Below are 92,863 nucleotides of genomic sequence, written 5' to 3'. Positions count from 1 at the left end.
TACTGAACAGTTTGGAACGTACAGGGATGGATAGTATTTCCGAAATACACAGTTTACACCAGTTTACCTTACCAAGGATTTCTGGGATTACTTTGCTTCAGTGATTGAGAAGAATAAACATGTTGACGACTTGGATGAGGATCAAAGGAAATGGCACCAGAAGGATGTAAATATCGTGACAAGGCAACGGAAGTATCTGATGCCTGTCTTTAATAGGCACGGTGTTGGTGTCTTCAGTTTTCTGGTAGATAACGTGAGCTTCGTGGAACCTTCGTTGATGGTAAGTGTGCGCAAGAAGGATGTCAGGCTTGCTACCTATCAGGAGGAGGAGGACAGGAAAAAAACACAGACCAAATGGGTGACTTTGATTAATCTATTTTTTCTTTTCTTCGCGTCTTATTTAATTTATAGCTACAGTACTTCTGTGGTAATGGCCGTGTCGCTGATGTTGGTCAATATATTCGGTGCCTACCTTTTGGCCCTGGGGATATATAAGTCTTTCGTTTGGACCAAGAATACACTGAACTAAATCGTTACGCTACCAGCGAGGATTCATATTGGTGTTGCAAAAGTGAAGATAAATTAACGATCATGGAAAAGATTAAAGAGACCGATCAGGTCATTGCCGAGTTAAAAACTTTGATTAATAGCCAAGGTTACATCTATGCCCTGTGCATGATACTCTTCGAAGATTTTCATCATGACCTAAACAAGATCCATTTGGTCGATCCAAGGTCCAAGCTCAGCGTGAAGGAATGTTCCCTGATCCTTGGCTTCCTGCTCCATAATGAAATGAATTTCCACTATCCTGAATCTCCGGAAAAAGTGATCGAAATGAAGGAAAAGACTTATGGGGTGATGGAGGAACTGCACTATTCATTCAATGCAAGGCAGTTTGAGAAATTCCGGGAAATGTTCGAAAAGCAGGCCAATGGGGAACAGATGGAAGATTCGCTTGAGGATAGAATGGATTTCTTCGTTAAGGTTTCGGGGATGGTAGAGCCGATGTTCTACGCTGGTGACGGAGTTTATGATTTTCAGTACCTGGAATATCTGGAGCGTAAGTATAGGTATGATCAAGTTTGGTTAAGGGAACACAGGAATTTTGAATTCCAGGAGGCAGTCGAAGTTGTTGGGAAAATTAAGGCCTTCTTTCACCAGAAGGCCGAATTGATCCATTTGTTGGATTTAAAGGAGGTATTTCCAGAAGTCGCCAAAAAGGCAAGGAAAAAACTGAAGAAGAAATACAGCAGGGAAGAGCTGGATAAAGTAGAGCGCGAACAGTTCATCTCGGCGAGCTTTTATCAGTATAGGGCACTGTTTCCCGATCCAGATAGTAGGCAGGTGGAACTGGCAGAAGATTGGAGACAATTCTATGATAACCTTGTCAATATGTTCATTGTTTCACCTCAAAATTTGGGAGCTGATGGTGCAGTAAGTAGTTTCCTTGACAATTTCTCAGTGAGACCTGGCGGTAATCATGCATACAATGGCCCTGGATATTTTAATCAGCTGAACTCAACACCAATCATAAAGCTTAGCGAAGAAAGATATTTCGTTCCGATCGGTTACCTGATTCCTGAGGCCGTTTACGAAAGTCCTTTTTACTGGATGTGGGAAGATAAAGCTTATCGGCCCAAACTGGCAAAGCATCGTGGAGATGTTGGTGAGGAGATCGCCTATGATTTTCTGGTGAAGGTTTTCGGAAAGGAGCATACGTTTCGTTCCGTACTAGTCAAGTCCTCTAAAGGGGAAACTGTTACCGATGTCGATGTATTGTGCCTATTGGGCAATAAGGCGCTCTGTGTTCAGGTGAAATCCAAAAAACTGACCATGATGGCTAGGCGTGGGAATTTTGAACAGTTATCGACTGATTTTAAGGGCGCAGTCCAGGATGCCTATGATCAGGGCCTAATATCCAGGACAAGTATTTTGGAGGGAAAGTTCACCTTTCTGGACGAAAATGGAAAGGAACTCAGCCGCCTGAAGAATACATCCATTTCGGAGATATATATTCTGGGACTGACTACCGAAAACTACCCAGCCTTGGTACACCAGGTACATATGATGCTGAAAAAAGAGGAGAAAGATCCATTTCCCTTATTTGTTTCCGCATTTGATTTGGAGCTGATGGTGCATTATCTGCCGGATCCCTATGATTTCCTTTATTATATTCGCCAGCGTATTAACCTGTTGGACTACTTTCATGCAGATGAGGAATTGGTGTATTTAGGCTACCACCTCAGCCAGAAGTTATGCAGGCTGGAGGGATATGACGGAGGGATGTTGGATACCAGTTACGGGGCCAATATCGACCGTAACTATTATCCTTTCAAAACTGGGCAGCAGCATCTCCTGCCGGAGAAAGATGACCCCATCCACAATAGGTGGAAGGATCCAAATTTCGACGAATTTATCAGGAATTTAAAGGCGAGTGGTCATTCACAGCTTACCGATATTGTTTTCCATTTGCTCGACTGGTCGGGTAAATCTAGAGAGGACATTGTTTCTGCGATGATACGTACAAAAACCGGGTCCATTAGGGAAAACACTATTCGGTCTATTGCGACGGCTTCAAAACCTGATTTCGGGGTCAGTTATATTGTCCTGAACAGAGTTGATCCGCAAGAGCTTGATGAACGTGTAAATGTTTACGCTGAATTAAGGAAGTATGCTTCCGGATGTAATGCCTGGCTGGGAATGGGTGCTTTTTCTGGTAGTAATAAACTGATAGATTTTCTGGTCTATTTGGATGAACCTTGGACATTTGATCCAAAAATGGAAACTGCAACTGAAGAAATCCGGGCTCTCCAGAGGAGCAATACCATTCCGCTAGGAAAGAACATGAGAAAAATAGGCAGGAATGAGCCTTGTTTCTGTAATAGCGGTTTAAAGTATAAGAAGTGTTGTGGCAGTAAATAATCCAATAAAAAGGTGACAAATGTCGCATTTTTATTGAATTAGTCGTTAGGGTTAAAATCAGATTTTTTTATTTTCATGACTTATCAAATAATTAACATTTACTTTCAATGCGTATAACAGATTTAATCAATGACCCGCTATTCCGTATTCCTAACCAACGGATTGAAAAAGATTATTTAACGGAGATCAAACGTAATTTCGCGGAGATGACTTCAAAAATGCTCTCTTTAGATACTTCTAGCCATATTAACAGGAGCTGATTACGAGAAAGGATGAAATTCTGAAAATTACATCAGGGTTGCTTGAAACTGTAGAGCTGTATCTCTCGGGAAATCTGATCAAAAGCTTGGCTGTTTTCAAAACCACGATCGAATGGCTTGATGATTACTATCTTAAACATTTTCATCATACTGACCTTAGCGAGTTTCCCCATGTTTTTTCTGCAGCACCTAGATTCTATAGATGTAGGAAGGATATATTGGCTGGTGACGCAGACTTGAAACAAATTCTACATGTACCCTTCGAGAAACGTTCTATTGCGGCTACCGGCAGATTTAATCTGGCAGGGATGCCTTGTTTATATCTTGGCAAGTCCGTACATGCATGTTGGGAAGAGCTGAACAAGCCAGCTTTTGAAACGATCAAGGCTTCCCGGTTCAAGATTAAGGAGGGTGCCGATTACAAGATTTATCAGCTTTCGGACTCATTGGTAGCCGTTTTGCATTTTTTCGAAACAATGCTATATATGAGCGTTATGCAATTTACTAAATTCAGCAGGGATAGAAAGCTGTTACTTCAGGATCGTTTAGAAGAGATAGCAACGACATGTGAGGAAAGTATTGGATATGCTGAATTTTCGGAACGCCAGATACCAGAGTTATTAACCCAAAACGCACTTAATAAGAATGTCATCCAGAATTTTTTTGAGAGAAAGGGCATATTGGCAGAGGAACTTTTAGACTATTTTCTTTTTGGAGAAGAAATACTTTCGCTCTTCGACGAAAAGGATGGCCATCTCGGTGGTATAAAGTCAACCAGAGGATATCTGCAGACAGCATACGCCACCTTAATTAACAACATCGTCATCCATCCATTCAAATACATTCTCTCTGTTAAAACTACTAATACGTCTGATAGCTTTAAGCCGGAATACATTATCCCCCAATTTTTCATGCAGTATATCTTTGAAAAAAACAATAGCTCGGAAACCCCATTTGGAGTTTCCTTCATATCTTCCCGAACGCCATCACTTAATCAAAACCGCTCGGTTGACGCAAATATGTACAGGAATTATGTATTTCCCACCAATCCAGGTGTGAATGGTTACTGTGAAAAAATCACAAAGAATTTCGAGCTCACTGATGTCGTAGATATGGAAAGTGAACTAGCTGTTAGGGAAGATAGTCCTAATCAGCATGCCAATGTCTATTCCTACAGTAAAACCGGCTTCTATTACAAGGAGACTTTTTTGTATGAGATTGAATCAATGTTGGAATCCCTACCTTTCAAGCCCATTACTTGATTTTTTACAGATACCTCATAGTGGCGGCCCTGATAAATTTTTTACAAAGAAAAGTTAGCTATCGGCTGCCTTTTCTTTATTTCAACTGGTCGCTGACCTCCCAACATTCCGTATGCTTTTGCTATTCTCTTTATTTGACAACCTTCGTCAGGATAAAGCAAACATGGCAACGCAAGTAGCTGGTTGCATGTCTGTTCTTTATCCAGATCTAGAATGTTTCGATCTGCTTTATGCTCCAATTTTATGTCTTTTGGCTTAGTAGACTTTCAATAATTTTATCTATGCAGATCATCCTCAGCTTGGGAGGTATGCATTCCCCATTTGCCCATGAACTTACTGTTGATGGATCCGCGCCAAGCAAACTGCCCAATTGTTTAAAACTAAGTCCATTTTTCCACCGTAGAGCTGAAACCCGACCCGAGAATGTAGATTCATCAAAAGACACAGTTGTATAACCTAAAAAATTATGAATTGCGGGATAATGAAAAATTTGTGGTTTGTTCTTATTATCCTCCCAAATAGAAATTGTTTCTTGATGTACTCCCAAAATTTTGGCTACATCTGTTTGTTTCAGTTTCAAATTCAGCCTCCTTTTTTTGAGATGGTCACCGATAGTAGTGGGTTTAATTGGGTATTTCTTAGGTAGAGGCAGTTTCACCTTTCGTTTTATACGCAAACTAGGTAACGCGTCCATGCCCCTGTGGCTTTTACAATCATCCTGAAAAGGAATGTGTATGCGCACCAGGAGTAGTGCAAAAATATTTGAGCAAAATATCGGGGCCTTTGCTGGATAGGATAGACCTGCATGTGGAGGTTACACCGGTAAACTTTTCGCAGCTGTCGTCAGCTCGTTTAGCTGAGAAAAGCAATTTGATCAGGGAAAGGGTAATGAAGGCAAGAACGATACAGGACGCTCGGTTTGCGACATTGGAAGAAGTTCATGCCAACGCCCAGATGAGTGCCAATATGGTGAGGCAAATTTGCCAAATAAATGAGCAGGGACGTTCGTTGATTAAACAGGCCATGGAAAAACTGGGCTTATCTGCCAGGGCCTATGATCGGATCCTGAAAGTTGCCCGTACTATTGCTGATTTAGCGGATAGTGAAAATATCGAAATTGAGCATCTGGCAGAGGCGATCCATTATCGCAGTTTGGATAGGGACAGTTGGGCAGGGTAAGCACTTCGTCATTTCGACCTTGTGGAGAATTGAAAATCAACGAAGTTAAATCTTTGCATATGCAATTGGGATAGGTAAATGAAAAATTATGAGAGTTAACAAAATTCAAAGATCTCTCCACAGGGTCGAGATGACGACATAGGGTAGGCATTCATAAAACAAAAAAAGAACATGGTAAGGGGCGGCTGTATTTATATCATGACTAATTATCAAAGGAGCACGTTATATATCGGTGTTACTTCTAATTTACAAAATAGGCTGTATGAACATCGAACCAAAATTTATCCCGCTTCATTTACAGCAAAGTATGAATTGATTTTTTGTATTTATTACGAGGTATATACAACCATTGAAGAGGCAATTGCAAGAGAGAAGCAATTAAAAAAATGGAATAGGACTAAAAAGGAAATGTTGATTAATCAAGTCAATAGGGAGTGGAAAGATTTAAGCCCTGAGATATTGGAATGGTAGTTTATTCGTCATTTCGACCTTGTGGAGAAATCTTTGAAGATGTAAATGAAAAACCGTGCTTTTTAAGGGGCCAAAGACCTTTCTGTCTCGTTACTGATAAATCTTAAACTCAATTAAGTAAATCTTTGAATGTGTATAACAAAGTTCAAAGATCTCTCCGCAAGGTCGAGATGACGGGGTAGGGTCGGTAATTCTCTGCTAAGCTCGAAATGACAGAGTAGGGTTGGCAATTCGGGCAAGCCGAAATGAGGAAAGGACGTTACTTCAGTAAATATCGGTCTATCACGGCGCCAATATCTTCTACTTCGTCGTTTTCCTCTGGCACAGGAAGATCTGTTTTGTAGTCAATGCGCATCCATTTATGGTTGCTGTTCTTTAAAATCTGTAGATACTCAGCGCCCTTTTTAAAAATGGTATAGGTATGGTCTTCCTCAGGAATAACCTCGTAAATGGCACCGCGGAGTTTAAAATGAAAAGATTCTTCCATCACTAAAATTCCGCTTCGTTATCCTCATCTTCGTCCTCTTCGGGGTTCTCTTTATAGGCCGCAATAAGTTTGCCCAAAGCATTCACTTCTTCATCGGGTTCAAATACAGGAGTGCCTGTCTCCTTATCAAATTTGATCCACTGCTCGCCATCATCTTTCTGGATTTGCAGGTATTCTTTCCCGTCTTTGTAGATCGTATAGGTTTCGTTGCCTTCTGGAAAAACGGCGTAATCGGTATTGTTAAATATTAAATCGAAAGGCTGCATTTTTAAATAAAAAGTTTAAAGTCAAAGGTAAAAAACAAATCAGCTAAGTGCTGCTACTAGGCCAAAAGTTCCTGGATATCTTCCTTGCTTAGCGATTTAAAGAAGCTTTCTTCGGTAGTAATCAACGAACTGGCCAATGATTTTTTACGCTGTTGCAAGGCCAATATTTTTTCTTCCACCGTGTCTTTGGAAATGAATTTATAAATGAACACTTTTTTATCCTGACCAATACGATGGGTACGGTCAATGGCCTGTTGTTCAATGGCCGGGTTCCACCACGGATCCAGGATAAACACATAATCTGCTTGGGTAAGGTTTAAGCCAACACCACCTGCTTTGATCGAGATCAGGAATACTTTAATCTCTTCGTTCTGTTGGAAATCGGCTACAATCTCTCCGCGGTTCTTGGTGCCTCCATCCAAATAGCTATAGTTAATGTGCCGTTTCTCCAAATGTTTCCTGAAAATTTCCAAATGCTTGACAAACTGCGAAAAGATAAGCACTTTATGCCCGCCCACCAGCACATTGTCCAAAGTGTGCATCACGTTCTCAAACTTGCCCGAATCAGAAGTATAGGCCTCATCAATCATCACGGGGTGATTGGCCAATTGGCGCAGTGCGGTTAAGCCCTGTAAAATCTGGATCTGTTTTTTGGCATAAGTGCCATTGTCCATATTGCTCAGCAAGTCGTTACGATAGGCCGATTTTGTTTTTTCGTAGTAAGTAGCCTGATCCTCGCTCATATCACAATAAAAGATATGCTCGGTTTTAGGAGGTAATTCAGCCGCAACTTGCTCCTTGGTACGTCGCAAAACAAAAGGTTTGATAATGGCCTGTAGCTTTTTGGCTTTATCTTCATCCTTACGTTTTTCGATGGCTTGCACGTACTCCTCGTTAAAAAACGATTGTGTGCCCAACAAACCTGGGTTCAAGAAAGTAAGTTGTGTCCAAAGATCGCTTACCGAGTTTTCTATCGGCGTACCGCTCAATACCAACTTATGCCTTGATTTCAACGTTCTTACCGCTTTAAACGATTTCGAAGAAGGATTTTTAATGTTCTGGCTTTCATCTAAAATGATGTAGTTGAAATAAAATCCCTGCAGTAAATCCACATCCACTCGGGTAACGCCATATGTGGTAATCACCACATCATATTTATCCAAATGGGCAAGGTCTTTATTCCGATTGGTACCCGTATGGGATAATATTTTTAACGAAGGCGTGAATTTCTTAGCTTCGTTAAGCCAGTTATAAATTAAGGAAGTAGGCATGATAATGAGCGAAGTACTGTGCTTGCCTGCCAATAGATCTTCTTCCTTTATTTTTTGCAGCATGGCCAAGGTTTGGATGGTTTTACCCAAGCCCATGTCATCGGCCAAACAGCCGCCAAAGTTGTATTCACGTAAAAAACTAAACCAATTGTAGCCCGCTTTTTGATAATGGCGCAAATCGCCCTTGAAGTTTTCGGGCATCGAAAAATCATCAATTTGCTCAAAATCGTTCAGTTTTTGCAGCTTACGGTCAAGCGTTACATTGGCAATGCTATCTTCTGCCAAATCGTTGATCAGGCCAATATGGAATTTCTTAAGTTTAAGCTGTTTGCCGCCATCGGCCAAACTAAACAAGCTGCTGTACTGCGTAAACCACTTCTCCGGAATAATCGCAATATCGCCATCAGGCAAAATAAACTCCCTTTTTTTATGCAGGATATGCTGTTTTAAGGAAATGAACGGAATGGGGTGAATGCCAAAATAAACAATGGCATTAATGTCAAACCAGTCATTATCCTCCTTAATCTCGAAATCAATTTTATTGCTGCCCAACACAAATCGTTTGGCGCTGCTGGCCTGTTCTATCTCAAAACCTTTTTCATTTAGGGCATCAATATGCTCGTTTACCCAGCTGATAATGGCATAGGAGGCATTATGGTTTTCGTTGAGGTTGGGCAACTCCAAATGGTGGAAAAGCGCACTCACTTTTTTCAAGCCCAGGCTCGTCAAGAAATCAAACTGTTGTTTTTCCCATGCAATGTTTCGCTTAATGCGGATAAAAGTATAGTTGTCGCCATCCTTTTGCAGCCTCACCGTTACTTTGTGCTCATTGCCCATGGCAAAAGAATAACTTCCATATTTGAAATAAAGCTGTATCTGGGAAACACCGTTTTCTACATAAATCACCTTAATGGTTGCTTTTGGCTCGTGTTTTTCGGTTTTAATTTCAAAGCCTTCGGCATACACGTGGTATTTTTCAATCAGCGGTGCAACAAACTTTTCAAAATAGGTTTCCTCGGTAGCTTTAGGGATGGTGATGTAACGCTTGTTCAAAAAGGGCGTCAGTTTTTTCCCTTCAAAATCCTGCTCAAAAAAGTACAGTACATCATTAAGCAATAGCCAGGCGGGCTGGTTGCAAATCACCTGCGCATCCTTAAACATAAAATCAATGCGCATGCCCTGGTATTTAATGGTGGGGAAATAGCGGGTTTCTACCTCGTTTCGCCTAAAGTGGAACAAAATGGTCGAAGCCTCGGTGGCCAGTTCAATTTTTCGTTCGGCAGGCCAACCGTCCTTGTCCATCAGGTAAAGGCCGCCTTTGGTTTTAAGGATTTCCAGTACCTCGGTCAGTTTCTTTTCAATTTTGGGACGTACCGAGTCGTAAAACTTTTGGTCGTAAAACTTGCTGAAAAACTCGAAGGGCCTAATGGCTTTTTTGTAATATTTTTTGATAATGAAATCCTGTTCGGTTTCATCAAGGATTTTGATCAGTTTAAAATCCAGCTCAGTTAAATGTTTAGCAAATTCTTGCGCCGTATGCGTAAATAAACGTTGGTAGGTTAACGAAAAATCGCCCTGCGGGTTAAGCTGAACAATATGTGGTTCAATTAAATAGCCCAGATAATCGTGTTTGCATAAAGAATACACAATTTGACAGGGTGCTGAACTATTTACTCGTAACATTAATTAAAGGCTAAAACAATTAAAAGGTAAGCTGTTAAAAAATTTTAAACTTACAGCAAATACTTGTTTTTTCAAAGCAATGCCTAAAAATTATGTTACAATGGGAATGGGTAAGTATAAACCTACGAGGGTATGTTGGTTAAACATTTATTTGAAAAGCAATTTACTGCTACTATTTAAGTTTGGCCCCGCTGACCTGTCCCGATATTTCGGGATTCACTCCAAATCCGCACTCGCTGTGCTCGCTTGCGGGTTTTCCGCTGCTGTCGGGTTTAGCTGGCAGGTGTACTGCACAGGCTGGAGTATGCTAAACCCGATTGGCGTGAAAATCCTTTTTGGTTGGCTGATTTATAGGACAAATAATACTTTGCGCATACTTCAAATCTTTGCGGTTAAATTTTAACGCAAAGGAAAAGGAAAGTGACGCTAGGAAAGCGAAGCCTGGTATTACTCCAAAAGGAATCTACCCATCTTAATTACTTCAGGCGAGGCCCCAGATTTTAAAAAAAATACAGGGCGTTCGTCGAAAAATTACAGGCGTTGGTCTAAGGTTAATTGCCTGTGGTATAAAACAACAAATAGGCGTGCAACCTTTTGGCGTTCAGCATGTCTTATTACCGAAAGCTTTCCAAAATGGATGGCGCCAAAAAAAGAAATTAAAGATATTAAAATAAGAACATCATGAAAACTTCTATTAAAAATTTATTCGCAGCTGTATTAGGTTTAGTCGTAATGAGCAGCTCAGCTTTCGCAACCGAAAGTGGTAAAAACAACAACAACAATAACACTAAAGAAAAAAGCTTCACCATTTTAAACGAGGTAAAAAACATCAACAAAATTGTAGCATCAGGTAACGTTGAAGTGTTTGTGGTACAGGCGCCAGCCGAAAGTGTAAAAGTGTACGACAGCTACTATTCTAAAAATGCGTTGGTACAACAAAAAGATGGCGTGTTGCGCATCAGCTCTTTCGAAAAAGAGCCACTATCGGTAACGGTTTATGTGCGCAACCTAACCGCTATTGAGGCTGGTGACAATGCAACGGTAAAAACTTTCGGAAAAGTAAGCTTCTTGACTTTAGACGTAGTGTTAAAAGATAAAGCATCGGCTGATATCAATGCAAAAACAATCAGCTTAAACACTTCGGTAACCGATAACGCCAGCTTGAAATTAAGCGGCTCCACTGAAGAGCACTTTGCCTTAATGGGTACTTCGGCAAAAATGAGCACTGGACAATTTATGGCAAGTATTTCAGATATCAAATCTATTGCGCCCAAATATGTGGCACAAGCTAAAGTTGTAGCGCCTACTTTGGAAAGCATCGCTGACATTGAACTGGCAAAATAAAATCCGCTCCCGCCAAGGGCTCTATATACATGTAAAAGGGCAGTTCAATCATTGAACTGCCCTTTTTATTTTTAATTCTATAAAATTACAAATCAAATTTAATTCCCTGTGCCAATGGCAAGGTGTCGGAGTAGTTGATGGTATTGGTTTGTCTGCGCATGTAAGCTTTCCAAGCATCAGAGCCACTTTCCCTACCACCGCCAGTTTCCTTTTCGCCACCAAAGGCACCACCAATTTCAGCTCCAGAAGTACCGATGTTTACATTGGCAATGCCGCAGTCGGAGCCCTGTGCCGAAAGGAAAAGCTCTGCTTCCCTTAAGTTTAAGGTCATAATGGCGGATGACAGGCCTTGGGGAACACCGTTTTGCAAAGCAATCGCCTCTTCCAAATCGGTATATTTAATTAAGTAAAGTATCGGTGCAAAAGTTTCGTGCTGTACAATCTCGTAGTGGTTTTCCACTTCGGCAATGCAAGGTTTTACGTAGCAGCCAGAGTGGTAGGCATCGCCTTCCAATACGCCGCCTTCAACCACAAAATTGCCGCCTTCTGCTTTGCATTTTTCAATGGCAGCAAGGTATGCCCGCACGGCATCTTTATCAATCAGCGGACCCACATGGTTGTTTTGGTCCAAAGGATTACCGATGCGCAATTGGCCATAAGCTTTTACCAATTTCGCCTTAAAAGTTTCGTAAACACTTTCGTGGATAATTAATCTGCGGGTAGTGGTGCAGCGTTGGCCTGCCGTACCTACAGCGCCAAAAACAGCCCCAATAAGGGACATGTCTAAATCGGCATCTTTAGAGATGATGATGGAGTTATTACCACCCAATTCCAAAATGCTTTTCCCTAAACGGTTAGCTACCGACATGGCTACTGATTTGCCCATCCTGGTTGAGCCGGTGGCCGAAATTAAAGGAACCCTGGTGTCGTTGCTTAGTAACTCTCCAATTTCCCGGTCGCCAATAATTAAACAGGAAACACCCTCTGGAATGTCGTTGGCCGCAAAAACGTCTTCTACAATGCGTTGGCAGGCAATGGCTGTAATCGGTGTTTTTTCGGAAGGTTTCCAAACGCACACGTTTCCGCAAACCCATGCCAATGCTGCATTCCAGCTCCATACCGCTACGGGGAAATTAAAGGCCGAAATGATGCCCACTACCCCTAGTGGATGCCACTGTTCGTACATGCGATGGTTGGGCCTTTCGCTATGCATGGTTAAGCCATATAGCTGGCGTGAAAGTCCTACCGCAAAATCGCAGATATCGATCATTTCTTGCACCTCGCCTAATCCTTCTTGTAAGCTTTTGCCCATTTCGTACGAAACCAAGGTGCCCAAAGCAGTTTTTTGTTTCCTTAAGGCATCGCCCAGTTGGCGCACAATTTCCCCGCGTTTTGGGGCAGGTACTTTGCTCCAGTATTTGTAGGCTTCTTGCGCAGTAGTAATCACATGGTCGTACTCTTTCATGGATGCTGCAAAAACCGAAGCAATTTTTTCACCGTCTACTGGCGACATGCTGTGGATATGTGGCCCGTCTGCCGCATGGCTCCATTTACTTCCGGTACTGTATGATGGATTAAATCCAGCGATGCCCAATTGGGCTAAGATTGAACTGATATCTGGTTTCATATATGCTGTTTTTGATAAGGATAAATACAAATCAACAAAAAATAAGAGAGATAATTGAGGCTTTATTGAATTTGCCGCAAATGCACAGATGATTTATGAGGCAAATAAGATCTATGTAACTGTGGCTACTAAAACTGTGGCTAGTTACAATGGTCTTTTCGTCTGGTATCTATCAGGTAAACAATCTTCCAATCATTGCCATACTTTACCAATTGAAAAGAGTTTACGCCACAGTGGCTAAATTTATCGCCGATGTAAAATTGATAATCGGTCCACACACTGGCCAATTCGCCATCTATTAAGATCTTGGTAAAAACAATCCGCTCGTCGTAAACCAAAGGATGGGGCTTTGCAATACTTTGAACGAAAAGATTTAAGTCCGTGCTTCTTACTTCGGTAGCCCCCACTTTGGTTTTTACAATGGTTTGTAAAATGGCGCCTTGGTTAAAAGCACTTCTCATTAAGGTGCTGTCTGACCTGCGCATGCCGTCAAATAAAGCATTGATGGCCTTTTTTATGCTTTCTTCTTCATGGGCCTTTTGTCCGTAGGTAACATGGGGCAAGATAAATAGCGCTAAAATAAACGCAATACGTAGTTGTTTCATGACTTTAGTTTTACTATTCTAAAACTAAATATATCGAAATTTGTAATCATAAAGACAGAACCTTTCTGAGGTTGCAAAGACATCCACATCTTAAATTGCCTAAATCTTTTATTTATAAACATTTGAGCTGCATATTGTGTGTATGTTGATAATTATTTTGTTGCCCTGTTTAATAAATAGTGTAAACTTATAATGTAATGCTAAACAAACAGGGACTGTTCTTTTAAATATTCAAAGATATGGAAGAGGAATTTGAATTTGAATTTAATGAAGATGCGCAAAACTCAGTAGAACGTTATGAAGAAATGATCCGGAATGAGGATCAGTATTTTTTTGATGCGCAAGCTTTTGAATATATCATTGACAACTACATTGAGAAGAATGATCCCGTAAAGGCGCTGCAAGTGATTGATTATGCTTTGAATCAGCATCCTTATGCGGCGGTTTTTCTGGTGAAACAAGCTCAATTACTATTGTTTACCAATCAGGTGGACCGTGCTTTTGCGGCACTTGAAAAGGCAGAGATGCTGGAACCATCCGAAGCGGATATTTATGTGCTAAGGGGAAATATCTACCAAAATATGGACCGCCACTCAGAGGCCCTGGAGAATTATGAAAAGGCACTTACCTTGGCCGAAACCACCGATGAAATTTTATTGCAGATTGCATATGTGTACCAAAATATGCACGATTACGAAAATGCGATTGTTTACATTAAGCGTAGCTTAGAGCAAAATATGGAGAACAAGGACGGGCTTTATGAGCTTGCATTTTGTTATGATATTTTGGACAAGCAAGAAGAAAGTATCCAGTTTTACCAGGAATACATCGATAACGATCCGTATTCCTATGCGGCCTGGTATAACTTGGCCAATTCTTTCCATAAGTTAGAGCTGTTTGAAAAAGCCATTGACGCTTATGACTATGCCATCTTGATCAAGGAGAACTTTGCTTCGGCCTATTTTAACAAGGGAAATGCCTTAGTGCAGTTGGATAAATATGAAGAGGCCATTGAAGTTTACAAACAGACTTTTGAGTACGAACCACCTAATGCCGATACCTATTGTGCCATTGGCGAGTGTTATGAGAAATTGGAGCAAATGGGCGAGGCAAGAGCGTACTATAAAAAATCCGTGAAAATGGATCCCAAAATGGCCGATGCCTGGTTTGGCATAGGGGTTACCCTAAACTCTGAAGAACGTTATTTCGAATCGCTGCACTTCTATAAAAAAGCATTGGACCTTGACGAGGAGAATGCAGATTTTTGGTTTGCCATGGCCGATGCGCACTATAAGCTTGGTCAAATTGACGAATCGATAGAGGCTTATTACAAGGTGGTGGAGTTTAACCCTGTGGATGTAGAAGCCTGGCTGGATTTTTCGACCGTACTTTATGAACAGGGCAAGCTTGTAGAGGCCTCGGAAACTATGGCTGAGGCGATCAAGAATAACCCAGACGCTGCTGAACTTTACTACAGGATGGTGGCTTATATGTTTGCTTTGGGCAAAAGCCAAGAGGGTATTGATTACCTGGAAAATGCTTTGCAAATAGATCCGGCTAAGCACTACATTTTGTTCGAATACCTGCCGCAATTGTCAAATAATAGCACAATTGTTACCATTATCAGTAAATACATCAAATAAAAACAAAAACTTAAACTTGGTGTGTGCCTAAAAAAAGGCAGAGTTTTTTAACTTTGCAGCCAATTGAATATGCAATAAATCATCGCATTGTTGCGTATTCAATGAAAGCGCCATCTCGCCGATGGGATACACAACACAGATTAGATGAATTATACTTTAAACAACATTCCTGAACGTACCAGCAAACCACGCCAAAAAGGATTAACCATGGTGATGGACAAAGGCTTAAGTTTAAGGCAGGTTGAAGATTTTATTGAAGTTTCAGGTGTACATACCGATATTGTGAAGCTTGGATGGGCAACTTCTTTTGTTACCCCAAACCTGAAGGAAAAATTAGCCCTTTATCGCAGTGCTGGCATTCCAGTTTATTTTGGCGGAACCCTTTTTGAAGCTTTTGCCGTTAGAAACCAGTTTGAAGATTATCAACGTGTACTTGACCAGTATGGCATGGAATATGCCGAGGTGTCTGACGGTTCCATGGATATTGTACACGAAGAGAAGTGCGAATATATAGCTAAACTGGCCAAACAAGTTACCGTGATTTCCGAGGTAGGCTCCAAAGATGCTACCAAGATTTTTGCGCCATACAAATGGATCCAGTTGATGAAGGCAGAAATTGAGGCCGGTTCGTGGAAGGTTATTGCCGAAGCCAGGGAAGGCGGAAATGTAGGCATTTACCGCGGAACGGGCGAAGTGAGGGAAGGCTTGGTAGATGAGATATTAACCCAAATACCCGACGAGCGAATTATATGGGAAGCCCCTCAAAAAGAACAGCAGGTATGGTTTATCAAGCTAATTGGCACCAATGTTAACTTGGGGAATATTGCTCCAGCAGAAGTAATTCCTCTGGAAACTATCCGTTTAGGCCTACGTGGCGATACTTTTGATTATTTCTTGAATAAATAATAAATGCTTTTTTGGCGGAGGTGGCGTTGAGATCATGTAACCTCTCTCCATCAAGAAAGCACAATACAAACTTCTATGAGAACTTTTGGTTTAATAGGTTTTCCGCTGTCTGCATCATTTTCCAAGCAGTTTTTTGCGGATAAATTTAAAGCCGAGGGAATTACGGATTGCAGATATGAACTACATCCCATTCCCCAAGCAAAAGAAATACTGGATTTAATTGAAGCCGATCCTTTGCTCTGCGGCTTAAACGTAACCATTCCACATAAAGTGAGTGTAATGCCTTTTATGACGGAGTTGGACGATGCGGCCGAAAAAATTGGAGCGGTGAACTGCATCTCTATTGACCAATCGGGGGATAAGCCACATTTAAAGGGCTACAATACCGATGTTTATGGTTTCGAAGAATCCTTGAAACCTTTGTTAAAGTCCCATCATAAAAAAGCCCTGATATTTGGCGATGGCGGGGCGGCAATGGCGGTGAAATACGTTTTCAATAAACTGCAAATCCCATTTATTTCGGTAGTCCGTAACCTACAAGACAATGCCGTGCTATATTCTAGCGTAACCAAGGAGGTGTTGGAAGAATATACCATTTTGGTAAACACCACCCCTTTGGGCATGTTCCCCAATATCGATTCGTTTCCACCCATTCCCTACCAGCACCTCAATGAGCAACACTTAGCCTACGATTTGGTTTACAACCCGGAAGAAACTCAATTTTTAACCAAAGCCAAAGCCCAAGGTGCTGCTATAAAGAACGGTTTAGAAATGCTACATTTACAGGCAGAGCGTTCTTGGGATATTTGGAATGCAGAAATTTGATAATTAGCAGATGTGAAGATGGGCTAATGTGGGATTAGGCAAAATACCTTTCATCATCACATTCTCGTATTGTCACATGATCACATGAATATGAGTATATCGATTCGAAATTTTTGTCTGACCGTATTGTTGGCTAGCTTATTTGCCTGCAATGGCGAAAAGGTAGCTACGCCTAAACCCAAAGGCTATTTTCGGATTCATTTTCCTGAAAGAAAATATCAGGTTTTTAACGATGGATGTGCTTATAGCTTCAGTTATCCAACCTATGCCAAACTAACGGATGATAGGGATAAAAATGCTCAGCCTTGTTGGAAAAATTTGAATTTTACCCCTTTTAACGGCGTGCTGCATATCACCTATTACGATGTTTTTTCACCAGAAACCTATAATGAGATGACAGAAAATGCCCGTAGTTTGGCAATGAAGCATACCATTAAGGCCGACGCCATTGATCAACGCATCATTAACTATCCCGATAAAAAAGTTTACGGCATTTATTACAGTATAGAAGGAAATACGGCTTCGTCTGTACAGTTTTTTCTTACCGATAGCGTGAACCATTACCTGCGTGGGGCGTTATATTTTAACGAGCGCCCGCAATACGATTCCATCCAGCCGGTAGTTAAATTTATCAAACAGGATATCGATAGCTTAATTGCGAGCTTTAGGTGGAAGAAATGAAAGTTGCAGGTTTTGCGTTATAGGTTTTAAGTCTGTATCTAACCTATAAACTGTAGAACTTGTAATGAGCTTAAGAGCTAGCTTTGACATTCGCTGACGTATGACTTAATTATTTAAAACTTATAGCCAAATGATCAATATCCAGCAATTTACTTTTAATCCTTACCAGGAAAATACCTACGTTTTATTTGATGAAACCCGTGCGTGTGTCATCATCGATCCGGGGATGTACGAAGGCAGCGAACAGAACGAGCTGGTTCGTTTCATCAACGATAACGGGTTAAGGCCTGTACTGCTATTAAATACCCATTGCCATATAGATCATGTATTAGGCAATAAGTTTGTGTTTGACCAATGGGGACTAAAACCGCAATTTCATAAAGGCGAATTGCCTTTGTTACACCGGGTAGTAAGCTATGCGCCACAAATGGGATTTCAATATGAAGTTTCGCCGGAGCCCGAGATTTTTTTAGAGGAAGCCGGCACTGTAACCTTTGGCAATAGCCAGCTGGACCTGATTTTTGCTCCCGGACACTCGCCGGCACATTTGTGCTTTTATGCAAAGGCCGAAAATTTCCTCATTGGCGGCGATGTGCTGTTTTTAAGGAGCATTGGCCGTACCGATTTGCCAGGAGGGAACCATCAGCAGCTTATCGAAAGCATCAAAAACAACGTGTTTGTATTGCCAGATGATTGCCAAGTGCACCCTGGGCACGGGCCTAGCACCACTATTGGATATGAAAAATTAAACAATCCGTTTTTGGTGTAGTACTTTATTACCGTTAAACTTATCTTTACCAGGTGAACACTGCACTTTATATTGCCCGTAGGTATCTTTTTGCTAAAAAATCTACCAATGCCATTAACATTATCTCGGCCATTTCAATGGTAGGTGTGTTGGTAGGCAGTGCAGCTTTGATCATTATCCTGTCGGTATTTAACGGCTTTGAGGAAATGGTTTTGAAGATGTTCAACAGCATTACCCCGCAAGTGGTGGTTGCCCCTGCCAAAGGGAAAACATTTAATCCCAATACCGCTTATTTCAACCAGCTTAGGAAAGACAAAAAAATATATTCTTTTACCGAGGTGCTTTCTGAAAATGTTTTGGTAAGATACGACAGTAAGCAAACCCCAGCCATGATTAAAGGGGTAAGCGCCGATTTTCTCAAAAACAAGAGCTTGGATACCATCATGGTAGAAGGGACTTTTGTATTGGAAAATAGGGTAGGGCAGCCACAAGCAGTATTGGGCTCAGCCTTGCAGGCATTTTTAAGTGTAAATCCGGCCGATCCTTTTGAGCAGCTTCAGGTTTATTCGCCCAAAAAAGGAGCGCAGGGAAATAGCATTAACCCTTTGGATGATTTTGCGATGTTGGGAATCTCGCCAGCTGGCATTTTTGAGGTACAGCAGGACTTTGATAACCTGCTGATTGTTCCCCTAAGCTTTGCTCGGGAGCTGCTTGGCGAATCCACCGCGGTGTCGGCTATTGAGATTAACGTAAACGTAGGGGTAGATGCCGAAGCCTTTAAGAAAAAGGTGGAAAGCGATTTGGGCAGCGCTTATGTGGTGAAAAACCGAATAGAGCAAAACCAGGCGCTTTATAATGTACTGGGTTCAGAAAAATGGATGGTATACATTATACTAACCTTTATTTTAATCATCGCAATTTTTAATATCATTGGCTCGTTAACCATGTTGGTGATTGATAAGCAAAAAGATATATCGGTGTTGAGCAGCCTTGGCGCGGGGAAGAAGCTGATAAAGCGAATTTTTTTAGCGGAAGGTATGATGATAACACTTACAGGTTGTATCTTTGGGGTGTTAATAGGATTAATATTTTGCTTGCTTCAACAGCGTTTTGGCTGGGTTAAAATGGGAGATGCAAATTTTATGTTTTCTAATGCTTACCCTATAGCCCTAAAGTGGAAAGATTTTGTGCTGGTTATTGCCACAGTAAGTTTTTTTTCTTTTATAGCCGCAGGTTTGGCATCAAATTTAAGTGTAAAAAAGATAGATCGTATTAACCAAGATCTCTAGCGTATGTGTACCAGGAAAAAGTTAGTTTGTGCAGTGTTGTTGGCCGTGGGTTTTTTATGGGCTTGTAGCAACAATAAAGGTTCAGAGCAGGAAAAAGGTAAGTCTTTAACTTTAAAAGGCCTGTATAGCTATGGCCCAGAAGTAAAGTCGTTTACAGATTGTGACGAGGGACGTGAATATTGGGTTGCAGATAGTGCGAAGAACTTGGAACTGGAATATGTTAATTTGGGCTTTGAAAAACCGTACACGCCAGTGTATATAGAAGTGGAATGCCATTTGGTAAAATCAGACACTACTACCGTTACCGGTGGCTATGATTCAACGATGGTGGTTACTAAAGTGCTCAAGATGAGCAAGGAAATACCCGAGGGCCCCTGTAACCAATAATTAGTGGTTAGCGCTAGTTGCTAGGATTTGGTTTTGTAGACCACGCAGTACCTTTTTTTATCGCAAATCAGTTGTTTTTTGTGAGCTTTTAGGCGCAGTCATAGATCTTGTCGTCATCTAAAATCTGAAGAAGATTGCTTCGTGCCCCGCAATGAGGCTGGATGAACAAGAACTTAGTTTCAGGAATTTACATACAATCCCTTTTCAATTGTCGGGATCACTTCGTTTTTGGTGGCGATATCGAACAAGGTATCAATCGCTTTGCGGCCTTCGGTGCCTAAATCTACCGAGTATTGGTTCACATACAGTTCAATATGCTTGTACATCACTTCCTCATCCATGGCCTGCGCATGCTCACGGATAAACTCAATGCCCGATTTGGGATTTTCGAAAGCGTACTCTACTGATTTTCTTACCAATCGGTTAACCTTCTCCTGAATATCTAAAGGTAAATTTCTGTTCACTACAATACCCCCTAATGGAATGGCACAACCCGAAAATTCTTCCCAATAGGCACCTAGGTCAATCACTTTATGTAGCCCTTTGGCTTGGTAGGTAAAACGGTTTTCATGAATAATCAAACCAAGGTCTATCTCATCATTTAATAAAGCATCTTCAATTTCCGAAAATACCATTTCTCGTTTATTGGTAAGCTGTGGATAGGCCACGCCCAATAAGAAATTTGCTGTAGTGTATTTGCCCGGAATGGCAGTTTTTAATTCAAAACTTCCGTTCTTCAGTTGGTTTGCTATGCGCTCGGCATTTTCTTTTTTGCAAATTAACAACGGGCCAACGCCAAAACCTAAAGCGCTACCTGCATCTAGCAAGGCGTATTGCTGTGCAACATAGGCAAAGGCGTGGAAACTCAATTTGGTAATGTCCAATTCTCCCTTTAAAGCCTTTTGGTTTAAGGTTTCTACATCGTCAAAAAATACTTTAAAGCTTAAGCCTCCAGTGTCTATTTTGCCGTGAATTAGGGCGTCAAAAATGAATGTATCGTTGGGGCAGGGCGAAAAACCAAGGGTAAGTTCCATGCAGTAAATTTACGGGATGAAATAAATTTATGCGTCATTTGAGCTTCAATTATTTTTGCCATGTGTTTATGTGGTTATATTTCCTTTCATAAATACAAGCACATAGATGCATAGGGGCATTGTTTTTCAATTACAGTGAACAGTTCTTAAGCAGTAATAGGGCTAATCACGTCTACAATCACTACGTTTGGAGGTTGGTCGGTAAGCAGTTTTAGTTTATCTACTTTGATCATCGGGCTGAGCTCATTTTGGTTGGCCATGGTGCTTAGTTACCAGACTTATTGATGAAACCGATTAACCAATCATTCAAGTTTTTAACGGCTAACCCAATTTTCCAGCTTTCTCTGTTGCGAGGTTCTACGTAATTAGAAATGCTGCGAACCTGTAAAGTAGGAATGTTCAATTGCTGGCAAGCGTAAAATACAGCGGCGCCTTCCATGCTTTCTGTTTGGGGTTGATATAACTGAATGGTTTTTTGGATACTTTTAGCATTGCCATGCACCTTGTTCACCGTAATTCCTTTCACTTTTTTCAAGTTCAATGTTGTTTCGGTTGAGGAAGAAAAAGCATTTTCGCCAAAGCCCAATTGTGGTAAAGTGATGAAATTTTCATGGTCTTCGGCGCCTAGTTCGGCAAAAATATCGTGGGTAATATTTAGGACCTCGCCCAAAGCAATTTCACGGTCGAAACTGCCGGCAATGCCTACGTTAAGTACAAGTGCATAGGATTGGTTGAGCTTTTGCCCCAAGGAAAAAGCCGTAGCTACCATGCCTACACCTGTAATGAGTATGTCAAAGTTTTTGGTTTCGATAAAGTTGTTTTCTGCAATGCCAAAATGTTCCAATGTTGGAGCTATTTCGGCCTGTGTTGCTGCTACTACCAAAATTTTCATGTCACTAAGTAACGATTATTTTTGGTTTGTTTGTTGGTTTTTTAACCCATGAGCAGTGTATTTTGTAAGTTAAACCCGATTGTAGTGAAAATACTTTTGCAATCAATGTCCTTTGTGTAGTAGGCTGACAGAAGTTGGGGCAAAAGATTGTAACGGAAAGCGGGATTAACATTGCGATGAAAGACAGGCATTGTTTTTCAAATCGTAAGCGCATTTTCAAATTTTAACTTCGGGCCGATATCGACGGCAGGCTATTGACTTTATCTGTATATTTGCGTCTTATTTTTTAAAGATGATTTATATTACACGTAGGGAGAGCTTTAACGCTGCGCATAAACTTGCCCGCCCTGATTGGAGCGAAGACGAGAATACAGCAGTGTTTGGCAAATGTGCAAACCCGAACTGGCATGGACACAACTACCAATTGTTTGTAACGGTTAAAGGCGAGGTAAATCGGGAAACTGGTTTTTTGGTAGATTTGAAATGGTTGAAACAAGTGATCAACAAGCATGTGATTGATAAGGTAGACCATAAAAACCTAAACTTGGACGTGGATTTCATGAAAGGCAAACTAGCCTCTACGGAGAATTTGGCTATTGCCATTTGGGACATATTGGCGCCCCATGTTAGCGAAAGTGGCGCTCAGCTTCATTGCATCAAAATTTACGAAACAGATAACAATTACGTCGAATATTTCGGCTAACATCTTATTTATGGCACACGAACACGACCACGAACAGGAGCTATTATTGGGCTACCAAAAAATAGACCGATATGATGAGGATAAAATTAATGCGGTAGCGGTACATTATAAAGATATTTTGGAACGTTTGGGTGAAGACCCGGCACGTGAAGGCTTGGTGAAAACCCCTGAGCGTGTAGCTAAAGCACTGCAATATTTAACCCATGGTTATGATATTAAACCTGAGCAGATTCTGAAATCGGCCATGTTCAGGGAAGATTACAGTCAGATGGTGGTGGTAAAGGACATTGAGGTATTTTCGATGTGCGAGCACCACATGCTGCCTTTTTTTGGCAAAGCGCATATTGCCTATATCCCAAATGGACATATTGTTGGGCTGAGCAAAATTCCAAGAGTGGTTGATGCTTTTGCCCGTCGGTTGCAGGTACAGGAGCGTTTAACCAACGAAATCAGGGATTGTATCCAAAACACGTTGGCCCCTGCGGGGGTGGCAGTGGTTATGGAGTGTAAACACTTGTGTATGGCCATGCGTGGCGTACAGAAACAAAACTCGGTAACTACTACCTCGGCATTTACGGGCGAGTTTATGAAAAACGATAAAACCAGGGCAGAGTTTTTAAGGTTGATTACCGCAAGTTTAGACTAATTTGCGATTTCAGCTTTACGGCAAAGAACACAAAGAGTTTTTAGTTGTAATCATTTGAAATCTTTTCTCCTTGATAACAATTTAACAATAACAATCAAACATTTAAAAGTGGTATGAGTGTGTGGCAGAGGTTAAGTCCCACGGCTCATATCTCCAATCTAAAAAAATGAAGGCATATATTTTTCCGGGGCAAGGTGCCCAATTTGTGGGCATGGGCAAAGATTTGTACGAAAACAGCCCATTGGCTAAAGAACTTTTTGAAAAGGCAAACAACATTATTGGTTTCCGCATTAGCGATATTATGTTTGGTGGAACCGATGAGGAGCTTAAGCAAACTAATGTAACTCAGCCTGCAATTTTTTTGCACTCGGTAATATTGGCTAAAGTTTTAGGCGCTGATTTTAAGCCAAATATGGTTGCCGGGCACTCTTTGGGCGAATTTTCGGCCCTGGTTGCGGCCAATGCTTTGTCGTTTGAAGATGGTTTGAAACTGGTAATTGCTCGTGCCAATGCAATGCAAAAGGCTTGTGAGCTTCAACCTTCGACCATGGCCGCCATTTTGGGCCTTGCCGATGAGGTGGTAGAACAGATTTGTGCTGAAGTAGATGAGGTGGTGGTGCCGGCAAATTATAACTGCCCGGGGCAATTGGTCATTTCTGGAACCATTGGGGGAATAGATGAGGCTTGTGAAAAGCTAACTGCCGCAGGAGCAAAAAGAGCTTTAAAACTCAATGTAGGTGGCGCATTCCACTCGCCGCTCATGGAGCCCGCCAAAGTGGAGTTGCAGGCCGCTATTGAAGCCACCACAATTAACGCCCCAGTTTGCCCAATATATCAGAACGTAAATGCGCTGCCAACCAGTGATCCGGCGGTAATTAAGGAAAACCTAATTGCCCAACTTACGGGAGCCGTTAGATGGACCCAAACGGCTGCCAATATGATTGCTGATGGGGCTAACGATTTTGTAGAAGTAGGCCCTGGTAACGTGTTGCAAGGTTTGGTGAAAAAAGTGAGCAGAGAGGTGCAAACCAGCAGTGCAAACATCGCTTAAATAATAAACGCTAATGGGCTGCCGCATGCAGCCCCAAATATCACCGGGGAAAAGTTATTCTTGAAACAACAAGAGTAACTTTTTCTGTGTTTATACGTTGGGAATAAAGATTTTGCTTTTTAGACAGCCCCATTTCTGTATATTTATATTTTAAAGCTGCCGAATTTGAATACAGGACTAAAAATTAGGTTATTGATGTTGTTATTAGGGTTTTGCTGTTTTATAACGGCAATATCTCTGCGCAACTCAATTACCCGACAGGACCTGTTACATCATGAAGCCAATGAACTGCAAGAAAACTTATTGGAAAGGGAACGGATCGTTTACGATTACCTCACCCTGCCCCTAAAACTGGAAGAACTCAAAAAATTAACGGTTGATGAAGGTTTAGCCAATAACTTTATTGCCACTTACCGATTGAGCGGTATCAATGTTTTCGTTTATAAAAACCAGCAGCTAGAATACTGGAGTACCTACAAGGCTTTGCCCTCAAACATACAGAAAGTAAAAGAGGGGGCCTCTTTTGTTTTGCTGTCCAATGGTTATTACGAGCTAATTAAAAAAACAGTTGGCCAATATGTATTTGTTTTTATGATTACCGTAAAAGCACATTACGCTATTGAAAACCAATATCTGAAAAACGAAATTTGGCCAGGCCTTTATGATAAGAAAACTTTAGAAATAGCCTCGTTTACGGATAAAGAAACCACCGAAATTTTTAGCCTTAACAAGGATTATCTTTTTACGGTTAAGCTAAGCAATAACTATACGGACAATATTTACACCAGCTCTGAACTGTGGTTGTGGATCATTGGGGTAATTTTTGTTAGTCTTTTTATAAACTCCTGCGGATTGGCCTTGGCCCGAAGCGGAAAGCTGTTATGGGGTACTTTTCTCATTGTTGTTTATTTTATCGCCTTAAGGTTAACCGATTTGAAGTTTTTTTGGTTCAACCATCAGTTTGACCTTAAAATATTTGATCCGAGTATTTATGCCGAAAGCGATTTCCTGCCCTCACTCGGCGATTTGCTTTTAAACGTTTTGGCACTTACCTGTATATGGGTGTTTATATACGCCCATAGAAAAGAGTATAGGTTGCCGAAATGGCTGGCCCGCAATAAATTTGCCAATTATTTTTTGCTAACACTGCTTTTGGGGGCGCTGGGCGGCATAGGTTTTTTAACCGAAGACCTGTTTTTTGGTGTAGTCTATTATTCTAAAATAGATTTCAATATCAGTAACATTATCAATTTAGGGTGGATAAGCTGGCTCAGTATCTTTATCCTATGTTTAGTGTGGCTTAACATTTATCTGATGGTGAGTGCTGTGGTGGCACTTTGTGGCCATTTTGTAATTAGCACCCGCCAAAAGCTGTACACTTTCCTTGTTTTATTGCTGGGCTATACCATTTACATGTTGGTTACAGACTATACCGTTTTTTACATGATATACGCCCTGCTGATATTTATGATCGCTTATCATCAGTATATCCAAAAAAACAGGTTGTCGGTTTCGGTGATGGCGGTTATATTTTTATGTATGGCTACCATTACTTCTATCAAGTACATCAAGTTTGAAGACATCAAAGAAAGGACTACCCGCACGGGCATTGCCAGGAAGCTGATGAATGAGGATGACCCGAAAGTGATGAATGCCATTGAGCTTCTGGAACATGGCCTAACCATAGATTCGCAGGTGGTAAGCTATTTTAAGCAGCCTTTGTTGATACAGACCTCTAATTTCCATAACTATATCTCTAAGAACTACCTCGACGGGTACCTGTCGAGATTTGAGTACAAAATCTTTGAATACAACAGCAATGATCAGTCTCTTAAAAGCGCCGAGAGCTTACCGATCAACAAGTACAAAAATCTGGTGAAGTTTGGAGCGGTAAAAACGCAACAGGCAAATTATTTTTATCGGGTTAACGACACTTTTGGCTTTCAGAATTATTTTGGGATTATTCCTGTTTTTGATGGAGATAGTTTCTTGGGGACCATGGTGGTGGAGCTTACCTCGAGGCCTTATGATTATAGTAGCTTTTTTCCTGACCTACTGATTGACGGAAAACTGAAAAGCGATGAAGACCTGAGCAATTATTCGCTGGCATTTTATAAGCAAAACCAACTTTTTGGGCAATCCGGAAAATACGTTTACCCGATGTTCAACTCCGTATTTAAAGGTGAAAGGGATAACATTGAGTTTGTAAACGAATATACAAATGCGGGCTCCTACAGCCATGCGGTGTACAAGCCGGCCAATAATCGCTTAATTGTCATCAGTATCGAAAAAGTAAATTTTACCGTTCGCTTGGCTACGCTATCCTTCTTTTTCCTTATTTTTATCTTTTTTGGCGTACTTATTTACATCATCACCTGGTTGGCGGTAAACATTAGCGATAGCCGTGGAGGCCTGTTTAACCTGAACAGGTATTTGATGATCAATGCCAATAAAATCCTCTATAAAACACGTATCCAGTTCTCCATCGTACTATCGGTAGTGGCTACGCTAATTATAGTGGGCTGGACAACCTTTTTCAACATCAGGCACCAATACCTGGAACAGCAAACGGAGCAAGTTAGGGAAAAGCTGAGAAAAGTACAGCTGGCGTATGAAAAGCATATTGCGCTGCCCGGAACCATCAGCAATAACAGCGAATCGCAGTTTGAATTTAATCAGTTTGCAGATGTTAATGGCGTTTACCTTAACCTTTTTGATATTGAAGGCAACCTGTACCTGACATCGTTGCCAAAACTTTACGACTTGGGAATTATTAGCCGTAAAATGGGGCCAACGGCCTATATGCAATTGGCCGTGCAACAAAAATCGGAATTTATCAACCCCGCTGAAAAAATTGGCGATTTTACCTATGCGGCGGCGTACGCCCCCATTAGAAATGCCAATAACCAAACCGTAGGTTACTTAAGCGTGCCCTACTACTCAAACGAAGAAGACTATCAGGCGAAAATTGGCCTGTTTATCAATACCCTGATCAATATTTACGCCTTAGTATTTGTGCTTATTGGTGTGCTGGCGGTTTTCCTGGCCAACCAAATTACCAGTCCTTTAACCTTTATCCAAGAAAATATCAGGCGTACAAAACTGGGACAAACTAACCAGCCTATTGTTTGGCACAGGCAGGATGAGATAGGGGTGCTGATTAAGGAATACAATAAAATGATTGCCGAACTGGAAATTAGCGCCAACAAGCTGGCCCGAAGTGAAAGGGAAAGTGCATGGCGTGAAATGGCCAAACAAGTGGCCCATGAAATTAAAAACCCTTTAACGCCACTAAAACTAGGCGTACAGCTTCTGGAAAAATCATGGAAGGAAAACGACCCTAATTTTGAAAAGAAATTTGCTAGTTTCAATAAATCTTTCGTAGAACAGATTGATAGCTTGGCCACCATTGCATCGGAATTTTCCAATTTTGCAAAAATGCCCGATACCAAATTGGAGGATATTGCACTGGTTCCCATCATTGAACAAGCCAAGGAAGTTTTCAGTTCGGTTGATCACGTAGAGATCCATGTGCTCAATAGGAGCAATAAAGAAATACAGGTTTTGGGCGATAAAGACCAGTTGTTGCGTTCGTTCAATAACTTATTTAAAAATGCGATAGAAGCTGCGGATGGAAAGGAGAAATGTGTCATTAAAGTACATATTGCCAATGATGAAAAGCAGGCTTTTGTAGAAGTGGAAGATAATGGCAAGGGCATTGATCCAAGTTTGCATAGTAGTATATTCCGAGCCAACTTTACCACCAAATCATCCGGAACCGGGTTGGGCTTGGCTTTCGTTAAACAGGCGATAGAAAATGCCGGAGGAAAAGTAGAATTTACCTCTGTGCTGAACAATGGTACCATCTTCTACCTTACCTTCCCCTTGGTTTAAAATGCTTAGATGGGCTTTCATATCGCTTTTGGTGATTTTGATTGGGACTGATTTAAAAGCGCAGCTCAGCACCAACCGGCGATCTAAAAAAATAACCAGCTCCCGTACGGTTATCTTGCTGGATAGCTTAAGCATTGTGCCTCAGTCATTCGCCGTGAAATATCCAGAGGATATAGCTGCCGATACCTCACTTTATACCGTTGATTACGCCAAAGCTACTTTTTTATGGAAGGGCGCCGAAGGTATATCCTTAAACCTGCATTACAAGGTTTTCCCCATGTTGTTCTCCAAAACCTATCGGCACAAGGATATTAAAAGGCTGGAGCAATCAGTAATTAGTGGCAGTGATACCTACGTTTATAAGCCCCAAACGGTAGAAAATACGCTGTTTTCTATGAAAGGCCTGCACAAAAGCGGCAGTATTTCCAGAGGAATTATGTTTGGCAACAATCAAAATCTTTCGGTTAACTCCAATATGGTGCTGCAAATGTCGGGCAAAATTGCCAATGATATTGAAATTTTGGCGGCAATTTCTGATGATAACCTGCCCATTCAGCCCGAAGGGAATACCCAGCAATTGAACGAATTTGACCGGGTGTTTGTGCAGATCAAGAAGGACAGCACGGTACTTACTGCCGGAGATTACGAACTGAAGCGGCCTGATAGTTATTTCATGAACTTTTATAAACGAACGCAGGGCGCAATGATTAACCATCAGTTTAAAACGGAAAATGGTATTCGCTTTAGCACCACGGTAGCCGCTGCGGTGGCCAAAGGCCGTTCTGCCCGTAACCAGATTATGGGCCAGGAGGGCAACCAAGGTCCTTATCGCCTAACAGGAAACAACGGCGAAACCTATATTGTGGTGATTGCCGGAACCGAGCGTGTTTATATTGATGGCGTACCTTTGTTGCGTGGCCAAGACAATGACTATGTGATTGATTATAATACCGCCGAAATTACCTTTACCGCAAAACAGCTCATTAATCTCAACACCCGTATTTCGGTGGAGTTTGAATATTCTGATAAGAATTACTCACGTTCGTTAACCTATCTAAACCAGCGGATCGAAAAAGGGCAGCTTGCCTTTCGGCTAAATTATTATAATGAAAAAGACAATCGAAATCAGCCTTTTTTGCAAACTCTAACAGATGCCCAAAAGCAATTTATGGCAAGTTTGGGTCAAAATATATCCCAGGCGTACTATCCAAACGTAACGGAGGTACCCTTTAATGAGAACGAGATTTTGTATGAGCGATTACTTTCTACGGGAGGTATTGAATATTATCGATATTCTACTGATCCGGCCGTAGCCAAATACAGGGTAGGCTTTTCTTATGTTGGCGATGGAAAAGGTAATTACCGCATCAACCACCAGTCGGCGGCAAACGGAAAGGTTTATGAGTTTGTAGAACCCGTAGGAGGTGTTTTGCAGGGAAATTATGAACCTATTACATTGCTGGTTACTCCCAAACAGCAGCAGCTTATTACCGTTGCAGCCGATTATAAACCCCAAAAACAAAGTGTTTTTAGCAGCGAATTTGCTATTAGCAATAACAATGTGAATTTATTTGCGGATAAACGCATGGCCAACGTTACTGGACAAGGCCTTAAACTAGATGCCCTGCACCCCTTTGAACTTAACCAAAAGGGGCTAAAACTTAATACCTCGGCCAATTACGAGTACGTAAGCAAAACTTTTAAGCCCATAGAAAGGTACCGAATGGTGGAGTTCAATCGGGATTTTAACCTTGATGCGCTCACTACTCCCGCAACGGAACACCTTTTTTCGGTGGGGGCGCAATTGTACAATAATCCACTGCAAAATATCTCTTACACACTAAGCACCTTCAGCAGGGAAACTCAATATCAAGGCTATTTGCATAAGGTAAATGGCCTGTATAAGCAGGGCAGATATGGCCTAAAGTACGACGGCAGTTTGCTTAAATCTGATGCTACGGTAAGCCGCGGCACTTTTTTTAAGCATTATCTGGAGGTGAATAGAGAGATCTTTGGCCTGCTTGCAGGATTCGTGTTTGAGCAGCAGCATAACCTTACCAGCGATAAGCAAACAGATGTTTTAACAGGGAGTAGCTTTTCGTACCACCTCTATAAATGGTATTTGCAAAGTAAGGCTGGTCAAAGCAACCGGTACAAATTGGATTATAGTTATAGACAAGATCAGCTACCGAGAGGTACTCAATTGCTAAATAGCTCACATTCGCAGAGTGTAAATTTAGGAGTAGATTTAACCAAAAATGCCAATTCGGTATTGAGCCTAACATCTGGTTACCGTAAAACAGATTATACCAACGGTTTTGCCTCCGTGAGCAATGATGAAAGTTTAGTGGGCAGATTGGATTACAGCCTGAATGCCTTCAAAGGCTTCATCAATAGTTCATTGTACTATGAGGTAGGTAATGGCCAAGAGCCCCGAAGAGAAATCACCTATCTGGAAGTACTGCCAGGACAGGGTGTTTACGCTTGGAACGATTATAACGGAAATGGCATTAAGGAACTGAACGAATTTGAAATTTCCCGCTTTCCAGATCAGGCCAAATACATCCGTGTTTTTACCGCAGGTACGGAATATGTACGTACCAATTTCACTGGAATTAACCAAAGTATCAGGCTAACGCCTAGCGCCATTTTAAAAGGCGCCAAAGGCTGGCAGAAATTACTGCGCAAATTCACTAACCAGCTATCTTATAAAATAGATAGAAAGATCTTGGCCAGTAAAGGCTTGGAAGTGTATAATCCATTCAATACCGGAATTGATGGCGAAAACCTGGTTTCGTTAAGCTCTTTTTTGCGGAATACCTTGTTTTTTGACCGCAACAATCCAAAATTTGGAGTAGATTTTAATTATTTGACAGATGGCGGAAAAAGCTTTTTGAGCAACGGTTTTGACAGCCGTAAACGCCATGAAACGGGATTGCGCATCAGAACTACTCCTGCTAGAAGTGCCAACCTTAATTTGACCGTTAATCATGGGCGTAAAAAATATCAATCAGAGCTATTTTCGCAACGCAATTATCAAATCACTTATCTGGATCTGTTGCCAGAGTTTAACTACCAGTTTAATACTGATTTTAGACTTACCTTTTTAGGCGTGTATGGCAGCCAGCATAATATGGAGGCATTAGGCGGAGAAAAAAACACCAATATCACTTTCACTACCGAAACACGATATAATGTTTTGAAAAGGGGAGTGCTCACGGGAAAGGTTAGTTTTATCAACAATAAGTTTAAGGGCAACGGCAATAGCACTATAGGATATGAGATGCTTTCGGGGCTGCAGGTAGGTAACAACTACACTTGGGGCTTGGCCTTGCAACGAACTATAGGAAACGGTATACAGCTAAACATTAGTTACGAAGGGCGTAAATCGCCGGCGGTAAATACCGTACATACCGGAAACATGCAGGTAAGAGCTTATTTTTAGCTGCGGTAGCCGTATAATTTCGAGCGCCCAGCCCTATCGCGGGGAAGGCGCTCGAAGTGCCGATGGCATGAGGGTTACTTTTGCTGCTTGTTATAGCTCATCATCCAGTTAATGCCAAATTTATCGGTTAGCATACCGAAATAATCTCCCCAAAAGGTATCCATGAGTGGCATGGTAATTTGCCCATCGGTACCTAGGAAGTTAAAAATGCGGTCTGCTTCTTCTTTGCTGTGGGCCGAAATTGATACCGCAAAATTGTTGCCCTGTTTAAAGGTGGGAGCCCAATCGCCACCTACATCGCTGCCCATTAAAATAGAACTGCCTATAGGCAAGGACACGTGCATTATTTTGTTTTTATCGGTTTCTGGAACGATATAATCTTCACTTGAAGGCATCTCGCCAAAGCGGCCAAGGTAATTAAATTCGCCCCCAAATACAGATTTGTAAAAGTTAAAAGCTTCTTCGCAGTTACCATTAAAATTTAAATAGGTGTTGGTTGTTGTCATAAGATTTAATTTTGGTTACCTAAACTTAGGCAATTAAATCATTAAAAATTTAACGTAGGTCTAAATTTCAATCAATATCTTGGTCATCACCGTTAGCCGCTTTGTTTTATTTGGTAGGTAAGCCAAGGTTGGTATAATCCCAAGCCCTATCGCCCGAAATTTGCCACTCACTATCTGCAACGGTTGTTCCTTTGGCTTTTGCCCAATCTGTAGTAGGGTTGTGAACGGTTGCTTTTCTGAAAAAAGTTCTGTTGCGTGTATCCGCAACCTCGCCTGCTATGGTCCACATAAAATTATTGCGGGCACTGCTTGAACCTGTGCTGGTTACCCTAGCTACTTGCGGACTGCCAAATACATCAATAATTTTGTAGGTATTTCCACTAAGCGTAATGGTGCCTGCGGCATCCTTTTTCAGCAAGGCAATGGCGCTATTTCCACTTAATTGTAAGGGTACGCTGGCATTGGCACTTGTAGTGCTGGTGGTTCCCCAGGTAACATCGCTTTTGATTACTGTGGGATCAGCTTGAGGTGAAGCAATCACGTAACATTTACCTTTTGCAAGCGAAGTGGTTAGTAGGAAAAAATTTCCAACAGGGAAAGCCCAGTTCACTAAGGTATTTGCATCGGTACTGGCCATATAGCCAATGGCATAGTTGGTTAAATCTACGCTGGCACTGGTGCCATTGTAAATTTCTACGTAATGAGGGCGTGTACCTGCCGCATTTGCATCGGTATTGATGGCTGTAGAGATCTCAGAAATCAATAAATCTGAATTATCATTGCTTGGCGGGGGCGCAACTGGTGTAAATTCGATTTCAGAAGAGCAGCCACAAAAAATAGTAATGATGAAAAGTATAATTGGAAAATATGTTTTCATGTTATGTTTCTTTAATAATGAGAAATAGGATAATTGATAGCTTATAAAAGAATTTGAACGGCTAAATTGTTGATCCATTTTTTCGAGCTAAAAGTAGGCGAGCTGTTCTCAATGTAATTGGTATTGATGCCAATTCTTAACGCATTGTTTTTAATGAATTTATTGATGCCAAAGCTGGCCCATTTTTGGTCGGTAATTTTTGAACCAGCAATGTCAAACTCAGGCTTTACTATTGCATATCTGCCATCTACAGCCCATCCAGATTTAAACACATAAGATGATTGGATGTTGAACGCACTGCCAATGTTGTAATAAGAACTGGCTACTTCGGCAGTTAATTGGTTAGTGGCCGCAACGTTGGTAAATAAATCTTTGCCTGTTACCGTGCTCACTACATATTCGCCAATTAAGGCAAATCCAGAAGTTTTAAAGGCGAAGTCTGCCACTAGCTTTCGGTAGTTAGCAAATTTAGCCACTCCAACATTGTCGTAAATGCCCGTAATCAATCCCGTTTCACTGCCCATTGGGCTACTCGCTTTTTGGTTATAGCTTGCGGCTACACCAATGGCCAATTTTGGTTTTGCTTCGCGATAAATATCATGGCCGATGTAAGCATTGTTCTTCGTAAAATCTCCCAAAGGCATAATGTCTAACCTGCCACCATATTTAAAACCCATGTTTCCTTGTGAGGTGAAAAAGTTTTGTCCCTCGCCAGTGGTGATAGAAAGAGAAGGGTAAATTCTCATTTTGTTGAGGCTAAAATTCGTTTCTACAAACAAACCTCCTTCACGAGTAGCACCTACAAAGTTTTGCATCAAGCCTCCGTATGCAATGCCATCGTTAGATTTTCCTGCAATGGTTTGTCCCATGGTTTGGGCGTAACGTTCATCGCCCATGGCCAAGCGGTTGTTGGTATGGGTTTGTTTCTGCCCTAAAACTAGCTTGATCCTTTTGTTAAAGTCATAGGCAATCCAACCTTCCAAGATGGGTGATGTTCCCGTAAAATCGGTCACCATACCTGCCGATACGCCGTACCTTGTATTGGTAGCCGTTAAGTATATCCTGGCCAAGTTTAGGCTCATTTTGCTATTGTTGGTTTTTTTGGATAAAGAATCAAGGCGGCCATATTGCACTCCTGATTGAAGTGCACCCAATAAATTGATCACCGTGCCTTCGCCCTTACCCAATTTGATAAAAGTACCCTCGCCATTCACGTAGGTAAATGTCGAGTCGGGCTGTACCAGTTGCCCCATTGCATCAATATGGATGAGTGATAGTGCAAGGCAAAAGAAAAATAATATTTTTTTCATGTCTCAGAATAATTTAGAGTTATAGTTGAATGGTAAATTGTAGTTGGCTGTAGTAATTGCCGGTTTGTGTACTTGTTTTCAGGGCTTCTTTCAGTTGGCTATAGCCCAGCTCAAACTGTATTTTTAAGGCATGGCCCGATAAATATTTGGTGGTCACGAAAGTGTAGCTCCTGTCGTAGTCAGAAAAAGATGCCGTGACATTATTTTCGTTTAGGGTAGAGTATCGTGCACCAACGGCCCAATTTACAGGGAACAGATAGCCAGCTTGTACATTAAAGCCCTTACCTAAGTTTAACCTAGATAACACTTTATCTTTAATTTGTTGAGCTGTTTGCGATGGGGAGTAGGCATTAAAGGTGCCATCTAACCTAAATTCGCCGGCAATGTTCGATGGAACTTTGGCTTGGGTGAGCACAAAACCTCCCATCGAATACCATCCATTGTATTTAAAAAGGTAATCTGCACCAAATTTGCTATAACTTGGCAATAATATATGCTGGTTGGCATCGCCGTATAACCAACGACCGCCATTAGTTCCTTTGGCAGAAGTTGCCCCATCGTTATAACTGTAAACTACGCCCACCACCAGCTTTGGTTTTTCTTCTCTATATAAATCATCCATGTAAAATTCGCCACCACGAGAAAACTTGTCGAATGGCAGGTAATCTAATCGGATACCATATTTAAAGCCACCGTAGTTTTTTTGTAAGGCGCTTCTGCCATCGCCAGTAGTGAACGATAAGTAAGGTTTCAGCAAATGCTTTCCGCCCAGCCTGTAATTCCCCTTGTAGCGGATCCCGAAATCAAAAATGGCATCAAAGGCATCAGACAAAAGACTTCGGTCAATAAAGCCAATACTTTCTCCTTCTATCCTTGTTTCCCTGCCATCAATATAATCGGCCCTTAAGCCAAAATTAAACACGTGTGTCCGATTGGGACGATACTCGATATTCGCTTCTTGAAGCACGGTGTTAAACGACCGGTTGCCCGTAGTAACGCTATTGTAGTTGGCAGCAAAATTTAGCCTGGCCGATAAGCTAACCTTGTTGTCGAACAGGTTGGAAAATACATTTAACCTCGCTCTGTTAATGGCAAAAGTGGAACTTGGCGACGATAGGTTTTTATTGGTGGTGTTCACCGCGTAAAGGGTTTGCAGGGAAGGACTAAGGTTAAAATTTCCCTTTCCCGAAATAAAGGTAATCCCATCGCCTAGAAGATAGCCTTTTTTTAACCTCAACAGACTTACGTTCCCTGAGGTTTCACTGAAGGTATAGGTCGAATCTCTGGTGTAGAGGTCATCGCTTTGCGCAAAAGCAAATTGTGCCATGCAAAAACAAAGACAAATCCCTATCAGTGTGGTGAGTTTGGTTTGTTTGGTCATATTTGGTTATTGTTGGATGTTCATCAAGAAATTAGCAAAGGCAAACTTTCCCATGTTGCCATTGTCGTGGCCCACATTAGGAACAAATATCTCCGTCCAGTTTAAAGGGAGTTTCATTTCTTCGGCTTTGGCCTTTACCGCTTTGTAGTAGTACTGCCCACGCTCAAAACGGGTTTTCCCCTGCGCCTCTGCTTCATCGGTAGTATTGTATGATTTCTCGTCGGTTGAGGTATCGTCCATGCCGAGCAGCACATAAACTTTCGTTGCAAAAAAACGGGCAAGCTGCGCTTGGTCTACAGGAGAATTTTTAATGCCAAAAGGGAATTCGGTAGTCCTATCCGGAAGGGTGTACCAACCTGCATTGGCAAAGGCGGCTTTAATAACACGGGTTTGGTCCACAAACATTAAAAAGCGATGTACAAACTGTGCACCTCCAGAGTGACCGTATAGATAATAACCCTTGTTGTTGCTTTTAATTTGCGTTACCACGTGGTCAAACAAGGGCTCAATTAAGGAGAAACTCCATTTTTCGGGGCTTAAAAAGATTTTTTTATTCTTTTCGTAAACATTGCCCAGGTTATATTTTTCGGCTCCGCGATAATCTTCTTGATCAAATTCTGGTGCGATGATCCTGCAACCAAAAACCGTTGCGGCATTTACCAAATCGTCCATATAAGCTGATGCATCTCGGTTTGCGCCATGTAACATCACTACAATAGGCATATCGGGATTGTTGGCCTTAGGGCTAAAGTAAAACACCTTAATTGGGCTCTTAAGCTTTCCCTTATTGTCAAAATAAAACATTTGCTTGCCAACCGTGCCGCTGTTGATTTGCGCAAATGAAGAGGCGATATTAGATAAGGCGATAAATGCTGCACACAAAAAATATTTCATAACTTTTATTTTTAAAGGATAAAAATAACCAATGGTTTTATGCCGGTTCTACTTTCTCCACAATGAGTCGGTATTGTTGCATATCAATTTCTTTTTCGCTTTTGGAGATGATTACGGTGGCTGCGGTGTTTCCTATTACATTGATAATGGCCCTGCCTTCGCTCATAAAGCGGTCTACACCAACCAACAAGGCCATGCCTTCCAACGGGATGATATTAAGGATGGTTAAGGTAGAGGTAAGCACCAAAAAACCACTTCCAGTAACGCCTGCAGCACCTTTACTGGTTAGAAGTAAGATGCCTATCACGGTAAGTTCTTGTCCCAAGGTTAAATTAACGCCAAATACCTGCGCCAAGAAAATGATGGCCAAACTTAAATAGATACTGGTTCCATCTAAATTAAAGCTATATCCAGAAGGGATGATTAAACCCACCACATTACGGCTGCAGCCTGCTTTTTCAAGTTTCTCCATGATATTGGGCAACACGGCTTCGCTACTGCTAGAACCTAATACAATCAATAATTCTGCTTTGATGTAGCCCAATAATTTCCAAAGGCTAAAGCCATTAAATTTTAAGATGAGGTAAAGGATCACGAAAATGAAAAGGAAACCTGTGATGTAGAAAGTGATGAGCAATTTACCTAATACGAACAGGGTAGAGAAACCAAACTTCCCGATGGTATAGGCCATGCCGCCAAAAGCGCCAATAGGTGAAATTTTAATCACCATGTGCAAGATGTTGAACAATATTTTATTGATTTTCTCAAAACCTGCAATCACCGAGCTGCCTTTTTCACCCATTTTGGCTAGGGCCACGGCAAATAAGATCCCGAAAAATAGTACTTGGATGATATCACCCTTGGCAAAAGCGGCTATGGCGTTATCTGGCACAATATGTTTGATGAATTCCGTCCAATCTATACCCGTAGCAGATGCTGCTTTGGCGGCAGGTTCTGCATTTACTGCAGAGCTTTGAACACCGCTGCCAGGTTTAATCACATTTCCTACAATTAAACCGATAACAATAGCGGCAGTAGTAACGATTTCGAAATAAATCAGGCCTTTTACGCCAACTCTACCTACCTTTTTTAAATCGCCAGCTCCTGCAATGCCCAATACAATACTGATGAAAATCACAGGGGCAATAATCATCTTGATCATATTAATGAACATATCGGCCAGCAGTTTGGCGGTTACAGAAAAGCCTGGGAAAAAATGTCCGACGATTACGCCTAATACAATGGCGATTAAGACCTGTACATACAAGATTTTAAGATACTTCAATGGAGTTCTTTTTTTAGGTTAATATTTGGTTTTGACCGCCAAGCTAAGAGCAATTTGAACACTGTTTTAGCCAGTTGGTTTTAAACTAAAGTTAGAGAAGTGGCAGCCTGTTTGGCCATAAAATTGGTTTTAGAAAATTTATTTTTGATTTCGGAAAATCACTGCAAATTTTCCGAAATTTTTATATCTGTTTGATGGATAGTGTTTTGTGTTGTTTTTTGTAAGGATTTTGTTATTGTTAATTTGCGCTTTTTATTGATATCTTTAAGGTTCAATAACCAAGCTGGAAATTGAACACGGGTTGATTTGCTCACGTGTTTAATGTTTGAATAGAAGAATAATCAGGTATGGCACTAAAATCTGGGAAGGATGAGGTTGAGTATTTACTGCGGCAAGTTTTTAAGAAGTACGAACTAGAGACAGGAAATAAGCTGAACTTAAATACCAATCGTAGGAACTATGAGGACATCGCCAGGATGTTGAGTGGGATTAGCAATCAATTACCTTATACTTCGGAGGAGTTTGGACATAGCCCATATCCAGAGGACCGTAATGCCAAAGCAACCGAATATCCTTATTTAAAGTATGACATCACTGGCGGGCAAATTAAAGATGCGTTTAATGGATTGGTGGCAAAGCCTCGTCCTTTTTTGGTAGATGCCTGTTATATTTATTTGTACGGGGTTGCCCGCAATAGGTTTGAGAAAAATATATTAGACCCTAATTTAATTGCCACTGAGCCAGATGATTTAGCCGACAACGCTAAAACCTCTGGTCGCCGAAGAAAAAGCAGCTTCTCCCTTATTCTTATTTTATTGGTGTTGCTTGGCGTAGCTATTTTCAAATGGATAGATACGAGTAATAAAATGTCATCCTTAAAAGAAGATTTAGTGATTACTCCCTATCAGCCTAGCCAAGCGGAGATAGATAGTTTGGAAGGGATTTGGATGGTGTACATTGGTTCTCCACAAGCCCGTAAGTCTGACAAGAACCGCTACCACAAGTTTGTAAGGAACATCATGAACGTAAAATATAAGGATGGATATTTCGTGTTTACCAGATACGGTGCTGGATTTGACCACTATGGTTACATGCAATATGAAAGTCCGCAAGTAGTTTCTATTCGTTCGTATGTGAAGGGCAGCGAAAATAAAATAGAAGCACCACGACTTTCGTTAATGCGGTTGTCTCAAAATAAAGATAAAATCATGGTGGTTTCTGCCTCATGGAATTTTGATGCCGGCGAAAATAATGATATTATAGGCATACGTGAGGTTTACATTAAACAGGGGCGTGGCGGGGAAATTAAGGAGGTGATTAATACCATGGACAACCATGCCTGCAATTGCAAGATTGTGCAATGGAAAAACGGTAAGGGCGATAGAACTTTTTACCTCAGAAATGAACTGCTTGATACCATCAAAGATGAAACCTTGAAAAAACTAATCGATGAAAGTAGTATCTTGTTAAGGTATCCAGATAGTGTGACCATCTTGAAAAACTAAAAACTCGCGTTTGATTGTTGTTTTGCTTGATGTTAATGAGCTCACTAAATATTTCGCTTTAAGAAGGCTTCATTCTTCGCAATGACGCTCTTTTTTCGTCTTTGCGAGGAGGAATGACGAAGCAATCTCACACTAGGCGGTATAAATGCAGGATGATTAATGAATTCGAACTAAAAAGCCTTTCGAAATTTCGAAAGGCCAGTCTTTTTATTTGTGCTCACTTGTAGCATGGAAATCGATATCTGGATAGTCTCGTTTGGTCATATCCAACATAAAGTCGTTGTCTGATAAGAGCACCGGATTGCCTTCTTTGTCGGTGCCGATATGTTGTTGCTTGCGCTTCACAAACTCGTCTAATTTCTTCTTGTCATCAGCAGTAACCCAGCGTGAGCGGGTATAGGTAAGGGTGCGGAAACGGCATTTGGCGCCATACTCGTGCTCCAAACGGAAGTTGATCACCTCAAATTGCAGTTCGCCAACTGCGCCAATTACCTTGCGGTTACCTGGCTGCATCACAAAAAGTTGTGCTACGCCTTCATCAGTCAATTGCTCAATGCCCTTCTCCAGCTGTTTGGTGCGCATGGGGTCCATGTTCTCCACTTCTTTAAAAATAGCGGGCGAGAAACTGGGAATGCCTTTGAAATGTAGTTTTTCACCTTCAGTAAGCGTGTCGCCAATTTTAAAGTTGCCACTGTCATATAAACCTACCACGTCACCAGGCCAAGCCTCTTCCACCAAGCTTTTTTCGTTGGCCATAAAGTCCATTGGGTTGGCAAATTTCATTTTCTTGTCCTGGCGGGTGTGGTAATAGAACTTGTTACGTTCAAACTTACCCGAGCAAATACGTAAAAATGCAATTCTATCGCGGTGTTTGGGGTCGAGGTTGGCATGGATTTTAAATACAAAGCCGCTAAAATTTTTCTCTTCCACCAACACATCACGCTCTTCCGCTTCACGATGTTTGGGGCTTGGCGCAATTTCAATAAACGTATCCAAAAGCTCTTTAATACCAAAGTTGTTAATGGCCGAACCAAAAAATACCGGCGCCAACAAACCTTCTTTGTACAGGGAAATATCCAGATCACCGTAAACACCGTTCACCAACTCGGTTTCGTCTTTTAAGGTATTTACTTCTTTTTCTTGCAGATAATCGAGCAATGCAGCGTCATTCAAATCATTCACCTTTACCACTGAGTCGGTTACTTTGGTTTTATCCGAGTGGAAAAGGTTCAATTGGTTATGGTAAATGCTGTAAACACCTTTAAAAGTATGCCCTTGTCCAATAGGCCATGATTGCGGGCACAAGCTGATGTTCAATTTCTCCTCAATTTCATCCAATAAATCAAATGCTTCCTTGCCCTCGCGGTCCATTTTGTTGATGAAAATGATTACCGGTGTGTTGCGCATCCTACAAACCGACATCAGTTTTTCGGTCTGTTCCTCCACACCTTTTACGCAGTCAACCACCAATACCACACTGTCAACCGCCGAAAGGGTACGGTACGTATCTTCCGCAAAATCCTTATGGCCTGGGGTATCTAAAATATTGATGCGTTTGCCACTATACTCAAAACCCATTACCGAGGTAGCTACAGAAATACCACGTTGGCGCTCAATTTCCATAAAATCGGAAGTGTTGCTTTGGTTGGCCTTATTCCTTTTTACGGCACCGGCGGTGTTAATGGCGCCTCCAAAAAGCAGGAACTTTTCTGTAAGGGTGGTTTTACCCGCATCGGGGTGACTAATAATAGCAAATGTTTTTCTTTTCTCTATCTCTGGGTGAAGCATACAAATTTTAGTATTGTAGAAACAAAATGGCAAGCAGCAGATTTATAAAAATCTGAAAGCGGTGAAATCGAATAATATAGTTGCGCAAAGTTTCATTGAGCCGCAAAGATACAATAGATTTACGTATTAGAAAAGCAGTTACAGAATTACTTCGGTTCCGAAAGTCCCGCTTTCCGTTCAATCTTTTTGTTGGCCACCTCCCCAAACCTCATAGGTTTATCGGCATGATGCAAAGTAAACCTATGAGGTTTATCCCAACAACAAAAAGGATTTCACTTCAATCGGGTTTAGTTTACAAACGGTTGTGCATAAAACATAAATCCTCCCGCTGCCTTTCCAAAGGGGGACAAGCTCCGATTAAAGTCATCTCAATAGGGAGATCTAGCAACTCGAGAATGTAATCGTTTAGGTAAAAACCTTGCAAGCTCCGCAAACCTCCTAGTTTTATCGATGTGATACGATGAAACCTATGTGGTTTGTTCTCAGGCCTGTGTTAAGTAGCCCTGATTGCAGCGGCATCCTTTTTTGTGTTCCTGAGCTCGTCGAAGGACAAAAAAGATAAAGCGGAAAGCAGGACTGTCCGTAAATCATTTTGCTGTACTTGCGCTTCGAATTATATTTATACAAGTTCAATGTGACAACTTCCATGGTTTGACAACAATAAAAAAGTCCCTTAACATTACGCTAAGGGACTTTATCTTTGCTTTTTTATCCTTGAGCTATTTCGACAAATACATTGATTTATCTTTCACCAGTTGTAAGAAGTAAGGATCTTCCAAATCTTTGATGAAACGGATCGCTTCACCGGTAGATTTCATTTCGGGGCCTAGTTCTTTCGCCACCTCGGGGAATTTATTGTAAGAGAACACAGGCTCTTTAATGGCGTATCCCTGTAGCTTGCGCTCGATGTTAAAATCTTTCAATTTGTTTACACCTAGCATAATTCTGGCTGCAATATTGATATAAGGAACATCGTAAGCTTTTGCGATGAACGGCACCGTGCGAGAAGCACGTGGGTTGGCCTCAATTACATATACTTTATCGTCTTTAACTGCAAACTGGATGTTCAATAAACCAATTACATTCAGTGCTTTGGCAATTTTCTTCGAGTAATTTTCCATGTCGGCAATGACCTTGTCAGATAAACTGAACGGAGGTAATACTGCGCTCGAATCTCCAGAGTGGATACCGGCAGGCTCAATATGTTCCATTAAACCTACAATATGTACGTCTTCACCATCGCAGATCGAGTCAGATTCGGTTTCTTCTGCTCTGTCCAAGAAGTGGTCAATCAGTACACGGTTACCTGGTAAATCACCTAACAATTTAACTACAGCGCTTTCCAGGTCCTCGTCGTTAATTACAATGCTCATGCCTTGTCCACCCAATACATAACTTGGGCGAACCAATACCGGGTAACCTACCTCGTTTGCAACTTTAATGGCTTCCTCCGCATTTTCAGCAACACCGTATTTTGGATAGGGGATATCTAATTCTTTCAATAAATCAGAGAAACTGCCACGATCTTCGGCAATATCCATGTCTTCATAAGAAGTACCGATAATGCGGATGTTGTTTTCGTGCAGTTTTTGGGCCATTTTTAGGGCAGTTTGGCCGCCCAACTGAACAATTACCCCAATTGGATTCTCTAAATCGATGATTTCACGTACATGCTCCCAGAAAACAGGCTCGAAGTAAAGCTTGTTGGCCATGTTAAAATCTGTACTTACCGTTTCTGGGTTACAGTTGATCATGATGGCCTCGAAGTTGTTTTCTTTTGCCGCTAATAATCCGTGAACGCAAGAGTAATCAAACTCGATCCCTTGACCGATACGGTTAGGGCCAGAGCCCAAAACAATTACTTTCTTCTTGTCAGAAACAATTGATTCGTTGGTGCCCAGTTCATCTCCGTCAGATAGAATCTCTCCAGTTACCAGAGAAATTTGTTGTGGAGCCTCTTCAAAAGTAGAGTAGAAATAAGGGGTTTGTGCAGCAAACTCGGCAGCACAGGTATCTACCATTTTATAAGCTCTTCTGATGTTCAGTTCCTTGCGGCGGTTGTAAACATCATCCTCAGTTACATTACCTAAAATGAAGGCAATTTGGATATCAGAGAAACCTTTTTGTTTAAGGTTGAAGAAGAAATCCCTGGGGATGTTATTTAAAGAGTAGCGTTTTAGTTCAGTTTCTAACGTTACCAACTCTTGTATTTGGTTTAAGAACCATTTGTCAATCTTAGTTGCTTTGCGAATAGACTCTAATGGTACGCCCATGCTCATCGCATCCTTAATTAAGAATACGCGGTTCCAGCTTGGATGTTGTAAACCATGCATGATTTCTTCGATATCGCGTTTCTGACGGCCATCTGAACCGATACCAGCACGGCCAATCTCTAAACTTTGACAAGCTTTTTGTAAAGCCTCGTTAAAACTGCGGCCAATACCCATTACCTCACCTACAGCCTTCATCTGCAAGCCAAGCTCCATGTTGGCACCTTTAAATTTATCGAAGTTAAAGCGAGGGATTTTTACGATTACGTAATCTAAAGTCGGCTCAAAGTAGGCTGAAGTCGTTTTCGTGATTTGGTTTTCAATTTCGTCTAAGTTGTAACCGATAGCCAATTTAGCCGCAATCTTTGCAATTGGATAACCGGTAGCTTTACTTGCTAGCGCTGATGAACGAGATACGCGTGGGTTGATTTCGATCGCGATAATTTCATCGTTATCTGGGTTTACCGAGAATTGTACGTTACAACCACCAGCGAAGTTGCCAATGGCACGCATCATTTTGATGGCTTGGTTACGCATTTCTTGGTAACAACGATCTGATAAGGTCATTGCAGGGGCAACGGTAATCGAATCTCCAGTGTGGATACCCATTGGGTCAAAGTTCTCGATAGAGCAGATGATGATAACGTTATCATTGCTATCTCTCAATAACTCCAACTCGTATTCTTTCCAGCCTAAAACCGCTTGCTCTACCAAAACCTCGTGGGTTGGCGAAGCTTCTAAACCGCGTTTAAGGGCTGCGTCAAATTCTTCTTTTTTGTGTACAAAGCCACCGCCGTAGCCACCCAAGGTATAAGAAGGGCGAATTACCAGTGGAAAGCCAATTTCTTGTGCTGCTTCTTTACCTTCTAAAAACGAATTGGCAATTTTTGAAGTAGCAACACCAACGCCTATATCAACCATTAATTGGCGGAAAGACTCTCTGTTTTCAGTTTTGTCAATGGCAGCAACATCAACACCAATAATTCTAACGTTGTGTTTTTTCCATAAACCTCTTTCCTCGGCATCTACGCAAAGGTTTAGTGCAGTTTGTCCGCCCATAGTAGGCAAAACCGCATCAATAGTAGGCAAATTAGGATTGTTTTTGTGTTCTGTTAAAATCTCGTCAATCGATTCGAGTGTAAGAGGTTTTAAATAAACATGGTCACCAATTACCTTGTCGGTCATGATGGTAGCCGGATTAGAGTTAATGATCGAAACTTTAACTCCTTCTTCTTTCAAAGAAAGTGCGGCTTGAGAACCAGAGTAGTCAAATTCGCAGGCTTGTCCAATAATAATAGGTCCAGATCCGATAATCAATACTGAATTGATGGAAGTGTCTTTAGGCATGTGGGATTTTTAAAAAAGTCTAAAGTGATAGTCTAACTGACCGATAGCTGGGAGAATTCCTCTGCTATGAAACGAAAATCCCAACATCTCTGTCGGGATGCAAAGATACAATTTGCTAATCAAATTTTTGGCGATTATTTTAAAATATATTGGGCTGTTATATTGATACAAATCAGGCCATTTTATAACGGGTTTTTTAATGTTAATTACAGGTAAGTTAGCGGTATGGCTAAGGTTTTAAGTGTTTTGATACAGGGCATTGGTAATCGGGTCTGCTTTTCTGGCGTTGTTAGCTGCTTACCGAAACAACTTTACAACTCAACTGTTTAAATAGACAGTGCTAAAAATAATGATATGAGAAAATTCCTGCCCATTTTAATCTTTCCTGCCTTCCTACTTGTAGCTTGTAACAGTTCAAATCAAAAGGCTGAAACGGCCGATACCGTACCCGCGGAAACAGATGTGGATACCCTGAAACTTCCCGCTCCGGATACTACTGCATCAAAAAATAATTTCAGCAAAGTAATTGGCTGGCCTGCCAATAAAACTCCGCAGGCACCTGAAGGTTTTGTAGTCACTAAATTTGCTGATCAGATGAAAAGCCCGAGAAATATTGTAATTGCACCTAATGGAGATATCTTGGTGGCTTTGTCCAATTCTGAGCGCAGCGTAGCAGAACAGGTGGTCAATAAAATCTCGGGAAAGGCTAAATCTGAGGTTTCTGGGAAGAGTGTAAATACTATCCTGCTATTTAGAGATAGCAACCAAGATGGGGTTCCTGAGGTTAGGACCACATTTTTATCTGGATTAAACCAGCCATACGGCATGGCATTCGTTGGAGATGCTTTTTACGTAGCCAATACTGATGGTTTGTGGATGTTCCCCTATAAGGCAGGTGATACCAAAATTGCCGATGCCGGTAAAAAGATCGTAAGCCTACCTGCGGGTGGTTATAATAATCACTGGACAAGAAATCTTTTAGTAAGCAAGGATAAGAGCAAAATCTATGTTTCCGTTGGATCTGGTAGCAACGTGGGCGAAAACGGGATGGAGCACGAAGTAAGAAGAGCTGCCATTTTGGAGGTAAATCCTGACGGTACGGGTGAACGTATTTTTGCCAGTGGCTTGCGTAATCCTGTAGGCATGGATTGGGCACCTACCACCAATATGTTGTGGACTGCCGTTAATGAACGCGATGGTTTGGGCGACGATTTGGTGCCTGATTATATCACCAGTGTAAAACAAGGAGCATTTTATGGCTGGCCCTATGCGTATTTTGGTCAACATGAAGATCCCAGGTTAAAGGGCGCCAATCCTGAATTGGTTAAGAAAACCATTGCGCCCGATGTTGCCGTAGGCTCGCATACGGCCTCGCTGGGTTTGGTGTTTTATACCAACAATAAATTTCCCATGAAATATCAGGGAGGTGCATTTATTGGCCAGCATGGCTCGTGGAACCGTTCGCAATTTAGCGGATATAAGGTTGCATTTGTACCATTTAAAGATGGCAAACCAACTGGGCGCCCGCAGGACTTTTTAACTGGTTTTATTGCCGATGCCAACAAAAGTGAGGTTTACGGCCGGCCGGTAGGTGTAGCGGTTACTCCCGATGGAGCGCTTCTGGTGGCTGATGATGTAAGTGGCATTATTTGGCGTGTGGCAGTAAAATAGTGGTATAGCGCTGTATGTTTTATGCTACACTGTCTGTTTTATAGGGCTATGTGTCAGGTCATGAAAAATAGACAATGTAAAAACGTCAGCCGCCGAAAACTGATCTTTTTAATATTTTAAAAAAATAAAAAATGCGATAGTGTGCTTTAAACACCATGTGCCTTGCCTGAAGGTCATGTTAGCGTCATGAAATAGGCAATTTTTAAAGATTGGCAAAAATGTTGTAATAAAAGGAAACAAATGGAGTTTTATAATTGTTGTTGAAACAGATTGATGATAGAGACAACATTTGAAATTGAAAATTTGATCTAAAGCATCCTCGCAAGAGGGTATTCTTCATAAATAGTTTGTTTGGTTTATTTTCCGGTAGGGGTTGTTCCCTACCGGAATTCTTTTTTATAGACCTTTTGGTTAGCCAGAGATATACAGCATTCTTCTCTCTGATAATTGATACGGGTATTTGTTCACTTCAATTCGATTATTATTTAGTTGATTTTAGTGGAATGAACTCAATGTTGTTTTGCTGCCCCTGAAATAAATTACCTTCGGTGAGCTCGCTAAGGCTCGGTTTATTGCATCGCTTTCCGCTTCGCTACAGGTCAGGGTGGCGTCAAATGGGCAGTTCGTTATGCTGGCCACAAAGTAGCTGCAACGCAAATTTATTTCAGCATCAGTTTTACGGGATATTTTGACAGATATAATCAACTGAGGTGATTAGGCCAGCCAGAATGTGCAAGAAAAAATCTGTGTATCTGTGGCTAAAAGAAAAATACAGTCTATATTTGATCAATGTTAATCCTCGAGGCCGGTTTTTGGCAGCAATTACTTCAGCAATTTCAACACACCTCATGGCTCGAATGGTTGGGCTTTATAAGTACCATTGCTTGTATATACTTAGCAGCCAAGGAAAATATATGGAATTGGCCAGTCTCTATCCTAAGTATTGTGATTAGTGCAATACTTTTTTTCGAAAGCCATTTGTTTGGTGACTTTGCCTTACAGTTTTACTTTCTTTTCACAGCGTTTTATGGCTGGTGGTTTTGGTTGAAGAAGAAAAAAGAGGATACAAAACCGGTGGTAAGCATTGGGCTTGAGCATTGGATTTATGCCATTTTGGCTATAGCAGCTTTAACGGCCATGTTGGGCTATTTCCTAGATCGTTTTACGCCCACAAATGTCCCTTATGAAGATGGTTTTTGTACGGCCATGAGTTTTGTAGCCCAAATCATGCTTACTCGCAAAATCTTGGAAAATTGGATATTGTGGATTGTGGTTGATATTTGTTACGTGCCCTTGTTAATTTATAAAGAGCTAAATCTGTATGCTGTGCTATATGCCATTTTAGTAATGATCGCTTTAAACGGGTATTTAGATTGGAGAAAGACTTATCGTGAACAAGCAAATTAAAAAAGTAGCCATTGTTGGCCCCGAAAGTACAGGGAAGTCTACCATTTCTATGCAATTGGCCAAATATTACCAAGTGCCATGGGTGCCGGAGTACGCACGCTATTATTGTGAAGCGTTAACGGAGCCCTGTACATTGCAAGATGAAGTAAATATGTTTCACGGACAGCTGGCCCTGGAAGAATCTGTTTTGGCAATGACGGAAACAGATTTTGTGATCTGTGATACAACCTTTTTAACGGTGAAGATTTGGAGTGATGCTTTTTTTGGCCACACACCGCAAATAGTATTAGATGCGCTCCAAGATCGTCCTTACGATTTTTATGTTTTATTAGATATTGACTTACCTTGGCAAGATGATCCCTTGAGAGATTTTCCAAATCAGCGGGAGCATTTTATGGAAGTTTGGCACAAAGAACTTGAGGCTTTAAGGGCTAAATACACGGTGGTATCTGGCATGGGAGAGGAGCGTTTTAGGCATGCCGTTGAAGCAATCGACGAGTTTTTGTTGAGTGCCGTTTAAACTGTTTTCGTCATTGCGAGGCACGAAGCAATCTTACAACTATCGCTTTAGGATTGCTTCGTGCCTCGCAATGACGTGATGTGTAAAAAGAAAAAGGCGGCTATCCAATAGCCGCCTTTTTTATATCGTCGTATGCTGTTAGATAAACAGACTTAAAATGTAGTAGATAATTGCTGCCAAAGCTGCCGACACTGGAATGGTTAATACCCATGCCCAAACTAATTTCACGGTAACTCCCCATTTTACTGCAGATGTACCTTTGGTTAAACCAGAACCAATGATGGAGCCGGTAATAGTGTGGGTAGTACTTACCGGAACCTTTAAATGCTCCGTGAAATATAAGGTTAATGCACCAGCGGTTTCGGCCGTTACGCCTTCAAATGGGGTAACTTTGGTGATTTTAGACCCCATGGTTTTCACGATTTTCCAGCCCCCGCTTAATGTTCCCACAGCAATAGCACTATAACAAGCTAGCGGAATCCATGCTGGCATATGGCCCGGAATGTCATCGCCCATGGCATCTTTAGAAGGCAACACCACTTGTAGCCACTCTGGCATATCGCTTAAGCCGGCTCCCGTTTGGTGGATGTACACCACTACTGCGGCGGCAATAATTCCCATTACCTTTTGAGAGTCGTTACCACCGTGGCCCAAACTGAAGGCCGCAGATGATAAAAGCTGCATTTTTTTTAACCATTTGGTAGATTGGTGGTGGCTTAAAAAGCTGAATATTAAGCAGAAAGAGCTGATGGTGAGCACAATAAATGCTACTAAAAACCATTTGATGTTATGGGCCTCGAAAGCTACGCTCCAAAAATGGGATTCAAAACGAGGCTTGTGTATCTTATCATAAGGGATCATTTGAAAGTACACAAAAACAATGGTGCCGATCATTAGCGCCAAAGTAAATAGCTTTGGCCCAATGCTTTTTTTAGCCGAGTGTAGCAGCCAAACCGAAATACAGTAGGAAACAATGGCTCCAATTAAAGGTGCCAGTACAATAAAGCCTATAATTACAAGTACTCCCGTTGGTAATTCTCCTGCTTTTCCCTCTTTATACCAGTTTACAACGTCTAAGCCGGCATGAGCAATGGCTGCACCCGCAAAGCCCCCTATTAAAGTGTGCGAGGAACTGGAAGGGATACCGAACCACCAGGTTAATAAGTTCCAGATGATCGCGGCAATTACGCCCGCCAAAATTACGGTCAGGTTAATTTCCATGGTATTGGCCGTTTTGGCAACAGTATCGGCAACGCCAAAACCAAATACCCAATAAGCCAAAAAGTTGAAAAAAGCAGCCCATACCACCGCCTGGAAAGGTGTAAGCACCTTGGTGGCTACGATGGTTGCAATTGCATTAGCCGCATCATGAAAACCATTGATGTAATCGAAGATGAGGGCTAAAACAATAATTGTTAAAAGTATCGTCATGATGATGTTATGCGTTTTTAACCAAGATAGATTCTAGCACGTTGGCCGCATCTTCACATTTATCGGTAGCAATTTCAAGGGTTTGCAGCACCTCTTTTTGTCTTATCAGCTCAATAGCATTGGTTTCAAACTCAAACAGACGAGCAATGGCCAAGTTGCAGGTATAGTCAGCTTGGTTTTCTGCACTGTTGATTCTTACGCAGGCATCAGCAATAACTCTGATATTTTTAAAGCTTCTCAATTCTTTGATGGCCTTTTCAAGGTCGGTGCACATTTCAACAAGCAATTCAGCTAGTTTAACCATTGGCTCACCAATATTTTGGACATTGTAAAGTTCAATGTTTCCCGCCGATGCGTGGATGTAGTCCGCAATATCATCAATGGCACTCGCCAATGAGTGAATGTCTTCTCTATCAAAAGGCGTGATGAAATTTTTGCTCAACTCAATAAAGATGGTGTGCGTAATGTCGTCACCTACGTGCTCTAAACGCTCCACCTCTTTAATGGCTTCCTTTCTTTTTTCAAGATGGTCTGCGGTTACTACCTGCAAAAGTGCTTCTGCAATTTTCCTAACGTTACTGCCTGCTTGTTCAAATAAAGGCTGGAATTTTTTGTCTTTAGGGGTAAAGAAGCTAAATATATTGCTCATACTCGTATTTAAATATGATGCAAAAGTAAAACCGCAATGTTAAGTTAATGTTAACTATAGCTACAATTTTACTTGATGGTTAAGCGATAATAGATTGTTAGCTAGTAAAATGCCTTCTGCTGCCTAGAAACGGGGAATGTACCTGCATTATTTTTTACCGTAACCCAACAAAGGTTCATTGCTTTTATGGAGCGTGAAGGCAAAAGTAGTTCCAATGTTGGGCGTACTACGTACTGAAATGGTTTGTTGGTGGGCCTCCAAGATGTGTTTTACGATAGCCAAGCCCAAACCCGTTCCGCCTTCTTTTCTAGAGCGGTGGGAGTCGATTCTGTAAAAACGTTCAAATAGGCGTGGCAAATGCTTTTCTTCAATGCCCATTCCATCATCGGTTACTTCTATTAAATATTGATCATGTAGCTCGAAAATTTTTACGGACGTAGAACCACTTTCTTTGCCATATTTAATGGAGTTTTGAATAAGGTTAATTAACACCTGCCTAATTTTCTCCCTATCGGCATACACCATGGTAGGATTGGTGTATTTGTCCTTAAAGATGAATTTGGTTTTATTATCGGCTGCCTTGTCTTCTAAAATATCAAGTACTTCCTTAATCAAGGGAACAATATCAAAGCGGACGTAGTCAATTGGGATTTCTCCCGTTTCTAATTTGGAGATAGAATCTAAGTCTTTAATCAGGTAGCTTAAACGCTCAATATTGTTTTCGGCTTTCTTCAAAAACTTCATCGCCATTTCCGGATCATCAGAAATGCAGTCCTGTAAGGTCTCGATGTAGCCCTGTATGGCAAATAGTGGCGTTTTAAACTCGTGAGATACATTGGACAAGAACTCTCTTCTGAATTGTTCCTGCTTTTTTAGCAACTCAATTTCTTTCTTTTTGGCGCCTGCCCATTCCTCTACTTCTTGTTGTACATCGTTGATAGGGTCGGAACTTACATACTCTCCAAGGGCCTCTTTTAAATCTTTCCCCAGTTTTAGGTTGTGGATTAACTTATAGATAAGCTTGATTTTGCTGTAGATGTATTTTTCGAGCAAATAGTAGAAAACCAAAAAACTGGTTCCGAAGGAAATTCCGAACGAAATCAGCAGGTAGTACCAGCTTCCCTGAAAATGGTAGTTCACTAAACCGATAGACAAGCCCACGGCCAAAGCTGTAATTAAAACCAGTACACTAAATTTCATGTAGCTAAATTACAGCTAATAAGTTAAGATAATGTTAACACGCTGGCTATAATTTTTCTGTCAAGTATTTCCAATACCGTTTGGGGACATGTTGGGTATGTAGCTTGGTGTTTTTTCGGGCTACGATATTGGTGCTTTTGAAATAATTTTTCCATAAATCTGCGTATAAATTTTCCTTTTCATCCAGCAGGTTTTGGCTCGTTTTTTTCAGGAGGCTAATGTCTGTGCCCATTTCAATTTCTTCCACCGTTTGGAGATCGTAAAAAAGGCCATAGTGTCTTTTCAAATCGTAAATGATCCATTGCTGATCGGCGTAACGGTTTTTAAAATGATTAACCAATAAAGGAATTACGTTAAAGTCGGGGTCTATGCCGCAATAAAATATTCCATCAGCAGTTTTCTGAAAACGGATAAATGCCTCCATCCTATGTTTTTCCCGCTCAACCTTTCTGGCGGTTTGCGTAATGCTCAATACCTGCGGATGTCCATAATTTTGTGCTGCACCATGGGGATTTTGGAAAATGTAGATGATGAACTGAAAAAGATCGTGATGGATTTGAGGCAGCTCGGAAAGATAAGCGCAATAAGCCCTGCGCATCCAAGCCCTATCCAGTTTTTGGGCCAGGCCCCGCCATACTCGGTCTGCTTTTTCCCTATCGGATTGCACCTCAAAGCTGGGCATAAACGCATCTGGCTGATGTGTTCCCTTGGATTTGAGGGTTGCCACTCCAGGTTTTCTCTCAAACCATTCGAATACCGCAGTGAGTAAGCCTTCTAAAGTCCCATCAAAAATGTAAATCATCATTATAAACCATTAAGAAATTAAGATCACTAAGGCTGGCCTTACAAAAGTTTAATGCCTTAATGTTGAAAAAGCCTTAAAAAAGCAAAAGTTGCTCGTGAGGGGTCTTTAGATATTTGCTTTGGCTTTCGGCTAAAATAAACCCTTTGATTTGGTGCGATTGAAAATCCTTCAATTGAAAGGGAGTATCGGCGCAGGTGATAAAATGCTTAGCCCTGTTGTAGGCAATGCCGATTTTCTTTAGCTGATGGACATACAGTTTTCCAAATTTGCGAGCTTGGATAATTTTTTGTGCTGAGCCTATACCTATGCCTGGAATACGTAAAATCAGTTGGTAGTCGGCGGTATTAATGTCGATAGGGAACAAGTGCATGTTTCGTAAGGCCCAACTTAATTTAGGATCAATGTCTGTATCTAAATGCGGATTGTTATCATTGAGCAGCTCTTTCACATCAAAACCATAAAAACGCATCAGCCAATCTGTTTGGTATAGCCTATTTTCACGTAGTAATGGTGGTTGAGTGCCCAAAATCGGCATTCTGCTATCATTGCTAATAGGGATATAGCCAGAATAATAAACCCGTTTTAAGGAAAAACTCTTGTAAAAACTGGCAGCGGTGTACATGATATCCTTATCCGTTTCTGGAGTAGCGCCCACCACCATTTGAGTGCTTTGTCCAGCAGGAACAAATTTGGGCACGCTCTTGATCAATTTCTTTTCCTCTTTAAACTGGACAATTTGATTTTTGACAAAACCTAGGGGCTTAATCACGTCTTGGTGGCTTTTTTCGGGGGCCAAAAGTTTCAGTCCAGCTTCAGTAGGCATTTCGAGGTTAATGCTCATACGGTCTACATAAAGCCCGGCTTCGGTAATTAGCTCATCACTCGCTCCCGGGATGGTTTTTAAATGGATGTAGCCATTGTAATTTTCCTCAAGCCTTAATTTTTTTACTGCCCTGAGCAATCGCTCCATCGTAAAATCGGCACTTTTGAAAATCCCCGAGCTTAAAAATAACCCTTCAATGTAATTTCTGCGATAGAAATTCATGGTCAACTCTACCACTTCGTCTACGGTAAAAGCCGCACGTTCAATATCATTGCTGCGTCTTGAAACGCAATAGGCGCAATCGAATATACAATGATTGGTAAGGAGTATTTTTAGCAGAGATACACAGCGCCCGTCTTCGGTATAAGTGTGGCAAATGCCTGATTGGTGCCCGTTGCCAAGGCCTTTGTTGGTGTTTTTTCGGTCGCTGCCGCTTGATGAACAAGACACATCATACTTTGCGGCGTCGGCGAGTATATTGAGTTTTTGGATTAACCTTTCAGACATGGTCAGCTATTTTACTAACAAATATAGCAAAATAGCTAATATTTTTAGTTATTTTTTACCTTCCCATTCCGCATAAAACTGTTCTAGGTAGGCAACCATAAACTGGTGCCTTTGTTCTGCCATTGCTTTGCCCGTTTTCGTCTTCATCAAATCTTTCAGCAAAAGGAGCTTTTCATAAAAATGGTTGATCGTTGGAGAGGTTGTATTTTTGTATTGCTCCTTATTCATTTGTAGGTTGGGTTTGATTTCGGGATTGTACAATACCCTGTTTTTAAAACCACCATAGGTAAATGCCCTGGCTATACCAATGGCGCCAATGGCATCTAGCCTGTCGGCATCTTGCACCACGTCTAGTTCTTTAGAGAAGTAGGTAATTTCGCCAAAACTTGCCTTAAAAGAAAGGTTTTTAATAATCAACTTTACTTCTTCGATGATTTTGGCCTCCAGGCCAATGCTGGCTAAGAAATCGCCAGCTTTTTGGGGACCAATTTCTTCGTCTCCACCATTAAATTTACTGTCCGCAATGTCGTGTAAAAGTGCCGCTAGCGAAACAATCAATTCATCTGCCTTCTCCGTATCGTTAATGTGTTTTGCAGTTTTGTAAACACGTTCAATGTGAAACCAATCATGGCCTGCTTCGGCATCGGCAAGGGTATTCTTAACAAAGTCGATGGTGAGGTTTAAAATCTTTTGCATATGTGCTAAAGTAACAGAAAGGTTTTAGCTTTTTGGGGTTAAATCTGTGAAAAAAAATCACATAATGGTAAAGGGCTGTCTTTTAAACAAAAAGAACTGCTCAATATCACATTGAGCAGTTCTTTTTGTTTCAGCAAATTGCTAGTAATAGTAACTACGTTTAGATCTTAATAGTTCTACGGTGTCTACATCAAGCAATTTGGCAATGAGGAAAAGTCGATCTAGGCTGATTTTACTATATCCCAATTCAATTTTGCTGTAGGCGTTTTGGGAAATTCCGATTTTGGAAGCTAGGTCTTGTTGCGACATTTTTTTGTACTCGCGAACTTTTCTGATTCTTTTGGCGATGCGATGCATCTCCTTTTTGTATTTTTCAATCATGGGGCAGATAGTTAGTTGGGCTAAAACTATGCAAATAATTTTTAAATTGCAAGCTTAAGTCCTAATAATCATCTGTTTACAACTTTTTTGAGTATAATGAGTTGGCTAGTTTTGTCTTTTTGGGCGCTCGTTTTCAGGTCGCTTGCTGCCGTCGTATAGCTCGTATTCCAACATCCTGCAATCTAATTTCCCATTATAAAATTCTATCTTCCTATCGGCCTTGAGGCCAATTTTTTTGGCCAGATCAGGATTTCCGGTGAAAATATAGCCGTAATAGCCCTTACAGTTAGTTTTCATAAAATCGCCCATGCGCTTGTAGGTAAGTTCCAGTTTGCTGTGCGTTCCTAATCTTTCGCCATATTCCGGATTAAAAACAACTACACCTTTGCCGCTTTCCGGCACAGATGTTTCGGCAAAATCGCCTACCTCAAACTGGATCAGTTGGTCAACGCCTGCGGTTTTTGCATTTTTTTTGCTTACCTCTACCGCATCCTCAGAAAGATCAGAAGCGATGATCTGTAGGCCTACATTTTTGATTACCTGGTCCTTCAAGTTCCTTCTTTCCTGAAAAAAGATTTCTTCATCATAGCCCATAATGTGCATAAAACCATAGTTCATTCGATATAAACCGGGGCGGCGGTTGGTGGCTAGCAATGCCGCTTCAATGGCCAGCGTTCCTGAACCGCACATTGGATTAATGAAAGGAGATTTCCGGTCCCATTTGGTAGCCATTACCACGCTGGTGGCCAAAGCTTCCAGCATAGGGGCCTTTCCGGGGATTTTCCTATAGCCATGCTTGCTCAGCGTTTCACCACTGGTATCGATAAATATGGTAGCCTCTTGGTCTTTCCAGTACAAATGAACCACTGCTTTATTGGCATCGGCACCACTATTCGGGCGAATGCCCTTTTTGGCTTTAATGCGGTCAACAATAGCATCTTTCACTTTCAGGTTTGCAAAAAGCGACGTAGTGATGTAAGGATTATCAACATTTGAGGTTACCGAGAAATAACCCGAAAAATCGATCAGTTCTTCCCAGGCAATCTCTACTAATGTTTGGTAAAGTTGCTCAGGATTTTTTGCCTCGAAATTTTTTAGACTGTACAATATTTGACTTGCGCAGCGAAGATTGAGGTTAAGTTTTATGCACTCATTGAGGGTAATGTTAAGTTCAACGCCAGTAGGGAAGGCTCTCTCGATGGTATACCCCAGTTCCTCAACTTCCGTTTGGAGGTAGGACGATAGTCTTTTGTTGCAGGTGATAATTACCTTGCTCTTGGTGTGGAAAACTTGTGTCATATGATTTGCGAAGTTATCAATAAAAATATAGAGATTTGGATGGAAGAGAAATATATTAGTATTGATATGGAAATTAAAGGGAAGGTACATGAAATTGGTGCCATACAGCAGGTGAGCGAAACGTTTAAAAAACGTGATTTAATTGTAGAATACGCAGAAAATCCGACTTATCCTGAGTATATTAGATTTGAGGCTTTACAAGATAAAACAGCTTTGTTTGATAGCCTAAAACCTGGAGATGAAATTGAAGTTTCATTTAATTTGCGTGGTCGTCCGTGGACTAATAAAGAAGGCGTTACTTCTTACTTTAACAGCTTGGTGGTGTGGCGTTTAACCGCCTTAACAGGCACTGCTCCGGCAGCGGGTGCTGCGCCGCAATATGCCGCCCCAGTTGATGTAAATACTACCGCCGGCGAAGATGATGACTTGCCTTTTTAGTATCGCTTTTTAAGAAAACAATGATAATTAGGAAGCCGCTTGGAATAACCAAGTGGCTTTTTTAATGCCGTTTTAGCACTTAAAGTTGTGTCACAGGTTGGCGTTTCGTAAGTTCAACTGGCGTTTTGAAACCGTTAATCACTGAAAATGAGCTTTTACACAGGCTAATTGTACTGTTAAAAAGTGTTAAAGGGTAGTTGTGTTTCCTAAAGTGTTCGTTAACTTTGGATTGAAACGGCATGAAAAAGAGGAGCCTTTGGATAATTACCGCACTAATGACCTTTGCGTTGTTGGGAGTTTTTGTAATGCAAATGTATTACATCAGGGAGTCTTATAACCTTAAATCGCAGCTTTTTGAACAAGATGTAAACCAAGCGTTGAGCACGGTGGTGAATAAGATACAGAAGAAAAATGTTATTGGGCATATCAATAGGAAAGATGTAGAATTTCAGGAGCAAAAAAGCAAGAACATCAGGATGCAAACGGATAGTATTGTAGCCTTTAAAGTGCGCTTTAAGGAGAGTGAGGTTGTTAGGAAGATAAAACAGCGGCAACAGATTTTCGACTACATTGGCTTGCAGGATAGCTTGATCAGGGATAACTTTACTTCGCCGGTAATCATCACAGAAGAAGATTATGCTAATCTTTCGAACCCTAATCCAAACGATAAGAATACTTTAAGGCTAAATGTGAACGATATAAAGGGGCCTAATGGGATATTGCTAAGCCGTAGTGTTACGCCTTCATTTTTTAGAAAGCGAGCGGTAATTAACCCTAACAAACTGCCGGACACTATCAGGTATTTGGCTTTCCATCCAATGACCGGCATCCCACAGTTTATTTCTTTCCCAAGCGTTGATCCTGAACTTAAGACCAAATTCAAGTTGGAGGACGCCAAAGCTACCTATAAATATAAGGTTGAATTGGAAAAACTGTATGCTGATACGGTAGCATTATTGAACGCAGGCAACGTAAGTTTGGTGCAGGATGTGGCTAAGGAAATGGCCAACAAGGATATTCCCCTGGAGCAGCGAATACCAAGCCAGGAAATTTTGGATACCCTTATAAAACGCGAACTGTTGAGCAAAAATATCGACCTGGATTACCATTATTGGGTTACGCCATCCAAAAATACAGGTAAGGTTATTTATCGCAATGTGGCATTGCAAGCGGGAGAAGTGCTGCCCAAAAATACCTTTAGTAAAATCATTTTCAGCAATGATTTAATGATCAAGGACCCCGGAATGTTGTATGTGAGTTTTCCCAATAAAAACTCCCTGATATTTAGCAACATGTTTGTGACGCTCATTTCTTCGGTGGGCTTATTGCTGGTATTGGTTTTCATTTTTGCCTATACCATTTACGCGATCATCCGGCAGAAAAAGCTTACCGAAATGAAAACTGATTTTATCAATAACATGACCCACGAGTTTAAAACTCCTGTGGCTACCATTATGATTGCCAGCGAAGCGTTAAAAGATCCTGATTTGAATGCGGATAAGGCTAGGATCAACAGATTGGCAGGTATCATTTACGACGAGAACGTACGGCTGGGCAACCATATTGAACGGGTGTTGAACGTGGCGAAATTGGAAAAGAAAGAGCTGAAATTGGAACGCCAACCGGTAGCCGTTAATGAACTGATCTCTTTGGTGGTTGATAGTATGAGCCTTCAGTTGCAGAAAAAGGATGCCGAAGTTACTTTGGCCTTGGATGCAGAGAATGATGTATTGATTGGTGACGAATTGCATTTGTCCAATGTTATATATAACCTGATTGACAATGCGAATAAATACAGCCCGTTAAACCCAAAAATTGCCATTAAAACCAAAAACCACGGCAATGGCATTGATATAGAAATAAGCGACGCAGGCATTGGAATGACCAAAGAGCAGACCAAACGTATCTTTGATCAGTTTTACAGAGTACCTACAGGCAATTTACATGATGTAAAGGGTTTTGGATTGGGCTTAAGCTATGTGAACGATATTATAGCACAAATGAATGGCGATATCAAGGTAAGCAGCGAAAAAGATAAAGGGACTACATTTACCATTCATTTGCCATTTAAATTAAACAATTGATATGAAGAAGATACTTTTGGTTGAGGACGACCCAAACCTTGGATTACTATTGCAGGACTACCTGCAAATTAAAGCTAATTTTGAAGTGGTGCTTTGCACAGATGGAGAGGAGGGGATGAAGGCGTTTGCAAAAGATAGCTTTGATCTTTGTATACTCGATGTAATGATGCCCAAAAAAGATGGCTTTACCCTGGGCAAAGAAATTAGAAAGATAAATGAGCATGTGCCTATTATTTTTGCAACGGCCAAATCCATGATGGAAGACAAATCACTGGCCTATGACTTGGGCGGTGATGATTACATTACCAAGCCTTTTAGGATAGAGGAACTCTTGCTTCGGATCAATGCACTGTTGAAACGTGCGTCTGCCGTTCAAAATCAGGTGCAGGAAGAAGTGCCCAGCCAGTTTGAGATTGGTAATTATCGATTTGACTATACCACCCAGATTATACATTTTAATGGCGGACAGCAAAAATTATCTACCAAGGAAGCCGAGCTACTGCGTTTGTTATGCCTGAAGAAAAATGGCGTACTTACCCGGGAAGAAGCGCTCCTTAGTATTTGGCATGATGATAACTATTTCAATGGGCGTAGCATGGATGTTTTCCTAAGTAAGCTACGCAAATATCTGAGAGAAGACCCAAAGGTAGAAATTATCAATGTTCATGGTAAAGGCTATAAATTGGTGGTAAACTAATCGTATACCACGGTTGGGGATGTACTTGGCTGCTTGCTTTAGTTAAACGTACAGCAAAAAAAAAATCGGTTAACCGTTGCTTGTGAACAGTTAACCGATTTTTTAGTTTAAGCCATTCGGTAATCTCTACATCATTGCCCATTTAAAGGTTTGATAGGCTGATTTTCCCCAACTCTTTAATGCCCCCTTCAAAATATCGTATAACTGTTTTTGGTTAACGGGCTTGCCTTTGGTAGGTATTTTTATCTTGTCAGGGCTTACTGACTCGTCAGACACCGAAGTGGCAAACCAGGTTACATGATCATGCGGCAGCGCCAATCCCAAAATCATTCCCGGTAAACCGCTAAACGATTCTGGCCCGCCGCTAACGGCTATTTCTTCACTGTAAAATGCCACTACATATACCGAATCCATCACAAGCGCATTTGCCCTGCGGCAATTATAGCCAGCAATGTTCCTAAATTCGTCGGTAATTTTCCAGTTGATTTTTCGGATGCTGTCGCTCAACAGATAAGTTTCCTCATAGATCTTTTTTTGTGTTTTGCTGGTGCCTGCATTCAAATCACTTAAAATACTGTTAGCCTGCTGAAATTCGATCATGTTTGCGAACCAGTTGTTAGATACGGGTGTATTTTCTTCGATAGGCAAAAATGCAGTAGTTTGATGATTAAACAACAGCTTGCTTTTTTGCACTTTAAACTGCGGATTGTTCTTTTGGTAGCTTTCCAGTGCCTGGGTGCTGAAACTGTTGTCTTCTCCCCATGATTTAAGCTGTTGCTTGATCAAAGCATAGGCGTTTACACGTTTTTCATATTCAATAGTGCCCTGCGTAACAAAACGGGCATGTTGTGCGCTGCCGCTTAGCGCAAAAAAGGTAAGGGAAGCGGCAAGGATATATTTTAGCATTTTCATGTGTCTGTAGGTTAATTAGTTTGTTTTTGGAGCTCCACCCATTTTATTAAAATCCCATATCAAGGAGAACATAAAATATCTACCGATATTGTTGTAGCTGGTTTGGGTAATCGAGTTTAATGCCGCAAATCTTCTGAAACCAACATTTTGGTTTAAAATATCATTTGCACTGAGCATCACTTTTAAACTTTCCTGCTTAAAAAATGCCTTGGTAAGCGAGCCGTTGATCACCAAACGGTCAAAGCTATTGTTGAAGGAGTCAGAACTCGGCTGATAGGTGTATTCTGAGCTAGAGGCCAAAGTTATTTTCTTTGGAAGTTTCAAATTCAAATCCATATATCCGTTGTAGCCCCAGCCTTTGTTCGATTGTTGCGATGCTAAAGAAGATACTTGTGAATTGTAACTTGGGCCAAAAGAGAGGTAAAAGCTATTTTTATCGTTGTATTTGCTCAGGTTAATGGCGGGACTGGCCGAAACGCTGTTGGTTTTATTCAGCACATTGTTTGCATAGTTGTATTGCGCCGAGCCACTTAAGTTTAGGTTCAAGCCAGCGTTTATATCGCCCAAGAACGATAATTTCCTCGAAAATCCCGTATAAGCATAATAGTTATAAGGAAGCTTGCCATCTAAGTTTACCGCTGTAAAAACTGTTTTGTTGCCTATGGTAGTGTTATTGTTTACAATCTGATTACTTGTAAAATTAAAACCACCGCTTACATAAAAGTTTTGGTTGGTAATGATTTTATAGGTGTTATACCTGAAGCTGATCCTATTGGTGTAAGACGGGCCTAATTGGTCATTTCCTTGATATTCGTTTTGAGGGTCATCATTGGTTCGCACTGGTTGCAACTGGGTAACTGTTGGTTGAGTGGTTGTCCCGTTATAATTTATACTGATAGATTTTTGTGCAGAGAATTTATACTGATAAGAAGCTTGTGGGATCCAGTTGATGAAATTTCGTTTGAAACTTTGGTTGCTGAGAACCTCTTTTTGATCAAAATTTACAAAACTGGTTTTGGTTCCAAAGTTGATGACCGTTTTTCCTTTTTTATAGTTGAAAATGGCCCCAACTTGATTAATTAGCTGGTCGGCTTCAAAATCATTACTAAAGGTTGTGTTCAGCCTGTCGTACGCACCTGTAGGTGAAATGTCGTAGGTTCTCCTGTCGGCATTGTTCATGGTGTATGTTAGCCCGTAGTTGGCAATCAACGTAAAAAACTTACTAAGCGGCTCATTATAGGTAAAGTTCGACGACAGTCTATTGGTTATAATATTGTTGTCTTTGAATTGATCTGTAATTTCCCGTCTTTCAAATGCCCCGTCTTTAAAAAGTTCGTTATCTGCATACAAGTAGCCATCGGAGTTGGTTTTGTTGTATGCCTGACTTAAGTTTATCGAATAATTACGTCCGGCTTTTTTTAGTTTTTTGGTGTAAAACGCACTGAGGTTAAATAGTTGTTGTTTACTGTCGCTACTGGTATTCCTAAAGGAGTTATATTCGGATATGTTTTCTCCACTCTTTCTAATGGCGTTGGTCACTACATCGCTTTGCGAGTTTTTTAAAGTGCCGTCTATTACCACCTTTAAATTAGAAGTTGTATCTATCTTGATGTTGTAAGTAGCATCAATTTTTTGCCTGAACATATCATTGTCTGTAAGGGTATGGGTGTTGGTATTAAGTATCCTGTCAGAAAAGTTGGTTTGTTCTAAAATGCGTTTATCAATCTTCACATTAAGGAAGCCCGCCTTATAGTTGGTATTGATGCTTTCCTTGTCGTTGTTCCACTTGTTTTCATAGTGTACACCACCGTTGTGGGCAACAGGAATACCCTCGCCCCAATATCTGCCGCCGCCATCAAGTTCATCGCTGCTCGACATAAATATCATTCCATCGTCGGTGATTTCCATGTTGCCGGTACTGCCATATTTGTTGGCATCTTCCCATCCCAATCCCGTTTTTCCGGTATTACTAGAGGTGAAGTATCCAGCTATTTTCTCTTTTTTCTTGAATTTATTGAACATGGCCTGTACCTGATAAAAATCATCAGTACCATAACCTGCATCAATTTTACCAAAGTAGCCCTGTTTTTTATCTTCTTTCAGTACAATGTTTAGGGTCTGTTTCTTTTGGCCGTCATCAACGCCTGTAAAAGCTGCTTGGTCGCTTGATTTTTCAAACAACTGTACCTTATCTACCATGTCGGCCCGTAGGTTTTTGGTCACCAAAGTAGGGTCGTCACCAAAAAATTCCTCGCCATCCACCAATACCTTTTCCACTGTTTTGCCCTGGGCGGTAATTTTGCCTTGGGCATCAACCGTTACGCCGGGGAATTTTTTTAATAAATCCTCTACGCGGTCGTTGGGCTGTATCTTATAGGCCGAAGCATTAAACTCCGTGGTATCGCCTTTAATCTTAATGGCGGCTGCCTGCCCTTTAATGATCACCTCATTTAATAATTTGGCTTTGGTTTTCATATCTATCACCTTAAAGTCGATAAACTTTTGGGTCGAATCTAAGCTGAACTTATTTACGAAATCAGCATATTCTGGGTAGGTAATCAGTAGGATAAAATTCCCATTTTTCATGTTCTGAAAACTGAAATTGCCCTCTGCGTTGGCTCTGGTGAACTTGTACAGGGTTGAATCCTTTGCGTTTAAAACACTAATGGTTGCGTTGTGGAGCTTTGCATTGGAGGAAAGATCGGCTGCAACACCTTTAATGGAGTTTGTTTGGGAACGAGCTACGGAAAAAATCAGTACCAGCGTTAATAGGAGTAACGTTCTCTTCATCTTAATAGTTTGGTAGCGCTAAAATATAAACTAAAAAATTAGTTTACAACTTGTAGCTCTATTTTTAACATTTTTTAAGATAGTTGCAGGAGTTAGCTATCTTAGAGTGAGTTATTTAAATTCTTGAGCTCATGAAATTACCTTCAGTAATTATGCTTTGGCAAAACCTTAAAACGGTTGTTGCCCGTTTCCCGTTACAAGTTTTGATAGCCCTGCTGGCAACCGGGCTGTGGTGCTATCTGGTGGGGCCTGGGGTAAAAATGGAACCAAACGAACACCTGGTTAAGTTATTGCTCCTTTGCAATTTGGGGCTAACCTTGTTATTGGCATCAGATACTTATGCGGAGAGCAGTTCCCTAAGCACTACGTCCAAATGGTTACTGCGGCTGTTGGCATTGGCATTGCTAACCACGCTATACTTCCTGATAGATCCTTTCAAATATTTGATAGACGTTTTTAGGGTTGTTCTTTTTGCTTTCGCTTTCCATTTGTTGGTGGCTTTTGCCCCTTTCATCAAGCGGGGCAGCCTGAATGGTTTTTGGCAATATAACAAAACCTTGTTTTTGAGGATTCTGATATCTGCTTTTTATGCAGCAGTGCTTTTTGCAGGCTTAGCCATTGCGTTGTTCGCAATTGATGGGCTGTTTAATATGACCTTTAAATCAGATGTATATCTCAGACTTTTTATTACGCTGAGCACCGGCTTTGTAACGATTTTCTTTTTGGCCGGAGTACCATCAAACTTCCAATCAATAGCGGAAGAACAGCGCTATCCAAAAGGATTAAAAATATTTACCCAATATGTACTGATTCCGTTGATGACTATTTACCTGGCCATATTATTGGTGTACGAAATTAAGATAGCTATCAATTGGGAGTTGCCTAAAGGCCTGGTATCTACACTGATCCTAGGTTATGCCGTGTTCGGTGTTTTGTCGCTGCTTTTAGTTTATCCAATTAAGGAAAAAGATGGTAACGGTTGGATTAAACTGTTTTCCCGTTTTTTTTATGTGATGATGATCCCTTTAATTGTACTGCTAATTTTGGCCGTAATTAAGCGGGTAGGTAATTATGGAATTACAGAATCGAGATATATTTTAATCATTTTGGCCGCTTGGCTTACCGGTATTACGGCCTACTTTCTGTTCAGCAACAAACAAAACATCAAGCTTATACCCATTAGTTTATTTGTTTTGGCGATACTCGCTATTTACGGACCACAAAGTGCATTTTCGATTTCGAGAAATTCCCAAACTGCCCGACTTAAAAAATTGATGACCAGTAAAGATGCTCCAAGCAGGAAAGAGATTCCGGAAGTTGTGCGTTACTTGGTGGATAGGCATGGCCTTGCCTCATTGCAGAGCTTTACTGCTGCAAACCTTACTGAAATCGAAAAAAAGATATATGCCAATGCAAAGAAGAATAGCTTAATGAGCTATGAGGCAAAAAGCAAGGAAATTGATACCGCATTTGCGCTTCTTAAAGTGAAAGATATGGATAATTCGGTTTTCGCAAAGTATATAACCTTTACCAACACAAGCGGCGTAATTGACGTACGGGGATATGATGGCTTGATAGATTTGAACGACTATTCAGCGTTGGCAAATGTTTTCAATGGGGATAAAATTGAATTTGAAAAAGGGCAAAGGGAAGAGCGGAAGCAACATCGCCGGAAGAAGGCTGAGCGGTTGCTGGTAAAAATTAACGGGCTAGAGGCAGCAGTGTTTAATGTGGATAGCCTGGCCAGGGACTTGCTGATGAAAAATGAACAGAAAGGCTTTGAAAAGCATGGTCATGAAACTTTTGCGGTACCTTCGGCTTTGTTACAGCTCAAAAAGCAAACGCCAAAATATAATCTTACTTTTGTAGCCAGGAATCTCAGTGGAAATTACCAAAAGAACGAGCGGATTTTCAACTGGCTAAATTTTGACGGCTACCTATTGATAAAAAAGAACTGATTTGGAAGCAAACGAACATCTACAACAACCTGCCGAACTTGCCGCTAGATTTATTAACCATACTTCTAGGCATATTTTTCTCACGGGAAAAGCAGGTACCGGAAAAACAACATTCCTGAGGAACATTATAGCCAAAACGCACAAACGGGCGGTAATTGTAGCCCCCACGGGTATTGCAGCCATCAATGCTTCGGGGGTAACTATTCATTCGCTTTTTCAGTTGCCTTTCGGAGCTTTTGTGCCACGTATCGTGCCTGGCCAGCATCTGCCGTCGGGGGTGCCCTACAATACGCCCAAAAGTTTGGTGAGGCATTTGAGCATGAACGCCATCAAGCGGCGCATTTTGTTGGACATGGAGCTTTTGGTGATTGATGAAGTGAGCATGTTGCGTGCCGATTTGTTGGATGCCATTGATTTTGTGCTGCGCTTTGTAAGGAAGAACAACCATCACTTTGGTGGGGTTCAGGTTCTTTTTATCGGCGATTTATACCAACTTCCACCAGTAGTTAAAAATCAGGAACAGGAGCTGTTAAGCAAATTTTACCAGAGTCCTTTTTTCTTTGATGCACTGTGTTTAAAGCCCAATCCACCAATTTATATCGAGCTGGAAAAGATCTATCGACAATCTGACCAGGTTTTTGTGGATTTGCTGAACAGCCTGCGCAATAATATCACCACCGAGCAGGACATCGCTTTGCTAAAGCGGCATTATCGGGCCAATTTTAAGCCTGATCTAAACGATAATTACATTACGCTTACTACCCATAACAGCAAGGCCGATACCATGAACCGCAACAGTTTGAACGAGCTGGAAGGCAAATCGTATTTCTATAAAGCTACTATTGACAAGGAATTTGCAGAAAGTGCTTATCCTATTGAAAAAACGCTGGAACTGAAAGTAGGTGCGCAGGTGATGTTCGTTAAAAATGATCCAAAGGGCGAGCAACGTTTTTTTAACGGAAAACTTGCGGTAGTGAGCAAACTAGGCAATGATTTCATTGAGGTACTTCCTGAGGGGAACAAATATCCAATAATGATCGAGCAATACGTTTGGAAAAATATTAGATACACCACCAACAAGCATACCAACGAAATAGAAGAAGAGGAAATTGGAACCTTTACGCAATACCCTTTAAAGCTTGCCTGGGCCATTACCGTACATAAAAGTCAAGGTTTAACTTTCGACAGGGCCATTGTTGATATTGGCGATGCTTTTGCCCCGGGGCAAATTTACGTAGCGCTATCGCGACTGCGCTCCCTGGACGGATTGATCCTGACCTCCCACCTCAACAGCAGGGGCCTAAAGGCTGATCAGAACGTGGCCTACTATTCCCGCACTAAAGACCAACAGGAAAGCCTCCAGAGCCAAATTACCAAAGAGGCGGAGCTGTTTTTGAAACAATTGCTGGTACAAGCTTTTGATTTTACCCTGTTGGATAACTTTGTTTATGAGCACGTGTTCAGCTATAGTAAGGATGAAAAACGCTCCATCAAACAAACGCATTTACCTTGGGCGGTAAAATTGCAGCAAGAGCTGATGGCCGCTAAAGTACATGCCGATAAATTTCTGAAACAGATTGATAAATGGGCACAATTGGGGCAAACACCTGATTTAAACCACATGATTGCACGTGCCGCTGCAGCTGGCAATTATTTTTGCCCCATATTGGTTTCGCAAAGCGATGCTATTTTTGCGCACATAGAAACTGTAAAGGAGCAAAAGCAAACCAAGGAATATTTGTACGAACTGATTGACTTGGAGGCGATGTTTTATGAACAGTTTAAGAAAATAGTGCGGGCAAACGCCATGCTTAAGGCTAAAGCCAACAATCAAGATATTGGAAAAGAAGAGCTAAACGGGTTATATGGCTTGGCCAAACGGGAAGAGCAGATGCGCAAAACCTATAGTTTGCCTAACAAAGAGGAGCTGGAACGAGTAGGAGACGAACAAAAACCTCGCAGCAAGAAAAAAGCAGTTAAAGAGAAGCAGCCAAAAGTAGATACGAAGGAGGTAACCTTGGCTTTATTTAAGGAAGGTAAAACGCCAACTGAAATTGCGCTACAACGAAAAATGACCCGAGGAACTATCGAAGGTCATTTGGCTCATTATATTGTTAGGCAGGAAATCAGTGCGGATAAAGTGATTTCCAAACAAAAATTAGAAGTTTTATTGAAGGCCATTAGAGATTTAAAAAGTGTAAAACTTAACGAAATCCGTGACCACGTGGGCAAAACTTATGATTTTGGCGAGATTAAAATTGCCATTGCCGCTTTTATGGCCGAAGGGGAGTAGTCTTAACCGTCATTTCTAGGCATAGCCAACTCCGGTTTTTAATTGCAACATGTCATTTCGACGATAGGAGAATTGAAAATCAACGTAGTTAAATCTATCAAAATGTAATAATATAGTTTTTAGATTTCTCCACTCGCTTCGCTGCGGTCGAAATGACGAGACCCCGTAAAGACTTACGAAGTTTTTAAAACTTCGTAAGTCTGACTGAATGTAAGTCTAGCAAATCCAAAGATTTCTCTATTACGCTGCGCTTCAATCGAAATGACGTGGTGCCTAGAGAAACGTATATAATCAAAAAAGTCCCGAATGTTCGGGACTTTAAATTATAAAATAGGATGTATTTGCGCTTACTCTTTCCAGCCGCCACCAAGTGCACGGTACAAATTCACAATAGATTGTAGCTTTTGTAACCTGTCGTTAACGCCGCTCAATTGAGCCGCCAACAAACTTTGCTCCGAAGTTAATACATCGGTATAGTTGGTTGCAGAACTGTATTTTAACAATTCCTTGGTATAATCCACTGCTTTTTCCAATGAGGCAATTTGCTTTGCTCTAGAAGTTTCTTTTTCTACCGCTGCCTGATAGGCATAAAGCGCATTGGAAACTTCCGAGCCTGCGGTCAACATCGTCTTTTGGAAAGTGTAGAAAGATTCTTGTTGTGCTGCCTTTGCAGAAGTTAATCTTGCTTTGTTTTGGCCCCTGTTAAAGATAGGTTGCGTTAAGCCTGCCGCAAAATTGTAAAAGATAGAGTTGGTGAAAAGGTTCTCTATGGTTAACGATGAAATACCGCCATTAGCTGTTAAAGTTAACTGCGGATAAAAATAAGTTTTAGCCAAATTGGTGTTTTCAAAAGCCACTTTAAAAGCAAACTCTGCTTGTTCCACATCAGGTCTGTTTTTAAGTAATAAAGATGGAATGCCTACCTTTAAATCTTTATAGTCTTGTTGTGCTTCTAAAGTACCTCTGTTTACCGCACCTGGACCTTTGCCCAAAAGAACATTGAGGGCATTTTCGGTTTCCCTAATGCTTCTTTTCAAATCAGGGATGGTCACCTCGGCAGCATATCTGTTGGCCTCACTTTGTACCACTGCGGCGCCATTAACAATACCAGCTTCTTTTAAAGATTTAATGGCCTCCACATTCTTGATGCGGCTCTCTAAAGTTTGCTCGGTGATTTTCAATTGCAGATCAAGTGCTAATAAAGCATAGTAATTGTTGGCAATAGAACTTACTAGCTGTGTTTGCACCGCACGCTTTGCAGCATCAGTTTGTAAAAAAGAAGCTACTGCCGACCTTTTGGCACTACCTAATTTGCCCCATACATCAATTTCCCAAGAAGCACTTAATTGTGCCCTATATAATTGGGTTTCTGTATTAATATTGATGCCTGGAGGAAAGTTCAACGCCGCTCTAGATTGCTTGTTGTCGGCAGCCGAGAGGTCTGCACTTAGGCTAGGCAAAAATGCCGCCTTACTCAACCTTAAATTTGCTTCGGCACTCTTCATGCGTTCGATGGCGCTTTTAAGGTCAAGGTTGTTTTCAATGCCTTCTTTAATTAAAGCCTGTAATTGAGGGTCGGTAAACAAGGTTGAGGTTGGCAAATCTGCGATGCTGGTGGTGTCGGAGCTATTCGCATCCCTATACAAGCCTTCCGTTTTTAGTTCGGCAGGCCTCTCATATTTTTGGGTAACACAGGCCCCTAAACTTAAAAGTAGGGAACCTGTGATAAATATTGATATTTTCTGATTTCGTGTCATGGTGATAAACTGAATTATGCTTCAGGATCTTTTAGTTGTTCAAAATTCAGGTGTGTTTGTTGTTCCAACACACTTGGGTCAAAAGGAGACTTGCTGCTCACTTTCTCTTGTAAAGTTTGGAAAACAATGAAAAGTACTGGAATAACGAAAACCCCAAATATGGTTCCGAATAACATACCACCTACAGCGCCTGTACCAATAGAGTTGTTACCTGCGGCACCTACACCAAAAGATAACATTAAAGGTAAAATACCTAAGATAAAGGCAAATGAGGTCATCAGGATTGGTCTTAACCTTGCTGTTGCTCCTTCAAGTGCTGCTTGTAATATGGTCATTCCTTTTCTTCTTCGTTCTACTGCAAATTCCACAATCAAAATGGCGTTCTTGGCCAAAAGTCCAATCAACATGATTAAGGTAATTTGGGTGTAGATATTATTATCGATACCGAAAATCTTATCGAAAATGAATACCCCTGCCAAACCAACTGGAAGTGATAAAATTACCGCCAAAGGCAACACATAACTTTCGTATTGGGCACAAAGCAGGAAGTAAACAAATATCAAACATAGTAAGAAGATATATACGGTTTGGTTTCCGCTCGACTGCTCCTCCCTCGATAAACCAGAGAACTCATAGCCGTAACCTTGAGGTAGTATTTTGGCAGCTTCTTCCTGTACTGCTTTTAAGGCGTCACCAGAACTGTAGCCTGGCTTAGGGTTTCCAGTAACAGCAATAGAAGTGTAAAGGTTAAACCTCGAAATGGCCTGGGGCCCGTAAACCCTTTCCGTGGAAATAAAACCTGTGATAGGCGCCATGGTGCCGCTAGGCGTACGTACATATACCTTGTTCAAGCTTTCCAGGTCAGCACGATATGCTGGATCGGCTTGGTAAACTACCCTATATTGCTTGCCAAATTTGTTGAAATTGGAAGCATATACACCGCCGTAATAACCTTGCATTACACTCATTACATCGTTTACGTTTAAGCCAGCCTGCTTAATTTTTGCCACATTAGCCGTAATTAGATATTGAGGGAAGTTGGGGTTAAATGACGTTGCTGCATATTGTATTTCTGGGCGCTGATTAAGCGCTGCTAAAAACTGATTGGCAATTTGCGAGAAGTTATTGATGGTACCACCAGTTTTGTCCTGTAGTTGGAATTCGAAACCGCCACCAGTACCAAAACCTTGGATGGTTGGTGGCGCAAAGAAGATAATTTTAGCTTCTTTCATGTTCGATGTTTTCGCAAATAATTCTCCAATAATGGTTTTAACATCACGCTTACGTTCGTTCCAAGGTTTTAAACGGCTAATTACCATCCCGTATGAACTGCCCGAACCACTGATCATGGCTCTGCCGGTCACTTTAAGTGTAAGCCTAACTTCTGGTACGGTTCTTACAATACTGTCAATTTTATTCAGGACCTCGTCGGTACGCTCTTGAGAAGTCCCGGGAGGCAGGGAAATATCAGACATAATGGAGCCTAAATCCTCATTAGGGACGAAACCTTTTGGCGTAGTGTTAAAAGCCCAAACAAAGGCAAGAATAAAAGCTAATAAGCCTAAACCAGCAACCCATTTTTTCTTGGATAAGAAATAAACGGAACCTTTGTATTTACGGGTCATGGTCTCGAATGAAGCATTAAAAGCCGCATAAAAGCGTTTCATGAAGCCCTTTTTCTCCTGGTGGTCATCCTGGTGTGGTTTCAATAACAAGGCACATAAAGCTGGACTTAACGTTAAGGCGTTAATTGCCGATAGAATGATAGAAATGGCCAGCGTTAAACCAAACTGTTTAAAGAAAACGCCCGATGAACCACTGATAAAACTTACGGGAACGAACACCGCTGCCATTACCAAAGTAATAGAGATAATGGCCCCAGTAATCTCGTCCATCGCATCAAGTGTTGCCTTTCTGGCTGATTTGTAGCCCTTGTCGAGCTTGGCATGGACGGCCTCCACCACCACAATCGCATCATCCACCACAATACCAATGGCCAGCACCAGGGCAAAAAGGGTAAGCAAGTTAATGGTGAAACCAAATAAACTGAGGAAGAAGAAAGTCCCTACAATAGCTACGGGCACTGAAATGGCCGGAATCAACGTAGATTTAAAATCCTGAAGGAAAATAAACACTACGATAAATACAAGAATAAACGCTTCCACCAAAGTATGCAGTACTTTTTCAATTGACGCATCAAGGAAATCATTAACGTTGGTTAAAATTTCATAATTGATTCCTTTAGGGAAATCAGCTTTAGCGGTTTCCAAAGCTTTTAAAGCGCCATCAATGACTTCTTTTGCATTTGAGCCTGCGGTTTGGTTTACCGCAAAACCCAAGGCTTCCTTGCCGTTCATTTTTACGGAAGCGGCATAACTTTGAGCGCCTAGTTCAATACGGGCAACATCTTTTAGTTTTAATATCTGCCCGTTTTCAGCAGTTCTAATAATGATGTCTCCAAATTGGGTCTCGTCTTTTAGTCTTCCGGTATATTTTAAAGTATATTGGAAAGATTGTTGAGCCTTTTCACCTAGTTGTCCTGGAGCTGCTTCAATATTTTGATCGGCTAGAGCCGCATTAATGTCGCTAGGAACTAAGCCATAGGCCGCCATCACGTCTGGTTTTAACCACAAACGCATGGTGTAAATAGATTGACCAAATGCGTTCACATCGCCCACACCAGTTACCCTTTTAATTTGGGGCACGATATTGATTTCGGCGTAGTTTTGCAAAAACTTTTGGTCATAAGCAGGGTCATCACTGTACAAACCAAAAATCAGTACGTTACTGGATTGTCTTTTGGCAGTAATTACCCCCGCACGGGTTACCTCGGCAGGTAATAAACTGGTGGCACGAGCTACACGGTTTTGTACGTTTACAGCAGCCAAGTCGGGGTTGGTGCCTAATTTAAAGTTAACGGTAATGGTTGCCGAACCATCATTACCGGCAGAAGAAGTCATATAGGTCATGTCTTCTACGCCGTTAATCTGTTCTTCTAGCGGAACCACCACACTGCTCATTACCACATCGGCGTTGGCACCTTGGTAAGAGGCAGAAACCTGCACCGTTGGAGGTGCAATTTCCGGATATTGCGAAATAGGCAGCGTTACAATACCTAAAACCCCTAAAATTAAGATAATGATAGAGACTACGGTAGAAAGTACGGGCCTTTCGATAAATTTCTTAAACATGAGATTTTGTTGGGATGTTTGAATGTTGTAAAGTTGAAACGTTGAGGGACTTGCAACACTTTAACTTTACAACAAAAAATAACTTATTTATTTTTGGCATCAGCAAATACAGAATCGGCCGGCTTAGGAGCTGGTTTTACCTTGTCTCCATCTTTCAGAGACGCAAAGCCTTCCAAAATGAACTTGTCGCCTGCTTTTAGGCCTTTAGTAACCACGTAGAAATTACCTTTAGTTAATTCCATGATTTCGATATTGGTACTTTTTACACCGCCAGTATCATTCACCAAATAAACGAACTTTTTACCCTGTATATCTGTAGTTGATTTTTGTGGTACCAACAAAGCGTTCTGTAAATGTTGTGGAATACGAACAGAGGCGCTAGATCCTGAACGTAACAAACCATTTGGGTTAGGGAACGTTGCCCTTAAACTAGATGAACCCGTTTGCGTATTGATTTGTCCGCTGATGGTTTCAATTTTACCTAGCTCCGGATAAATAGAACCGTCTGCTAATACTAAAGTCACGGCTGGAATTTGCTTAATTTTGTCTTCCAGGGTACGGCCTTTGGTATCTCTTGAAATTTGTAGCAACTGCTTTTCGTTTAATGAAAAATAAGCATACACCTTGCTAATACTGGAAACGGTAGTTAAGGCTTGTTGACTGGTGCTGCTAACTAAAGCACCAACTTTGTAAGGAATGGTTCCAATTACCCCATTTGCTGGGCTATTTACCACGGTGTAGCCCAAATTAACCTTTGCGTTTACCAATGCCGCTTTGGCCTGTGCCAAAGCTGCTTTTCTAGAGGTTAGGGTTAAGGCGGCATTTTCTAAATCAAATTTGCTGATGATGTCCTTTTCTACCAATGGCTTGGTTTTGTTGTACTGTAGCTGTGCGGCGTTTACGTCAGCTTCGGCACTTTTAATGGCTGCTTCGGCAGTTCTAACCGCCTGTTCGTATTGGGGCGCATTGATTTTGAAAAGAGGCTGGCCCAATTTTACCGTGGCGCCTTCATCTACGTATATTTTTTCGATGAAGCCATCAATTTTTGGTCTGATATCTACGTTTTGTTGCCCTTCCAAGGTAGCAGGGTAATCGCTTTCCAGAGTAGTATTGAATTCATTGATTTCCACCACTGGGTAGGCTTGCGGACCGGTAGGTTTGCCCGCTGCAGCTTTAGGGTCTTTGCCACCTGAGCTGCATGATGCTATAAATAGGCCTGTAATGCCCATTAGCGAGAATAAAAGTGAGGATTGTTTCATTATATGTTGAGATTGAAGGTTTTTAATTAAAAATTTTTTCTAAAATCAATTGCTTTCTTTCGGCAATCAGGGTTTGGTATTTTTCTTTGGAGATATCCAGTAGCTTCTGGTAAAGCGGTGTCATAATTACTGGGAACGACATTAGTGCCAAAAGGTCAAATACGAAATGTATCGGATCTCCTTTTTTGAGGGTGCCTTTTTCCATTTCTTCTGCAATTTCTTTGAGGAAATGGGCTAGTGCAGCACTTTTTTTCTTTTCCTTAAGGGCAAAGTTTTTACTGCATATTTCGGTAATGAGGAACGACTCCCGATAGGGGTATTTCAGTAGTTCCTTCATGTAAACATCTATAAAAATACCTAATTTTTCCTTGAAAGGAGTATTGTCGTACAGTACTTTATCCAGCTGAGATTTCAAACTTTCTACCGCTTCACGGTACACCGTTTGAAAAAGCAAGTCCCTGGATCGGAAATAGTAATTGATAAGCGAACGGTTCACGCCTGCAGCATCGGCAATTTCTTGCGTAGTAGCATGCAAGCATCCTTTGCTAAAGAATAAGTCCTTTGCCGTCTGTTTAATGAGTTCTTCTTTGCTTAAAGCCACCGGTTAACTTTTATGTTTAACAATTTTGTCAACAAAAGTAGAATCGGAATGTCTTTTTAAAGTCAGCGAAATCTCATTTAATCATTTGATTAATTTTTGTTACAAATAATGCAGTGCAGCATTTGCGGCTAATAACTGCTGTGAAAAATTACAAGTGGTCTATCTCGCCCTCAAAAACTTTCTCTGCTGGTCCGCATAAAAATACCTCGGTAAACTTATGGCCATCATAATTAAAGTTGATCTGTAGGTTGCCACCTAATACTTTAATAGGCGTTTCAATTTTACCAATCTGATTTTGCTTTTTGGCCATGGCCATGGCTACCGCAGTAACACCTGTTCCGCAGGCATAGGTTTCGTCTTCTACACCACGTTCAAAAGTGCGCACAAACAAATGATCGGGCATTTGCTCTATGAAATTAACGTTAATGCCTTCGTTTTTGTAGGTGTCGTTATTGCGAATGTTGTAACCTTGGGTATAAACGTCAAGCTGTTCCAGGTTGCTTACTTCTTTTACATAATGTGGCGAGCCGGTGTTCAGTACAAAAGCTTCCTCGTCTTGCTGAATATGGTCTACGTCAATCATCTGTAACTCTACCCAGTTGCCTTCGACTGAAATTTTGGCATAATGTGCGCCATCCACTGCCAAAAAATTAGTTTCACTGTCAATCACGCCCAAGTGCTTTGCAAAAGCCACAATGCACCTGCCGCCATTGCCGCACATGCTGCCCACATTGCCATCAGCATTATGGTAAACCATTTCAAAATCATAGTCTGGATGGCTTAAAAGAAACATCAAACCATCAGCCCCAATACCAAATCTACGGTCGCAAAGCTTGGCCACAAGCTTGGTATCAATGTTTTTTAAGGGACTTTCCCTGTGGTCAATCAATACAAAATCGTTTCCGGCACCTTGGTATTTATAGAACTTAATTTTCATGATGAAATACAATAAATTTGTAACAATAGCTGAGCAAAAAACGTCAACATGCTGCTGTAATGGCTTTTAACATTTTTTAACATGTCTTTAGACGTGATTATGATACAAATATCGTTCATATGGTATTAAATTTGAAATGTATTTCAAGTATAATACACACATACAATAACCTTGAAACCGCTTGGAATTTGCGTAGAGCGGTTTCACCTAAAAAAATAAATAATTATGCAAATGAAAAAAATAGGATTGATTGTTTTGGCTGCCTCTTTTTTGGGCGGTGCATTAGCAATTGGCGCCTATAAATTATTAGAGCGCCCAAGTGATAACTTAACGCTGGCCGATAAGCAAAACACCATGTTTGCAAGTAATATGGTGAGGGCATCTTCGGCTGGGGCTCCTGATTTTGTACAGGCTGCGGCGGTGGTATCTCCAGCGGTAGTACATATCAAAACTACTTACGACAATAAATCAAGCAGGAGTGGTGGGGGAGTGGAAGATATGTTTGAACAGTTCTTTGGCTTTGGCGGTGGCATGCAACGTGTCCCACGTCAACCACAGGCCGCTTCGGGTTCGGGAGTAATTTTAACGCCGGATGGATACATTGTAACCAATAACCACGTAGTAGATAAGGCCGATAAAATTGAGGTGATTTTAGCTAACAGACGTAAGGTAACTGCAAAAGTGATTGGTAAAGATGCCAATACAGACTTAGCTTTAATTAAAGTAGAAGCGAATGACTTGCCTTACGTGAAAATGGGTAATTCAGACAACGTGCAGGTAGGCGAGTGGGTTTTGGCCGTAGGTTTCCCTCTGGATTTACAAACCACCGTTACTGCGGGTATTGTAAGTGCTAAGGCTCGTAATATTGGAATATTAAACCGCGAAAGCGGAATGATGACCGAAGAAGAGTACGACGAATTCAGAAGAACAGGACAAAGACCGACACGTACCAATAACTCTATCGAATCTTTTATCCAAACCGATGCTGCCATTAACCCTGGTAACAGCGGCGGTGCTTTGGTAAATGCTAACGGAGAGTTGATAGGGATCAATGCAGCCATTGCTTCTCAAACTGGTAGAAATGAAGGCTATGGTTTTGCTATTCCAGTGAACTTGGCGAAAAAGATTTTAGAAGACTTTAAGAAATTTGGTTCGGTAAAACGTGGTTATATTGGCGTTAACTTTGTAGCCCTAGATGCTGATGTTGCCGAAGAACTTAAAGTGAAAGAAAACTCAGGCCTATACGTTAAAGATGTATTGGAAAATGGTGCAGCGGCTGCTGCGGGCATCAAATCTGGTGATATTATCAAAAAAGTAAACGGACTGGCCATTTACGATTCACCGGATTTACAAGAGCGTATCGGCCGTATGAGCCCTGGCGATAAAGTAGCATTAACGGTTTTGAAAGCAGATGGTTCTACTAAAAATGTTAATGTAACTTTAAAAGGCGAAAGCTCTGTAGCTTTAGCAGCTAAGGCTGAAAATAAAAATACCGGAGCTAGCATTAGTAAATTAGGTGCAAGCTTTGCGCCAGCATCGGACGCTTTGAAAGCCAAATATGGCTTGAAAAACGGGGTGGTAGTAACAGGTGTAACTCCAGGTCAATTGTTTGATTATTGGGGCGTGAAAAAAGGCTTGGTGATCACTAAAGTAAATGGTGTGGCCGTAAGTAGTGCTGCAGATATTGAAAAAGCACTTCCTACTTCTAGAGATGGTAGAACTACTATTTCGGGCGTAAGCGAAGAAGGTGCTATTACTTTCTCGTTCAACGGAAACTAATCACAACACATAGATGATTTTGTTAGAGGATGCTCGTAATGGGTATCCTCTTTTTTTTGTTATTAGGTTTTGTTAGTCGTCTTGCTGAGTTTATTGAAGCATATTTCTGAGTGCCATTATCCTTCGACAAGCTCAGGATGATACAGTCCGCTACATGCGGTTTTCCTTCGCATTCTTTGCGAATTCTTAAAAAATCTTTGCGTTAAAAAAACTACCGCAAAGGAAAAAAGGAGTTACGCAAAGAATGCAAAGAGGGGGGTAAATATATACTTCATAAAAACAAAAGAGCACCCAAAATATTGGATGCTCTTTCTATTATAGTTAACCTATTTATGCTGTGCCTGCCCTCCGTGGATAGCCCACTCACAGGACTTTTTTATCGATCTTGTTTTCGTATAACAAGCTAGCGAAAAATTGGTTTCGTTCTGTCAAGATTTTATTAACAAATCAACAAATGTGTGTATTACTTTTTGGTATCGGCATAGCCAAATACCTTTTGCAGCAAGCCAGTTGATCGGGCGGCTACATTTTCCCTGATTTTTAGTTCCTCCTGGGCCACCTGAACAAACATGCCCTCAATGGCTTTTTCAGTTACATAAGCTGTTAAATTGGTGTTTACTGGTTTTACCAAAGGGATTTTATTGTAGGCAGAAGCGGCATCAGTCCAGTACTTAGTGGCGCCAACCTTGCTTAAACTATTGGCAATTACCGGCGAAAATTTTTCTGTCAGCTGTGCAGTGGTTACTCTTTTGAAATATTGTGTGGCCGCATCTTTAGTATTGCCAAGCAAAATGTTGGTAGCATCGGCAATGGTCATTTGCTTAATTGCATTTACAAAAATAGGCTTGGCCTCCTTTGCAGCATCTTCGGCGGCACGGTTCAAGCTCAAGATCACATTATCGGCCAATGAATTTAAACCTAGGCTGCGCAAACCCTTTTCTACCTTTTGTGCTTCGGTAGGGAACAGGATTTTAATGGCCATGTTGCCAAAAAAACCATCTTTAGCCGATAGCTTATCTGCTCCGGCAGCAGTGCCTATTTCCAAGGCTTGTTTTAAGGCATTGCCTATTTCTAAATTGGTGGGTGTGCCCGTGGCACCAGTGGCTACTTGATTGATGATATTGCCCAGTTTGCTTTGGCTTTGTGCATCGCAACTATTTAAAGTTAACGCCGATGCAGCGAGTAGGAATAATCCGATTTTTTTCATCTAAATGTTATTTTAGGGGTAGCGATTATTTCTCGCTACCTGCCTTAGCAAAATTACGTAAATCTTTTGCCATTAATTGTGCACTTTTTGCCAATTTAATATATTCTGCTCTATAGCCTTCTTTATCTGAACCTTTTGCACCTTCAGCTAGGGCAATGCTTTGTTCAAAACTACTCTCTTGTACAAATTCCGATTGGCGTAATAACATCCCTAACATCGCTATCGAAGCCGAAAACCTAAAGTTATCACTGGTTTTGCTCAGCTTGTCTTGATAGCTGTCTAGTACTGCCTGTTGCAATAGCTTGCTTTTATTTCCTTCGGGGTCTTTATAACGAAGTTTAACCGTCAGCATTTCATTAGCGTAATCAGATGACGGGGAGCCCTTCAGATATTTGAGCTCGTCGGTTTTTTTGATAAAATTGCTTTTAACACCAACAGGAATAATTTCATAAAGAGCAGTAACGGTGTGGCCAGCACCCATTTCTCCGGCATCTTTTTGGTCGTCATTAAAATCTTCATTATTTAGTAAACGATTTTCGTAACCAATTAAACGGTAGGCCTGTACTTTTTTAGGGTTAAATTCAATTTGCAGTTTTACATCCTTGGCTACAGTAAAGAGCGTGCCGCCAAATTCGTTGATGAGTACTTTTCTCGCTTCGTTGATGTTGTCGATATAAGCGTAATTTCCATTGCCTTTGTTGGCAAGTACCTCCATTTTGCTGTCCTTGTAGTTGCCCATTCCAAAGCCCAGCACGGTTAAAAACACCCCACTCTTACGTTTTTCTTCAATGAGTGTTTGCATGTCTGCATCGCTGCTGGCACCTACATTGAAGTCGCCGTCAGTAGCCAAAATGATTCTGTTATTGCCACCTTTGATGAAGTTTTCTGCGGCTACTTTGTAGGCCAGTTTGATTCCTGCCCCACCAGCGGTGGAGCCGCCCGCACTTAACTTATTTAAGGCATCTTTAATGGCCTGTTTGTTTTGGCCGGAAGTAGCTGGTAATACCAAGCCCGAGTTGCCGGCATAAACCACAATGGCCACTTTGTCCTTTTCACGTAAGTTATCCGTAAGTAGACGTAGGGAACTCACTAATAATGGCAATTTGTTGAAGTCTGTCATTGATCCTGATACATCAATCAAAAAAACCAAATTTGAGGCGGGTAAATTTTGGTTGGGGATGGTTTTGGCCTGGAGGCCAATGTGTACCAATCGGTGTTGCGGATTCCAAGGGGCGGTGCCAATTTCCGTTACGATATTTACCGGGTCCGGGCCTTTAGGCTGTTCATAATTATAATCGAAATAATTGATCATTTCTTCAATTCTGATGGCGTCTTTCGGGGGTAAATTACCACTGTTGATAAACCTGCGCAGGTTACTATAGGCAGCGGCATCAACATCTATGGAAAAGGTAGAAAGCGGATTGTCATGAGTCTTTTTAAAGACATTTTCAGTAATGTGCGCATAGTTTTCGGTGTTTTGAGCGTATGGATGGTAGGTATTCCGATCGTGAATGCTCATGCCGGCTATCCGGCCACTTAATGCAGGTGGGGCCATGTACATCGAAGATGTAGCTTCTTTTTTCATTTCCGCGGCATACCCCACTACGACAACTTCTTGAAGGGCATTAATGTTTCCTTCCAGTTTAACGTTAATAACGGTTTGTTTGCCCAGTTTAACGTTCTGGGTTTTAAAACCAATGGAACTGATGAGCAAATGCGTGTCGGTTTTGGGCGCTTTTAAACTGTATTTGCCGTTGGCATCGGTAACTGTACTGGTTTTACTGGGTAAGCTTTTGACCATTACATTGGTTACGGGCAACCCATCTGCGGTGCTGATTATTGTACCGGTGATTTGTCGGGTAGGGGCCGTTTGGTATCCTAAAAATAGGATCGAAATAACGAGGGATATCAGTAAAGGTTTCATTTCACATCATTTTTGTTTAAGGATAAATGAGATGTGCTTTTGTTAAAGTGGTTCCGATCTTAATTGCAAGGATACCTTGTTAACGATTAGCTCATTTCACGTTGGGCGTTTAAAGGCTAGATGTGCAATGGCATAATTTTCCATACCCTTCTCGAAAAATATTTTTATACTTGAAAGAAATTTAGGGATTACTACGCATTTGAAGTTTATAAAAAATACATCTAGAATGGAGGAGCAGGATGATGCTTCGCTGGTTGTCGCTTATCAAAAAAGTGGCGATTTAAAGATGTTGGGCGAACTTTACAACAAATATATGCACTTGGTATATGGGGTTTGTTTCAATTATTTTAAAGATGAGGAACAAAGTAAGGATGCGGTAATGCAGATTTTTGAAGAGCTGGTTTCAAAACTGCGGATCCATCAGGTGCAAAATTTTAAAAGCTGGCTGCACGTGCTTACCCGTAACCATTGTTTGATGGCACTGCGGAAATCGTCCAGAAATCCAACGGTAACCATGGAGGATAATTTTGTGGAAAATAGCGACTTTGTGCATCTAGATATCGACGACACAAAAGAAACACAGTTAACCATCATGGAAAAATGTATGGAAACCCTTTCAGAAGAACAGAGAAGAAGCGTAGATTTATTCTATCTTCAAGAGAAATGCTATAAAGAAGTTGCCGATATTACTGGATATGATATGCTTAAAGTAAAAAGCTATATCCAAAACGGTAAGCGGAATTTGAAAATTTGTATTGAGAAAAACAGTGGGCAATAACGAATGGTTAGATATTGAAATACTGGACGATTACCTTGAAGGTAAGTTGGATGCCAGTATGATGCATAAGGTAGAGCGTATCTCGCTCGAAGATCCTTTTGTAGCCCAAGCTTTGGCTGGTTTAACCGAAGCTAAAAAGCGCACCCAAACGTTTTCTATTTTACAAAGACAGCTGCAAGAGCGCATTGCAGAAAAACCTGTTGAGCGTAAAATGTGGCGCATGGCCTCGCATCGGTTAAGTATTGCGGCAACTGCTGCGGTATTGTTTTTAACGGTGAGCGTACTGTTTTGGATGCGCGAAAACCAACGCCAACAGCAGGCAGAATTAGCTGCCAACAAGGCAAAAAACATAGAGATTGACCTGAAACCCGAAGTGTCTGCAACTGTTCCAACGGCTGATAGCGCTGTAGCACCGGCAACTGTGGCTACAATTGATAAACAAAAAGTAGAACAGGTTTTAAATAAGACTTTAAGCAAAGAAAGTCCGGTTATTGCCAGTAACCGTGCCAAAAGTGTAGCGGCAACCCAAAGCAGTCCAGTTTTGTTGGATAGGCAGCCTGCTACTGCAAGGTTTAAAAGTGAGCATGCCAACGAAAATCAACTGTCGGTAATTGGCCCTCCTAAAGCGGCTCCAAGCCCGCCAGTGCAGGCTTTGGCAAGTGCGGCCGAGGGAGTTAGGCCCCAAATGGGCTACGCTACCGTGAGAGGTAAAGTAGTGGATTATTTAGGCCGACCTATTTCTGGAGCCTACGTGCAAATGGTGGGGGAAGATGCCAGGACCATTACCAATGGTAGCGGTGAATTTGTATTGCCTACCAACAAAAAAGCAGATAAAGTTTCCATAGAAGTAGCGTCCATTGGCTACAATGGAAAAAATATAGAGGCAAAAGCCGATCAGAATTTGAACATCAGATTAGATGAAATCCAAAATTCTTTAAGTGAGGTAGGGGTGGCAAGTTCTGGCAATTTAAAGAAACCATTGACCTTGAGCCCTGTTAATGCACCAGCAGATGGATGGACAGCTTATGAAGTATACCTTCAAAAGAATAACAAGCTTACTGGCGATGGAACACGGTTGGTAGAGCTCGGTTTTACCGTTAGCGAAGAAGGTGTGCCTACCAATGTTAAAGTGCTAAAGGGCCAAAACAAAGCAATGGACGACGAAGCTGTTCGCTTGTTGCAAAATGGTCCTAAATGGAACTACAATCCAAAATCAGACAATCAAGTCACTGTTAAGATTAAGTTTTAGGCCGTGTATAAGGTTGGTCATTTTTTAGAAAAAGACAAGGCTAAGCTCATTGCTTTTATGCAAGCACATCCGTTTGCGGTATTAATTGGCGCAAATGATAATGTCCCATCTGCTACCCAAGTTCCATTTCAGGTAAAAATTGTGGATGATGAAATTAGGTTGATTGGCCATGTCATGAAAAAAACCGACCATCATCAGGCTTTTTTGGCAAATGAAAATGTATTGGTGTTGTTTCAGGGTGCGCATGCTTATGTAAGCGCTTCGGTTTATGAAAATCCTGCCTCAGCTTCTACTTGGAATTACAGTAGTGTGCAAGCTAGGGGTACGGTTAAATTGTTGGATGATGCTGGTACCAGAAAGGCCATCGAAGATTTAACTGATCACTATGAGGGGACGCATAGTCCTGCTTCATTTCATCAGATGTCGGATGAGTATATTGCGCAACATTTAATGGCAATTGTTGGTGTTGAAATTACGGTAACCGAGCTGGAAGGTGTTTTTAAATTGAGCCAAAATCATTCAGAAAGGAACAAGACGAGGATTGTAGACTATTTGTTGCAGCGCAAAGATGTGCAAGCGAATAAGGTTGCTGAGCAGATGAAGAAAGGGATGTGATTGTTCCGTTATTTCTAAGGTGTTAATTATTCCTGTTGATAGCGGAGATTTTTTCCGCAGATTTTAGCAAATATCTTTTCTAGGCACTTTTCTCTGCCCTTTAGGAGAACCGAAGTTTGGCGAGCCCATTGATGCCAAAATGTAATAAATCACGATCAATAGATTCCACAGGCAGATAGGGTTTATACTTGATTTTTAATTACTCCTATGTAGTTAGGTTTTCCCGCTGATTCGCCTACATCCTCTCCTAGCATTCTGGCAAACTGATTGGTACTTTTGTAGCCAGGCCACCATCAGAAGTTTCCTTGTATTTGGCGTTCATATCCAAGGCGGTTTCCCACATGGTATTTACCACGGCATCTAAACTTACTTTTGCTTTATCTGGGTTGCTTTGCAAAGCCAGCTGGCTTGCGGTAATGGCCTTAATGGCACCCATGGTATTACGCTCAATGCAAGGGATTTGTACCAAGCCGCCAATAGGATCGCAGGTAAGCCCCAAATGGTGTTCCATGGCAATTTCTGCCGCCATCAGCACCTGTCGTTGTGAGCCGCCCAAACACTCGGTTAATGCAGCAGCCGCCATTGCAGAGGATACGCCAATCTCGGCCTGGCACCCGCCCATGGCTGCTGAAATGGTTGCGCCTTTTTTAAAAATGCTGCCTATTTCGCTGGCACAGGCAATAAACTGGATGATCTTTTCTTCGGTGTAGCCATTGCAAAAGGTGATGAAATATTGTAGTACCGCAGGGATCACACCCGATGCGCCATTGGTAGGAGCGGTAACTACTCTGCCAAAAGCGGCGTTTTCTTCGTTCACTGCCAGGGCAAAACAGCTTACCCAATCCAAAATATAGTTAAAGCCCATACCGCCGTTGCGGATTGCGGTAATCCAGCTATCGTAGTCGCTATAAGTTTGTTCACCAATTAAACGTTGGTTGAGTTTGGCAGCCCTGCGGGCCACTTCCAAGCCACCCGGCAAAAAACCCGAAGTATGGCAACCTCTATAAATGCACTCTTTAATTACTTTGAAGTGTTGCAGAATACCTTTTTTGGTTTCAGCCTCTGGCCGCCAGGCCGCCTCGTTTTCCATCACGATCTCGCTTACCTTTAGTCCAGTGGTTAGGCACCAATGTAAAAGCTCGCTCGCTTTTTCTATGGGAAATGGCAGTTCAACCAGCTCTTTTTCGTTACTATCCTGTCCCTCCTTTACCACAAAGCCACCACCAATGCTATAATAGGTTTCAGAAATGGCTTTACCATTGGATAAGAAGGCTTGGAAGGTCACTGCATTTGGGTGAAAGGGCAAACTTTCGGAGAAAAGGAAAATCAGGTCGTCCTGATAGGAGAAATCAATTTCGAAACTTCCGGCAAGTGCTAACTTTTTTTCTCCCTTAATTTGGGCTACGGTACTATCAATGGCATTAACATCAAAAGTTACGGGATCACCACCAGCCAAGCCCAGTAAAATTGCAATATCAGTGCCATGGCCTTTACCTGTTTTGGCTAAAGAACCATAAAGCAGGATCTTAATTTGTACCACATTGGCTAATAAGCCTTGCGCAGCCAAACTGTTGGTGAATTGCTGCGCAGCCCGCCAAGGGCCAAGCGTATGCGAACTGGAAGGTCCAATTCCTATCTTAAAGATGTCAAAAACTGATATTTGTTCATTTGGCATGTACAAAGCTACGATTGTTTTGTGATATTGTGTTAAAAAGTAGGTGCAGTGGTTATGTAAATTGAGATCAAAATTTTAAATTGCTTTTAAACCTTCCCTGCCTGTATTTTTTTGGCAGGCATTAACAATTAGATATGAAGCTGCTATTTTTTATATTCCTTTGCCTGCCTTTTCATGTGGTAACTGCTCAAGAAAAAATAGATACGGTGTACCTTTCGCGGCAGGGCCTGGTAGTAAGCCATTTGGACAGTGCCTACCTCGTCCGTAAAATAACTAAACCTGCTTACGGCAAAACGCTTTACATTGAAGATCATTACCGGGCAAATGCCAAAATGGCCAGGAAAATTGAAATGGAGGAGGTGTTTCTCACTTATTCTTTTGACAGAGCTTTCGGGCAACTGAACAACGTTCCAGATTTCAACTATCATTCCGTAAAACTCAACTATCAGGCTGATACTGCCGGCGCTACGCAAGTGGAAAATGGCAACGGCTATTTGGTAGAAACCTTAAATTATTTAGGAGAAGATTTTACCGAGGAAGGCCAATATGTTGGTGGCAGAAAATCAGGTGTTTGGAAAGGGAAAAATGCCCTGGGTACCAAATTTTTTGAGGAGGTTTACCATCATGGCGTTTTGAAACGGGGTTTTGCCACTTTTAAGGGAGCTACAACAAAATATACTACACTATTTACTGCGCCCGATTACAAGTATACCAACAACCACATTGCCCAACTGTATTTAGAGGATATAGGCTTTTACAAAAAGTACGTTCCCCATTACAGGAAAAGGGACAGGGGAGATTATTGGATTTTGGCTACATTGGTGGTTAACGAAAACGGCTACGTAGCTGAAGTGGATTTTGATAAGCCAATAGCCAACCAAAAGGTAGCAGAAGATATCAGAACAACTTTGCTGAACATGCCAAAGTGGAAGCCTGCAAGGCTACGGGGCATAAACACCAAAGCAAAATACGCCTGTGCAATACCTTTTTTTAAAACAATGGAATAGTGCGGCTTTTCGTTTAAATCATATTTCGGGTAATTTTTCCTTTAATCAGATAAAGGGAAATGATTTCCTTTTTGTTCAGGACAGTATCACCTTTAAAGTTTGGGTTTGAAGATCGTAGGATGATCTTATTTGGATCGGGATGTTCGTGTAAAATCTTGATGGTCCTTAAGCTGTTGGAGCTTTCGGTGGTTATGATCACGTAAGCTTCGCCCCATTGTATGATATCGTGGTTGGTGATTTCCTTAACGGCAACAATTTCTCCAGAGGCGTATTTGGGATACATGCTATCGCCGTAAACGGGCAAGTAGGCCGTGCAATCGTTAAAAGGGCGATAGTTCACAAAATATTCTGGTTTCTCTTCCATTGCCACCATGCGACTGATGTCGATATCGTTAGCGTCTATGTTGTAATAAGGAACCCTGTTGGTAATATCCTTGATGTCTTCATCATCGGCGGGAATAATTCCCAAACGGTCTTTAAGTGGAACGATATCCGTTTCATATTCACTACCAAAACCAGTTAATATCCAGTTCATATTCGCAGTTTTGAATTTACTGGCAAAATCTATTAAAATATCAACAGAAGGTTTCGCATTTTGGTCTCTTTCTAGCCGATAAAGCTTTTCGGGGCTTTTATAGCCTAGATGTTTTGACAAGTCATTGGCATTTTTGCACCCTGATTTAGTTGCCAAAATCATCATTCTTTCAAATATGGTAGAACTGTTTTTCAATGTAATTTGAATTTTTGCAAAATTGTTTGTATAATTGTTTGCTGTTTTTGCTGTTCCTCCCAATATAAGCATTACCTAATTCTATCCATAATTTAATCCTATCTTATGAAAAATATGAAACAGGGAGGGATCCCCAATCTGACTGCACGCTATGCCGCTAAATATGATGAAGCAAAGCTGAAAGCAGTGGTGTTTGACCACTACACAGATCCTTATATGGTTTTCAGTGATTTTTTTGCGGTGTCGAATATTAAAGAGCATTTATTGGGGCTTAAAAAGATGTACAAATGTGCTACGGCTTTAATGCGCATAAAAACGGCTCCAGCAAATGTGATTTATGGTAGGGAGCTTTTTAGCGTTGTGTTAAACGCTACTTGGGTGATTGACCAAACGGGCGTGAAATTTTCGCAGCTTGAGGCAAGGGAACTTTACCGGGGGCGAAGTGGGGGAGTGTTGAGCAATGAAAAAGCCGCAGATTATTTAACTGATGCCGAAATTAACGACCCTTATTTGGGAATTAAAAATGTGTTTAAGAAAACAGACTTGCATCAATGCCACGTTGCCCTAAACGAGTGGCTTAAAATGGCCTTATGTAAAAATGAATTTGAAGCGGATTATAAGGGCAGGCGAAAGCTATACAAGTGTATTGCCAAGGTGCTTATTTGCTGTTGGTTGATTTACGAAAGGGAGATTGTTTCACCAGAGGTTTAATGTGGGATTATATGGAAAGAGCATCTTTTTTAGCTTCGCCTAGTAAAATAGGCTATACCAAATATTGGATTTGATGACCTGTGTAATGCCTAACGGGATTATTTTTTAATGCTGGCCAAAAGGCTGATTATTTGATTTAACGGTGATATTAACGGAACATTGCACTTGCAACGAACAGGTTTTTAAATGGGGCAACGGTTTAAAAATCAAATTCTAAGATGCTGCTATCTTGCAGCATGGCCTCCACAAAGTTGTGGTGGTTAGCTGGGCTTCCCACGGCATCCCAAGTGCCTGTAATGATACCGTTGGCCAGTTGGTGCTTGCCACGGCTGGGCTTTAGCTTGTGCTGTTTAAAGATCAGCTCATAATTATCTAAATCTTTGTTTTGGTACCTTTTGGCAATGCGGTAGGTGCGCTTGGTAAAACGGCGCTCGGCAATGTTCTCTACATACGGAAATACCAGTAACGAGATAAGCACTACGCCGGTTACGCCAATGGCCTGTATAAAATAGCCCGAACCTACGGCCATGCCAATGGCTGCCACAATCCAGATAACGCAGGCAGTGGTTAGGCCTTTTACACGGTTTTCTTCCTTAAAAATTACTCCGGCTCCCAAAAAGCCAATGCCGGTTACAATGTTGGAGGCAATTCTGTCGTGACTAACATCGCCTATTTTAATGGAGAGTACGGTAAATAGGGCAGAACCCAGGCCAATCATGATCATGGTTTTTAAACCTGCCGATTTGCTGCGGTACTCACGTTCGGCGCCAATAATGCCACATAGCAAAATGGTCAATAAAAATTTGTTGACTTCTGCAATGCTTAAAAATTGGTTTCTATCGCCTAGTATTTCCCACATGGGTTAAATGTAGAAAGTTTTTTGGTACTCCGCAAGAGGAGGGAGGTCTTAAGTCCGCAAGTCGGAAAAGTGTTTTAGTCCGTAAATTGGGGTTGGTGGGAAGTTGGGAGACGAAAGAGTTTAGGTATTAAGTTGTTTTTCGATTGGAAACCTCGCAGGTTTTAAAAACCTGCGAGGTTTAAATAAGGCGCAAGGGTTGGTAGTGTTTTGCAATGTTTTTGGTTAACTAGCCCTGATTGTAGCGGAAATATTTTTTGACCAGGGGGAAAACCTCATAGGTTTAATAGACATTATTCATAGTAAACCTATGAGGTTTGTGTAGAGGAACAAAAAGATTGGAGCGGAAAGCAGGACTGGAGGGAGATAGTAGCAATAGATTAGCGCTTCGAATGATTTATAGAGATTGCTTCCTCGTTCCTCCTCGCAATGACGTATCGCAAATAAAAATCCCCCAGAACTTTCGCTCTGAGGGATTTTTGTATAGCTGATGCTGAAATGAATTCAGCATGACGTACTATTTACGGATGCTTGACTACATCATGCCGCCCATGCCACCGCCCATTGGAGGGTGTGCGTGTGCACCAGCGCCTGCTTCTTCCGGCTCGTCTGCCAATACTACCTCGGTAGTTAATAGCATTGCCGCAATTGAAGCTGCATTTTCCAAAGCTACACGAGATACTTTAGTTGGGTCGATTACACCAGCGCCAATTAAGTTCTCATAAGCATCGGTACGTGCATTGTAACCGAAATCGGCTTTGCCTTCTTTAACTTTTTGTACCACGATAGAACCCTCGATACCTGCGTTTTCGCAGATTTGGCGCAAAGGCTCTTCGATAGCACGTTTCACGATGGCAATACCAGTAGTTTCGTCGTCGTTATCGCCTTTTAGGTTCGCTAAAGCTTCTACCGCACGGATGAAAGCAACACCACCACCAGCAACAATGCCTTCTTCTACCGCTGCACGAGTGGCGTGTAAAGCATCGTCAACACGGTCTTTTTTCTCTTTCATTTCAACTTCCGAAGCAGCACCTACGTAAAGTACGGCCACACCACCAGAAAGTTTAGCTAAACGCTCTTGTAGTTTTTCTTTATCGTAGTCTGAAGTAGTCGTCTCGATTTGTGCTTTAATTTGGCCCACACGAGCTTTGATATCCTCAGTTTTACCAGAACCGTTGATTACAGTGGTATTGTCTTTATCAATTACTACTTTCTCTGCAGTACCCAGGTAAGTTAAATCAGCATTTTCTAATTTGTAGCCTCTTTCTTCAGAAATTACGATACCGCCAGTTAGGATAGCGATGTCTTCTAACATTGCTTTTCTTCTGTCGCCAAAGCCAGGAGCCTTAACCGCAGCAACTTTCAGCGAGCCACGGATTTTGTTTACTACCAAAGTAGCTAAAGCTTCGCCGTCTAAATCTTCGGCAATGATTAAAAGCGGTTTACCAGTTTGAACTGTTTTTTCCAATACTGGCAACAACTCTTTCATGTTGCTGATTTTTTTGTCGTAGATCAAAATGAAAGGCGCATCTAGTTCAGCTTCCATTTTATCGGCATTGGTTACAAAGTATGGAGAAAGGTAACCTCTGTCGAATTGCATACCTTCTACCGTTTTAACTTCGGTTTCAGTACCTTTTGCTTCTTCAACCGTAATTACACCGTCTTTACCTACTTTTTGCATGGCTTCGGCAATTAACGAACCGATTACCTCGTCGTTGTTGGCAGAAATTGAAGCCACTTGTTTGATTTTGTTGTTGTCTTCGCCAACGGTTTGTGATTGAGTTTTCAGGTTCTCTACCACAGCAGCCACCGCTTTGTCGATACCACGTTTCAAATCCATTGGATTTGCACCAGCAGCCACGTTTTTAATGCCAGCGGTAACAATTGCCTGCGCCAAAACAGTAGCGGTAGTAGTTCCATCACCTGCAATATCAGCAGTTTTAGAAGCTACTTCTTTTACCATTTGAGCACCCATGTTTTCAATTGGGTCTTTTAAATCAATTTCTTTCGCTACCGAAACACCATCTTTAGTGATGGCCGGTGAACCGAATTTTTTATCGATAATTACATTACGTCCTTTTGGACCCAAAGTTACTTTTACTGCGTTTGCTAAAGTGTCAACACCTTTTTTCAGTGCGTCACGAGCTTCAACGTTATATCTTACTTGTTTTGCCATTGCTTAATTTTGTTTGAAAGTTTTAATGTTTTAAAGTTGAAAGGTTTTTCAACTACTAATCAATTAACATTGCAACATTTTAACGTTACAACATTTCAATTTTTTATCCAATTACCGCGTAAATATCGCTTTCACGCATAATTAAATACTCTTTTCCTTCGTGAGATACTTCGGTGCCAGCAAATTTGCCATAAAGTACTACGTCGCCAACTTTTACAGTCATTGGTTCATCTTTTTTACCAGCGCCAACAGCAACTACCGTTCCTTGTTGAGGTTTTTCTTTTGCAGTATCAGGGATATAGATACCAGAAGCCGTTTTTTCTTCAGCAGGTGCAGCTTCTACCACAATCCTGTCTCCAATTGGTTTTAAATTTAAAGCCATAACTCTAATAATATTATTTTGATTTAAAATGTTTAATTTGATAGTTTACCTGTCATCAGTTTTTGTGCCAAGAGGTTTTAGGTTGACAAAATTTCACGGCTTTGACAGTTGAGGTAAATATAGCTTGTTTTTTGGGTGTCAGAGTGACAGGATGTTTTTTTTAGCTACAGTGTTTGTTCTTCGGAAGCGCTAGAGCAGTGGCCATCTTTTTGGCAAGTCCCGCTATCCGCTTTACTACGCCTGCGGCTTCGTGCCCGCTACTATCGGGGCTATTTAACGCAGGTTTTTGCAAGTAATGAGGGCAGGGGTTGCTTCGTCAATGCTATCCTTATGTCTTTGCGTTCTTAGCGTCCACCTTCCTTACTTTGCGTTTTAAAAAAAACTTTAACGCAAAGGTTCTATAAGTATTCGCAAAGGTGCGCAAAGAAGAATGAAATTATTCATTCCAACGATGGGAGGAATCTCTAAAGATTTAATAAAACGTGTGAAATAATTACAAAATACTTTAGCTAAAAACGGAAACCCATTCCCACATAGGTCATCGTGCTTTCTTTCGAGGTACCTACTACAGCTTGTAATAACAGAAGATCGGCAGGGGAGAAAAATATCCCACCACCATAGCCGTTGTGCCACGTGTTGGATTGAACACCTTTAGACCAAACCCGTCCAATATCATGGAAACCAATCAGGCCAAGCTTGCCGGGGAAAAGGTAGGAGTTGAAATCAAGCACTTTTAACCTTAGCTCAAGGTTGTTGAAAGCTAATGAAGTGCCCGTAAAGCGACCTCTGTAAAATCCTCTTAAGTTCACGGAACCGCCCAATTTAACCATCTGGAAAAATGCGGGATCGCCTGCGCTTGCAGCTACACCACTACGATTGGCCATCACAAAACTGCCGTGACCGTCAGGATTAAGGTATGCGGTAAAGTCGGTATGGAAGGTGCCCGAACGTAAATGGTTTTCGTTCAATTGTTGAAGCCCCCTAAGCGTAGCTTGCCAGTAAAGTCCTTTGGTAGGCATTAATGGATTGTTCCTGGTATCATAAACGGCCATAAATTTTAGTCCAGTGTACCATTTGGTGCCAAACACATTTTCGCCAGGGAATGTACTTTGGTAAAGCCCCAAAAATTTATTGGCATTATTGGAGTAGGCACTGTTGTAAAATTGGTTACTGATCCCGGCGCTTAACTCAAAATTGCCAAAGCGGCGTTTTAAGCTCACATCGGCATCTACCAGGTCATATCTGTTACGGAAAAAAGGTATTTTATCATCCTGGTCGTTGTCAAATTCGCCATCATCATCAGGTAGGTAAGCCATAAATTGGGAGTTGTTGCCTACGCCAAAAAAGTTGCCCACGTTATTGGGGCCCTGCGAGGAAGCTTTAATGTTGAGATCGTAATTGCCGATAAGTTTCTTCCAGTCGGCCTCATAACCTATCGAGAACGATTTGCGGGGAATGGAGTAATTGGCAATCAGTTCATGTTTAAAAGCATAAGGTTCTTTTCTAAACCCATGCTTGGTATCTCTGAATCCAAAATTAACAGATACTCCATTGTCGTTGTTGTATTCGGGAAGTACTACTATTTCAAACCTGTCGTAAGCAAAGCTTTTTCTATTGTAATTGTAAACAGCCGTGTCGTTTGATAACCTAAGCGTTGCCAGCTTTTTGTTGGGCAAGTTGTTTTTACTTCCTTTATCGTCATATATCAACAGCTTGTTGGCATTTGCAAAATCGTTGTCAATTTGATAGGAATCCGAATCTTGTCCACCTATTAAGCGCACCTTAATATTTGATTTTTGTTGTCCTTTCACTTCAAAGGCATTATTTCCACCATAACCATACAGCCTAATTTCCTTGGTCACCTGTGGAACGAATGTGCGTTGGTAAATAATCCCTTCTACATTGCCTTCTTTTTTGGTTTTATAAATGGTTACCGCTATTTCTCCATTTTCGCGATAGTCCAAAACCAGCTTTTCATGTTTGTCACTGGCAGGAATATCAACGTAAATTGAAATGAATTGATAATAATCTATTGCTTGTTTAGCTAAGCGATTTCGTCTTTGGATAAAGGTTTCGGCCAGTTGCTTGCCCGAAATTTCGTAAACGGATGGTGGCATCCTTTTCATGGCACGATAAACGAGCGAATCGGGGAGGTGCTGTTGTACATAGGCAATTTGCTCTTCCCAATCCTGCTGGCTAAGGGCATTTAAAAACGAACGGTCAAAATATCTTGCATTAAAATTCCAGCCGTTAATATCCCTTATCTCATCCTTGTAAGGTTGAAATTTAGATTTTAGCCATTGGTGCGATACAATCCAAGGGAAAATGCCCGACGTTTGATAATAAACTTGGTCGCGGTCTCGGGGAATGGGGGTGTATAGCACCTGTTTGCCCGTTTTGGTTTTGTCCCATCGCCATTGATCTTCGTGCCTGTCCCAATCGCCCAACAGCATGTCCAATAAGCGTGCCCTTAAAACAATCTTTTGATCAATCAGTTCATCATTATCCTTTTGCAGGTTTTTAATCAGCTTATCGGTATTGACGCTTTTTTCACTTTCATCAGGAATTCGTTCTTCGAACAGGAAAACCTGGTTGGCAAAATCTTTTCGGTATTCGCCCAGCCCTGGATCATCGGCTACGTATACCGCCTCAGGGTTCATGTGCGGAATGTTAAGCGCATTGGCCAATGGAGGAACGGTAAGTGCGGCAAATGGATTAGCTGTGGTCACTTGGTCCTGTAAAATATCTTTAGCAATGGTTTCCTTAAGGTTTGCTGGAAGAGCC

At 41.3% G+C, this 92,863-nt stretch carries 72 protein-coding genes and 1 pseudogene (1 of these 73 running past the window's edge); 34 read left to right on the top strand and 39 right to left on the bottom strand.

The window, feature by feature from the left end; genetic code table 11:
* Window positions 1-199 precede the first annotated feature (199 nt).
* The 4 genes from DUT71_RS17045 (at window position 200) to DUT71_RS17035 (ending at window position 4,444) form a co-directional block, all read left to right on the top strand.
* Complete coding sequence (locus DUT71_RS17045) at window positions 200-529, top strand: hypothetical protein (protein ID WP_162796092.1); 330 nt, start codon at window positions 200-202, stop codon at window positions 527-529.
* A gap of 62 nt (window positions 530-591) precedes the next feature.
* Window positions 592-2,922, top strand: coding sequence for an SEC-C metal-binding domain-containing protein (locus DUT71_RS17040; RefSeq protein ID WP_162796091.1), 2,331 nt, complete (start codon window positions 592-594; stop codon window positions 2,920-2,922).
* Between the two features lie 107 nt (window positions 2,923-3,029).
* Window positions 3,030-3,182: a hypothetical protein gene (locus DUT71_RS20260; protein ID WP_162796090.1), complete on the top strand. Its 153-nt coding sequence runs from the start codon at window positions 3,030-3,032 to the stop codon at window positions 3,180-3,182.
* Between the two features lie 38 nt (window positions 3,183-3,220).
* Complete coding sequence (locus tag DUT71_RS17035) at window positions 3,221-4,444, top strand: hypothetical protein (protein WP_113663748.1); 1,224 nt, start codon at window positions 3,221-3,223, stop codon at window positions 4,442-4,444.
* A 241-nt stretch (window positions 4,445-4,685) separates the two neighbouring features.
* Here DUT71_RS17035 and DUT71_RS17025 read toward each other — a convergent pair whose 3' ends face one another.
* Window positions 4,686-5,138, bottom strand: a complete 453-nt coding sequence (locus tag DUT71_RS17025) for a helix-turn-helix domain-containing protein (protein ID WP_113663746.1) — start codon at window positions 5,136-5,138, stop codon at window positions 4,686-4,688.
* Here DUT71_RS17025 and DUT71_RS17020 point away from each other — a divergent pair.
* Together DUT71_RS17020 and DUT71_RS17015 are read left to right on the top strand one after the other, a co-directional pair.
* Window positions 5,135-5,623 (top strand): annotated as a pseudogene (locus tag DUT71_RS17020) (magnesium chelatase subunit ChlI family protein); the annotation flags it as partial. The gene DUT71_RS17025 and the pseudogene DUT71_RS17020 sit on opposite strands and share 4 nt — an antisense overlap.
* A 171-nt stretch (window positions 5,624-5,794) precedes the next feature.
* Window positions 5,795-6,094, top strand: coding sequence for a GIY-YIG nuclease family protein (locus DUT71_RS17015; protein WP_113663745.1), 300 nt, complete (start codon window positions 5,795-5,797; stop codon window positions 6,092-6,094).
* Between the two features lie 259 nt (window positions 6,095-6,353).
* Here DUT71_RS17015 and DUT71_RS17010 read toward each other — a convergent pair whose 3' ends face one another.
* The 3 genes from DUT71_RS17010 to DUT71_RS17000 are packed head-to-tail and all read right to left on the bottom strand — an operon-like array spanning window position 6,354 to window position 9,801.
* Window positions 6,354-6,581 carry a hypothetical protein gene (locus DUT71_RS17010; RefSeq protein ID WP_113663744.1) on the bottom strand — a complete coding sequence of 76 codons (228 nt, stop codon included), beginning with the start codon at window positions 6,579-6,581 and terminating at the stop codon, window positions 6,354-6,356.
* Window positions 6,582-6,583: 2 nt separating this feature from the next.
* Window positions 6,584-6,847 (bottom strand): hypothetical protein, encoded by a 264-nt coding sequence (locus DUT71_RS17005; protein ID WP_113663743.1) that lies wholly within the window; start codon window positions 6,845-6,847, stop codon window positions 6,584-6,586.
* A gap of 56 nt (window positions 6,848-6,903) precedes the next feature.
* Window positions 6,904-9,801, bottom strand: a complete 2,898-nt coding sequence (locus DUT71_RS17000) for a DEAD/DEAH box helicase (protein ID WP_113663742.1) — start codon at window positions 9,799-9,801, stop codon at window positions 6,904-6,906.
* Window positions 9,802-10,482: 681 nt separating this feature from the next.
* On the opposite strand from DUT71_RS17000, the gene DUT71_RS16990 reads away from it, so the two are divergent.
* Window positions 10,483-11,145 carry a GIN domain-containing protein gene (locus tag DUT71_RS16990; protein ID WP_162796089.1) on the top strand — a complete coding sequence of 221 codons (663 nt, stop codon included), beginning with the start codon at window positions 10,483-10,485 and terminating at the stop codon, window positions 11,143-11,145.
* A gap of 85 nt (window positions 11,146-11,230) precedes the next feature.
* Here DUT71_RS16990 and amaB read toward each other — a convergent pair whose 3' ends face one another.
* Together amaB and DUT71_RS16980 are read right to left on the bottom strand one after the other, a co-directional pair.
* Complete coding sequence (gene amaB, locus DUT71_RS16985) at window positions 11,231-12,772, bottom strand: L-piperidine-6-carboxylate dehydrogenase (protein ID WP_113663739.1); 1,542 nt, start codon at window positions 12,770-12,772, stop codon at window positions 11,231-11,233.
* A 140-nt stretch (window positions 12,773-12,912) separates the two neighbouring features.
* Window positions 12,913-13,377: a nuclear transport factor 2 family protein gene (locus DUT71_RS16980; RefSeq protein ID WP_113663738.1), complete on the bottom strand. Its 465-nt coding sequence runs from the start codon at window positions 13,375-13,377 to the stop codon at window positions 12,913-12,915.
* 239 nt (window positions 13,378-13,616) lie between these two features.
* Between DUT71_RS16980 and DUT71_RS16975 the strand changes: the two genes are divergently transcribed.
* The 7 genes from DUT71_RS16975 (at window position 13,617) to DUT71_RS16945 (ending at window position 19,856) form a co-directional block, all read left to right on the top strand.
* Complete coding sequence (locus DUT71_RS16975; RefSeq protein ID WP_113663737.1) at window positions 13,617-15,020, top strand: tetratricopeptide repeat protein; 1,404 nt, start codon at window positions 13,617-13,619, stop codon at window positions 15,018-15,020.
* A 144-nt stretch (window positions 15,021-15,164) separates the two neighbouring features.
* On the top strand, window positions 15,165-15,926 hold the full coding sequence (locus DUT71_RS16970) for a phosphosulfolactate synthase (RefSeq protein WP_113663736.1): 762 nt from the start codon (window positions 15,165-15,167) through the stop codon (window positions 15,924-15,926).
* A gap of 75 nt (window positions 15,927-16,001) precedes the next feature.
* A complete protein-coding gene (locus DUT71_RS16965) occupies window positions 16,002-16,751 on the top strand; it encodes a shikimate dehydrogenase family protein (RefSeq protein ID WP_113663735.1) in 750 nt (249 codons plus the stop codon).
* Between the two features lie 84 nt (window positions 16,752-16,835).
* Window positions 16,836-17,432, top strand: coding sequence for a gliding motility lipoprotein GldD (gene gldD, locus DUT71_RS16960; RefSeq protein ID WP_113663734.1), 597 nt, complete (start codon window positions 16,836-16,838; stop codon window positions 17,430-17,432).
* 130 nt (window positions 17,433-17,562) lie between these two features.
* Window positions 17,563-18,201: an MBL fold metallo-hydrolase gene (locus tag DUT71_RS16955; RefSeq protein WP_113663733.1), complete on the top strand. Its 639-nt coding sequence runs from the start codon at window positions 17,563-17,565 to the stop codon at window positions 18,199-18,201.
* Window positions 18,202-18,233: 32 nt separating this feature from the next.
* Entirely contained in the window at window positions 18,234-19,469 is a 1,236-nt protein-coding gene (locus tag DUT71_RS16950) for an ABC transporter permease (protein ID WP_113663732.1), read from the top strand.
* Between the two features lie 3 nt (window positions 19,470-19,472).
* A complete protein-coding gene (locus DUT71_RS16945) occupies window positions 19,473-19,856 on the top strand; it encodes a hypothetical protein (RefSeq protein WP_113663731.1) in 384 nt (127 codons plus the stop codon).
* Between the two features lie 179 nt (window positions 19,857-20,035).
* Here the strand turns inward: DUT71_RS16945 and DUT71_RS16940 are convergent, their stop codons facing one another.
* Complete coding sequence (locus DUT71_RS16940; protein ID WP_113663730.1) at window positions 20,036-20,890, bottom strand: 1,4-dihydroxy-6-naphthoate synthase; 855 nt, start codon at window positions 20,888-20,890, stop codon at window positions 20,036-20,038.
* 265 nt (window positions 20,891-21,155) lie between these two features.
* Window positions 21,156-21,782 (bottom strand): futalosine hydrolase, encoded by a 627-nt coding sequence (gene mqnB / locus DUT71_RS16935; protein ID WP_113663729.1) that lies wholly within the window; start codon window positions 21,780-21,782, stop codon window positions 21,156-21,158.
* Window positions 21,783-22,074: 292 nt separating this feature from the next.
* Here mqnB and DUT71_RS16930 point away from each other — a divergent pair, with 292 nt between their 5' ends.
* The 5 genes from DUT71_RS16930 (at window position 22,075) to DUT71_RS16910 (ending at window position 31,521) form a co-directional block, all read left to right on the top strand.
* Window positions 22,075-22,485 (top strand): 6-pyruvoyl trahydropterin synthase family protein, encoded by a 411-nt coding sequence (locus DUT71_RS16930; RefSeq protein ID WP_113663728.1) that lies wholly within the window; start codon window positions 22,075-22,077, stop codon window positions 22,483-22,485.
* 10 nt (window positions 22,486-22,495) lie between these two features.
* Window positions 22,496-23,131: a GTP cyclohydrolase I FolE gene (gene folE, locus DUT71_RS16925; RefSeq protein WP_113663727.1), complete on the top strand. Its 636-nt coding sequence runs from the start codon at window positions 22,496-22,498 to the stop codon at window positions 23,129-23,131.
* Window positions 23,132-23,297: 166 nt separating this feature from the next.
* Entirely contained in the window at window positions 23,298-24,182 is an 885-nt protein-coding gene (gene fabD / locus DUT71_RS16920; protein WP_113663726.1) for an ACP S-malonyltransferase, read from the top strand.
* 165 nt (window positions 24,183-24,347) lie between these two features.
* Window positions 24,348-28,076 (top strand): sensor histidine kinase, encoded by a 3,729-nt coding sequence (locus DUT71_RS16915; RefSeq protein WP_240186971.1) that lies wholly within the window; start codon window positions 24,348-24,350, stop codon window positions 28,074-28,076.
* Between the two features lies 1 nt (window position 28,077).
* Window positions 28,078-31,521, top strand: a complete 3,444-nt coding sequence (locus DUT71_RS16910; RefSeq protein WP_113663756.1) for a hypothetical protein — start codon at window positions 28,078-28,080, stop codon at window positions 31,519-31,521.
* Between the two features lie 74 nt (window positions 31,522-31,595).
* Here DUT71_RS16910 and DUT71_RS16905 read toward each other — a convergent pair whose 3' ends face one another.
* The 6 genes from DUT71_RS16905 to dctA all read right to left on the bottom strand — a co-directional run bounded on the left by DUT71_RS16905 (window position 31,596) and on the right by dctA (window position 37,774).
* On the bottom strand, window positions 31,596-32,027 hold the full coding sequence (locus DUT71_RS16905; RefSeq protein WP_113663725.1) for a VOC family protein: 432 nt from the start codon (window positions 32,025-32,027) through the stop codon (window positions 31,596-31,598).
* Window positions 32,028-32,133: 106 nt separating this feature from the next.
* Window positions 32,134-32,904, bottom strand: coding sequence for a lamin tail domain-containing protein (locus DUT71_RS16900; RefSeq protein WP_162796088.1), 771 nt, complete (start codon window positions 32,902-32,904; stop codon window positions 32,134-32,136).
* Between the two features lie 41 nt (window positions 32,905-32,945).
* On the bottom strand, window positions 32,946-34,214 hold the full coding sequence (locus DUT71_RS16895; protein ID WP_162796087.1) for a hypothetical protein: 1,269 nt from the start codon (window positions 34,212-34,214) through the stop codon (window positions 32,946-32,948).
* 19 nt (window positions 34,215-34,233) lie between these two features.
* Entirely contained in the window at window positions 34,234-35,595 is a 1,362-nt protein-coding gene (locus tag DUT71_RS16890) for a hypothetical protein (RefSeq protein ID WP_113663722.1), read from the bottom strand.
* A 6-nt stretch (window positions 35,596-35,601) separates the two neighbouring features.
* Window positions 35,602-36,489: a hypothetical protein gene (locus DUT71_RS16885; protein WP_113663721.1), complete on the bottom strand. Its 888-nt coding sequence runs from the start codon at window positions 36,487-36,489 to the stop codon at window positions 35,602-35,604.
* Window positions 36,490-36,526: 37 nt separating this feature from the next.
* Entirely contained in the window at window positions 36,527-37,774 is a 1,248-nt protein-coding gene (gene dctA, locus DUT71_RS16880) for a C4-dicarboxylate transporter DctA (protein ID WP_113663720.1), read from the bottom strand.
* 347 nt (window positions 37,775-38,121) lie between these two features.
* Between dctA and DUT71_RS16875 the strand changes: the two genes are divergently transcribed.
* Entirely contained in the window at window positions 38,122-39,279 is a 1,158-nt protein-coding gene (locus DUT71_RS16875) for a hypothetical protein (protein ID WP_113663719.1), read from the top strand.
* Window positions 39,280-39,486: 207 nt separating this feature from the next.
* On the opposite strand, the gene DUT71_RS16870 is transcribed toward DUT71_RS16875, so the two are convergent.
* Together DUT71_RS16870 and carB are read right to left on the bottom strand one after the other, a co-directional pair.
* On the bottom strand, window positions 39,487-41,067 hold the full coding sequence (locus DUT71_RS16870; protein ID WP_113663718.1) for a peptide chain release factor 3: 1,581 nt from the start codon (window positions 41,065-41,067) through the stop codon (window positions 39,487-39,489).
* Window positions 41,068-41,786: 719 nt separating this feature from the next.
* Window positions 41,787-44,684, bottom strand: coding sequence for a carbamoyl-phosphate synthase large subunit (gene carB / locus DUT71_RS16865; RefSeq protein WP_113663717.1), 2,898 nt, complete (start codon window positions 44,682-44,684; stop codon window positions 41,787-41,789).
* Between the two features lie 354 nt (window positions 44,685-45,038).
* Between carB and DUT71_RS16860 the strand changes: the two genes are divergently transcribed.
* From DUT71_RS16860 to DUT71_RS16850, 3 genes are all read left to right on the top strand, one after another.
* The gene (locus DUT71_RS16860) at window positions 45,039-46,355 is read left to right on the top strand and encodes a PQQ-dependent sugar dehydrogenase (RefSeq protein ID WP_113663716.1); all 1,317 of its coding nucleotides are present in this window, start codon (window positions 45,039-45,041) and stop codon (window positions 46,353-46,355) included.
* 789 nt (window positions 46,356-47,144) lie between these two features.
* Entirely contained in the window at window positions 47,145-47,762 is a 618-nt protein-coding gene (gene pnuC, locus DUT71_RS16855; protein ID WP_113663715.1) for a nicotinamide riboside transporter PnuC, read from the top strand.
* A complete protein-coding gene (locus DUT71_RS16850; RefSeq protein WP_113663714.1) occupies window positions 47,746-48,282 on the top strand; it encodes an AAA family ATPase in 537 nt (178 codons plus the stop codon). Before pnuC ends, DUT71_RS16850 begins: the two co-directional genes overlap by 17 nt.
* Before the next feature lie 138 nt (window positions 48,283-48,420).
* On the opposite strand, the gene DUT71_RS16845 is transcribed toward DUT71_RS16850, so the two are convergent.
* From DUT71_RS16845 to DUT71_RS16810, 8 genes are all read right to left on the bottom strand, one after another.
* Window positions 48,421-49,713: an inorganic phosphate transporter gene (locus DUT71_RS16845; RefSeq protein WP_113663713.1), complete on the bottom strand. Its 1,293-nt coding sequence runs from the start codon at window positions 49,711-49,713 to the stop codon at window positions 48,421-48,423.
* A 7-nt stretch (window positions 49,714-49,720) separates the two neighbouring features.
* On the bottom strand, window positions 49,721-50,362 hold the full coding sequence (locus DUT71_RS16840; protein ID WP_113663712.1) for a DUF47 domain-containing protein: 642 nt from the start codon (window positions 50,360-50,362) through the stop codon (window positions 49,721-49,723).
* 147 nt (window positions 50,363-50,509) lie between these two features.
* On the bottom strand, window positions 50,510-51,562 hold the full coding sequence (locus DUT71_RS16835) for a sensor histidine kinase (protein ID WP_113663711.1): 1,053 nt from the start codon (window positions 51,560-51,562) through the stop codon (window positions 50,510-50,512).
* Window positions 51,563-51,608: 46 nt separating this feature from the next.
* Window positions 51,609-52,367, bottom strand: coding sequence for a TIGR03915 family putative DNA repair protein (locus DUT71_RS16830; RefSeq protein WP_113663710.1), 759 nt, complete (start codon window positions 52,365-52,367; stop codon window positions 51,609-51,611).
* A gap of 73 nt (window positions 52,368-52,440) precedes the next feature.
* Window positions 52,441-53,697, bottom strand: a complete 1,257-nt coding sequence (locus DUT71_RS16825) for a putative DNA modification/repair radical SAM protein (RefSeq protein ID WP_113663709.1) — start codon at window positions 53,695-53,697, stop codon at window positions 52,441-52,443.
* Window positions 53,698-53,745: 48 nt separating this feature from the next.
* Window positions 53,746-54,393 carry an HD domain-containing protein gene (locus DUT71_RS16820; protein ID WP_113663708.1) on the bottom strand — a complete coding sequence of 216 codons (648 nt, stop codon included), beginning with the start codon at window positions 54,391-54,393 and terminating at the stop codon, window positions 53,746-53,748.
* 141 nt (window positions 54,394-54,534) lie between these two features.
* A complete protein-coding gene (locus DUT71_RS16815; protein ID WP_113663707.1) occupies window positions 54,535-54,774 on the bottom strand; it encodes a helix-turn-helix domain-containing protein in 240 nt (79 codons plus the stop codon).
* Between the two features lie 105 nt (window positions 54,775-54,879).
* Window positions 54,880-56,073 carry a THUMP domain-containing class I SAM-dependent RNA methyltransferase gene (locus DUT71_RS16810; RefSeq protein WP_113663706.1) on the bottom strand — a complete coding sequence of 398 codons (1,194 nt, stop codon included), beginning with the start codon at window positions 56,071-56,073 and terminating at the stop codon, window positions 54,880-54,882.
* Between the two features lie 66 nt (window positions 56,074-56,139).
* Here DUT71_RS16810 and DUT71_RS16805 point away from each other — a divergent pair, with 66 nt between their 5' ends.
* The 3 genes from DUT71_RS16805 to DUT71_RS16795 all read left to right on the top strand — a co-directional run bounded on the left by DUT71_RS16805 (window position 56,140) and on the right by DUT71_RS16795 (window position 59,292).
* The gene (locus DUT71_RS16805) at window positions 56,140-56,511 is read left to right on the top strand and encodes a DUF3127 domain-containing protein (RefSeq protein ID WP_113663755.1); all 372 of its coding nucleotides are present in this window, start codon (window positions 56,140-56,142) and stop codon (window positions 56,509-56,511) included.
* A 239-nt stretch (window positions 56,512-56,750) separates the two neighbouring features.
* Window positions 56,751-58,595, top strand: coding sequence for a sensor histidine kinase (locus DUT71_RS16800; protein ID WP_113663705.1), 1,845 nt, complete (start codon window positions 56,751-56,753; stop codon window positions 58,593-58,595).
* A gap of 1 nt (window position 58,596) precedes the next feature.
* On the top strand, window positions 58,597-59,292 hold the full coding sequence (locus DUT71_RS16795; RefSeq protein WP_113663704.1) for a response regulator transcription factor: 696 nt from the start codon (window positions 58,597-58,599) through the stop codon (window positions 59,290-59,292).
* A 126-nt stretch (window positions 59,293-59,418) separates the two neighbouring features.
* On the opposite strand, the gene DUT71_RS16790 is transcribed toward DUT71_RS16795, so the two are convergent.
* Complete coding sequence (locus DUT71_RS16790; RefSeq protein WP_240186970.1) at window positions 59,419-60,204, bottom strand: GLPGLI family protein; 786 nt, start codon at window positions 60,202-60,204, stop codon at window positions 59,419-59,421.
* A gap of 15 nt (window positions 60,205-60,219) precedes the next feature.
* The gene (locus DUT71_RS16785; RefSeq protein ID WP_113663703.1) at window positions 60,220-62,994 is read right to left on the bottom strand and encodes an outer membrane beta-barrel protein; all 2,775 of its coding nucleotides are present in this window, start codon (window positions 62,992-62,994) and stop codon (window positions 60,220-60,222) included.
* A 131-nt stretch (window positions 62,995-63,125) separates the two neighbouring features.
* Between DUT71_RS16785 and DUT71_RS16780 the strand changes: the two genes are divergently transcribed.
* Both DUT71_RS16780 and DUT71_RS20575 read left to right on the top strand, forming a co-directional pair.
* Window positions 63,126-64,952 (top strand): DUF4153 domain-containing protein, encoded by a 1,827-nt coding sequence (locus DUT71_RS16780; RefSeq protein WP_113663702.1) that lies wholly within the window; start codon window positions 63,126-63,128, stop codon window positions 64,950-64,952.
* Between the two features lies 1 nt (window position 64,953).
* On the top strand, window positions 64,954-67,245 hold the full coding sequence (locus tag DUT71_RS20575; protein WP_113663701.1) for a helix-turn-helix domain-containing protein: 2,292 nt from the start codon (window positions 64,954-64,956) through the stop codon (window positions 67,243-67,245).
* A gap of 347 nt (window positions 67,246-67,592) precedes the next feature.
* Here the strand turns inward: DUT71_RS20575 and DUT71_RS16770 are convergent, their stop codons facing one another.
* From DUT71_RS16770 to dapF, 5 genes are all read right to left on the bottom strand, one after another.
* Entirely contained in the window at window positions 67,593-69,002 is a 1,410-nt protein-coding gene (locus DUT71_RS16770; protein ID WP_113663700.1) for an efflux transporter outer membrane subunit, read from the bottom strand.
* A gap of 14 nt (window positions 69,003-69,016) precedes the next feature.
* Window positions 69,017-72,193 carry an efflux RND transporter permease subunit gene (locus tag DUT71_RS16765; RefSeq protein ID WP_113663699.1) on the bottom strand — a complete coding sequence of 1,059 codons (3,177 nt, stop codon included), beginning with the start codon at window positions 72,191-72,193 and terminating at the stop codon, window positions 69,017-69,019.
* A gap of 83 nt (window positions 72,194-72,276) precedes the next feature.
* Window positions 72,277-73,452 carry an efflux RND transporter periplasmic adaptor subunit gene (locus DUT71_RS16760; protein ID WP_113663698.1) on the bottom strand — a complete coding sequence of 392 codons (1,176 nt, stop codon included), beginning with the start codon at window positions 73,450-73,452 and terminating at the stop codon, window positions 72,277-72,279.
* 22 nt (window positions 73,453-73,474) lie between these two features.
* Window positions 73,475-74,053: a TetR/AcrR family transcriptional regulator gene (locus tag DUT71_RS16755; protein WP_113663697.1), complete on the bottom strand. Its 579-nt coding sequence runs from the start codon at window positions 74,051-74,053 to the stop codon at window positions 73,475-73,477.
* 148 nt (window positions 74,054-74,201) lie between these two features.
* The gene (gene dapF / locus DUT71_RS16750) at window positions 74,202-74,990 is read right to left on the bottom strand and encodes a diaminopimelate epimerase (RefSeq protein WP_113663696.1); all 789 of its coding nucleotides are present in this window, start codon (window positions 74,988-74,990) and stop codon (window positions 74,202-74,204) included.
* A gap of 231 nt (window positions 74,991-75,221) precedes the next feature.
* On the opposite strand from dapF, the gene DUT71_RS16745 reads away from it, so the two are divergent.
* Entirely contained in the window at window positions 75,222-76,769 is a 1,548-nt protein-coding gene (locus tag DUT71_RS16745) for a trypsin-like peptidase domain-containing protein (RefSeq protein WP_113663753.1), read from the top strand.
* Between the two features lie 463 nt (window positions 76,770-77,232).
* On the opposite strand, the gene DUT71_RS16740 is transcribed toward DUT71_RS16745, so the two are convergent.
* Both DUT71_RS16740 and DUT71_RS16735 read right to left on the bottom strand, forming a co-directional pair.
* Window positions 77,233-77,976 carry a DUF4197 domain-containing protein gene (locus DUT71_RS16740; RefSeq protein ID WP_113663695.1) on the bottom strand — a complete coding sequence of 248 codons (744 nt, stop codon included), beginning with the start codon at window positions 77,974-77,976 and terminating at the stop codon, window positions 77,233-77,235.
* 25 nt (window positions 77,977-78,001) lie between these two features.
* A complete protein-coding gene (locus DUT71_RS16735) occupies window positions 78,002-79,900 on the bottom strand; it encodes a vWA domain-containing protein (RefSeq protein WP_113663694.1) in 1,899 nt (632 codons plus the stop codon).
* Between the two features lie 226 nt (window positions 79,901-80,126).
* On the opposite strand from DUT71_RS16735, the gene DUT71_RS16730 reads away from it, so the two are divergent.
* The 3 genes from DUT71_RS16730 to DUT71_RS16720 are packed head-to-tail and all read left to right on the top strand — an operon-like array spanning window position 80,127 to window position 82,542.
* The gene (locus DUT71_RS16730; protein WP_240186969.1) at window positions 80,127-80,678 is read left to right on the top strand and encodes an RNA polymerase sigma factor; all 552 of its coding nucleotides are present in this window, start codon (window positions 80,127-80,129) and stop codon (window positions 80,676-80,678) included.
* Window positions 80,656-81,927, top strand: coding sequence for an energy transducer TonB (locus tag DUT71_RS16725; protein WP_113663692.1), 1,272 nt, complete (start codon window positions 80,656-80,658; stop codon window positions 81,925-81,927). Before DUT71_RS16730 ends, DUT71_RS16725 begins: the two co-directional genes overlap by 23 nt.
* Before the next feature lie 3 nt (window positions 81,928-81,930).
* Complete coding sequence (locus DUT71_RS16720) at window positions 81,931-82,542, top strand: FMN-binding negative transcriptional regulator (protein WP_113663691.1); 612 nt, start codon at window positions 81,931-81,933, stop codon at window positions 82,540-82,542.
* 247 nt (window positions 82,543-82,789) lie between these two features.
* Here DUT71_RS16720 and DUT71_RS16715 read toward each other — a convergent pair whose 3' ends face one another.
* Window positions 82,790-84,217 (bottom strand): L-serine ammonia-lyase, encoded by a 1,428-nt coding sequence (locus DUT71_RS16715; protein WP_113663690.1) that lies wholly within the window; start codon window positions 84,215-84,217, stop codon window positions 82,790-82,792.
* Between the two features lie 134 nt (window positions 84,218-84,351).
* Between DUT71_RS16715 and DUT71_RS16710 the strand changes: the two genes are divergently transcribed.
* The gene (locus DUT71_RS16710) at window positions 84,352-85,224 is read left to right on the top strand and encodes a hypothetical protein (protein ID WP_113663689.1); all 873 of its coding nucleotides are present in this window, start codon (window positions 84,352-84,354) and stop codon (window positions 85,222-85,224) included.
* A gap of 13 nt (window positions 85,225-85,237) precedes the next feature.
* On the opposite strand, the gene DUT71_RS16705 is transcribed toward DUT71_RS16710, so the two are convergent.
* Window positions 85,238-85,879, bottom strand: a complete 642-nt coding sequence (locus DUT71_RS16705; protein WP_240186967.1) for a S24 family peptidase — start codon at window positions 85,877-85,879, stop codon at window positions 85,238-85,240.
* 180 nt (window positions 85,880-86,059) lie between these two features.
* On the opposite strand from DUT71_RS16705, the gene DUT71_RS16700 reads away from it, so the two are divergent.
* Window positions 86,060-86,665 carry a hypothetical protein gene (locus DUT71_RS16700; RefSeq protein ID WP_113663688.1) on the top strand — a complete coding sequence of 202 codons (606 nt, stop codon included), beginning with the start codon at window positions 86,060-86,062 and terminating at the stop codon, window positions 86,663-86,665.
* Window positions 86,666-86,864: 199 nt separating this feature from the next.
* Here the strand turns inward: DUT71_RS16700 and DUT71_RS16695 are convergent, their stop codons facing one another.
* The 4 genes from DUT71_RS16695 to DUT71_RS16680 all read right to left on the bottom strand — a co-directional run.
* Complete coding sequence (locus DUT71_RS16695) at window positions 86,865-87,524, bottom strand: MgtC/SapB family protein (protein ID WP_113663687.1); 660 nt, start codon at window positions 87,522-87,524, stop codon at window positions 86,865-86,867.
* A 532-nt stretch (window positions 87,525-88,056) separates the two neighbouring features.
* Entirely contained in the window at window positions 88,057-89,697 is a 1,641-nt protein-coding gene (groL, locus tag DUT71_RS16690) for a chaperonin GroEL (RefSeq protein ID WP_113663686.1), read from the bottom strand.
* A gap of 103 nt (window positions 89,698-89,800) precedes the next feature.
* Window positions 89,801-90,079 (bottom strand): co-chaperone GroES, encoded by a 279-nt coding sequence (locus DUT71_RS16685; RefSeq protein WP_113647972.1) that lies wholly within the window; start codon window positions 90,077-90,079, stop codon window positions 89,801-89,803.
* 509 nt (window positions 90,080-90,588) lie between these two features.
* Window positions 90,589-92,863 carry the 3' portion of a BamA/TamA family outer membrane protein gene (locus tag DUT71_RS16680; RefSeq protein ID WP_162796086.1) on the bottom strand. 320 nt of this gene lie beyond the right edge of the window, so 2,275 of the gene's 2,595 nt are visible here — the last part of the coding sequence; its start codon lies beyond the right edge, outside the window — the gene reads right to left on this strand; it ends in the stop codon at window positions 90,589-90,591.

Source organism: Pedobacter nanyangensis (assembly GCF_003313505.1).
GTDB classification, from domain to species: domain Bacteria; phylum Bacteroidota; class Bacteroidia; order Sphingobacteriales; family Sphingobacteriaceae; genus Pedobacter; species Pedobacter nanyangensis.
This window is presented reverse-complemented; position numbering and strand designations above follow the sequence as displayed.

Bases quoted from the DNA above. Each gene is read 5' to 3' on its own strand.
- DUT71_RS17045 (WP_162796092.1), top strand. From the start codon at position 200: ATGCCTGTCTTTAATAGGCACGGTGTTGGTGTCTTCAGTTTTCTGGTA.
- DUT71_RS17040 (WP_162796091.1), top strand. From the start codon at position 592: ATGGAAAAGATTAAAGAGACCGATCAGGTCATTGCCGAGTTAAAAACT.
- DUT71_RS20260 (WP_162796090.1), top strand. From the start codon at position 3,030: ATGCGTATAACAGATTTAATCAATGACCCGCTATTCCGTATTCCTAAC.
- DUT71_RS17025 (WP_113663746.1), bottom strand. From the start codon at position 5,138: ATGGACGCGTTACCTAGTTTGCGTATAAAACGAAAGGTGAAACTGCCT.
- DUT71_RS17015 (WP_113663745.1), top strand. From the start codon at position 5,795: ATGGTAAGGGGCGGCTGTATTTATATCATGACTAATTATCAAAGGAGC.
- DUT71_RS17010 (WP_113663744.1), bottom strand. From the start codon at position 6,581: ATGGAAGAATCTTTTCATTTTAAACTCCGCGGTGCCATTTACGAGGTT.
- DUT71_RS17005 (WP_113663743.1), bottom strand. From the start codon at position 6,847: ATGCAGCCTTTCGATTTAATATTTAACAATACCGATTACGCCGTTTTT.
- DUT71_RS17000 (WP_113663742.1), bottom strand. From the start codon at position 9,801: ATGTTACGAGTAAATAGTTCAGCACCCTGTCAAATTGTGTATTCTTTA.
- DUT71_RS16990 (WP_162796089.1), top strand. From the start codon at position 10,483: ATGAAAACTTCTATTAAAAATTTATTCGCAGCTGTATTAGGTTTAGTC.
- amaB (WP_113663739.1), bottom strand. From the start codon at position 12,772: ATGAAACCAGATATCAGTTCAATCTTAGCCCAATTGGGCATCGCTGGA.
- DUT71_RS16980 (WP_113663738.1), bottom strand. From the start codon at position 13,377: ATGAAACAACTACGTATTGCGTTTATTTTAGCGCTATTTATCTTGCCC.
- DUT71_RS16975 (WP_113663737.1), top strand. From the start codon at position 13,617: ATGGAAGAGGAATTTGAATTTGAATTTAATGAAGATGCGCAAAACTCA.
- DUT71_RS16970 (WP_113663736.1), top strand. From the start codon at position 15,165: ATGAATTATACTTTAAACAACATTCCTGAACGTACCAGCAAACCACGC.
- DUT71_RS16965 (WP_113663735.1), top strand. From the start codon at position 16,002: ATGAGAACTTTTGGTTTAATAGGTTTTCCGCTGTCTGCATCATTTTCC.
- gldD (WP_113663734.1), top strand. From the start codon at position 16,836: ATGAATATGAGTATATCGATTCGAAATTTTTGTCTGACCGTATTGTTG.
- DUT71_RS16955 (WP_113663733.1), top strand. From the start codon at position 17,563: ATGATCAATATCCAGCAATTTACTTTTAATCCTTACCAGGAAAATACC.
- DUT71_RS16945 (WP_113663731.1), top strand. From the start codon at position 19,473: ATGTGTACCAGGAAAAAGTTAGTTTGTGCAGTGTTGTTGGCCGTGGGT.
- DUT71_RS16940 (WP_113663730.1), bottom strand. From the start codon at position 20,890: ATGGAACTTACCCTTGGTTTTTCGCCCTGCCCCAACGATACATTCATT.
- mqnB (WP_113663729.1), bottom strand. From the start codon at position 21,782: ATGAAAATTTTGGTAGTAGCAGCAACACAGGCCGAAATAGCTCCAACA.
- DUT71_RS16930 (WP_113663728.1), top strand. From the start codon at position 22,075: ATGATTTATATTACACGTAGGGAGAGCTTTAACGCTGCGCATAAACTT.
- folE (WP_113663727.1), top strand. From the start codon at position 22,496: ATGGCACACGAACACGACCACGAACAGGAGCTATTATTGGGCTACCAA.
- fabD (WP_113663726.1), top strand. From the start codon at position 23,298: ATGAAGGCATATATTTTTCCGGGGCAAGGTGCCCAATTTGTGGGCATG.
- DUT71_RS16910 (WP_113663756.1), top strand. From the start codon at position 28,078: ATGCTTAGATGGGCTTTCATATCGCTTTTGGTGATTTTGATTGGGACT.
- DUT71_RS16905 (WP_113663725.1), bottom strand. From the start codon at position 32,027: ATGACAACAACCAACACCTATTTAAATTTTAATGGTAACTGCGAAGAA.
- DUT71_RS16900 (WP_162796088.1), bottom strand. From the start codon at position 32,904: ATGAAAACATATTTTCCAATTATACTTTTCATCATTACTATTTTTTGT.
- DUT71_RS16895 (WP_162796087.1), bottom strand. From the start codon at position 34,214: ATGAAAAAAATATTATTTTTCTTTTGCCTTGCACTATCACTCATCCAT.
- DUT71_RS16890 (WP_113663722.1), bottom strand. From the start codon at position 35,595: ATGACCAAACAAACCAAACTCACCACACTGATAGGGATTTGTCTTTGT.
- DUT71_RS16885 (WP_113663721.1), bottom strand. From the start codon at position 36,489: ATGAAATATTTTTTGTGTGCAGCATTTATCGCCTTATCTAATATCGCC.
- DUT71_RS16875 (WP_113663719.1), top strand. From the start codon at position 38,122: ATGGCACTAAAATCTGGGAAGGATGAGGTTGAGTATTTACTGCGGCAA.
- DUT71_RS16870 (WP_113663718.1), bottom strand. From the start codon at position 41,067: ATGCTTCACCCAGAGATAGAGAAAAGAAAAACATTTGCTATTATTAGT.
- carB (WP_113663717.1), bottom strand. From the start codon at position 44,684: ATGCCTAAAGACACTTCCATCAATTCAGTATTGATTATCGGATCTGGA.
- DUT71_RS16860 (WP_113663716.1), top strand. From the start codon at position 45,039: ATGAGAAAATTCCTGCCCATTTTAATCTTTCCTGCCTTCCTACTTGTA.
- pnuC (WP_113663715.1), top strand. From the start codon at position 47,145: ATGTTAATCCTCGAGGCCGGTTTTTGGCAGCAATTACTTCAGCAATTT.
- DUT71_RS16845 (WP_113663713.1), bottom strand. From the start codon at position 49,713: ATGACGATACTTTTAACAATTATTGTTTTAGCCCTCATCTTCGATTAC.
- DUT71_RS16840 (WP_113663712.1), bottom strand. From the start codon at position 50,362: ATGAGCAATATATTTAGCTTCTTTACCCCTAAAGACAAAAAATTCCAG.
- DUT71_RS16835 (WP_113663711.1), bottom strand. From the start codon at position 51,562: ATGAAATTTAGTGTACTGGTTTTAATTACAGCTTTGGCCGTGGGCTTG.
- DUT71_RS16830 (WP_113663710.1), bottom strand. From the start codon at position 52,367: ATGATGATTTACATTTTTGATGGGACTTTAGAAGGCTTACTCACTGCG.
- DUT71_RS16825 (WP_113663709.1), bottom strand. From the start codon at position 53,697: ATGTCTGAAAGGTTAATCCAAAAACTCAATATACTCGCCGACGCCGCA.
- DUT71_RS16820 (WP_113663708.1), bottom strand. From the start codon at position 54,393: ATGCAAAAGATTTTAAACCTCACCATCGACTTTGTTAAGAATACCCTT.
- DUT71_RS16815 (WP_113663707.1), bottom strand. From the start codon at position 54,774: ATGATTGAAAAATACAAAAAGGAGATGCATCGCATCGCCAAAAGAATC.
- DUT71_RS16810 (WP_113663706.1), bottom strand. From the start codon at position 56,073: ATGACACAAGTTTTCCACACCAAGAGCAAGGTAATTATCACCTGCAAC.
- DUT71_RS16805 (WP_113663755.1), top strand. From the start codon at position 56,140: ATGGAAATTAAAGGGAAGGTACATGAAATTGGTGCCATACAGCAGGTG.
- DUT71_RS16800 (WP_113663705.1), top strand. From the start codon at position 56,751: ATGAAAAAGAGGAGCCTTTGGATAATTACCGCACTAATGACCTTTGCG.
- DUT71_RS16795 (WP_113663704.1), top strand. From the start codon at position 58,597: ATGAAGAAGATACTTTTGGTTGAGGACGACCCAAACCTTGGATTACTA.
- DUT71_RS16790 (WP_240186970.1), bottom strand. From the start codon at position 60,204: ATGAAAATGCTAAAATATATCCTTGCCGCTTCCCTTACCTTTTTTGCG.
- DUT71_RS16785 (WP_113663703.1), bottom strand. From the start codon at position 62,994: ATGAAGAGAACGTTACTCCTATTAACGCTGGTACTGATTTTTTCCGTA.
- DUT71_RS16780 (WP_113663702.1), top strand. From the start codon at position 63,126: ATGAAATTACCTTCAGTAATTATGCTTTGGCAAAACCTTAAAACGGTT.
- DUT71_RS16770 (WP_113663700.1), bottom strand. From the start codon at position 69,002: ATGACACGAAATCAGAAAATATCAATATTTATCACAGGTTCCCTACTT.
- DUT71_RS16765 (WP_113663699.1), bottom strand. From the start codon at position 72,193: ATGTTTAAGAAATTTATCGAAAGGCCCGTACTTTCTACCGTAGTCTCT.
- DUT71_RS16760 (WP_113663698.1), bottom strand. From the start codon at position 73,452: ATGAAACAATCCTCACTTTTATTCTCGCTAATGGGCATTACAGGCCTA.
- dapF (WP_113663696.1), bottom strand. From the start codon at position 74,990: ATGAAAATTAAGTTCTATAAATACCAAGGTGCCGGAAACGATTTTGTA.
- DUT71_RS16745 (WP_113663753.1), top strand. From the start codon at position 75,222: ATGAAAAAAATAGGATTGATTGTTTTGGCTGCCTCTTTTTTGGGCGGT.
- DUT71_RS16740 (WP_113663695.1), bottom strand. From the start codon at position 77,976: ATGAAAAAAATCGGATTATTCCTACTCGCTGCATCGGCGTTAACTTTA.
- DUT71_RS16735 (WP_113663694.1), bottom strand. From the start codon at position 79,900: ATGAAACCTTTACTGATATCCCTCGTTATTTCGATCCTATTTTTAGGA.
- DUT71_RS16730 (WP_240186969.1), top strand. From the start codon at position 80,127: ATGGAGGAGCAGGATGATGCTTCGCTGGTTGTCGCTTATCAAAAAAGT.
- DUT71_RS16715 (WP_113663690.1), bottom strand. From the start codon at position 84,217: ATGCCAAATGAACAAATATCAGTTTTTGACATCTTTAAGATAGGAATT.
- DUT71_RS16710 (WP_113663689.1), top strand. From the start codon at position 84,352: ATGAAGCTGCTATTTTTTATATTCCTTTGCCTGCCTTTTCATGTGGTA.
- DUT71_RS16700 (WP_113663688.1), top strand. From the start codon at position 86,060: ATGAAAAATATGAAACAGGGAGGGATCCCCAATCTGACTGCACGCTAT.
- DUT71_RS16695 (WP_113663687.1), bottom strand. From the start codon at position 87,524: ATGTGGGAAATACTAGGCGATAGAAACCAATTTTTAAGCATTGCAGAA.
- groL (WP_113663686.1), bottom strand. From the start codon at position 89,697: ATGGCAAAACAAGTAAGATATAACGTTGAAGCTCGTGACGCACTGAAA.
- DUT71_RS16685 (WP_113647972.1), bottom strand. From the start codon at position 90,079: ATGGCTTTAAATTTAAAACCAATTGGAGACAGGATTGTGGTAGAAGCT.